Source organism: Brucella pseudogrignonensis, from assembly GCF_002252525.1.
GTDB lineage: Bacteria > Pseudomonadota > Alphaproteobacteria > Rhizobiales > Rhizobiaceae > Brucella > Brucella pseudogrignonensis.
Genome location: NZ_NNRM01000012.1, coordinates 94,121 through 207,348, shown reverse-complemented (window position 1 = coordinate 207,348; position 113,228 = coordinate 94,121). Strand labels below are relative to the sequence as shown.

The following is a 113,228-nucleotide window of genomic DNA, read 5'->3' as shown; positions in this document are numbered from 1 at the left end:
GTACGTGAGAACGCCTTGGCTGCGAGCTTTTTGCGGAAAGAAATCGGCAGCGAGCCTTCGTTCTTTTCGAGCTCGGCTACAACGTCTGCATAGTCGGCCGGATCGACAACGGTTGCGACATAGGCATGGTTCTTTGCCGAGGCGCGGATCATGGCTGGGCCACCAATGTCGATATTTTCAACAGTGGTGTCGTAGTCGCCGCCCTTGAAGCGGACTTCTTCAAATGGGTAGAGATTGATGACGGCCAGATCGATGCCGCCAATGCCGTGGGCTTCCATTGCAGCAACGTGTTCAGGGTCGTTGCGCACTGCAAGCAGGCCGCCGTGAACCGATGGGTGCAGCGTCTTTACGCGTCCGTCCATGATTTCCGGGAAGCCGGTGACTTCCGAAACGTCCTTTACAGGAATGCCTTCTGCGGCAATCGACTTGGCGGTACCGCCGGTCGAGAGGATTTCAACGCCATGGGCATGAAGTGCCTTGGCGAAATCGATGAGGCCGGTCTTGTCGGACACGGAAAGGAGGGCGCGGCGCACCCGATGAAGATCGGGAGCGGGAATATGCTTGGAGCTGACAGCCATAGGAAACGGTCTCTTCGTTGCTGAAGCGTTTTGCGTTCAGGAAGGGTGGGACGATGGCGAGTTAGCACAGCTGAGACACGAATCATACCCTAAAAGCCAGCAATCGGGGCTTTGTTGATTAGGCGTAACTTCCAATCGCAACGCGGCTGAATTGCCAGTTCACTTCCGGCAGTTCAGAAGCCGGGAAGGACAGGACGATTTGCTTTGATGTCACAGGTCCGCGGAAGCCTGCAAAGAAGATGCTGTCTTCCAATTGCGGAGCAACTTCGAAACAGGAAAAGGCCCATGTGTCGTCATGTGGGGCACTGAGGATAATCAGGCCGTTTTCATCAAACGAGATATCCACCGATGGGTGGATATGAAAGCGCACCGCGACATTGTCGCGACCATTGGCTTTCAAAGCCTTGGCATCGCCACGATAGAAACGGTCGGCACCCTGAATGACGCTGCCATTATGCGAGAGCACAACGCGCCGCTCATGGTAAATACCGAAAAGGCGGGCATAGCCATCATGGCTTGCGACAAAGCCTTGACGTCCAAGGTCTTCCACGCGGTCGCGCTGAACTTTCGTCGGGCCTGCAATAATCGGCGTGCCGATCATGTTGGAGAGGCCTGCATTCAGGCTGAAACGGCAGGATGAAGTGTCATTGATGGTGGCAGTCGAGTGCGCAGCCGTCGAGCGCCCCAACGGGCGAAATTCCGGTGGGCCGTAACGGTCGACACCGGAATTGACGATATAGCGCTGACGGCCCGAAGACATTTCAAAGGCGAGACAGCCCGCATGGGCATCACGCGATGCCGTTACAGGCGGCGGAAGGCCGGTATCGGCGATAATGGTCGTCGCACCCATCGACAGGCGTTCATAGCCCGAATAAGGCGCGTGGGTCAGCGGTGAACCTGCGGTTTCATCGTGACGCAAAACAGAAATGATGCGCTCGGACAGCGTTGGTCCAACACCATTGAAAAGCGCTAGGCTGCCATCCTGATGCCGGAAGAAACGCAGTGCCGGCAACATGCGCTCGACAGCTTCGATCAATGCCTTTGGCGGGGATTCCGTGCCATTGGCATAGGTCTGACGCAGCGGCAGAAGATCGGCCAGCAGTTCAAGGATCGTAACCGGGTTGCGCGAGATATGCCCGCCATCAGGCAGGATCTGGCGCTTCAGCTCATATTCGAGATTGCGACGGGCTGCGCGGGCGGTCGGTGGTGAAACCGGCAAGGCGAGTGCTGCAAAGGCAAGCGCAATGCGCGCACGCAGACGTTCTTCGCCGTCATCCATGGCGGAGGCGACCGTGCGGAGGTAACGCACCTGCATGGCAAGCGAACGCATGAATTTGCGGTAGGCAGGCAGTTCTGCGCCAGAGAGAAAGAGGTTGGAATGCTGCAGCCAGGCGATGATGCGCTGCGCCGTTACTTCCGGCGACCAGGCAAGGCCACCGATGCGTTTGCCATAAAGGCGCATCCAGTCATCAACGAGCGCACGCGCATTGGCGGTGGCAAGCTCGCTATTGGCGCTTTTCAAGTGACGCAGCCAGCCAAAGCCCTGAAGGGCTGCTTCCCATTCAGGACTTGGCGGCTCTACTGCAAAGGGCGACATGCCGCCGGTTTCGACGAGGCGACCGGCCAGTGCGAAACGGCCGTGATAGAATTCCTGCGCCAGCTGCGGGTCGGCAACGCGAAGATCAGGAGGTGCAATGAGGATGCGCTCCGGTGTGAAGCCGGTGAAACGCCAGCGAAAAAGCGGGCCCATGCGCAGGCGACGGCTAAACTTGCGCCAAGCCTGTGCAACAGCCAGTCCCCAAAGATGCGGGGTTTCGCTCAACGCGACTGCCACCCTCTCATTCTCCGTATTCAAATTCATTCGCAATGGACCCGATAAGGCAGGTCCGTCCTTTCATGGCATGATGTATCGAAATGCTGGTTTCCAGATTTCGGAATCATGCATTCTTAGAATCGTCGATAATGGTGAATCGAGTGTTAACCATAATGGGCGCAGGGCACCCATTATGCCAAATTCATCGATTTTAATCAGCAGTTGCTAACTGATTAAAGCGCGTCGCAATTTTTCGTATTCAAGAGATGCGCTTTAAGTCATTGTTTGTACGCATGTCGTTATCGGATCGAAGCGGGATCAGAAATTAGTCCAGTGGACTAATTTCCCCGCGAAGGCGGTTCCCACTTTTCCGCGACATGCTTTAGGCCTTGCGTCTGAAACGAGCGGCGAAAAAGCCGTCCATGCCTGCCATATTCGGATTGCCATCAAAATTTTCAGCGGGCAGATCGGCAGGGGTCGACCGCAGGAAGCCTTCTTTGGTGATCAAACCTTCAAGACCGGGGCATTCTTCAAGCGTAATCGGATAGGCTTCAATGGCCGGATTTTTGAGCGCATTACGGGCCATGTCCTCGCCCTCCTGCGGATGCAGCGAGCAATTAGAGAACAATACTGTGCCGCCGGGTTTCACAAGCGTGATGGCCTTATCAAGCATTTTGGCCTGAAGGGTCGCAAGCTTCTTAATATCCTGTGGTGTCTTGGTCCATGGCACATCCGGGTGACGGCGCACGGTGCCGGTGGATGAGCAGGGCGCATCCAGCAGTACGGCATCAAACAACGTATCCGGCTTAAAATCCATCATATTGCTAGCAACCGTGCGGGCTTTTAGGCCCAAACGTTCCAGGTTGCCGTCAAGGCGCTTGAGGCGGTTTTCAGACATATCAAGGGCTGTCACATCGGCACCTTGAAGCACAAGCTGTGCTGTCTTGCCACCCGGTGCTGCACAAAGATCGGCTACGCGCTTGCCCTTGATGTCGCCCATCAGGCGCGCTGGCAGGCTTGCGGCGGCATCCTGTACCCACCAATCGCCCTCGGCAAAACCGGGCAGGTCGGTGAGGTTGCCCGCAACCGTCTCAAGACGGACAGAACCGTTAGGCAAGGCTACACCGCCGAGTTTCTCTGCCCATTCCTTCGGATCACTCTTAACGGTGAAATCGATTGGTGGCTCGTAACCATGCATGGTCAAAATAGCTTCGGTTTTTTTCGGGCCATAGGAATCGGTAAGGCTTCTTGAAAACCATTCCGGCACATTTTTTTCAGGCTGCAATGTGTGCTCGAGTGCACGCTCTTTGTTGCGCGACAGACGGCGCAGAAGAGCGTTCACCAGACCTGCATATTTACGATTACGCGGGTCATAATTCGCCGCTTCAACGGCCAGGTCAACGGCAGAGTGATCGGGCAGGTTGAGATAGAAAATCTGCGCGACGGCTACATGCAACAGGTGTTTGAGCGCATGCGCGTTTTCTGGCAATGGGCGGTCGAGACGCTTGTTGATTGCTCGATCAATGCTACCGCGATTGCGTAGCGCCGAGCCCAAAATAGCGCGAACGAGCGAACGGTCGCGTGGCTCAAGTGCCAGATACTGGGGATGGCCATGGCTGTTATCGGTCAGACCGTCGAGCGATGTGTTCTTTTCAATCACTGCACCAAGCAGGCGGGCCGCAGTGAGACGTGCGGCAAGACCGGGCCGTTGTTGTTCGGCACGGTCTGCGACGTAGTCATGTGTCTGCTGCTTGTTATTTCCACGCTTTGGCGCAGGTTTCTTATCGTTCACGCTGTTCTACTTTATCTAACGCTTGGGATGCGTTTCTACGACCACGGGCCTCGGTAGCCAGAATTGGAACCGGAACCACCACTGTTATTTTTGTCTGCATTACCACTAGTTTGTCCCCAAGGACCACTGTTTTGTGCAGGGGCTGTGTTGCGCTGCGTCATTCCAGCCGAGCGAATACCCATTTCTGCAGCCATCTGCTCCAGCGCCTGAATACGATTATCCGTGTCCGGATGTGTCGAAAACAGGTTGTCTGCACCACGTCCGCTCAGCGGGTTGATGATAAACATATGGGCAGTTGCCGGGTTGTGCTCGGCTTCCTCATTGACAACAGACTTAGCGCCACGGGCGATCTTGCCAAGGGCGGATGAGAGCCAGAGCGGGTTGCCGCAGATTTCAGCACCGCGACGGTCGGCGGCATATTCGCGGGTACGGCTTACCGCCATCTGCACGATCATCGCCGCAAAAGGAGCCACGATCATTGCAAGAATTGTACCGATGACGCCGATAATCCCATTGCCGTTTTCGCGGTTTCCGCCGAGGAAAAATGCAAAATTGCCGAGCATGGAAATGGCACCGGCAAGTGTGGCCACGATTGTCATGGTCAGCGTATCGCGGTTCTGAACATGCGCCAGCTCATGTGCCATCACGCCCGCAACTTCTTCCGGTGTCAGTCGATTGAGAAGGCCGGTTGTGGCTGCGACGGCCGCATTTTCCGGGTTTCGGCCCGTTGCAAAGGCATTGGGCTGGTCTTCGTGGATAATATAGACCTTTGGCATCGGCAGGCCCGCATTGGCAGCAAGCCCCCTGACCATACGATAATAATCGGAGCCGGAACGCTCATCGACTTCCTGCGCATTGTACATGCGCAGCACCATCTTGTCGGAATTCCAGTAGCCAAACAGGTTCATCGCAACAGCGACCACCAGTGCGATCATCATGCCGCCGCCGCCGCCCAGCAAATAGCCGATGCTCATGAACATGACTGTCATGAGAGCAATCAGCATGGCAGTTTTCGTCATATTCATGCGTATAGGTCTCCGGTTCAGCAACAGTTTACTTAATCGGGGTTTTGCTTCCCCGTCAGGTTTAACTATATGATGGGTATGAAATGCCTGATCTTCAATAATGGGCTCTAATAACGGATCGCAAACAGATGACCGATAAGTTCAACGAACCCGCCAACGACGATAATGCCGAACCACGCAAGTTTGAAGATTTGCCACCGGCAGCCCAGCGCGCGCTGAAAGAAGCGGAAGAGCGCCGCGCGAGTGAGAATGCCGAAAAGCTACCGCGTGAAATTGGCGGTCGCGGCGGCAAAGATCCAGCGCGCTTTGGCGACTGGGAGATTAAAGGGCGGACCATCGACTTCTAAGTTTGGGATATTTCCGTTTCTGCGGCCTGCAAATCGCGTTCTTTTGCGCTTCCGGTGCTCATGTACCCAAAAGTACACTCCGCTCCGGTTCTCGAAGATCACGATTTTCGGCATGCAGGAACGAAAATCTCATCAAACTAGGGCGCATTTACAGGCTCCGTTAATAAAGAAAAAGCCCCGGTTTCCCGGGGCTTTTTATTATTTCTTGTTCTGGCGGTTTTCGATCAGATCGTCCACGACGCCCGGATCGGCGAGTGTCGACGTATCGCCCAGTGAGCCGAACTCGTCTTCAGCGATCTTGCGCAGAATACGGCGCATGATCTTGCCCGAGCGGGTCTTTGGCAGGCCCGGCGAGAACTGGATCTTGTCCGGCGTTGCAATCGGGCCGATTTCCTTACGTACATGGCTTACCAGCTCTTTGCGCAGAGCGTCTTCGTCCTGCACGGCTTCGCCGGTCATCAGTGTGACATAGCAATAGATGCCCTGGCCCTTGATCGGGTGCGGGTAGCCGACAACAGCGGCTTCCGAAACCGAGTGATGCGAGACGAGTGCCGACTCGATTTCCGCTGTGCCAAGACGATGGCCGGAAATATTGAGCACGTCATCGACGCGGCCTGTGATCCAGTAGTAACCGTCTTCATCACGGCGGCAGCCGTCGCCGGTGAAATACTTGCCCTTATAGGTCGAGAAGTAGGCTTCGATGAAGCGCTTGTGATCGCCGTAAAGGGTACGCATCTGGCCCGGCCAGCTATCGATGATGCAGAGATTGCCGTCGGTCGCACCTTCGACAATCGCGCCTTCATTGTCCACCAGCTGCGGCTTTACGCCAAAGAAAGGACGCGTCGCAGAACCCGGCTTGAGGTCCGTTGCGCCCGGTAATGGCGTGATCAGTATACCGCCGGTTTCCGTCTGCCACCATGTATCAACGATTGGCGAATGCTGATCGCCGACCACGTTGTAATACCATTCCCAAGCTTCCGGGTTGATCGGTTCGCCGACCGAGCCGAGAAGGCGCAGCGTTGAACGCGATGAGCGGGTGACGAATTCGTCGCCAGCGCCCATCAGTGCGCGGATCGCCGTTGGTGCGGTGTAGAAGATGTTGACGTGGTGCTTGTCCACCACTTCCCAGAAACGACCCTGATCAGGGAAGTTTGGCACACCTTCAAACATCAGTGTGGTGGCGCCGTTAGCCAGCGGTCCGTAGACGATATAGGAATGGCCTGTGACCCAGCCCACATCCGCGGTACACCAGTAGATGTCGCCATCATGATAGTCGAAGACATATTGATGGGTCATCGAAGCGTAGACAAGATAGCCGCCGGTGGTGTGCAGCACACCCTTTGGCTTGCCGGTGGAGCCGGAAGTGTAGAGGATGAACAGCGGATCTTCCGCGTTCATTGGTTCCGGTTCGCAGGTCGGTTCGACGCTTGCGACTTCCTGATGATACCAGAGATCGCGGCCCGGTCCCCAGCTGACCTTGCCGCCGGTACGGCGCACAGTCAGGACCTTGTTGACCATCACATATTGCTTGGCAGCGATGTCGATAGCGGTATCGGTGTTTTCTTTCAGTGGAACCGGCCTGCCGCCGCGCACGCCTTCATCCGCCGTGATGACGAAAGTGGATTCACAGTCAACGATACGACCGGCCAGTGCTTCCGGCGAAAAGCCAGCAAAGACGACGGAATGCACCGCACCAATACGGGCGCAGGCGAGCATTGCGTAAGCTGCTTCCGGGATCATCGGCAGATAGATGGTGACGCGATCACCCTTCTTGACGCCATGCTTCTTCAGCACATTGGCAAGGCGGCAGACATTTTCATGCAGCTCGCGATAGGTGATCTTCTTGTCGATATAAGGATTGTCACCTTCCCAGATGATCGCAACCTTATCGCCACGGCTTTTCAGATGACGGTCGATACAGTTGTAGGAGACGTTAGTTACGCCATCCTCATACCACTTGATCGAAACATCGCCATTGAAATCGGTGTTCTTGACTTTGGTGAAGGGTTTGAACCAATCAATCCGTCGGCCGTGCTTGGCCCAGAATCCATCCGGGTCGGTCACGCTCTCATTGTACCATTCGAGATACTTCTCGTTATCTATGAGCGTGTTCTTCTTTGCCCCCGGCAGAACAGGGTAAAGCTTTTCCGACATGTCATCCTCCTTGCTGTACGGCGATCCTCCCGCCGTAATCGATAGCTCGCATCGGGGCGAAGCTATCGCCAGACTCATCTACATTCCGTCTGGCTAAACGTAAATTAGACATTGGGATCGACTATGGTCCAGAGTGACGCAGCACAAAAATATGATCAACGTGGCAGCACTCATCTTGATATGGTGCTAACATATTGTTTTTACTATTTAAAAACTATTTTTGACGAGTATAATTATTGTCGGAGCCTCTCAATGTTCACAATAGGCCCCTATAAAAAGGGGAAATCGCTATGACGACATCCGCTTTTAATTCAAAGCCCGCCCTCGGTGCGAAGTCGGCTTTTGAGCTCCAGCTTGCCGGTTACGGTCTGACAACGGCAAAGCTTTTCTACCACATGCCTGATCATCCGCATCTGCTGCAGCTCTTTGTCTGGCAGGATTATGATATCGCGCCAGATTTCCCCGTGCTGCACCACTTCATAGAGTTCTGGAAGGAGAAGATCGACGGTCCGCTGCATTCAGTGGTCTATGTTCACTGCAAGCTGCTTGGTCCGTCTGACTGGAAACATTTGCAGGGAGAGATGCTTTTGCATTGACCGAAGCTCCTCTATGATTGGCATCATGGTCTGATTTCAGCGAGGATTAAGGCTCATCAAATGGCGTTTGTGCATCTTTCTCACCCGGAAAAAGCGCTGCTCTACGCCTCCAAGACATTGCTTGGCTGTCTGATCTGCTGGTTTGGATTGCAATGGGCGGGGATTGAGCATCCGATATGGGCGGTGATTACCGTTCTCATCATTTCCGATCCCGATGTCCGCACCACGCTTGCGCTTTCGCAAGCACGCGCCATCAATACGGCAGTGGGATGCATGATCGGTATGATCACGATCTGGCTCGTGGGATATTCGCCGATTGCCAGTCTGTTTGGAGCAGCATTAACCGTCTTCGTGATCCTGATGATCGACCGTTATCCGGTCAATTGGCGTCTGGCGCCCGCAACCGTGGTAATTGTGATGGATGCGGGACGCTTTGCTCAAACGCGCAATGAAGAGCTTCTGCTCGCACTATCGCGGCTCATCGAGATAGCGCTCGGGTGCGTGGTCGCAATCATTCTGGCCTGGATTTACACCAAACTTATTGAGAAGGTGCGTGCGCACCGGCAGCCTCCACGGCCTCAAGCAGAAGGCGAATAGCTTCTGCTGCCGAAAATCGCCGACCCCACGCGCACTGAAGTTGCGCCGAAACCGATAGCGGTTTCATAATCACCCGACATGCCCATGGAGAGCTTTTCAACGCCTGCGGCGCGGGCAAGCTTTTCAAGCAGTGCAAAATGCGGCCCCGGATTTTCATCTGCAGGCGGGATGCACATCAGGCCTTCGATGGATAGGCCATGTTCGGTGCGGCAGCGTTCGACAAAGCTGACTGCTTCTTTTGGCGGGATGCCAGCCTTTTGTTCTTCAAGGCCGGTATTGACCTGTACATAGAGCTTCGGGCTTTTGCCCTGCTTTTTGATCTCGACGGCTAAGGCGGCGGCGATCTTTTCGCGGTCGACGGTTTCGATCACGTCGAAGAGGGCCACGGCGTCTGCTGCCTTGTTGGATTGCAGCGGTCCGATCAGATGCAGCTCGATGCCCGAATAGGCTTCACGTAAGCCGGGCCACTTGGCTAGAGCTTCCTGAACGCGGTTTTCACCAAAGATCCGTTGGCCGAGATCAAGTGCCGGGCGAATTTCATCGGCTTCGAAGGTTTTTGAAACCGCCACCAGTGTTACGGAGCCCTTTTTGCGCAGCGCTTCTTTTTCTGCATTGGCAATCGCGGTCTTGACCGTGTTCAGGTTCGCACCAATATCTGACCCAATATCTGACATGGAATTCTCGCTTTCAGGCTTTTAAGTCCGCAAAAGGTTGACGCTCTCGCCAATACGTGGTGAAGGTCGCCATTAAATATCGACTCTCCTTATTGCATCACCTTCGTACGAGTAAATACGCTCATGGCATCCGAACGTTATAATCCGCGTGTGGCGGAAGCTCATTGGCAGAAAATCTGGGAAGAAAACCAGACTTTCGAAACCGACAACAGCGATCCCCGCGAGAAGTACTACGTCCTAGAAATGTTCCCTTATCCATCAGGGCGCATTCACATGGGCCATGTGCGCAACTATGCGATGGGTGACGTTGTTGCCCGCTACAAGCGCGCCAAGGGTTTCAACGTGCTTCATCCGATGGGCTGGGATGCGTTCGGTATGCCTGCGGAAAACGCGGCGATGCAGAACAAGGTGCATCCGAAGGAATGGACCTACCAGAACATCGACACGATGAAGCGTCAGCTGAAATCCATGGGCCTGTCACTCGACTGGTCGCGTGAATTTGCGACCTGCGATGTCGAGTATTACCATCGTCAGCAGATGCTGTTCATCGATCTGTTTGAAAAAGGTCTGGTGACGCGTAAGACGTCCAAGGTCAACTGGGACCCGGTCGACAACACGGTGCTTGCCAATGAGCAGGTGGTGGATGGTCGCGGCTGGCGCTCTGGTGCGCTGGTCGAACAGCGCGAGCTGACACAGTGGTTCTTCAAAATCACCGATTTCAGCGAAGATCTGCTGGCGGGTCTCGACACGCTTGACCAGTGGCCGGAAAAAGTCCGCGTCATGCAGAAGAACTGGATTGGCAAGTCGGAAGGCCTGCAGGTTCGTTTTGCGCTGAATGCGTCGACCGCACCTGCTGGCTTCTCAGAAGTTGAAGTTTACACGACCCGTCCGGACACACTGTTCGGTGCGGCTTTCGTGGCGATCTCTGCCGATCACCCACTGGCGAAGAAGCTTGCAGAAAACAATGCCTCGCTCACCGGTTTCATTGATGAGTGCCATCAGCATGGCACGTCGCTCGCAGCGCTTGAAACCGCTGAAAAGAAGGGCTTCGATACCGGCATCAAGGTCAAGCACCCGTTCGATGAGAATTGGGAACTGCCGCTCTATGTCGCCAATTTCGTGTTGATGGAATATGGCACTGGCGCTGTCTTCGGCTGTCCTGCACATGATCAGCGCGATCTGGATTTTGCCAATAAATATTCGCTGAAAGTGACGCCGGTTGTCCTGCCGAAGGGCGAGGACGCTGCAAGCTTCAGTGTGGGCGAAACGGCCTATACCGACGATGGCGTGATGATCAATTCGCGCTTCCTCGATGGCATGACGCCTGAAGCAGCTTTTGCCGAAGTGGCGGAGCGTCTGGAAAAGACCGAGCTCGATGGCCGCCCGCAGGCTGAACGCAAAGTTCAGTTCCGTCTCCGTGACTGGGGTATTTCGCGTCAGCGTTACTGGGGCTGCCCGATCCCGATGATCCATTGCGAAAGCTGTGGCGTCAATCCGGTGCCGCGTGCCGATCTTCCAGTCAAGCTGCCGGATGATGTCGAGTTTGACCGCCCGGGCAATCCGCTCGACCGTCATGCGACTTGGCGTCATGTGAAGTGCCCGAAATGCGGTGGCGAAGCTCGTCGCGAAACGGACACGATGGATACGTTCGTCGATTCGTCCTGGTATTACACGCGCTTCACCGCGCCGTGGGAAAACGAGCCGACAGATCGTGCGATTGCCGATCGCTGGTTGCCTGTCGATCAGTATATCGGTGGTGTTGAGCACGCGATCCTGCATCTGCTCTATTCGCGCTTCTTTACCCGCGCCATGAAAGTGGCAGGCCATGTCGGTATCGATGAGCCATTCAAGGGCCTGTTTACGCAGGGCATGGTGGTGCATGAAACCTATAAGGCCGATGGTCAGTGGGTTGCGCCTGCCGATATCCGCATCGAAGACGTTGACGGCAAGCGCGTCGCAACGCTCATCGAAGGTGGAGCGCCGGTCGAAATCGGTTCGATTGAAAAAATGTCGAAGTCGAAGAAGAATGTGGTCGATCCTGACGACATTATTTCGTCTTACGGCGCCGATACTGCGCGCTGGTTCATGCTGTCAGACAGCCCGCCGGAACGCGACGTCATCTGGACGGAAGCCGGTGCCGAAGGCGCGCATCGTTTCGTACAGCGCGTCTGGCGTCTGGTTTCGGAAGCCGCTGCTGGCTTGAAGGATATAGCGCCAAAGGCTGGCACGCAGGGCGATGCGCTCACCGTATCAAAGGCTGCGCATAAGACTGTTCAGGCTGTTGGTGACGACATCGAAAAGCTCGCCTTCAACCGAGCTGTTGCCCGCCTTTACGAGCTGGTCAACACGCTTGCAGCGCCACTGCAGCAGGTTGCAGCCGATAAGGCTGACGACGAGCTGAAAGCTGCATTGCGTGAAGCGACCGAAATGCTGGTTATGATGCTTGCACCAATGATGCCCCATCTGGCTGAACAATGTGCAATTGAACTGGGTGGCAAGATTGCCGGTCAGGAAACACTGGTCGCCCGCGCAGCATGGCCGAAGTTCGATGCGGCTCTGATCGTGGAAAACGAGATCGTTCTGCCGGTTCAGATCAACGGTAAGAAGCGTGGGGATTTGACAATCGCGCGCGACGCTGATCAAGCTACAATCCAGCAGGCGGTGCTCGAACTTGACTTCGTCAAGGCCGCGCTCGAAGGGGGCTCGCCGAAGAAGATCATCGTGGTTCCGCAAAGGATCGTCAATGTCGTTGCCTGATCGCTTTATTTCAGCATTTAAGGCCTTTCGTGTCGCAATCGCTGCTCTTGGAGCAGCGGTTCTGATTGCAGGCTGTACAGTGCATCCGCTTTATTCGTCAGGTGGTGCCGGTGGCACGATCGGTGGCAGTGTTGCACCCGATATGCGCAGCAAGCTCGCGTCGATTGCCATCGACCCGGCAGGCAATGTGTTCCAGCAACAGGTTCGTAATCGCCTGATCTTCCTTTTGGGAGGTGGTGCTGGCGAACCTGCGACTCCGAGCTATCGTCTCAGCCTTGGCCTCAGCGCAAATACGCTGAATGCCGTGAGTGTCGATATCGGCGATCAGACCGACCGTACCGGCCGTCCATCCGCTGGTATCGTGAAGGCTACGTCGAGCTACGTATTGCGTGACAAGGATGGCAAGCCTCTTGTCTCCGGCACACGTACCGCTGGTGCATCTTTCGACCGTCCGCGTCAGGAATTCGCCAACCTGCGTGCGCAGCGTGATGCGACCAAGCGTGCAGCCGAAGAACTGGCCGAGCAGATCTATCTCGCACTTGCAATGCAGATGTCGAAGCTCTGAGCGCGTCAGCTTGTTTGAGTTTGAAAAGGCGGCGCACGGCTCGCTTCATTTTCGGCAAAAGGCTATCGCTCGCTTCGGTCTGTCCGGTTTGATCTGGGGCAGGTCACGGTCTTTGTCGGTGAAAACGGCGCTGGAAAATCCAATCTCTATCGCGCCCTGCAGCTCGTGAAAGCTGCTGCAGAAGGCACATTCTCAACCGAGATCGTGCGCGAAGGCGGTATGCAATCTGCCATGTGGAGCGGCACCCGACGCAAACACGAACCAGCGCGAATCATCCTTGAGGCTGAATTTGAAGATGAACGCCTCGCTTCGCGCCTGTCTTACCGTGTCGAAGCAGGACTCCCGCCGCCGGTATCGGGCGCTTTTCCGTTTGAGCCGCAGATCAAGGAAGAGCAGCTCAATCTTGACACCGGGCGACGTCCGGTTGATCTGATGGACCGCAAAGGGCCAGCAGTTTTTGCGCGTGACGGCGAGGGGCGGCGGACCGAGCACCCGAGCCGCCTTTTAACATCGGAGAGCGGTCTCTCCGTCTTGGGACAGTCAGGGCATTATCCGGAGATCGGTGATCTCGCAGCGCAAATGCGCGGCTGGCGCTTCTATCATGGCTTCAGAAGCGACCGCGATGCACCGGTGCGTCAGCCATCAATTGCCGCAACCGCTGCGATGCTCGATGAAGACGGCAGCAATCTGGCTTCGGTCTTTGCGACGCTTGCCCATATCCGTCAGGATACGGTCGATCTTGATCATCTGATTGCCGGTGCGCTGGAAGGTGCAAAGCTGGTCATTCCGTATCCGGAAGAAACTGCAACATTTGGCCTTAATTTTCCGGCCTTTCCGCCACGCGTATTTCGGCCGGGCGAGCTATCTGACGGGCAGATACGTCTGCTCGCGCTTGCAGGCGCACTTCTGTCCTATCGGCTGCCGCCTTTGATTGCTCTGAACGAGCCGGAGGCCAGCCTGCATCCTGACATGATTCCATCGCTTGCGAAGATGATCGCGCGCGCTTCCGAGCGCAGTCAGATATGGGTGGTCACGCATTCGGCCCGGCTCGCGGAAGCCATTACGGAATATTGCGGCAGCAGGCCGATCCATGTTGCCAAGCATGACGGCGAAACTGAACTTGGATAAACAAAAACGGCGGATCAATGATCCGCCGTTTTACATTCTAATCAGTAGACTGATTAAGCAATTTTCTGACCGGTCTTCGCCCAGTCGGCGAGGAAGGTTTCGAGGCCCTTGTCGGTCAGCGGATGCTTGACGAGTGCCTTGAGTGTTGCCGGAGGCGCGGTAACGACGTCGGCGCCGATGAGAGCTGCTTCCTTGACGTGGTTTACGGTACGAACCGAAGCGGCGAGGATTTCAGTGCGGAAATCGTAGTTGTCGAAAATGGTACGGATTTCAGCAATCAGTTCCATGCCGTTGACGCCCATGTCATCAATGCGGCCGATGAATGGCGATACGAAGGTCGCGCCTGCTTTTGCTGCGAGCAGAGCCTGATTGGCCGAGAAGCAGAGCGTCACGTTGGTCTTGTGACCATCGGAGGTCAGTGCCTTACAAGCCTTGAGGCCATCGAGCGTCAGTGGCAGCTTGATGCAGATATTATCTGCGATCTTGGCAATGACGGCAGCTTCCTTCATGATCTGCTCGTATTCTGTTCCAGCAACTTCAGCCGAAACCGGGCCCTTGACGAAGGAGCAGATTTCTTTTGTTACTTCGAGAATATCGCGGCCAGACTTGAGGATCAGCGACGGGTTGGTGGTCACGCCATCGACCAGTCCGAGGTCGTTGAGTTCGCGGATTTCCTTGACGTCCGCAGTGTCGACGAAAAACTTCATAACAGCGTTCCTCCATAATGAGCGCGGGGTGTTGTGGGAAACTAAATCCATTTAATTCCCGGAAGGTGGCTTTTCTTTAGCGCAAAGCCACGCCAAGGTCACGCAATCATGTCGAAAGATTCGCACGATATTTTGAGCCTTTTCGCGGAACCCACTCCGAGTGTGGTGCCGGTGCTTGTACCCATGCCCGCGGAGCGGCCTTATTCTTATATGGTGCCGGAGGGAATGCATGTCCAGCCCGGTTCAATCGTGCGCGTGCCGTTGGGGCCGCGCAAGGTTGCGGGAATCGTTTGTGATGGCGCGACCGATGCTGTTGACGCCAAGAAGTTGCGTGCAATTTCTGAAGTTTTCGATTGCCCGCCTGTGGATGCTCAGATGCTGCGTTTCATGCGCTGGGCCGCCGATTATACGCTTTCGCCGCCCGGAATGGTGGCGCGCATGGTGCTTCGCGCGCCCGCAGCCTTTGATCCTGAGCCGAAAGTACCGGGGCTTCGTTACAATGGTCACGAGCCGGAGCGCATGACGGATGCCCGCGCCCGGGTGATGGAACTGGCACGCGACGGTTTGGCGTGGACCCGCTCTGGGTTGGCCCATGCCGCTGGTGTCTCGCTGACCGTTGTGGATGGTCTGAAAACGCAGGGCGTGTTTGAGGAAGTGATGCTTCCGCCGCCTGCTGTCGTTGCCGCGCCGGATACGGATTATTCGCGGGCCACACTGTCGGAGGATCAGCAGGCTGCTGCCGAAATGTTGGCCGAATCGGTTGAGGAAGACTCTTTCTCAGTTTCACTGCTTGATGGTGTGACCGGCTCCGGCAAAACCGAAGTCTATTTTGAGGCCGTCGCCAAGGCGCTCGAGATGGGCAAGCAGGTGCTGATTCTTTTGCCGGAAATTGCGCTGACACAACAGTTTCTCGACCGCTTTCATGATCGCTTCGGGGCAAAGCCTGCCGAGTGGCACTCCGATCTTGCGCCGCGCACACGCGAGCGCGTCTGGCGGCAGATTGCGGAGGGAACCGTGCGTGTGGTCGCCGGTGCTCGTTCGGCATTGTTTTTGCCGTTCAAGGAGCTTGGCCTGATTGTGGTCGATGAAGAACATGATCCGGCTTACAAACAGGAAGATCGCGTCTTCTATAATGCGCGCGATATGGCGGTCGTGCGTGGCCATATTGGCGGTTTTCCAGTGATATTGGCATCGGCAACGCCTTCTATCGAAAGTCAGGTGAATGCCGATCAGGGGCGCTACAAGCGAATCAAGCTCTATGGTCGCTACGCGGAAGCGGCACTTCCGACACTGAAGACTATTGATATGCGGCGCTCTCCGCCTCCGCCGGGACGGTTTTTGTCGCCAGCCTTGACCGAGGCTGTGGGTAAGACTGTTGAGCGCGGCGAACAGGCGCTGCTGTTTCTCAACAGGCGGGGCTACGCGCCGCTCACGCTTTGCCGTGTTTGCGGTCACCGTTTCCAGTGCCCGCAATGTTCAAGCTGGCTGGTTGAGCACCGTTTTCGTGGGCAGTTGATGTGCCATCAGTGCGGCTATCATGAGCCAGTGCCGGAAGCTTGCCCGGAATGCGGTACGCTTGACCATCTGGTTGCCTGTGGACCGGGTGTTGAACGCATTGCCGAGGAAGTGGCTGCAACTTTCCCGGATGCGCGAATCATTGTTCTTTCGTCGGATATGGCGGGCGGCGTTAAGCGCCTTCGGCTTGAACTGGATGCCATTGCCAAGGGCGAGGCGGATATTGTCATCGGCACGCAGCTCGTGGCCAAGGGGCATAACTTCCCAAACATGACGCTTGTGGGCGTTGTGGATGCCGATCTCGGGCTTGCCAATGGCGATCCGCGTGCAGCCGAACGCACTTTCCAGCTGCTCAATCAGGTGACAGGCCGCGCAGGCCGAACAGGCCGCAAGAGCCTTGGTCTGCTTCAGACCTATCAGCCTGACCATCCGGTGATGCGAGCTATCGTCAGCGGTGATTCGGAAGCGTTTTATGCGCGGGAAATCGAAGAGCGCGAACGAAGTGCCCTGCCACCATTCGGACGACTTGCCGCGCTGATTATATCCGCTGACAACCGGCCTGATGCTGAAAATCATGCGCGCGCGTTAAGGCGTGCAGCACCTCATTCTTCTGAGGTTTCGGTGCTTGGTCCAGCTGAAGCGCCGCTTGCACTGGTGCGTGGCAGGCATCGGTTCCGCATCCTCGTTCACGGAACGAAAAGGGCGGATATTCAAGGGTTTATCCGTGCGCTTCTTGCAGCTGCACCCAAAGAGCGTGGCTCTATCCGGGTGCAGGTGGATATTGATCCGCAGAGCTTCCTGTAGCGTCCAAAGCTATGGAAACGCGTCGGGTTTTTCGCTATAGCGCTTGAAACCAAGAGGTGAAACGCAATGGAATTTTATCTCCCCATGACCACCGGCGAGTGGCTTGCCTGGAGTGCTGCGGTCGTAACGGCGCTAGCGGGACTGATCATGCTTTTTGCGCCGGGCATCACCATGAAGCTGCTGCGTCTTCAGCCAATCAACGCGCGTCCGGAAGCTTATAGCTCCATCCGCGCTGTTCTGGCCGGTCCTTATCTTGGCGTCGGGCTCGGTTGTCTCATCTTCGCACAACCTTTTCTCTGGGTTGTGCTGGGTGCCGTATGGGGATTTGCGCTCTTCGGCCGCTTCATTTCAATGATGTCGGATAAAAGCGCAACTTTTTACAACATTGTTGCTGCCGTCATCGAATTTTTGCTTGCCGCCGGACCTTTGCTTTACGCTTTTGGTTTCGTCAGCTGAGAAGCCAGGTAAGGGCAGGGCGGAGGCGAGAGTCGAGGCCAAGTTGCCGTGCTAAAAAGCATCCTGCTTCATTAGTGGGCTTGGTTAGTAGTTTTCTAACCTAAAATTGCGGCAAAACTTACACAAAAGTGCGGGATTCGCGTGTTGCGAGTCCGGTTCGTCTATGCTAGACGGCAATCACATTTCGGTGTTGTCGCGCTCGCGCGTCAGGGGTTCCCCGGAAACATTCAATAAAATCATCTGCTTGGGCCTTTTGGTCCTGCTGAACTCCCAAAAAGATGGTTTCAACGTAGAGAGCAGGTTGTTCGTGGCAGAAACGTCTTCGCTCATTTCAGGTGTCGCACAGCGTTACGCCGGATCGTTGTTTGAGCTCGCGCTCGATGCAAAATCCGTTGCTGCTGTGGAAAAAGATCTTGGCCGTTTCGAGGCGCTTCTGAGCGGAAGCGAAGACCTGAAGCGTCTGATTTCCAGCCCGGTCTTCAATGCTGAAGACCAGCTTCACGCCATTGGCGCGATTGCTGACAAGGCTGGCATCAAAGGTCTGGTCGGCAATTTCCTGCGCGTCGTGGCGTCTAATCGTCGCCTGTTTGCGCTGCCGGGCATCATCGCCGCTTTCCGTGAGATTGCAGCTGAACATCGCGGCGAAGTTTCCGCAGATGTTATTTCTGCGCATGAGCTGACGAGCGCTCAGCAGAACGAATTGAAGGCAACGCTGAAGAGCGTGGCCGGCAAGGACGTGACGATCAATGTCACCGTAGATCCTTCGATCCTCGGCGGGCTTGTCGTCAAAATGGGTTCGCGTCAGATCGACACGTCCCTTCGCACTAAACTTTCTTCTCTCAAGCTTGCACTGAAAGAGGTCGGCTGATGGACATCCGCGCCGCGGAAATTTCCGCTATCCTGAAAGAGCAAATCAAGAACTTCGGCAAGGAGGCTGAGGTCTCCGAAGTCGGTCAGGTTCTGTCCGTCGGCGACGGTATCGCCCGCGTTTACGGTCTGGACAATGTTCAGGCTGGCGAAATGGTCGAATTCCCTGGTGGTATTCGCGGCATGGCGCTTAACCTTGAAACCGACAATGTCGGTGTGGTTATTTTCGGTGCCGACCGTGACATCAAGGAAGGCGACGTCGTCAAGCGTACCGGAGCGATCGTTGACGTTCCAGTCGGTCCAGGCCTGCTCGGCCGCGTTGTCGATGCTCTCGGCAATCCAATCGACGGCAAGGGCCCAATCGTTGCTACTGAGCGTCGCCGCGTCGACGTCAAGGCACCAGGCATCATTCCGCGTAAGTCGGTTCATGAGCCAATGTCGACCGGCCTCAAGGCTGTTGACGCTCTGATCCCTGTTGGTCGTGGTCAGCGCGAGCTGGTCATCGGTGACCGTCAGACCGGCAAGACCGCTATCATTCTCGATACCTTCCTTAACCAGAAGCCAATCCACGACAACGGCCCAGATAGCGAAAAGCTTTATTGCGTTTACGTTGCTATCGGCCAGAAGCGTTCGACTGTTGCTCAGTTCGTTAAGGTTCTCGAAGAACGCGGCGCTCTCGAATATTCCGTCGTGATCGCGGCTACCGCTTCCGATCCGGCTCCGATGCAGTATCTTGCACCATTCGCAGGCTGCGCCATCGGCGAATATTTCCGTGACAATGGCCAGCACGCTCTGATCGGCTATGACGATCTTTCCAAGCAGGCTGTTGCTTATCGTCAGATGTCGCTTCTGCTTCGTCGTCCTCCGGGCCGTGAAGCTTACCCAGGCGACGTTTTCTATCTGCACTCGCGTCTTCTCGAGCGCGCTGCAAAGCTCAACGACGAAAACGGCGCTGGTTCGCTGACGGCTCTGCCAGTCATCGAAACGCAGGGCAACGACGTTTCCGCGTTCATTCCGACCAACGTGATCTCGATCACCGACGGCCAGATCTTCCTCGAAACCAACCTGTTCTATCAGGGTATCCGTCCGGCTGTTAACGTCGGTCTGTCGGTTTCCCGCGTTGGTTCGTCCGCTCAGATCAAGGCCATGAAGCAGGTTGCCGGTTCGATTAAGGGTGAACTTGCCCAGTATCGTGAAATGGCAGCATTTGCTCAGTTCGGTTCGGATCTTGATGCTTCGACTCAGCGTCTGCTTAACCGCGGTGCACGCCTGACCGAACTTCTCAAGCAGCCACAGTTCTCGCCGCTCAAGACGGAAGAACAGGTTGCCGTGATTTACGCTGGCGTGAATGGCTATCTCGATAAGATCGCCGTCAACCAGGTTGGCAAGTTCGAAGCAGGTCTTCTTTCTTCGCTGCGCACCGAGCACAAGGATGTTCTCGACGCGATCCGCGACGAAAAGGCACTCACCGACAACATCAAAGCAAAGCTCAAGGCAGCGGTCGACGCGTTCGCCAAGTCTTTTGCTTGAACTTTGTGACGGGATGAACGGATGCCTTCACTAAAGGATCTGAGAAACCGTATCGCCTCGGTCAAGGCGACGCAGAAAATCACCAAGGCGATGCAGATGGTCGCCGCGGCGAAGCTGCGCCGTGCCCAGGAAGCTGCGGAGGCTGCACGGCCTTATTCGCAGCGCATGGGCGCCGTTCTCGCTAACATCGCGCAGAACGTGAGCGGTGAAGATGCACCGGCTTTGATGGCTGGTACAGGTAAGGACGACGTGCATCTGCTCGTCGTCGCTACTGCAGAACGTGGCCTTTGCGGCGGTTTCAACTCGCAGATTGCGCGTTATGCGCGTGATCATGCCCGCAAGCTCCTCGCTGAAGGCAAGACAGTCAAGATTCTGACGATCGGTAAAAAAGGTGCAGACATTCTGCGTCGTGAATTTGCTTCGTTGATCATTGACCATGTCAATCTGCGTGAAGTCAAACAGCTTGCTTTTGTGCATGCCGACCAGATCGGCCACAAGATCATTGAACTGTTTGAACAGGGCGCTTTTGATGTCTGCACGCTGTTCTATTCCGAGTTCAAGTCGGTGATCGCACAGATTCCGACCGCGCAGCAGATCATTCCGGCTTCGGCTGGAAATGCTGAGCAGGCGGATACTGCAGGCGATGCGATTTATGAGTACGAACCTGATCCTGCGGCGATCCTGAGCACGCTGATCCCGCGCAATATTTCGGTCCAGATTTTCCGCGCTCTGCTGGAAAATGTGGCGGGCGAAATGGGCGCGAAGATGAGCGCAATGGACAATGCGACGCGTAACGCCGGTGACATGATCAACAAGTTGTCGATCACGTATAACCGTCAGCGTCAGGCTCAGATCACCAAGGAACTGATCGAAATCATTTCGGGCGCGGAAGCGCTCTAATCGGAAGGTAAAAGGATCGATGGCAAAAGCAGCGACCCCGAAAACTACCGCCGCGGCCGAAGCGAAGCCAGCTGCGGCCAAGGCTCCAGCCAAGAAGGCTCCAGCCAAGACTGCTCCAGCTAAGGCGGCCGCCGCTAAGGCTGACGCAGCTCCTAAGGCAGCAACGACCGGTGCAGTAGGCAAGATCACTCAGGTCATCGGCGCTGTTGTCGACGTACAGTTCGAAGACGGTCAGCTCCCGCTGATCCTCAACGCTCTGGAAACCGACAACCTCGGCAACCGTCTGGTTCTTGAAGTTGCACAGCACCTGGGCGAAAACACCGTTCGCACGATTGCTATGGACTCGACCGAAGGTCTCGTCCGTGGTCACGAAGTACGCGACACGGGCAACCCGATCATGGTTCCGGTTGGCGAAGAAACGCTTGGCCGTATCATGAACGTTATTGGTGAGCCAGTTGACGAAGCAGGTCCGATCAAGACCACTGCACGTCGCGCGATTCACCAGGAAGCTCCTGAGTACATCGAACAGTCGACCGAAGCTGAAATCCTCGTAACGGGCATCAAGGTTGTTGACCTTCTCGCTCCTTACGCAAAGGGTGGTAAGATTGGTCTGTTCGGCGGTGCAGGCGTTGGCAAGACCGTTCTCATCATGGAACTGATCAACAACGTTGCTAAGGCGCACGGTGGTTACTCCGTATTCGCAGGCGTTGGTGAACGTACCCGTGAAGGTAACGACCTTTACCACGAAATGATCGAATCGGGCGTTAACAAGCTCGGTGGCGGTGAAGGCTCGAAGGCCGCACTTGTTTACGGTCAGATGAACGAGCCTCCGGGTGCGCGCGCTCGCGTTGCTCTGTCGGGTCTGACGGTTGCTGAAAACTTCCGTGACAAGGGCCAGGACGTTCTGTTCTTCGTGGACAACATCTTCCGCTTCACGCAGGCTGGTTCGGAACTTTCGGCACTTCTGGGCCGTATTCCTTCCGCTGTGGGTTATCAGCCAACGCTGGCAACCGACATGGGCGCGATGCAGGAACGCATCACCACGACGACCAAGGGTTCGATTACTTCGGTTCAGGCAATTTACGTTCCTGCCGACGATTTGACCGACCCTGCACCGGCAACGTCGTTCGCTCACTTGGATGCGACCACCACGCTGAACCGTTCGATCGCTGAAAAGGGTATTTACCCTGCTGTGGATCCTCTGGAATCCACTTCGCGTATGCTCGATCCAATGATCGTCGGTGAAGAACACTACAATGTTGCCCGTCAGGTTCAGTCGATCCTGCAGCGCTACAAGTCGCTTCAGGACATCATCGCCATCCTCGGTATGGACGAACTGTCGGAAGAAGATAAGCTGACCGTTGCGCGCGCTCGTAAGATCGAACGCTTCCTGTCGCAGCCGTTCTTCGTTGCTGAAGTGTTCACCGGTTCGCCAGGCAAGCTGGTTGACCTCGCCGACACCATCAAGGGCTTCAAGGGTCTTTGCGCAGGTGAGTACGATCATCTTCCAGAACCAGCCTTCTACATGGTTGGCTCGATTGAAGAAGCGATCGAAAAGGCGAAGAAGCTGGCTGCTGAAGCCGCTTAATGAATTGAGTTTTCGGCGGGCTCTCAAGCCCGCCGAAAATGCCTGTTCATTTGTTTGAGTATGATCTTTTCCGGAAGCCGGTTTGCATTCGGGATCAAGCTCTAGAAATTTAAGTGAGAACCATGGCTCAAGCTTTCCAATTCGAACTCGTGTCGCCAGAACGCCTCCTGCTTTCCGCACAGGTGACGGAAGTCGTCATTCCGGGCAGTGAAGGCTACCTGACGGCTCTCGCAGGTCATTCGCCGCTGATGACGACGATCATGCCGGGTGTCGTTTCGGTGAAGCTGGGCGACGGCAAGTCTGACGCCTATGTGGTTTTTGGCGGCTTTGCCGACATTACCCCGCAGGGCTGCACCATTCTCGCGGAATCCGCCACGCATGTTGATGACGTCGATCCTGCTGATATTCAGAAGCGCATCGAAATAGCTCGCAAGCATCTCGAAGATGCTTCGACGAACGAACATCGCACGAAGGCAGAGATTTTCCTGCACCAGCTGATGACGCTGCAGGGTACGGTCCTTCCGGCCTGAAAAGGTTAGGCTTCGGCTACCCTAAGCGAATGTATAAGAAAGCGGGCTTCGGCCCGCTTTTCTTTTTTGAAATCTACTGTAAGCGGGAAATTATCGGTCAACTGGGCGACTGACCGTGCTTATACCATCACGCTTGCGTGAGTTTGGTATGATCGCTTGAAAACCGTGTGCTGGCCATTTATCTCATTAGTTAATTGTTAGGTCACTAATATAAGGCTTTCATTATGAGCAGAGCAGATCTCAGCGCGGAAATGATCGATGCCATGGCGAAGGTCAATCGTAGACTGCGGACACTATTTGATGCTCGGGTTAAAGAACGCGGCCTGACGCTGGCGCGTGCGCGCACCCTTCTCACATTGATTGAGCAGGAAGGCCTTTATCAGAAAGAACTAGCGGAAGTGCTCGAGATCGAGAACGCGACCATGGTTCGCCTGATCGACGGTCTGGAACGTCAGTCTTTTGTCGAACGTCAGGCGGTCGAAGGCGATCGTCGTGCCAAGCGTATTGTGATGACAGAAGAAGGCAAGTCTCTGGCAGAGCAGGTGGTGAAGCTTGCTGGCGATGTGCGTGCTGATCTGCTTGAAGGTGTTAGCGACGAAGAGCTAACTGTGGCTCTAAAAGTTATGCGCAAAATGTCCGACTCGATGAACAAAGCGCATTAACGCAGTTGTCGCTCTCAGTTTTGTGAATTACTGCCACCTCTACAGCTGAACTTTGCCATCTTTCGAACATCAGCTAGCGCTTAATTTCATCCGTCAAATTTCATGGCGGAGCGTTGGAGATGCGTTATTCGTCGCAGGCAGTTTTGGGCCTTTTGGCCATTCTTTCTATCGCTTCAGTTCAGACACTCGATATGAGTCACGGCTCCCGGCATTTTTATGCGAGAGCCGTAAATGATATCGGTACGGATGATGGTCTTATTTTCGATACAAGATCAACCACAACAGTGGACATGGACGCAGTGGCCCATGCGCGAAACGCCTTGGGCGCTGCCTGAGAACTATAGGCTTATGGTGCCAGCGTTCGCAGATAGGACATCAGCTCGCTAGCCGTGTCGCTCGCCCGGTCTGGTTCGCGGGAAATGATTGCTTCGATCAGCGTAGCATGGGCATTGGCAGAACCGGTGATGCCGGTTGATGGGCGTAGTCTGAACCAGAATCGACGGCTGTGGGTTTGCAGCGGTGCCGCAAGACGTGTGGCATAGGGATTACTGGCAGCTGAGCCGAGCACGATGTCGAAGGCCTTATCCGCATCTAAAAACAGCGAAACATCTTCTGACGGAATAGCCTCGCGCATTGCGTCGGCTGCCGCTTGTAAGCGTTCGTAGTCGCGCGGAGTGCCAAAGCGTGCGGCATCACGCGCCAAAACACGCTCGACACCTTCCCGGGCATCGAGCACTTTTGAGAAATCCTTGGGATCGATCTGCGTGATGGCGATGCCGGAACGCGGGCGGACTTCGACAAGCCCTTCCCAGGCGAGCCGTTGTATGGCTTCGCGGATCGGCGTGCGGCCCATTCCTGTCAGTTCAATCAATGTGCGCTCATTGACGACTGAGCCAGGTTCCAGTTCAAGCGTTACGATCGAGCGCTCCAGCAAACGATAAGCTTGCTCGGCAAGGCTTTCACTGCCCCAGCTATCTGTCAGCGCTGCGCTGCCTTTTGCAACTTTCTCGTGGACCCTTGCATGTTCCATGCAGATTGAAGCCTCATACTATGCGATTGACATCTTTTGACCCTACAGATATATCTCTGATATATCAATGATGGGCGGTGCGCCGTTAAAAAATAATAACAATGCAGGCGTTGTGCGAATATCATCGATAACGGGCTTTTTGCATGGTGTCATTCCAAAAAATGGATGGACAAAACCAGTGCAGCTGGCGTGAACTTACGTCAGCCTTATAAGCTAAGGCGAATATACAAGACCGGTCGGGAGCCGCGCATAAATGAAATTTGATCCCAGTAGGCAGCGCGACATCGTCATTATTGGTGGCGGCATTGTCGGCGTGGCTACGGCAGCACTTCTTGCCGAATCAGGGCGCGAAGTTCTTGTGATTGATCGAAGCGGGATTTGCGAGGAAACGAGTTCAGGGAATGCGGCGGCACTCGCCTTCTCCGACATACTACCGATGGCCTCCAAAGGTGTTATGGGTAAGGTTCCGGGCTGGCTTATGGACCCGCTCGGACCTTTCACGATCCGCCCCTCTTACTTTCCAAAGATGATCCCCTGGCTTTATCGCTTCTGGCGTGCAAGCAGCGCGGAAGCTCTTGAGAAGACCACGGTTGCCCAGGGCAATATGATGCAGCTTGCGCAACGCGAGATGCTGGGGCTGATCGATAGAGCGGGCTTACGCGACCGTTTGCAGGAAGATGGCAATCTGGAACTTTATGAAAGTGAAGCCGAACTTGCTGCGTCGCAACCCGGCTGGGATGCAAAGGCAAAGGCCGGTATCGCTTATGAGCATGTGCGTGGAACCCGCTTGAAGGAGCTGCAGCCGGGGCTTGATCCTCGTTTTGTGGCCGGCACGTTTGTTCCGGGCTGGAAGAATGTCAGTGATCCGAAGCTCTTCGGTCAGGCTATCTGGGCATATGCTGAAAGCAAAGGTGCGCGTTTCCTTCATGCGAAAGTGAAACATGCCGCCAGCCAACATGGCGGTGCGACGGTTCATCTGGAGGACGGCACCGAGATAAGGGCTGCGCATCTGGTGCTGATGGCTGGAGCCTGGTCAAAGAATCTTGCGCAAGGATTTGGCGATGCAGTGCCGCTCGATACGGAGCGTGGCTATAACACGACGCTTCCGGTTGGCAGTTTTGATGTTAAGCGCCAGCTGACTTTCCCAGGCCATGGTTTTGTAATCACGCCGATGGCGACTGGCTTGCGTGTAGGTGGTGCGGTGGAGTTTGGTGGCCTTCAGTTGCCGCCCAATTATGCCCGTTCAGCTGCAATGCTGAAAAAGGCCTCCATGTTCCTGCCGGGATTGAAGATTGAGGGTGGGCGGCAATGGATGGGGTATCGACCGTCTATGCCAGACTCTATGCCCGTTATCGGTCGTGCCTCTGCAGGCGGAAATATCTATTACGGCTTCGGCCATGGCCATCTTGGCCTCACACAATCAGCGGCGACAGGCAGGATTATCTGTGACCTGATCATGGGTTCTGCGCCAGCTGTCGATATCGAACCTTTCAAGCCACAACGTTTTCGGAACTGACCATCATGGCAAGACATTCATTTTTCTGCGTCGACGGACATACCTGCGGCAATCCAGTGCGTCTGGTTGCTGGCGGTGGCCCGAACCTTGAAGGTTCGAACATGATGGAAAAGCGCGCACATTTCTTGCGCGAGTATGACTGGATCCGGACGGGTCTGATGTTCGAACCGCGTGGTCATGACATGATGTCCGGCTCCATTCTTTATCCACCGACACGTCCGGATTGCGATGTAGCTGTGTTGTTTATTGAGACATCCGGCTGTCTGCCAATGTGTGGTCATGGCACAATCGGCACTGTGACAATGGCTATCGAGCAAGGGCTTGTAACGCCAAAGACACCCGGAAAGCTCAACCTCGATACGCCTGCCGGTCTGGTGGCAATCGAATATGAGCAGAATGGTCAATATGTCGACCGCGTGCGACTGACCAACGTTCCAGCCTTCCTTTATGCCGAAGGATTGGAAGTGGAATGCCCTGATCTCGGACCAATTAAAGTCGATGTTGCATATGGCGGAAATTTCTACGCAATCGTAGAGCCGCAAGAAAATTACAGCGACATGAAAGATTATTCCGCGCTGCAGCTAATTGGCTGGAGTCCGGTGCTTCGTCAGCGCCTGAATGAGAAATATAAATTCCAGCATCCAGACCTTCCAGACATTAATCGTCTGACGCATATTCTCTGGACCGGCGAGCCGACACATCCTGAAGCTCATGCGCGCAATGCCGTTTTCTATGGCGACAAGGCAATCGACCGTTCGCCTTGTGGAACCGGCACTTCTGCCCGTATGGCGCAGCTTGCGGCCAAAGGAAAGCTGAAACCGGGTGATGATTTCGTGCATGAATCCATCATTGGTTCGCTGTTTCATGGCCGTGTTGAACGCGCCGTGGAGGTCTCTGGCGGCACCGGAATTATCCCTTCAATTGCCGGTTGGGCACGTATGACGGGCTACAATACGATCTTCATTGATGACCGTGATCCGTTTGCACACGGATTCACTGTTGCGTAAAACGGGTACGGTAGGCAAAAATAGGGAGACGCTCCCTATTTTTTGTCTGTGACGCGTTGGGGAAATTATGGAATAACGGGCCCGAATTAGGAGAAAAGTATATATACAGGGCCCTTTTTAGGGGACATAACTAGTTTGTGGAGGAATGAAGTCATTAGTCTTTTGTCTGAGACAAAAGGGGCTTGCATTCCTTTATACAGCCGTTAGGTGTAATTATCCGGGAATAAACAGAAGTCGCACGAAATAATGATGCGGCAATAATACCGGGTAGAGTTAAATGGGTGGCTTCTCGATGGAATATTTCTTCCAGCAGGTGATCAACGGGCTCGCGCTCGGATCGATCTATGGCCTGATCGCCATCGGCTATACGATGGTCTACGGCATTATCGGCATGATCAACTTTGCACATGGCGATGTCTTTATGCTCGGCGCCTTTATGGCGCTGATTGTTTTTCTAATCATCACAACATTCATCGGAGCGCTGCCAATTGCGCTCATGCTTCTGCTGATGATGGTTGTTGCAATGCTTCTGACGGGGCTTTGGAGCTGGACGATTGAGCGGGCTGCTTATCGGCCGCTGCGTGGATCGTTCCGTCTCGCGCCGCTGATCACAGCGATCGGTATGTCGATTGCATTGTCGAACTTCGTTCAGGTTACGCAGGGTCCGCGCAACAAGCCGGTGCCTCAGCTCCTGACTGGCTCCTACAATATCTTCGGAACCAACGTGACGATCTCGCTCAAGCAGATCGTGGTCATCGTGGTGACGGCGGTGCTGCTGACGATATTCTGGTATATCGTCAATCGAACATCGCTTGGTCGTGCGCAGCGTGCCTGCGAGCAGGACCGCAAGATGGCCGCGCTTCTTGGCATCAATGTCGACCGCGTTATTTCGCTGACCTTCGTGATGGGTGCCATGTTGGCGGCCGTTGCCGGTACGCTTTACCTCTCCTTCTACGGCGTTATTTCCTTTGCTGACGGGTTCATCCCTGGCGTCAAGGCGTTTACGGCGGCCGTTCTGGGTGGGATTGGCTCGCTGCCGGGTGCAGTGGTTGGTGGCTTGCTCATCGGTCTCATTGAAGCATTGTGGTCGGCTTATTTCTCGATCGATTACAAGGATGTTGCCGCGTTCTCGATCCTTGCCATAGTGCTCATCTTCATGCCGTCCGGCATTCTTGGCCGTCCTGAAGTCGAAAAGGTGTAATCATGGCCGTACAAACAGGTTCACGCCCGGATTCCCTTTTTGCCCGGGCTATTCGTGAAGGGTTCATTGCCGGTCTTCTGGCTTTGGGACTTTTCATTCTGATCGTCGGTTTCAAGACCGATCAGAACATCAATAACGAGCTGGTGTTGCAGCAGCGCTGGGGGGCGCTGGCAATCCTGGTGGCTTTGGCGGCTTTTGGTCGCTTTGCCTTTATCGCGTTCCTGCAGCCCACGCTTGAGGCCCGCAAATTCGCAAAAGCAAGCCGCCCTGTGGTGGCTGCTGAAGCGCCGTCTTTCTTCCGTGCTCATTTCTCAAAAATTGGTGTGGTGTTTCTTTTCGTCTACCCGGTTCTGATCGTTACCATGCTTGGTTGGCAGGGATCGTTGAAGTGGGTCGACAATTTCGGCGTCCAGATCCTCATCTATGTGATGCTGGCCTGGGGCCTTAATATCGTGGTTGGCCTCGCTGGCCTTCTCGATCTCGGCTATGTCGCTTTCTACGCTGTGGGTGCATATTCCTACGCGCTTCTTTCGGCATATTTCGGTCTGTCCTTCTGGATGCTGCTGCCGATTGCAGGCATTCTGGCTGCGACCTGGGGTGTTATTCTCGGCTTCCCGGTCTTGCGTCTGCGCGGTGACTATCTCGCCATCGTGACGCTGGCTTTTGGTGAAATTATCCGACTTGTCCTTATCAACTGGACGGATCTCACTAAGGGTACGTTCGGTATTTCCGGTATCGCCAAGGCAACCTTCTTCGGTCTGCCTTTCAATGCCAGCAAAGACGGCTTTGCCGCCTATTTCGGCCTGACATTCTCGGCTGCTCACTACAAGTTCTTCCTCTATTATGTGATCCTCATACTCGCGCTGATTACGGCTCTCGTTACGATCCGTTTGCGCCGTATGCCTGTGGGTCGCGCATGGGAAGCGCTGCGCGAAGATGAAATCGCCTGCCGTTCACTCGGCATCAATACCACCACAACCAAGCTCACCGCCTTTGCGACGGGTGCGATGTTCGGTGGTTTTGCGGGTTCCTTCTTCGCTGCCCGTCAAGGTTTCGTCAGCCCGGAATCCTTCGTGTTCCTTGAATCCGCAGTCATTCTCGCCATCGTCGTTCTTGGCGGTATGGGATCGCTCGTCGGTATTGCGATTGCTGCAATCGTTATGATCGGCGGCACGGAAATCCTGCGTGAAATGGGCTTCCTGAAAGCTATTTTTGGAGCCAACTTCACCCCTGAACTCTACCGTATGCTGATCTTCGGTCTTGCCATGGTGGTCGTCATGGTCTGGAAACCGCGCGGATTTGTCGGAAGCCGAGAACCGAGCGCATTCCTCAATCAGAAGAAGTTGGTGTCGGGTGCCTTTACCAAGGAAGGGCACGGCTGATGGCGGAGACAAAAATTATGGCTGGCAATGGTTCGAAAGATACCATTCTTACAGTTGAGCATCTGTCGATGCGCTTTGGTGGTCTCGTTGCGATCAATGATCTGAGCTTCGATGTGAAGCGCGGCGACATCACAGCCATCATCGGTCCTAACGGTGCGGGCAAGACGACGGTCTTCAACTGCATCACCGGCTTCTACAAGCCAACCGGCGGTATGCTGACGATGAACCGGAATACGGGCGAAAAGTTCCTTTTGGAACGCCTGCCCGATTTCAAGATTACGCAGGATGCCCGCGTTGCACGTACGTTCCAGAACATTCGTCTGTTCTCGGGGCTGACCGTGCTGGAAAACCTGCTTGTCGCACAGCACAACGTGCTGATGCGTTCGTCAGGTTACACGATCCTCGGTCTTCTGGGTCTGCCGGGCTATAAGAAAGCCGCCAAGGCAGCGGTCGAAAAAGCGCGCTACTGGCTTGAGAAGATCAATCTCATTGATCGTGCGGACGACCCGGCTGGCGATCTGCCTTATGGCGATCAACGCCGTCTGGAAATTGCGCGCGCCATGTGCACTGAGCCAGAAATTCTCTGCCTCGATGAGCCGGCCGCGGGTCTTAATCCTCGTGAATCGGCAGAGCTCAACAAGCTGCTGCTCGATATTCGCAAGGAAACCGGCACGTCGATCCTGTTGATCGAACACGATATGTCAGTGGTTATGGAAATTTCCGACCATGTGATCGTGCTTGAATATGGCACAAAGATCTCTGACGGCTCACCGGAAGCAGTGCGCAACGATCCGCGCGTTATCGCCGCCTATCTCGGCGTTGATGACGATGAGATCGCAGAATTGATCGAAGAAGCGGACAAGCCGGGCACTGGTGATCCTGCAGACTTTATCGCAACTCAGCTTGCTGTAGAGGCAATCGAGGAAGAAAAGGCTGAAGAGGCCGTTCGTTTTGCAGGCGGATTGGCTGCAGCGCGTGATGGCAAGCCTGATAATCTGACGCTCATCAAGGGCATCGGTGAAGTCAACGAGAAGAAGCTCAACGAGCACGGCATCTATCATTTTGATCAGATTGCCGCCTGGACTGAAGCTGACATCGTTCAGGCTGAAACCTATCTGGAATTCGACGGTCGCATTGCCCGCGAAGACTGGGTGGGGCAGGCAGCACAACTTGCTTCGGGTCAGGCCACCGAGTTTTCAACCCGTGTTGAAGCCGGAGATGTCCCTACGAGCCATAAGACTGCTCCCGCAAAGGCAGCCAGAGCCCCTAAAGGCACGAAAAGCGCCAAAGCTCCGGCAAAGCCCAAGAAGGGAGCTGAATAATGACGGCTGACACTATGCAAACAAAGCAACCGCTTCTGGCCGTCGAAAAGGTCGAGACCTATTACGGCAACATCCGCGCACTCAAGGGCATCGACCTGACAGTCAACGAGGGTGAAATCGTAGCGCTGATTGGCGCCAACGGTGCTGGCAAGTCCACACTCATGATGACCATCTTCGGTTCGCCGCGCGCTCGTACTGGCCGCATTCTTTTCGGCGGCAAGGACATTACGTCAATGCCGCCGCATGAGATTGCGAAGCTACGAATTGCACAATCGCCGGAAGGTCGCCGCATTTTCCCGCGCATGACAGTGCTCGAAAACCTGCAGATGGGTGCGAGCCTCGATCATCAGCAATATTTCGAGGAAGATGTTGCGCTGATGTTCGAACTTTTCCCGCGTCTGAAAGAGCGTATCAATCAGCGTGGCGGCACACTTTCGGGTGGTGAACAGCAGATGCTGGCGATTGCGCGCGCGCTGATGGCGCGTCCGAAGCTTCTGCTTCTTGACGAGCCGTCACTGGGTCTTGCTCCTCTGATCGTCAAGCAGATCTTCGAAGCGATCAAGGAACTCAACCGCACGCAGGGTCTCACAGTGTTTCTCGTCGAGCAGAATGCTTTCGGTGCGCTGAAGCTTGCTGATCGCGGCTATGTTATGGTCAATGGATCAATCACAATGAGCGGCGCTGGCCGCGAACTGCTGGCTGACCCGGAAGTGCGTGCCGCCTATCTCGAAGGCGGAAGGCATTAAGGAGAAAAATCATGCAGGGAATTCTCTATGAAGAACCGTCATTCTGGCTGTTTTTTCTCATCACCTGCCTTCTGGGTGGCTGGGCTGCCTGGATGACAGGCCGTGCCTGCGCACAGACATGGCGGACCTATCCGCAGCTTTTGCTCTATCTGATCCCTTTGGGCGCAGCCGTGCGGTTTATCCACTATGCGCTGTTTGAGGGCACGCTGCTTTCGCTGCACTACTATCTGGTTGATGTGATCGTGCTGATGGTCATCGGTACGATCGGCTATCGCTATACGCGCACCAAACAAATGGTGCGCCAGTATAACTGGCTCTATGAAAAAGCTTCACCACTTAGCTGGAAGGCAAAATAATTCGAAGCTTCGCCGTGAGAGCATGTCCCCCAGAAGTGGGAACCGGTTTTGGGGGACTGCTTAAAAACAATAATTCAGAGCATTTCCTCTGATAAAATAGAAAACTCAAAATGCTCTGGCGGCGGAGCTTCTTTAAAAAGATCACGCTGAAAAACAGGTTCAGCGTAGATATTGCTGGCAAATCAGCAAGATAATAAAGCGATGCAAAAACATCGTTCGGGGTAACTATAATCGGGAGTTCAAGTAATGAAGAAATCGCTTTTCTCAGGCGTTGCTCTTGCAGCGGTGATGGCTTTCAGTGGCTCGGCTTGGGCAGATGTACTTTTGGGCATCGGCGCACCGCTGACTGGTCCAAACGCTGTGTATGGCGCGCAGATCCAGAAGGGTGCGGAAGCAGCCATCAAGGAAATCAATGATGCTGGTGGCATCAACGGCGAAAAGATCTCGATTACGCTCGGTGACGACGTGTCGGATCCAAAGCAGGGTATTTCGGTTGCAAACAAGTTTGCCGCTGATGGCGTGAAATACGTGATCGGCCACTTCAACTCCGGTGTTTCGATCCCGGCGTCTGAAGTCTATGCCGAAAACGGTATTCTCGAAATTTCGCCAGCAGCGACCAACCCGGTCTATACCGAGCGCGACCTGTGGAACACGTTCCGTACCTGCGGCCGTGACGATCAGCAGGGCATCGTTGCCGGTCAGTATATCTTCGACAACTTCAAGGACGCGAAGATTGCTGTGATCCACGATAAGACCCCTTATGGTCAGGGTCTTGCCGATGAAACCAAGAAGAAGCTCAACGAGCTCGGCGCCAAGGAAGCCCTTTATGAAGGCGTGAACGTCGGTGAGAAGGACTTCTCTGCACTCATCGCCAAGATGAAGCAGGCAGGCGTCACCGTCGTTTATTGGGGTGGTCTGCATCCGGAAGCCGGTCTCATCATCCGTCAGATGGCTGATCAGGGTCTGAAAGCTCAGTTCATTTCGGGTGACGGTATCGTTTCCAACGAGCTGGCTTCGATTGCAGGTCCAGCTGTTGAAGGCACGTTGAACACATTTGGCCCAGATCCACGCAACAACCCAGCCAATGCTGATCTCGTCAAGAAGTTCCGCGACGCAGGCTTTGAACCAGAAGCCTACACGCTCTACTCCTATGCGGCTGTTCAGTCTCTGGCAGGTGCTGCAAAGGCAGCTGGCAGCAACGACCCACAGGAAATTGCTAAGGCGTTGAAGGAAAAAGGTCCGTTCCCAACTGTGCTTGGTGATCTTTCCTATGATGCCAAGGGCGACCCGAAACTCCCAGGTTACGTAATGTATAAGTGGGAAAAGGGTGCAGACGGGAAATATAATTACATTCAGCAGTAAGTCTCTGTCTGTATTATTACGTCTCTAAGAAAAGTGCCCGGCTATATGCCGGGCATTTTTATTTTACGAAAACTTTAAATTCATGACATCATGCGGAAAAAGCATCAAATTTAGATATTAATGAGGATGGACAATACTGATTAAAGCCATTTTACCTAATGCAACGACATTGTTTGGCGTAAAGCACGGTTGGCAATTCGTTCCCTGGAGGAGGGGCGAGGGTGTCGGGAAGCGTTGGGTGCGTGGATTGTCAATTCATAGCATCAGGCCTGTCTCTCGCACGGGGTAAGAAAAACTCTCTTCCAGTGGAATTGGCGGCTCCGGAATTCAGTCCGGAGATCGTGGTTCAATGGGAGTAATTGAAATGAAAAAATCCTTATTCTGTGGTGTGTGCCTTTCCGCTTTGGTTGCGATGGGCGGAGCGTCGTTTGCTGATGTGCTGCTGGGCGTTGGCGCACCATTGACCGGTGGTCAGGCGGCTTATGGCGACCAGATCAAGCGCGGCGTTGAAGCGGCTGTGGCAGAAGCCAATGCCAAGGGCGGCATGAACGGCGAGCAGATCACGATCGTTTATGGCGATGATGCTGCCGATCCACGTCAGGGGATTTCGGTTGCCAATAAGTTCGTCGGTGACGGCGTGCAATTCGTGATCGGCCATTTCAATTCGGGCGTCAGCATTCCAACCTCCGATATTTACGCTGAAAACGGCGTGCTGATGATTGCGCCGGGCACGACCAACCCAACCTTCACTGAACGCGAATTGTGGAACACCTTCCGTACCTGCCGTCGTGACGATCAGCAGGGCATCGTTGCGGGCAAATACATTGCCGATACCTACAAGGACGGCAAAGTCGCGATCCTGCACGACAAGACCCCTTACGGTCAGGGTCTTGCAGATGAAACCAAGAAGTCGCTCAATGCCAATGGCAAGGAAGAGACGCTGTATGAAGGCGTTAATCAGGGCGATAAGGATTTCTCAGCACTGATTTCCAAGATGAAAGCTGCAGGCATTACTGCCGTCTATTGGGGCGGGATGCATCCGGAAGCCGGCCTTATCATTCGTCAGATGGCCGATCAGGGTCTGAAGGCACAGTTCATCTCCGGTGACGGTATTGTTTCCAACGAGTTGGCTTCGATTGCTGGCGATGCGGTTGCGGGTGTTCTGAATACGTTCGGCCCGGACCCGCGCGATGATGCAGCCAATGCTGATCTGATCAAGGCGTTCCGCGACAAGGGTTTTGAGCCGGAAGCCTATACCTTCTACGCTTATGCAGGTGTGCAGTCGCTGGTTGATGCAGCCAATGCTGCCGGAAACAACGATCCGCAGTCGGTTGCTGAAGCCATGAAGGCCAAGGGTCCGTTCAAGACGGTGCTCGGTGACGTCTCTTATGATGCAAAGGGTGATCCAAGCCTTTCACCTTATGTCATGTTCGAATGGCGCAAGGGCGACGATGGAAAATATAACTACTTCCAGAAGAAATAAGACTGAAAGAGGCAGACTCACTTATCAAAGTGAGTTCTGAACAATGTTCAATTGGCTGAATGTACTATTTAGCCAGTAATACTGTGCAGAATGCCTCATATATTAGCAAAATTTGCTTCAAATTTTGGCAGAATGCCCGACTTTTGGTCGGGCATTTTGTTTTTGTATCGCAGTTGCACAGTTTGTTTGCGCTTGCTTAGATTGCAGGCTAATCAAAGCCATACCGATCATTGCAGTGTGGGAGTTCTGCCTTGTCCATCCGTAAAATTCTGGTTGCCAACCGTTCCGAAATCGCTATCCGCGTGTTCCGTGCAGCCAATGAGCTTGGCATAAAAACGGTGGCCATATGGGCAGAGGAAGATAAACTCTCACTGCATCGCTTTAAAGCAGACGAAAGCTATCAGGTCGGTCGTGGACCGCATCTCGCGCGTGATCTCGGACCGATTGAAAGCTATCTTTCGATTGATGAAGTCATTCGCGTGGCCAAGCTTTCGGGTGCTGATGCTATTCATCCGGGCTATGGCCTTTTGTCGGAAAGCCCTGAATTTGCCGATGCTTGTGCTGAAAACGGCATCATTTTCATCGGCCCTAAGCCAGAAACCATGCGCCGTCTCGGTAACAAGGTTGCCGCGCGTAATCTCGCAATTGAGATTGGCGTTCCGGTTGTGCCTGCAACCGATCCGCTGCCGGACGATATCGCCGAAGTAAAGAAGCTCGCAGCCAAGATCGGCTATCCGTTGATGCTGAAAGCCTCATGGGGCGGCGGCGGTCGCGGTATGCGTGCCATTCGCGCTGAGGAAGACCTTGACCGAGAAGTGACGGAAGCCAAGCGCGAAGCTAAAGCTGCGTTCGGCAAGGATGAAGTCTATCTCGAAAAGCTTGTCGAGCGTGCGCGTCACGTTGAAGTGCAGATTTTGGGTGATACGCATGGCAACGCGGTTCATCTTTATGAGCGCGATTGCTCGATCCAGCGCCGTAACCAGAAAGTGGTTGAACGTGCGCCAGCGCCTTATCTCAATGATGCACAGCGTCAGGAACTGGCAGGCTACGGCCTGAAGATCGCTCATGCCACCGATTATATCGGTGCAGGTACGGTCGAATTCCTGATGGATGCTGATACCGGCGCGTTTTACTTCATCGAAGTTAATCCGCGTATTCAGGTGGAGCACACCGTCACGGAAGAAGTGACGGGCATCGATATCGTCAAGGCGCAGATTCATATTCTGGAAGGCTATGCCATTGGTACGCCTGAATCCGGTGTTCCGGAACAAAAAGATATTCGCCTGAACGGTCATGCGCTGCAGTGCCGTATCACCACCGAAGACCCTGAGCAGAATTTCGTTCCGGATTATGGACGCATTCAGGCCTATCGCTCAGCATCGGGCTTTGGCATTCGTCTTGATGGCGGCACGGCCTATTCGGGCGCGGTCATCACGCGCTATTATGATCCACTGTTGGTGAAGGTTACGGCGTCGGGTTCGACGCCGATTGAAGCCATCCGTCGTATGGACCGCGCTTTGCGCGAATTCCGTATTCGCGGTGTCGCGACAAACCTGACCTTCGTTGAAGCGATCATCAATCATCCGCGTTTTCAGTCGAATGACTATACGACGCGCTTCATTGATACGACGCCTGAGCTTTTCACGCATATGAAGCGTCAGGACCGCGCGACCAAGCTTCTGACCTATGTGGCTGATGTTACCGTCAATGGTCATCCAGAAACCAAGGGCCGTGCTGAGCCATCGCAGGATGCGGCCAAGCCGATTGTGCCGTGGTTTGGTGATCGTCCGGTGGTGGACGGCACCAAGCAGTTGCTCGACAAGCTTGGACCGCAGAAGTTTGCCGAATGGATGCGCAATGAAAAGCGCGTTCTGTTGACCGATACGACCATGCGTGACGGTCATCAGTCATTGCTGGCAACCCGTGTGCGTACCTATGATATTGCGCGCGTGGCCAATGCCTATGCGCAGGCACTGCCGAACCTGTTTTCGCTTGAGTGCTGGGGCGGTGCGACCTTTGACGTATCGATGCGCTTCTTGACGGAAGACCCATGGGAACGTCTGGCAATGGTGCGCGAAGGCGCCCCGAACATTCTGCTCCAAATGCTGCTGCGTGGCGCGAATGGCGTTGGCTACAAGTCCTACCCGGACAATGTGGTGAAGTATTTCGTGCGTGAAGCAGCGCGCGGCGGCATGGACCTGTTCCGCGTGTTCGACAGCCTCAACTGGGTTGAGAACATGCGCGTGTCGATGGATGCCGTGCTGGAAGAGAACAAGCTTTGTGAAGCGGCCATTTGCTATACGGGTGATATTCTCAATCCGGATCGCGCCAAATACGATCTTAAATATTATGTCGATCTGGCCAAGCAGGTTGAAAAAGCTGGCGCGCATATCATCGCGTTGAAGGATATGGCGGGTCTGTTGAAGCCTGCGGCAGCGCGCGTACTGTTTAAAGCACTGCGTGAGGAAACCGATCTGCCGATCCACTTCCACACCCATGATACGTCGGGCATTTCGGCGGCGACTGTGCTTGCTGCGGTCGATGCTGGTGTCGATGCGGTTGATGCGGCAATGGATGCCTTCTCAGGCAATACATCGCAGCCATGCCTTGGTTCTATTGTTGAGGCGCTGCATGGTTCGGAACGCGATCCAGGTCTTGATACGGAAACGATCCGCCGCATTTCCTTCTATTGGGAGGCGGTGCGCAATCAGTATGCGGCCTTTGAAAGCGACCTCAAGGGACCGGCTTCGGAAGTGTACTTGCATGAAATGCCGGGCGGTCAGTTTACGAACCTCAAAGAACAGGCGCGTTCGCTGGGTCTTGAAACCCGCTGGCATGAAGTGGCGCAGGCCTATGCCGATGTAAACCGCATGTTTGGCGATATCGTCAAGGTTACGCCGTCCTCCAAGGTGGTGGGCGATATGGCGCTGATGATGGTCTCTCAGGACCTGACCGTTGCCGATGTCGAAAACCCGGATAAGGACATTGCCTTCCCGGATTCAGTTGTGTCGATGATGCGCGGCGATCTCGGTCAACCGCCATCGGGCTGGCCTGCATCGTTGCAGAAGAAGATATTGAAAGACGAAAAGCCTTTCACGGTTCGTCCGGGTTCGCTGCTTCCGGCAGCTGATCTTGATGCCGAACGCAAGTCGATTGAGGAAACACTTGGTCGCGAGATCACCGATCAGGAATTTGCTTCTTACCTGATGTATCCAAAGGTCTTCACCGATTATGCGGCGGCACAGGAAAACTATGGTCCGACCAGTGTCCTGCCAACGCCGGTTTATTTCTATGGCTTGAAGCCGGAAGAAGAAGTCTTCGTCGATCTCGAACGCGGCAAGACGCTTGTGATCGTCAATCAGGCAATGTCTGAGACCGATGAGAAGGGCATGGTCACTGTGTTCTTCGAACTCAATGGTCAGCCGCGCCGCGTGAAGGTGCCAAACCGTGCCAAGGGTGCATCGGGCGGTGTGAAGCGCAAGGCGGAACTCGGCAATGATCGCCACGTTGGCGCGCCAATGCCGGGTGTTGTGTCCACGGTTGCTGTCGCACAAGGCCAGAACGTGAAGGCAGGTGATGTGCTGCTTTCCATTGAAGCCATGAAAATGGAAACGGCTCTGCGTGCAGAACGCGATGGCTCGATTGCCGAAGTGCTTGTGCGCCCCGGCGAACAGATCGACGCAAAGGATTTGCTTGTCGTTTACGCCGACTGATCCAGCTTTCACATCATAGAATGATTGACGCCGTCCCCTGTAAAGGGTGCGGCGTTTTCTTTTGCTTGCATGGTTATAAAAATCTGCTATGCACGTTTTTACCGATTCATGCATGTTTGTGCATGTTAGCAGGAACGAGCGATGACAGAGCTATTACTGGACGAAAGACAGGCGCGCATTCAGCAACTGCTTGAGCAGTCCGGGCGCGTATTGGCGAGCGAGCTTGCGGAGTCATTCGGGGTTTCGGAAGACACGATCCGCCGTGACCTCCGCGAGATGGCGGCGGCGGGGCTTTGCAAGCGCGTCTATGGCGGTGCTTTGAAGGCCGCGCCCTCTTACGCGCCGCTCGCAGAGCGCGATACGGAAAGACCGGAAGCCAAGACGACCCTTGCCGCCGCGCTGGCTGCTCTGATTGAACCGAACATGACGGTGTTTCTGGATTCATCCTCAACTAATCTGGCGCTTGCGCGTCTTTTGGCTGATCGGGGTGATGTGATCACCGTTGTCACCAACACGCCCTCCATTGCTGCTATTGTTCTGCAGTCAGACAAGATCGACGTCGTGATGATCGGCGGCCCTATTGATCGTCGCGTGAGTGCGGCGGTTGGTGCGCGCGCTTTGCGCGATGCGGAACTGGTGCGGCCTGATCTTTGTATGCTCGGTGTCTGCGGCTTTTCAGCAGAAACGGGCATCACAGCGCTTCATCTGGAAGATGCGGAATTCAAGCGGGTTATTGCCGGGCGCAGCCGCAAGGTGGTTCTGGCAATCACCAGTGACAAGCTCGGCACAGTTGCTGCGCACGATGTCATACCCATTGAGGCGGTCAATGTTATGGCTGTCGAACAGGATGCGAATGAAGATGTGCTTGCGCCCTATCGGGCATCGGGCATGACGATTATACACGCCGTAGAAGGGCGTGACTGAGGACATGATGGAACAGACGGCCGGACGAAACGATGCGCTGAATGACCGTGCGCCAATTGTAACCAGAGAGCGTATCGCTGTGGCGCTGCTCTTTCTGATGAATGGTTATATCTTTGGCGGCTGGGCGCCGAAAATTCCCGAATTTGCAGGGCGTCTCGGGCTTGATACCAGTGGCATGGGATTAATGATCCTCGTCTTCGGTGTCGGCTCTCTGTCGATGATGCCGGTGGCTGGTGCATTGTCCGCACATCGCGGTTCGGGCGCCGTCGTCAAGCTGTTTGCAATCGGACTTATCCCCGCTTTGCTGATTATTGCGCTTGTGCCGAATATCGTCACAGCTGTGATTGTCATGTTCTATTTTGGCGGCATGATCGGTGCGATGGATGTCGCAATGAACGCCAATGCGGTCGCTGTTGAGAAGAACATGCGCCGGGCCATAATGTCGTCCTGTCATGCCTTCTGGAGCCTTGGCGGACTGATTGGGGCAGCAACTGGTGGCTTTCTCATCGCGCATGTCGGCTCGACTATTCATGCACTGATTGCGACCGTTGTGGCAGCAGGATTGCTGATTTTTGCATGGCCTTCGATTGTCGCGGACAGGTTTCACCATCCAAGCGGCGAGAAGCAGAAGCTGGTGCTGCCGCGCAATGCGCTGCCATGGCTGGTCGGCATTATCGCATTGTTCTCGATGATCCCGGAGGGTGCGATACTTGATTGGGGTGCATATTATCTGCGCGATGAAATGGGTGCGTCAGTTACGGTCGCTGGTTTTGGCTTCGCAGCTTTCTCCATGACCATGGCGATCATGCGCTTTGCAGGCGATATTGTCCGCGACCGTTTCGGCGCGATCAACACGCTACGCTTCTGCACATCGATTGCCATTATCGGCATGGTGATTGTCGGCCTGTCGAGCCACCCTTACGCGGTGATCTTTGGCTTTGCCATTTGCGGTATCGGCATTTCCAACATGGTGCCGATAGCCTTCTCGATTGGCGGCAATCTGCCGGGCATCAATCCAAGTGTTGGCCTGTCGATTGCCACCACCATGGGCTATTCCGGTATGCTGGTTGCGCCTTCGCTTATCGGCTTTGTCGCCAAGCATAGCGGTTTCAGCGTCGTATTCCTGTCATTGCCTGTGCTGTTGCTTGTGGTGCTCGCTTTCTCAGGACTGGCAAAATATGCGGACAGTTCGCATTAAAGCATTTGAGCCAAAAGTGCGTAGCGGTTTTGCGTAGGATAATGCGTGGAAAAAATACATCGAGCGATTATCGCTCGATGTTTACTCAGCGGTCCAGCCGCCCTCGACCGGCAGGGCGGCACCGTTGATCTGCGCTGCGGCATCTGTTGCAAGAAAGGCCGCAAGCGCACCGATCTGAGCAGTGGTCACGAATTCCTTCGTCGGCTGTTTATCGAGCATGACTTCGCGGATTACTGTTTCGCGATCCATGTTATGAGCTTTCATCTGATCCGGTATCTGCGCTTCGACAAGCGGGGTCAGCACATAGCCGGGGCAGATGGAATTGGCCGTGATCCTGGCAAGGGCAAGTTCAAGTGCCAGCGTTTTTGTGAAGCCGACAATGCCATGCTTTGCTGCCACATAGGCCGACTTGAATGGCGAGGCGACAAGTCCATGCGCTGATGCGATGTTGATGATCCGGCCCCACCCGGCTTTCTTCATATGTGGTATTGCAGCCGCTGACGTGTGGAATGCTGAGGTCAGGTTGATCGCGATGATCCGGTCCCATTGCTCGGACGGAAACTCTTCGACCGGTGCCACATGCTGGATACCGGCATTGTTGACGAGGATATCGGCACTGCCAAAGGCTTCCACGCTCTTTTCAATCAGCGCGCGGCAGTCATCAGCTTTGGACATATCGGCGCTGACATAGATCACGCTTACGCCATGTTCTGCGGCGATTGTTTTTGCCAAATCGTGGTCTTCGCTACGGTCCGTGAAGGAGTTGATCACAACATTGTGCCCAGAACCCGCAAGCGCGTGGGCAATGCCAAGTCCGATGCCTGAATTGGAACCGGTGATAATTGCGGTTTTGCGGGCATTCGCATTTGGCATTTTTTATCTCCTCCTCTGGAATCATCCCATAATGAGGAGGCGACAAGGCGTCGGCAAGTGATTATATAACAACAAAGCGAGGCGGTCAGGCGTTGACAATTGCGCCTTGCTACGCCACCTGAAAGCAGGCCCGTACCAAGAGCAGTTCCCGATGCGTGAAATATGGTTTCCATCGGCAATTGCGGCAGGACAAAAGAACAGAGCACAATGTCTTCCGAGACCGTCAGCTATTTTTCGCATCCATTTCCCCGTCGCCAATCCGTTGGCGTGAGCGTTGGCGGAGTTATCGTTGGCGGCAGCGAACCTGTTGTTGTCCAGTCGATGACCAATACCGATACGGCTGATATCGATGGCACTGTAGTGCAGGTTGCAGCTTTGCATCGCGCGGGTTCCGAGATTGTGCGCATCACGGTGGATCGTGATGAATCCGCTGCTGCCGTTCCAAAAATTCGTGAGCGTCTTGAACGCCTGGGCATGAATGTGCCGCTGGTCGGAGACTTCCATTATATCGGCCACAAGCTGCTCGCCGATCATCCGGCCTGTGCGGAAGCGCTCGCAAAATATCGCATCAATCCGGGCAATGTCGGCTTCAAGGACAAGAAAGACAAGCAGTTCGCCGATATCGTTGAAATGGCGATCCGTTATGACAAGCCTGTCCGTATCGGCGTTAACTGGGGATCGCTCGATCAGGAGTTGCTGACCACGCTTATGGATCGCAATCAGGCTGAGGGTGCGCCTTTGAGCGCGCAGGAAGTTATGCGTGAAGCCATTGTTCAGTCGGCGCTGATTTCGGCAAATCTTGCAGAAGAAATCGGCCTTAGCCGCGACAAGATCATCCTGTCGGCCAAGGTCAGTCAGGTGCAGGATCTGATTGCCGTTTACACAATGCTTGCACAGCGCTCCGATCACGCGCTGCATCTGGGCCTCACCGAAGCCGGCATGGGCACCAAGGGTGTTGTCGCTTCGTCGGCTGCCATGGGTATTCTGCTTCAGCAGGGCATTGGGGATACGATCCGTATCTCGCTGACGCCAGAGCCGGGCGGCGACCGCACGCGTGAAGTGCAGGTGGCACAGGAACTGCTGCAGACCATGGGTTTCCGTCAGTTCATTCCGATTGTTGCCGCGTGTCCGGGTTGCGGACGCACGACCTCAACCGTGTTTCAGGAACTGGCGCAGAATATTCAGGACGATATTCGTCGCAGTATGCCTGTCTGGCGCGAGAAATATCCGGGTGTGGAATCGCTTTCGGTCGCAGTCATGGGCTGCATCGTCAACGGTCCGGGCGAATCGAAACATGCTGATATTGGCATCTCGCTTCCCGGCACGGGCGAAACGCCGTCCGCACCGGTCTTTGTCGATGGCAAGAAGGTTACGACGCTGCGCGGACCTGAGATTGCCGCCGATTTCCAGAAGATGGTTGCCGAATATATCGAAAACCGTTTCGGGCTTGATCGAAAGATCGCTGCTGGCCAGAACTGATTTCAGTTTGATACTGGGCGCGTAGCGACCTCCGGCATTGATTTGCGGGTCGCAGCCCAGAATATGAGTGTGAAGAGGCTGATGCCACCACCCAGCAGGCAGACACCGTTCCAGCCCGCATAAGCATAGATCCATGTTGAAAGAGCCGAGCCGCTTGCGCTGCCGATGGAATAGAAAACCATATAGGCAGCGGTGAGTCTGTTCTGTGCGTCGGGTCGCACGCGATAGATCATTGCCTGATTGGTGACGTGCACAGCCTGAAGTCCGAAATCGATGACCAGCACACCTGCAATCAGCCAGAGCAGTGAATAATCGAGCAGGGCAATTGGTATCCACGATAACAGCATCAGCGTGAGCGCGATGCCGGTCATGCGCTGAGCCTGCCCCCGGTCCGCAGCCACGCCCGCACGAGAAGCGGCAAGCGCACCTGCGGCTCCGGCCAGGCCGAACAGTCCGATTTGCGCATGGCTCAATTCAAAAGGCGGTGCGCTGAGGGGCATGACGAGCGGCGCAAGCAGCGTGGTGATATCAGCAAAGATCAGCATGGCAATGATTGCGCGGATACGGAGCACGGGTTCGGAGCGGAACAGCGTTACAAGTGACAGAATAAGCGCGGGGTAGGAGACGCTGGTCGTCTGACGATTCTGTCGTGGCAGGCTGCGCCATAGAAGAAGCGAAATCAACAATGTGAGTGCTGCGGAACTGAAGTAAACGCTGCGCCATCCGCCAATATCGGTGAGCGCGCCAGCTATGGCGCGTGCCAGCAATATTCCAAGTACGATGCCACTTGTGACAATCCCAACCACATGACCGCGCCGCATCGGATCGGCAAGACTTGCCGCATAGGCAACAAGTGCTTGTGTGACGACTGCCAGAAGACCCATCACAGCCATTGCCAGCAACAACATGGTAGCACTTCCTGCAAAACCAATGGTTAGAAGCGATAAGACCGACAGCAGGAAATGCGCGAGAATCAGTTTTCGCCGGTCGAAAAGATCTCCAAGGGGCACCAGAAAAATGAGGCCGATTGCATAGCCGACCTGGCTTGACGCAATGATAAGGCCAGCTCTTGAACGTTTAAGCCCCATATCATCTGACATCACATCAAGAAGCGGATGCGCGAAATAGACATTGGCCACAGCGAGGCCGCTGGCAATGGCAAACAGCAGCAGTGTCGCTCGGGAAAGCGAAGGGCGCACAAGGTCGTTCGCGGCAGACGGTGCTGCCGCGCTGAGATAGGACTGCATGATTGGCTCCTGCAAAATGGTTTTAAAATGAAACCATTTTGCTTTTAGCGTGATTGGTTTTATATTGCAACCAAGTTGAAATGTATGGAGTAAACATGGTTCGCAAGAAGAGCCTGAAAGGTGACTATTGCCCAAGCGCGCGTGCGCTGGATGTGATCGGCGACTGGTGGTCGCTATTGATCGTGCGTGAAGCTTTTGATGGGGTAACGCGGTTCAGCGCCTTCCAGAAGAATCTGGGCATCGCGCGTAACATTCTGGCTGAACGGCTGCGCAAGCTGACGGGCGAGGGCATTATGGAGATGGTGTCCGATCCCAAAGGCGGCGCACATCAGGAGTATCGACTGACCGCCAAGGGTCGTGATCTGTTGCCGGTTGTCGTTGCCCTGCGACAATGGGGCGAGAACTATCTGTTTGCACCTGATGAGCCGCATTCAAAACTGGTTGATACCATCAATGGTGAAGGCGTGGCGAAGCTTGAGGTGCGCGCACTTGATGGCCGTCAGCTCTCGGTCGATGACGTTGCCATCATCAAAGTGCGTGAAGACGATCTCTAAGAGTTGGTTTTGACGTGCATCTGGTCCGAAAACCGTTTCACATTTTTCGGGATGCGCTTTAGCTCTGTCGCTCTGCAATGAAGCGAGCGGCCTGTTTGAGAATCACTGCATCGTCGCCAAATGGTTCCAGCAGGCTTTCCGCCTGAGCCACAAGACCGGAGAGCTGCTTGCGCGTCCAGTCGATGCCATGCAACGCAACGAGCGTGGCCTTGCCTGCCGCCGCATCCTTGCCTGTTGCCTTGCCCATGATCGCCGCATCGGCAGTTACATCAAGAAGATCGTCGGCAAGTTGGAAGGCGAGACCGATGGCCGAACCGAATTCCGCCATGCGTTCGCGGTCTTCGCGCGATGCGCCTGCAATGATCGCACCGGCTTCACAGGCAAAACGAATCAGCGCACCAGTTTTCATGGCTTGCAGCGTGATAATGCCTGCTTCATCGGGTTTGTTATCTTCCGCCATCAGATCAAGCGCCTGACCACCGGCCATGCCGCCAATGCCGGAAGCCCGCGCCAAAGCCGAGACCAGCTCGATGCGAATGCTGGCAGGAAGATCGGTTTCGTCTGAGGCCACGATGTCAAAAGCATAGGTCAACAGGCTGTCGCCCGCGAGAATCGCTGCGGCCTCATCAAAAGCCTTGTGTACGGTCGGTTGACCACGCCGCATATCATCATTGTCCATCGCTGGCAGATCGTCATGGACGAGCGAATAACAATGGATGCACTCAAGCGCGGATGCCACGCGCAGAACCGCATCGCCATGCTGGCCAAAAAGGGCTGCACTTTCTATGACCAGGAAGGGACGCAGTCTTTTGCCGCCATTCAGCACGCCATGACGCATGGCAGCGAGCAGTCGCTCGGGGCGAGCCACTTCGCCGGTGCGCAAACGAAGATCCAGAAGCCCAACCAGCATTGTCTCGACTTCGAGCGCGCGTAGGTTCAGGGATTGAGCAAAATCGACAGACACGTTTTCCATGTCTAAAGGGGATGGACGAAAGCGCTGATTTGGTCAACTGGCCACATCGATCAGCACAGGCTTTTTCATCAAGCGGTCATCAAACAGCGGATTTTGAGCCATAAAGCGCTCAATTTGGTCGCTGAATTCCTGCGGCTGATTATGGAATCAGGTTCATTATTGTTAAGGAATAGTTTATGTCGCTTGAATGGGGCTAAAGCAGTTCAAGCTAACACTCGAGCTGCTTTATCTATTTGTCTTACGCATTTTCGAACGCAAAATCGATTCTCATTTTTGCTGGAAATGCTCTAACAGGCGGTGGACGTGGCAAAAATCATTCTCAAGAGCAAAGATGGTCGCGGTTACTTGGCTGATCCCGTTTGGGGTGGCAGAATTGCCCTCATGCTCAAGATTTTGGTGGTGCTTGCGGTTCTGCCGCTTTTTCTGATCCTGGTCTATTCGGTTCCCTTTGTTCGCCCGATTTCGACATTGATGGTGAAGGACTATGTTCTTCTGCGCGATGTAGATCGGCAGTGGGTCAGCATTGAGGATGTTGCACCTGTTCTTGTGAATTCGGTGATGATGGCTGAGGATGGACAGTTCTGCAGCCATGGCGGCGTGGACTGGCACCAGCTCAGCCTCGTGCTTGATGATGCGGGTGAGGGCGGTCCAAGCCGCGGCGCATCGACCATCACCATGCAGACTGTGAAGAACCTGTTCCTGTGGAACGGCCGGTCTTATGTCCGCAAGGGGCTTGAATTTCCTTTGGCGCTGGTCGCCGATGCCGTGCTGTCAAAACAGCGGATTATGGAGATCTATCTCAATATTGCTGAATGGGGACCGGGCATCTATGGAATCGAGGCGGCCGCCCAACATTACTTCAATCGGCCTGCATCACGTCTGACTGCCCAGCAAGCTGCTTTGCTTGCCGTAACGCTTCCCAATCCCGCTTTGCGCAATCCGGCAAAGCCAACGCGCAACATGCAGCGTATCTCGCGCATCGTTGCCGGGCGCGCTTCCAGGGCCGGGCCCTATGTGACATGCGTTCGATAAACGGCTGGACAGGAAAAAAGATAAGACTCTGACTGGTCAAATGCAGTGAGAGCGTGTATAGGCACGTGACTTTCCGGAATTATGTCCGATGTGACAGGCTCCTCGGGGCCGTGCCGGACGTTTGTTTATCGATCAGTGGAGCTGGATCCATGGCAGTACCAAAACGCAAAACGTCTCCGTCGAAGCGCGGCATGCGCCGTTCGGCAGACGCTCTCAAGGCCCCGACTTACGTCGAGGACAAGAACTCGGGCGAACTTCGTCGTCCGCATCATATCGATCTTAAGAGCGGTATGTATCGCGGCCGTCAGGTCCTCGAAGCTAAGGAATAGTCTTAGGCTGCATCGCAGCTGAAAGATGAATTTCAAAAACGCCGTTTCCGGTCTCCGGAAGCGGCGTTTTCTTTGTTCTAATGCAATAGCAACTATGCATTCTATGTTTATTCAAGTTTTTATCAAAAGGTAAAAAATCACAATTTTGCCTTATAAATTAAGAACCATCACCCTTGTTAGTTATTCAACTTTCTATGGGTTATAAAAATGGATGATGTTATCAAAATTATTATCGGTAACGGCGGTTTATCTGTAAATTCCGGTGTTTCATTTTTTAATGTTGTAAATTGTACATTATATAATGAAGGGTATATTCAAGTTATATCGGATACACCTTCTTTTGTTGGCAGCGTGGAACATGCCTTGCCGGGTGCAATAGCGCATTTTGCGAATAAAAATCTGAAATGATAATTCGGGTATCTTCAATACAATTCTATGAAACGCCGCGTATATTGATGGCATACGCGGCGTTTTGATCTTATCCGATGTCGGCTGTAAAGCCCGTGCCTTCGATGCCGGCTACGGCTGCTGCTTCATCATTGTCAGATGTATCACCGGAGATGCCGACAGCGCCGATAATTTCGTTTGTGCTGTCTTTAATCAGCACGCCGCCGGACACGGGCACGATTCTCCCGCCTGAGACGCCTGACAGCCCCTCAAGAAAATGCGGACGGTCTTTGGCCTGATTGTGGAGCCAGCGTGAGCCAGTGCCGACGGCCAGTGCGCCGAAAGCTTTTCCGGATGCGATTTCAAAGCGGAGAATCGAAGTTCCGTCCTGTCGCTGAAAGGCTTTCAGATGGCCGCCTGCGTCGAAAACAGAAACGACGATCGGCTTCAACTGCAACTCGGCTGCCTTGGCAAAGGCGCCGGTAATGATCGCATTGGCATTATCTAATGTCAGGCTTGGCATAGAAATCTCCTTTGATTGCATGAAGCTAATCTAACGACTGTTGAAGGACACGTATGGTGAAAACTATATGTGTGGAGAAGAAACTGATTATCGTTTTGAGCGAAGGTGCCGAACGCGCGGACACGCCAGAGCTTGCCAAGGTGTCTGTTTTGGTCTTTCTCTGTCGGTGCTTTTTCAAGGAGGAAAGAATGACTGCATCGCAAAGCCAGAAAGCCATCATTATTGCCAGCGCGGCCCGTACAGCTGTGGGCGCTTTCAATGGCGCTTTCGCAAATGTGGCTGCGCATGAACTGGGCGCTACTGCAATCAAGGCAGCTCTTGAGCGCGCAGGCGTGGATGCTACTGATGTGGATGAAGTCATTCTCGGTCAGGTGCTGACGGCAGGCGAGGGGCAGAACCCGGCACGGCAGGCTGCGATGGCCGCAGGATGCCCCAAGGAAACGACTGCATTCTCGATCAACCAGCTTTGTGGGTCAGGTCTGCGTGCTGTCGCACTCGGTATGCAGCAGATTCTATCGGGCGATGCGAAGATCATTGTGGCAGGCGGTCAGGAATCGATGTCCATGGCTCCCCATTGCGCGCATTTGCGTTCCGGCGTGAAGATGGGCGACTTCAAGATGATCGATACGATGATCAAGGATGGCCTGACGGATGCCTTCAATGGCTACCATATGGGGATCACCGCAGAAAACATCGCCAAGCAGTGGCAGCTCAGCCGCGATGATCAGGATCAATTCGCATTGGCATCGCAAAACAAGGCCGAAGCTGCACAGACCGCAGGTCGTTTCGAGGATGAGATTGTTCCGTTTGCTGTAAAGAGCCGCAAAGGCGAGACGATTGTATCTGCTGATGAATATATCCGCGTTGGTGCAACAATCGAGGCGCTGACAAAGCTCAAACCTGCCTTTGACAAGGAAGGCACGGTTACGGCTGGCAATGCATCCGGCATTAATGACGGTGCGGCGGCTGTTGTCCTGATGGATGCGGATGAAGCCGCAAAACGCGGTGTCGAGCCGCTCGCGCGCATTGTTTCGTGGGCAACGGCGGGTGTCGATCCATCGATCATGGGGACTGGACCAATTCCTGCTACCCGCAAAGCGCTTGAAAAAGCTGGGTGGACGGTTGCTGATCTGGAACTGGTTGAAGCGAATGAAGCCTTTGCAGCTCAATCCTGTGCTGTCGTTCGCGATCTTGGTATTAATCCAGAGATCGTGAACGTCAATGGTGGTGCAATTGCGATTGGCCATCCGATCGGTGCGTCCGGTGCGCGTGTGCTGACCACCCTGCTATATGAAATGAAGCGTCGTGGCGCAAAACGCGGACTTGCAACGCTTTGCATCGGTGGCGGCATGGGTGTCGCTATGTGCGTTGAGCGGTCGTAATACCAAAACGCCATGAGACCAGAACGCCATGGGTATGGCTCATGGCGTTCTGGTTAAGCCCACGTGACGATTGAACTTTTTCAAGGCGTGACGCGTCAGCATCTTGAGCTGCCTTGGTATAAGAGGTTTAAAAGTTAACAGCGAGCGTCAGCATCACTGTCACGGAGCGGCGAATTCTTGCCGCTCTAGGGTATTTGGATAGGATCAGCCACTATATCTGGTGAGAACAAAGCCGGAAAATATGCGGATCAGCGATTCGTCGCCGATTCGTTCCGGCTTTGGCCTGAAGGTTAATAAAAATCGGTTCTCATGTGATGAAAGCTTTAACTAACTGTCAGGAAATATTGATATTTTATAAATAGACCATCTGTTGCCTCAGCTCGCAGAATGGCTTCCGAGATAAAAGTTAACGCGGCCACACGTTTGTTCTGGTTTCGGGCTGAATATTAACTGAGGTGATTCATTATATGGTGGGAATTGGGCATTCAGCCACTATATGTTGCCGTGAACAAAAGGCGAAGGAAGTTCTGTGAGCGATTCGTCGCCGATTCGTTCCAGAGTCGTTCTATTTATTAAAAGGCACGTTTGTTAAGATGCTGGCTGATGGAAGACCAACCTTCAATCCTGTGTTTTAAAACGGATGGTCATTTGAAAGCCGTTTTGTTCTTTTCAGGGTGCACGCGAGATAAGTTCCGGATAGAACAGTAAAGACTGGATCGTGCCGGAAACGTCCCGAAACATGGATTGAAACTTAACAGGAGCGCTTTCGGCTCAAGTCATATAGTGCTAACGCATGGCTTTACGTATGGCATTTGTTCCGGGAATTCTATTATTGGCATGAACCAACTCCCTGCCCATGATCTGCCGCTGACCTTGAGCGGCCGCGGTGTTACTGCGGTTCTGGGGCCAACCAATACCGGCAAGACGCATCTCGCTATCGAGCGGATGCTGTCGCACGGCAGTGGCATGATAGGTCTTCCGCTGCGCCTTTTGGCGCGCGAGGTCTATAATCGTGTGGTTGAGCGGGTAGGGGCTGCCAATGTTTCGCTGATTACTGGCGAAGAAAAGATCACGCCGCCGACCTCGCGTTATTCCGTCTGCACAGTCGAGGCCATGCCACGCCGCACGGATATGCCTTTCGTGGCTATCGACGAAGTGCAGCTGGCAGGCGATCTTGAACGCGGCCATATTTTCACCGATCGCATTCTGCATCTGCGCGGCCGTCAGGAAACGCTGCTTTTGGGTGCAGGCACCATGCGCGGCATTCTTGAAAAGCTGTTGCGCGGGATTACGGTGGTGACGCGTCCTCGCCTGTCGCATCTCACTTATGCGGGTTCAAAGAAGATCATCCGCCTGCCAAATCGCTCGGCGATTGTGGCCTTCTCTGCGGAAGAAGTTTACGCCATTGCCGAGCTGATCCGTCGTCAACGCGGCGGTGCAGCGGTGGTTATGGGTGCTCTTAGCCCACGCACGCGCAATGCACAGGTTGAGCTTTACCAGTCTGGCGATGTCGATTTTCTGGTTGCGACCGACGCGATTGGCATGGGGCTCAATCTCGATGTTGATCACGTCGCCTTTGCACAGAATCGCAAATTTGATGGCTATCAGTATCGTGACCTCACACCGGCTGAGCTTGGACAGATTGCGGGCCGTGCCGGGCGTCATCTGCGCGATGGTACATTTGGTGTGACTGGACAGGTGCGCCCGCTGGACGATGAAATGGTCGAGCGAGTCGAAGCCCATGACTTTGACCCTGTGAAAGTTATGCAATGGCGTACAGGGCGGTTCGATTTTTCATCGTTGAGTGCGTTGCGTTATTCTCTTGAAACGCCGACGCCGATCGAAGGACTGACCAAGGCGCTGCCTGCTGTTGATCAACAGGCGCTTGAAAATTTGTCAAAAGACGAAGACATTGTGCGGCTTGCAAATTCGCCTGCGCGGATCGAACTTTTGTGGGATACCTGTGCGCTCCCCGACTATCGTAAGATTGCGCCGGCACAACATGCCGATATCATAGCAACCATCTATCAGGATCTGGTCCGCCGAGGGAGCGTTGATGAAGATTATATGAGCGAACAGGTGCGCCGCGCCGACAGTACAGAGGGGGAAATCGACACTCTGTCTCACCGCGTGGCGCAAATCCGTACCTGGACTTTTGTGTCGCACAGGCCGGGATGGCTTGCCGATCCGACACACTGGCAGGAAAAGACGCGCGAAATTGAGGACAGATTGTCCGATGCGCTGCATGAAAGGTTGACGAAACGCTTTGTAGACCGCAGGACAAGCGTGCTTATGAGGCGCCTGAGAGAGAATGCCATGCTAGAAGCAGATATCAGCTCGACCGGAGACGTAATTGTCGAAGGCCATAATGTCGGGCAACTGGAAGGATTCCGTTTTACAGCCGACGTTCAGTCCGATGGACCGGATGCGAAGGCAGTAAAGACGGCTGCACAAAAGGCGCTGGCCGCCGAGTTTGATCGTCGTGCGGAGCGTTTCGCTGCTGCTCCAAACGGCGACTTCGCACTCGGTTCGGATGGCGTTCTGCGCTGGGTTGGGGCAACTGTCGCAACGCTGGTTGCAGGCGACGATGTTCTGAAGCCACGCGCGGTCATTTTAGCTGATGAGCAGCTGACCGGTCCGGCACGCGACAAGGTTGCAGCCCGCATCGAACGTTTTGTGGCGCATCATATCGAAACCATTTTGAAGCCTCTGACCGATCTCAGCGCCGCCGATGCGCTGACCGGCATGACGCGCGGTCTGGCTTTCCAGATCGTCGAGAGCCTTGGCATTCTTCAGCGTCGCGATGTGACCGAAGAAGTCCGTGGCCTTGATCAGGATTCCCGTGCCGCTCTTCGCCGTCTTGGCGTGCGCTTCGGTGCCTATCATGTTTTCATGCCAATGCTGCTGAAGCCTGCACCTGCTGGTCTCATCACGCTGCTCTGGGCATTGAAGAACGATGGTCGCGAACGTGCCGGTTATGGTGACGTGGTCAATGTTCTGGCCGCTGGCCGTACATCGGTTGTCGTCGATCCGGCTTTCGATCACCAGTTCTACCGCCTTGCAGGCTATCGCGTGCTGGGTCGTCGTGCTGTTCGTATCGATATTCTGGAACGTCTTGCTGATCTGATCCGTCCGGCTCTTGCCTGGCGTCCGGGTTCGGGCACTCGTCCGGAAGGCGCTTATGATGGTGGGCGCTTCATCGTCACGCCGGCGATGATGTCCATTCTCGGTGCAACCACCGAAGATATGGAAGAAATCCTGAAGAGCCTTGGCTATCGCCATGAAGCTGCAGAAGCCGCCGCTGTCACAGCAAAGCTCGCTGAACTCGATGCATTTGCGGCTGCCGCCGCGCAAGCGGAGGCTGTTGTTGAAGATACCGTCTTCAAACCAGCTGTTCCTGCTGCCGCACCTGCGAGCGAAGCAAAGCCTGCTGTTCCTGCGGCTGAACCTGTACCTGCACCGGTTGAAGCTGCTGCTGCAGCGGAAGTGTCGGGTGAAGAAAAGCCTGCCGTTCAGCTTACTGAAGCGCCTGTTGAAGAACCAAAGCCTGTTCTTCTGTGGCGTCAGGGCCGTTTTGAAGGCCGTAATAACCGTAATCAGGACCAGAACCGTCAGCGCCATAACCGCCCACAGGGTGGCCAGGGCAATGAGGCTCGCAAGTCTGAAGGCGGTTCGGAAGGCGGCGAAGGCCAGAACGCGCGTGACAATCGTGGTGGCAAGCGTTTCGACAAGAATCGCCGCAACCATGATGGCGAAGGCCAGAACAAGCGCGAAGGCTTCAAAGGCAAGCCACGCGATGGTAATCGCGATCGTCAGCCTAAGCGTGACCATGGCAATAATCATCAGGGCAACAAGCGCGTCGAGCAGGAACGTCCGGTACGGATTGATCCCGATTCGCCTTTTGCCAAGCTTCTGGCGCTCAAGGAGCAGTTGAAGAAGTAAGATGACCGGCGAACACGGCGCAAGACAGCGGATCGACAAGTGGCTGTTCTTTGCGCGCGTGGTCAAATCAAGATCGCTGGCGGCGAAACTCGCCGTCGGCGGCAAAGTCCGCGTCAATCGCGATAAGATTGAGCAGGCAGCCTATCAGGTTAAAGTCGGCGATGTTCTGACGATCACGCTTGATCGGCGCATTCTGGTTTACAAGATACTTGCCCCTGGCGAGCGACGCGGTCCAGCGCCCGAAGCGCAGCTTCTTTATGAAGATATGACGCCCAAACCTGTACCGGGAGATCAGGTCGCTGAGCCAATACAGCCACGACGCGAAAGCGGTGCAGGCCGTCCAACCAAGAAAGAACGTCGCGAAACTGATCGTTTGCGCGGCAATTAGAGTGAATCCCAATAAGTGGGCATCGGTTTTCGGGCGTAGATGCGCGTAAAATTGGCCGGATAGAGCATTTCAATTGAAGCAGGAAACGCTCTATGGCGGACGCGATGACGCAGGATAGCGCCTCTGTGCGATAGAAATTGCGTATCAAAGCCTTACAATAAAAGTCTTTTCCGCGTTTAGGTTCATAAACGAAATGTCGTTTCAGATGTTCGTGACATAGTGATATTGCGGCGATTGGGCTCTTGTCATGGGCAGATAAAGTCGTTACCTCACCGTTGGCGATTGCAAGGGCATGAGCTGGCAAGCAAGCCACACGCCGTAGCCACCATATGCGTGACACATATGTCGTGACCGGAGCGAAATCATTCAGATGTCCGATCTGAGTGTTCGAACAGCCAGTTCAGGATAGATAAGCCGTTCCTTCAAATAGAAGGTTGGCAACAGGAGTTGGACAATGACTTATGTCGTGACCGATAATTGCATTCGTTGCAAATATACGGACTGCGTCGAGGTTTGTCCTGTCGACTGTTTCTATGAAGGCGAGAACATGCTCGTCATCAATCCCGATGAATGCATCGACTGCGGCGTTTGTGAACCGGAATGCCCAGCGGAAGCCATCAGCCCGGATACCGAGCCGGGTCTCGACAAGTGGCTTGAGCTGAATGCTGAATATGCTGCCAAGTGGCCTAATCTGACGGCTAAGAAGGATGAACTTCCTGAAGCCAAGGAAATGGACGGCGTAACTGGCAAGCTTGAGCAGTTCTTCTCGGCAGAACCGGGTTCGGGCGACTAAAAATCGCATTGCGGGCGCGTTTTGTCTGCACGAATGCGCGAATACAGCCTATTTTAAGGGCGTCTAAAGTTGCCGAAAGTAAGATATTTGGCAATTTGTTGATTCTTGCGCAAAATTGTGTTAAGTTGCACAGATAATTTCGGTGACTGGACGTCAACTCGTGGCGCAAACGCATTAATCTCTGAAAGGGCTAGCTTTTTTTACTGGGCTGTATGGCACCGGAACGGATTTTTGCGATTTCGCGTCCGTCCCTAACCAACCTTCCCGGTAGATAAATCTGTGTCCGAGACGCGCTTCCAGTTCAAACCGCAACGACTTCCGTGCCTCTCCCAAGTGGCGCGGTCGATATCATGTGTAAACCGGCGAGTTGCGCCGGGCACAACAGGGAGTATTAGAGCGTATGACATCCCAGCAGAAGAAGACACCGGCTCGTCAGGGTTTCAAGACCGGTGAGTCCATTGTGTATCCAGCTCACGGCGTTGGCCAGATCGTAGCCATCGAAGAGCAGGAAGTAGCCGGCCATAAGCTTGAGCTTTTTGTTATCGACTTTGAAAAAGACAAGATGCGCCTCAAGGTGCCAGTCGCCAAGGCTGTCAGCATCGGTATGCGCAAGCTGTCGGAAACCGACTATGTTGAGCGTGCTCTCAAGGTCGTTCAGGGCCGTGCACGCGTGAAGCGCACCATGTGGTCGCGCCGCGCTCAGGAATATGATGCAAAGATCAATTCCGGCGATCTGATTATGATTTCTGAAGTTGTCCGCGATCTGCATCGTGCTGAAAATCAGCCAGAGCAGTCCTACTCGGAACGCCAGCTGTATGAAGCAGCGCTGGATCGCATGGCGCGCGAAATCGCAGCTGTGAACAAGCTTTCAGATACTGAAGCTGTCCGTCTTATCGAGACCAATCTCGCCAAGAGCCCTAAGCGTACCAAGGCTGATGCCGACGCTGAAGGCGATGTCGACGGTGATGAAGTCGAAGCAGCGTAATCAATTACGCCCGCATTTCTTTAAAAAAGCCCGCCATTGGCGGGCTTTTTATTTATGGGGCGAAGAGTAGCCGCTCTTGCCCAACGGGCTAGGTGTCCTATTTTCTTGGTATCTCAAAGATTTATCGCACTCCGGATGGAACCGGAGGGTACTTTCTGCGTTCTTCTCAAACCAGTTCGTAGCGGGTTTGTTTTGCGGCGTACCAGTCTGGCCTCAGGACAGGTCTGTGAAAGGCAGTTTGAACGAATACAAGATGTTCATTCAATTGTTCTTTGCAGAGCTGGAATAGTTTCAGTTTCGGGCCTCAGATTTCCCTGAGAGCACCGCAGCCAGAACAGGAGAGCCAGATGAAGCAGTCATCAATGAGCAGTTCCTCCACCGTTCCGCCGACACGCTTGCCGATATCTGCGCGCAGCATTCAAGCGCCAGCTGCATCCTCCCAATCGATGATCCGCAATGCGATGTCTGCGCCCTACCTTGAACGCGAAGAAGAACGCGACCTCGCCATTCGCTGGAAAGAAAACAAGGATCAGGATGCGTTGCATCGGATTACCGCCTCGCACATGCGACTGGTAATTTCGATGGCCGGTCGTTTCAGAAAATTCAAGCTTCCGATGAGCGATCTCGTTCAGGAAGGCTATGTTGGTCTTCTGGAAGCAGCTGCCCGTTTCGATCCTGATCGCGAAGTGCGGTTTTCCACCTATGCATCCTGGTGGATCCGCGCATCGATGCAGGACTATATCCTGCGCAACTGGTCGATTGTGCGGGGTGGTACCAGCTCGGCGCAAAAGTCTCTTTTCTTCAATCTTCGTCGTCTGCGCTCCAAGCTTGCGCAGGAAGACGAGACGATGAGCAAAGCCGATATCTATCGCGAAATTTCGACCCAGCTCGGGGTTTCGGCAACAGATGTCGAGTTCATGGATAGCAGGCTGTCTGGTTCCGATAGTTCATTGTCGGCATCAATGAATAATGATGAATCAGGCACTTCCACACGGATGGATTTTCTCGTCGATGATCATCCTTTGCAGGACGAAGTCGTGGAAAGCACGATCGATATGGAGCGTCGCGTCAGCTGGCTTCATACGGCGCTTCATGCGCTGAACGAACGTGAGCTGCACATCATTCGCGAGCGTCGGCTCGACGATGATGGCGTGACACTGGAAGCGCTGGGCGAAAAGCTCGGTATTTCCAAGGAACGTGTTCGCCAGATTGAAAGCCGGGCAATGGAAAAGCTTAAACTGGCCCTGCTCGACCAGCATGAGATGGCGGCTTATCAGGCCTGATTTCCCTGAAGTCGGGCTGACCAGTCTTCGACTTTGCGATTTTCAAGACGGCGGACAGCATAGCGCTTCCAGCCGTCCGCAAGGTGTGGAATCTGGGCCATCAGCGCCAGCTCCTCATAATTGAGCATGTCCACATAGAGCAGATGCCATACGCGATGCAGCGTCCATTCCGGTGACAGGCGCTCGACGAGGCGCATCGTGTCGCCTTCGCTGACTATACCCTCTTCAACAACCCGGTAGTACCAGCCACTGCGGCCGCTCTTCTGTACGCGGATTGCCATATCCGTAATGTCGAAGCGGGCATTGAGCTTCCAGCAAGGCTGGCGGCCCTGCGAGACTTCAACGAGCGCACTGCCAAGGCGGAAACGATCGCCAACCGCCACATTATGCTCGGTCAGTCCGGTGGTGGAAATGTTTTCGCCAAAGGCACCGGGCATTTCGAGACGCGGATTTTTACCAACATCGTCAACCCAGGTTGCATAATGATCGTGCGGGTAATGATGGACGGCCTTTTCGGGGCCGCCATGCACTTTCCTGTCGCCCTGTGCGTCGCATTCGAGCCCCTCACGCAGCAAACGAACGGGGCCAGATACCGGCTTCTTATCGATGCCGCTCGGTGCGCCACGCGGTCCCAGTGGAGCGATCTGGCCTGCAAGCAATGACTCGACGATGACTTCCATGGGCTTAAAACGTCTCGTGATTTAAACTATTCATGCGACATGCGTTATTCACTGATGATCTTGACGCGATCACCTACGGAAACTGTCGCGCCCGCCGACATGGCATTGAGCAGGCGGAAGAGTTCAAGTTTACGCGTTGTGCCCTGCATACGTGCGGACAGGCTGCCCATTGTATCGCCGGGCTTCACTGTCACGACACGGATACGCAATGGCTTGAGCGCTTCCTGTTCGGTCGGCGTCAGCAGACGGAAGGACTGTGTTACAGTCTGCGATGCAGGCTGCAGAGCAGTGCTGCCTTTCGGTGCAGCCGTCAGGAAGCGATAGACCTTATTGTTGGTGCCGATCACCACAATGTCGAACTGCCAGCGATCAGCGCTTGCGCTCGCAGTTGCGGCAGGCATGCCGTTGATCGTGATCGGACGGATCGAGCTTTCATCAAGCCCTGTCACCCAGCCCGACTTGATATAATCGGTGAGGTTTGAGCCGGAAGGCAGCGATGCACCGTCAAAGCGGATTGCCACTTCGCCCGGACCGCTCGCCATGACGGCATTGGCAGAATTGTCGATGGTGAAGCCTGCAGGAGCCGTAAAGGTTACGCCGAGCTTTGGATGGATGAAGGTCTGCTCACGCACATAACCTTCATTTGGCGAGTCGCCGTAAAGCAGCCCGTCGATACCATTGAGGAAGGAATCGCGATCCGTGGTGCCGACTCCCGGCGCACCGATGCGGCGCGCGTGGCCGAGCGCAAGCTGAATGCGTTGTGGCGTTGCCGGGTGGCTTGCAAGGAAGTCGAGGCTTGCATCGGTTGCACCCGATACGGAGCGGAAATCGGTATAGGCTTCCATCGACTGCAGGAAGCGGGCGGAGGCAAAAGGATCGTAGCCTGCTTCGCCAATCATCTTGATGCCGATAGCATCGGCCTGCAGTTCCTGATTGCGCGAGAACTGTGCAAGACGAAGCTTGCCGCGGATGGTTGCTTCGCGGCTTGCGCTCTCATTATGCAGCACTTCGGTTGCGACACGACCCGCAATAGCCGTTTCGGCTTCCTTCTCCTGACGAAGAATGCCGTGATTGGCAACGACGTGACCCATTTCATGCGCGATGACGGCTGCGACTTCGGACGAGTCGTTAGCCAGCGCCAGCAGGCCGCGCGTTACGTAGAGAAAACCGCCCGGCAAAGCGAAGGCATTGATGTTGGGGCTGTCGAGGATTGTGATGCGATAGGTCTGATCCGGCTTGTCGGAAACCGTTGTTAGGTTGCCGACGATCTTGGCGACCATGCGCTCAAGCTTCGGATCTTTATATTCGCCGCCATAGGTGGCGAGGATGCGCGGATGCTGTTGCGCGCCGATCTGTGCCAGCCGGTCGTTACGAGTGACGTTTTCAACGGTGACAGGATTTGAAGAAGGCTGCAGCCCAAGATCTTTGCTTGAATTGATCGACTGACAGCCTGAAATCAGGCTGACAGCAAGCAAGCCAAAACCAATGGCTGGTTTCCGCCAATTGCGCTGTGCCCGTTCTGGCAGAGAAAGGGGGAGACACAGGGAGGCCCGGAGACGGGTCGTGTGACGGAACAGTATTTTACCCTCGCAATTGAATCAGCACCGATAGCATTGGCGCAAATCTAGCCATAGACTGAAGTACCTACAAGAAGTAGATCAGTCCTCAAAGCCGTTCTTCAAGGCGAATGCGAACAAAATATGTCCACAGCGTTAACTCTATTTGAGCTTTGAGGTTTCACCACCGATATAGTGTTTCAAAGCTTCCGGTCCAGATGGCGACAGCAACTCATGGGCAGGGCCTTGTGCGGAAATTCGGCCATTGTCGAGAAATAGCAACAGTGCGTCGAGATAGAGCGCGTCTTCCGGCGTATGCGTGACCATCAGAACGGTCATGCCGTTTTCCTTGTGCAGCTCCCTCACAAGATCGAGCATCTGGTGCCGCAGAGCAGGGCCAAGCGATGCGAAGGCTTCGTCCAGCAATAAAACGGGTCTTGCCCGTACCAGCGCGCGTGCAATTGCGACGCGCTGGCGTTCGCCGCCCGAAAGCGCTTCGGGTTTGCGGTTCTCTTTGCCTTTCAGCCCCACACGCTCCAGCGCTGTCGCGATCGAGGCGCGGTCCTGCTGGTTGAGCTTCAGGTTCGGAGAGCGGCCAAGCCCGACATTCTGTTCAACGCTCAGATGAGCAAACAGATTGTTTTCCTGAAACACCATCGATACGGGCCGAGATGCTGGCGGCAGGCTTGTTACATCTTCATTGCCGATTTTGATTTGCCCTGACTGCGGGGTTTCAAAACCGGCGATCAGGTTCAGCAGAGTGGATTTGCCAGAGCCGCTTGGTCCGACAATGGCTGCAATCGCACCGCCCGGAATGGTCGCTCTGAATTCCATCACTGTTTCGCCATAGCTGAAACGCACATCATGGAGCTTGATTTCGCTGAGGCTACTCTTGCTGAGCGCATTCATGGGAGCGGTATTTCCTTTCGGGACGCGGCTGCGCGGTCGGCAATCATCATCAGACAAAGACATAAGATTCCGAGGATCAGGGCAAGGCCCGCTGCATCGAATGTGCGATAGCTGCCCATACGCTGCAACAGCAGATAGGGTAGGGTTTGCAGCGCGTCGCTGCCAAAAAGCGCAATGGTTCCGAGATCACCAAGCGAAAGCGCCATCGCAAATGCGAATGCCATGCCAAAAGGCCTGCGAATGGCTGGCCAGTCGATAAGCCGCAACCGGTTGAAGCCGGATATGCCGAGCTGCGAGCAAAGTCGATTATGACGAACAGCTGATGTATCCCATGCCGGACGCAGCAGGCGCACGGCAAAAGGCATTGCCATTGCCGCATTGACTGTCACGACCATGAAAGGGGCCATCGTGAATGGGTCGGTGAAGTGACGCAGCAAAATAAACCAGCCGGCACCAATGACGATAGGCGGCATCACAAGGATGAGGCTTGCACCCGTATCGAAGAAATTAGCCAAGCGCCTGCTTTTGGTTGCTTCGCGCGCTATCACAAGGGAAAGCGATAGGATGACGGCAAGAAGCGCTGCGCCAAATCCCAGAACAACGCTGGTGCCAATAGCAGTTAATACGGCTCTTTCGCTCATCAGGCGCATGAGATCAGCAGCAAGACCTGACACCACAATGCCCGCAACGGGCAAGGCCACATAGAGAAAGCCGATGCCAATCGCCACAATGTTGAAGAGGCGTTCAAGGCCGTCTGGCCTGCCATAGCGGCGTGGGGCAGTGGTGAGAGTGAAACCCTCCTCCGAAGGTCGACCCGTAAGGCGTAAGGCTGCGAGAATCAGCACGGTGAGTGTCAGCTGCGCCAGCGTGATTGCCACGGCGCGTGCTGGATCAAAGTCGAAGTGCAGGCTTTGATAGATTGCAACTTCCAGTGTCGTGGCGCGTGGTCCGCCGCCGAGTGTGAGAACCGTTGTGAAGCTCGTTACACAGAGCATGAAGATAAGGCCGATCATGCCGGGCAGATTGCGCCTTATGGTCGGCCATTCAATCAGGCGAAAGCGAGCTGTGCCCTTCATGCCGAGTTGTGCTGCGAGTTTCCAGTAGTCAGCGGGAATCGATTCATAGGCTGCCAGAATGAGCCGCACCGCCAATGGCATATTGAAAAACACATGCGCGATCAGAATGCCGGTCAAGCCGTAAATATCGGGTTGCACTGGATATCCCAGCGTCTGCGATAGCTGCGCGACAAAGCCGTTGCGCCCGTAAATGCTGGTAATGCCGAGCACAGTGACAAGGGCGGGCAGGGCGAGCGGCAGCGCGAAAAGGCGCAGGATCAATCCGCGCCCCGGAAAGCGGGCTTCCGAATAAAGAGCGCGCGCGACAGGAATGGCAAACAGCACCGAAAGCAGGCTCGACAGAACCGCCTGCCAAATCGTGAAACGTGCAATACGCTGAAGATAGGGATCAAGAAATATGCTGAAGCTGAAGCCGCTGGCCTCAAGCCCCAGGGCAATAAGCGAGCCGCCGACCAGACTTGCCAGAAAGCCAAGCGCCAGTACGCCCGCAAGTGATTTGATTGCGGGCGTTGTCTGGACTGGCCGGGTTCTGGTCAGCGTTTCACTCATTTGCTGGAAGCTGCCAGCCATTCATCGACCCAGGACTTGCGGTTCTTTGCAACCTCGTCTGCCGGGATCAGAAGTGTCTTTTCCGGCTTCGGCAGTTTGTCGAAGGCGGCAGCAAGTGGTGCGGATGTTTTGCCTGCCGGGAACATCCAGTTGGTTTCAGGGATTACATCCTGAAAGCCTGGGCCGGTCATGAAAGCGAGGAACTTCTGCGCCAGAGGGTTCTTGGCACCCGTTGTCGTCTGGGCGGCAAGCTCGATCTGAAGGTAATTGCCTTCAGGATAAGCCAGCGCCTTATAGCGTTCCGTATTCTCGGCAATCATATGATAGGCAGGGGAGGTGGTGTAGGACAGCACCATTGGCGCTTCACCCTTGGTGAACAGGCCATAGGCTTCCGACCAGCCCGGAGTAACCGTGAGAATGCGCTTCTGCAACTTTTCCCATGCTTCACCTGCCTGATCGCCATAGACCGATTTGATCCAGAGCAAAATGCCGAGGCCCGGTGTCGATGTACGCGGATCCTGAATGACTATCTTTTGCGAAGGATCGCCTTCGACCAGCTCTTTCAGGCTTTTGGGCGGATTTGGCAGCTTCTCGGAATCATAGACGATGGCGAAATAGCCGTAATCATAAGGTACGAAAATATCGTCCTTGAAGTCGCCCGGCACTTTGACATTGGAAAGATCAATGCCGCTTGGCGCAAAGTAGCCCGTGGCGCGTGCTTCCGTGGTCAGGTTCGTGTCGAGGCCAAGGACGATGTCCGCTTTGGTATTGCCGCCTTCAAGCTTCAGGCGATTGAGCAGTGCTACGCCATCAGCCGATGCAACCCATTCCAGCTCGCAATCGCATTCTTTCTCGAAGTTTTCCTTGACCTTTGGACCTGGGCCCCACTCGGAAACGAAGCTGTCATAGGTGTAGATGGTCAGCTTGTCTTTGGCCTGTGCAACAGGCGCAAAGGCAAAAGCTGCGGTCAGCGACAGGGTAAGCAGAGATAAAAGCCGCATAACGGCATTCCTTTCTTTTATTCGAAAAGATTGAGCGCCGCTTAGGAAATCGGTCAGCATCTAATCCCTCCGCCGGTACAAACCGGATCAGGTTCAGCGGGTTAGCCGGAGTGCGGCTTCTCAGCCATTCAGAGATTGAATGGCACCCCGTTAGAGCAGGGCTGACAATAGATGTTTGCATCAGGAAGGGCAAGGGATCGCAATGCGGGCTTTCAGCTATAATTTCTGCATGTTATGAGCGGTTTATGAGCACATTTGTCATTCTACTCGGCGGCGATCTCGTCGTCACGGATCGCCTGAAAAGCCAGATTGCAGGAGCGCGTGTTCTTGCGGCAGACAGTGGCATACGTCATGCGGCCGCGCTGGACGTGGAGCCGGAACTGTGGCTGGGGGATTTCGATTCCGCTTCCGATGCTTTGCAAAAGCAGTATGCCCATGTGCCGCAGAAGAGTTTTCCGCGCGCCAAAGACATGACCGATGGTGAGCTTGCGCTGTCGGAAGCCTATGAGCGTGGCGCCGAAAAGGTCATTTTGTGCGGTGCTTTTGGCGGCGCCCGCACCGATCATACGCTGTTGCACCTCACCATGGCGACAGCTCAGGCAGCGGACGGTCGCAACATTCTTCTCTCAAGTGGAGAGGAAGAAGCATGGCCGCTGGTGCCGGGTGATTATCTCTATGATTTTGCAGATGGCACATCGTTCAGCGTCATAAATTTCTGCACAGTTGAAGGTTTGTCGATCAAAAATGCCGAGTGGCCGTTAGATAATGTGACACTGCCTTTCGGCTCTTCCTGGACCGTATCCAACATTGTGCGTGGAACTCTTTGTGTTTCCGTGCGTTCTGGTCTTGCGATACTCGTAGCTAACTTTGGTGAAGAGACCCCGCTTTAGGATGGCTGCTAACCTTATCAATTGAAACTGCTTGACGCTGACGGTCGAAACGTATTGTAAATGTTCCCAAGCGGGTAAGATCTGCTTTACGCCGAAATTGGGGACGCAAAGTCGGTGTTGGTGTAACTTTAAGTAGGAGATTGTTTCATGAAATCACGTCTTTCCATGATTGCAATCGTCGGCGCGCTTGCGTTCTCAACAGCAGCATGCACGACGGCTGAACAGCGTACTGCCGGCTATGGCGTTGGTGGTGCAGCTCTTGGTGCGCTCGCTGGCGGTGCAATTGGCGGCAGCGGTCGCGGTGCTCTGGCTGGTGCAGCTATCGGTGGCGTCGCTGGTACGCTTCTCGGTGCAGCACAGACCCGTAATGGCGTTCAGTACTGCCGTTACCGCGACAATTACGGTCGCACATACGAAGCACCTTGTAACTAAGGTGCCCAAGCCGCTGAGCTGTTTTGAATTCAACAAACAGGCCGGGGAAACCCGGCCTGTTTCTTTTTTGGCCATACCCATTTGACAGAATGCGTTTTGTCCTCGACAAGCAGGGCAGAAATTTCAACGGCATTTTTCAAAGAGAACCATGGCACCTCCGCTTCTTCGCCTCGATCAGATCACGCTAACCTTTGGCGGCACGCCGCTGCTTGAGGACGCAGCCCTCTCGGTTAGCGAGGGCGACCGCATCGCGCTGGTCGGACGCAATGGTTCCGGCAAATCCACTCTGCTTAAAATTGCCGCCGGTATGGTCGAAGCGACCTCTGGCGAAATCTACAAGCATCCGGGTGCCACTATCCGTTATCTGCCGCAGGTGCCTGATCTTGATGGCTTTGCCAATGTCCGCGCTTATGTGGAAGCCGGTCTTGGACCAACAGACGATCCGCATCGCGTGACCTATCTGCTGGAACATCTGGGGCTTACCGGCGAGGAAAAGCCCGATCATCTGTCAGGCGGTGAAGCACGTCGTGCAGCGCTTGCCCGCGTGATTGCTCCACAGCCTGATGTATTGTTGCTCGATGAGCCGACCAACCATCTCGATCTGACAACGATTGAATGGCTTGAAGGTGAGCTGCGACAGATCCGTTCAGCCATCGTTCTAATCTCGCACGACCGCCGCTTTCTGGAGAATGTCAGCCGTTCGACAGTCTGGCTTGATCGCGGCCTTACCCGCCGCATCGATCAGGGCTTTGGTCATTTCGAGGAATGGCGTGACAAGGTTCTCGAAGAAGAAGAACGCGACCATCACAAGCTTGGGCGTCAGATTGCGCGCGAGGAACATTGGTTGCGCTATGGCGTAACCGCTCGCCGCAAGCGCAATATGCGCCGTCTCGGTGAGTTGCATTCCATGCGCGCTGATTTCCGCAATCACCGCAAGGCACAGGGTACAGCTGTTCTGGCGGCCAGTGATTCCAAGGAATCCGGCAAGCTGGTGATTGAAGCGAAGAAGCTGAACAAGGCTTATGGCGAGCGCGTTCTCGTTCAGGATTTTTCGACGCGTGTTCAACGTGGCGACCGTATCGGTCTTGTTGGTCCAAACGGCGCAGGCAAGACGACGCTTTTGTCGATGCTGACCGGCAAGCTTGAGCCTGATTCCGGTACATTGCGTCTTGGCGTCAATCTGGAAATGGCCGAGCTCGATCAGAAGCGTGAAAGCCTGAACCTTGATGACACGCTCGCGCATTATCTCACAGACGGGCGTGGCGAAAGCCTCGTGGTCAATGGCGAGCAGCGCCATGTTGTTTCCTACATGAAAGACTTCCTGTTCCAGCCGGAACAAGCGCGGACACCAATCCGCGAACTTTCCGGTGGTGAGCGGGCACGTCTGATGTTGGCGCGTGTTCTGGCGCGGCCTGCCAATCTGCTGATCCTTGACGAGCCGACCAACGATCTCGACATGGAAACGCTCGATCTGTTGCAGGAACTGGTTTCCGGCTTTCCGGGAACGGTCATTCTTGTAAGCCACGACCGCGATTTCCTTGATCGTACGGTAACGTCTGTAATCGCGCCGGAAGGTGATGGTAACTGGCTCGAATATGCCGGTGGCTATGCCGATATGATGGCACAGCGTAAAGAGCAGGCGTTGGCAAAACGCAACGTCAAGACGACGACAGCTCGCACTGACGAAAAGGGTGGGGATGCACCGCAGCCCAAACGCGATGAAAAGCGCAAGCTTTCCTATAAGCAGAAATTCGCGCTCGAAACCTTACCCGGCAAAATGGATGCTTTGGCAAAGGAAATGACTGTGCTGGAAGGCAAGCTCGCCGACCCGCAGCTTTATGCTAAAGACCCGACGCTTTTTGCAAAGACTGCCGATCTTCTTGAAAAGAAGCGCTCTGAACACTCTGCCATGGAAGAAGAATGGCTGGAGCTGGAGATGTTGCGCGAAGAACTGGAAGGGTAGTTTACCCTTCCGTTTCGTTTCTGGTTAAGCGCTTGCCTTGTCGAGCAGGGCAATCGCTTCAGCATCCAGCTTGATCTGTGCGGCATCGAGCAGCTCATTGAGCTGGGTGAGACGCGTGGCGCTGGCGATTGGTGCCGTAATGGATGGTCTCGCAATTAGCCAGGCAATTGCGATTTGCGCTGGTTTAGCGTCATTGGCACGAGCAACCTGATCAAGTGCCGCAATAATCCGCGACCCGCGATCTGTCAGGTATTTCTCTACCGTTTGACCGCGCGCACTCTGGCCGAGATCGTCTTTTGAGCGGTATTTTCCCGTCAGGAAGCCGGAAGCCAGCGAATAATAATTTATAACGCCCAACTCATTGTTGCGGCAGATCGCTTCAAGTCCATCCTCAAAAGCCGATCTGTCATAGAGATTGTAAAGCGGCTGCAAGCTCTCGTAGCGCGGCAGGTCATGCTTCTTCGCAACATCAAGCGATTCTGTCAGACGTTCCGGTGTCAGATTGGATGCGCCGATTGCACGGACTTTACCGGCCTTGATCAGCTCCTGATAGGTGCCGAGAACATCTTCAAACGGCGTTTCGGGATCATCCCAGTGCGACTGGTAAAGATCGATATAGTCGGTTTGCAGCCGTTTGAGGGAGGCATCGACGGCTTTGCGGATATAGCTTGGTGAAAGGCCTTTTTCGTCGGGGCCCATTTCAGAACCGACCTTGGTGGCAATCACAACTTTGTGGCGCAGGCCGCGGGATTTCAGCCAGTTGCCAATAATAGTTTCGGATTCACCGCCGATATTGCCTGGTGCCCATGCGGAATACACGTCCGCGGTATCGATGAAATTGAGACCGGCATCGACAAAACGGTCGAGAAGCGAAAATGATGTTGCTTCATCGACCGTCCAGCCAAACACATTGCCGCCAAAACAAAGCGGCGAAACCTCGAGTTCAGTACGTCCGAGTTTTCTAAACTCCATGGACCCTATCCCCTTCCTGTGTGTACGAATTCCGGCGAATTCGCAGGGCTTCGATTTCAGGAAGAAGCAACAGGCCGGACGCACCGCGCCCTAAATGTCAGCCCATACCAAGTGCATCCATATAAAGCTGGAGCATGGCTTCTTCTTCCTGACGTTCATGGTCTTCTTTTTTACGCAGACGAATAATGGTCCTTACGACCTTGCTGTCAAACCCCGAACCCTTCAATTCCGCGTAAACTTCCTTGATATCGTCGCCGATGGTCTTTTTTTCTTCTTCAAGACGCTCGATGCGCTCGATGAAAGCACGCAACTGGCCTACGGCGATGGTCTGGGCTTCGCTGGTAATGTCGTCGCTCACGGGTTTCTCCAATTCAGCTCGATTATCAATAAAGGTCAAAGGTCACTCGTTACAGGAACAGGACCGTTGCCGAAAGTCGGACATGGTTTTCCTGCGAGTCGCAGGCAAAATTAAGAGCCGCTGGGGTACGAAAAACGCGTTTTATCGCGTTATGGCTGTGGATAGCGGGCAAAGCGTCAGTCTGTCAGATGTGGAACCGGGCCTGAACGCGAACCATAATGGCGGATTTCGTGGATTTCCGGCATGGCGTTGATGGCATTAAGCATGGGGGCAAGCCGATCAGCCCATTCACGCGCACCCGCCTTGTCAGCAATCAGATCCTGACGCACCTCAATCAGAACATGCGCATAACCACGCGCCGTTGCATGACGATACATGGCATCGTTTTTAAGTGCGCCATCATAAGGCTCATTATCACCGACAATGAGGCCCGGCTCTTCGCGTAGCATGGAAAGCAGTGGTGTAACGGCGCGCGGATCAGAATCCCAAAGCAATCCGATTTGCCACGGACGATCCTTGCCGCGCCAGTTTGGCGTGAACGAATGGATCGAGACGATGAATGGGGCTTTCCCGCTTTCGGCTGCAACCCGCGTGCTCAAGGATGCAACTGCATCATGATAGGGACGATAGAAGTGGTCGAGGCGGATTTCGCGCTGTTCGGGCGACATTGGATAGTTGCCGGAGATCACCGCACCATCAGACAATTGCATGATAAGCGTCGGATCGTCTTCGCCGCGATTGGGATCGATCAGCAGGCGTGAAAAGCCACCCATGACGGCTGGTGCATCAAGCTTCGCAGCCAGTTGGCGTGTCAGTTCCTCAACGCCGATATCATAGGCGATATGCCGCTCGAACTCGCTTTGCGCCAGGCCAAGGCTGCCATATTCAGCCGGCAAATCACGGCGGGCATGGTCGGCGGTCAACAGCAGGCCGAGGCTGAGATTGCCGTCGACCTGATAGACGGGGGAAAAGGACGGATCACATGACATGAGAGCTGCTTCTTAGGTAGGATTTCTGTCATAAATCACAAGTAGTTTCAGCTCTGTCATGAGAAAGCCGGGATTGCAACGATCATTCTCAAAAGAATGGGGAAGGAGTTTCCGGAATGCGGCAAAGGAACGAATCTAATCGTTTAAATCGCGCTGAAATCGCTATGCAGTTCGAATGGAAATGCTGTAACTGATTTGTTCTCTCCGGGATTGCGTTGACATCAAAGGCGAAACTGCCGAAAAGAGAGCGACCGAAAGAGGATTTCCTTGCGTGAGACAAAAGCGATTGCGGGCTGAAGGAGTTCGGCGAATGCGACTTCCAGTGTTTTTGGGTTTGTTTTCCAGTGTGCTGATTGGTGCTCTGGGGATGACATCCATGGAAGCGCGGGCCGATTTTCGAGTATGCAACTCAACCCAGAATCTCGTTGGCGTTGCCATTGGCTACAGAGCCAAAGCTGGTTGGGTGACGGAGGGCTGGTGGCACATTGATGGTTCCACCTGCAAAACCCTGATCGAAGGGCCTCTGACCTCGCGCTATTATTATCTTTACGCTGAGGATTCTCAGAGTGGTGGTCGCTGGGAAGGCAAAGTGAACATGTGTGTGGCGGAAAAGGAATTCCGCATCACTGGTGTTCAGGACTGTTTTGCACGCGGGTTTCAACGCAATGGCTTCCAGGAATACGATACCGGGGAACAATCGAGCTGGATGGTACAGCTCACCGATGAAACGCCGTTAGAAAACTCCACAGTTACAGGAACGAATAACCAATGAAACGCAACCGCAAGGTCAAGATTCTCGCCACACTCGGCCCGGCGTCAGGCGAGGAGTCCGTTATCCGCAAGCTTTTTGAAGCTGGCGCAGACGTCTTCCGTATCAATATGAGCCACGCGGATCATGATCTGATGCGCACGCTCGTCAAGCGTATCCGTAATGTGGAAAAGGAACTGGGTCGCCCGATCGGTATTCTGGCCGACCTTCAGGGTCCAAAGCTGCGCGTTGGCAAGTTCAAGAATACAAAGGTCACACTCGTTGCAGGCCAGACCTTCACGCTCGACAACAATGAAGAGCTTGGCGACGAAACCCGCGTCTATCTTCCGCATCCGGAAATTCTGGAAGCTGTTGAGCCGGGCCACCGTCTTCTCATCGACGATGGCAAGCTGGAACTGATTGCCGAAGCAAGCGATGGCAAGTCGATCCGCTGCAAGGTTGTTGCAGGCACCAGCATTTCGGATCGTAAGGGCGTCAGCCTGCCGGATACTACGCTGGGTGTCGGCGCACTGACAGAAAAAGACTTCAAAGATTTTCATGCTGTTTTGCAGGAAGAAATTGACTGGGTTGCCCTGTCGTTCATTCAGCGCCCTGAAGATCTGATCGAAGCACGCAAGATTTCGGGCGGCAAGGTCGGCCTGATGTCGAAGATCGAAAAGCCGCAGGCTGTGACCCGTCTTGATGAGATCATTGAGCTCTCTGACGCGATCATGGTTGCGCGTGGCGATCTCGGCGTTGAAATGCCGCTGGAAAGCGTTCCCGGCATTCAGAAGCAGATGATCCGCAAGGCACGCCGCGCTGGTAAGCCAGTTGTGGTTGCCACGCAGATGCTTGAATCGATGATCACCGCACCGGTTCCGACCCGCGCTGAAGTATCGGACGTTGCGACCGCAGTGTTTGAAGGTGCTGACGCTGTCATGCTTTCGGCAGAATCTGCTTCCGGTCAGTATCCGGTTGAAGCTGTCGCAACCATGAACCGCATCGCGGAAAAGGTCGAACGTGAGCCGACTTATCCGGGCATTCTCGATGCACAGCGCGCAATCCCAGAACCAACCGGTTCTGACGCGATTGCCCTTGCTGCTCGTCAGATCGCTGAAACGCTTAACCTGTCGGCTATCGTCACCTATACGGCTTCGGGTGCAACGGGTCTGCGCGCTGCGCGTGAACGCCCACGCACGTCAATCATCGCACTGTCGCCGATTGTTGAAACCGCACGCCGTCTTTCGGTTGTCTGGGGTCTGCATTGTGTTGTGACTGAAGATGCACACGATCTGGAAGACATGGTCGACCATGCTTGTCAGGTCGCCTTCAAGGAAGAGTTCGGCAAGGCTGGTGATCGTCTGATCGTCACCGCAGGCGTACCATTCGGAACGCCAGGTGCCACCAACCTCCTACGCATCGCCTATATCGGCGCCGACGGTCAGTCTTCCACTGACTAAACTGTCGGTATTCGGTTTTTAGAGCGCCGTGCGTCCTATTGGACGCACAAAGGACGCTCTAAATTATTCAAACAACGCATCGTGCTTTCCAAAAATCATTTCCGATTTTTGGGCCGATGCTGGAGCGGCCTGCAAATGGCGTGATTTTTCGCTTCCGGTGCGCACGTACGTTAAGTACGCTGCGCGCCGGTTCTCAAATCCCACCATTTTCGGCTCACCATAATTCCGAATTCCATCCAGTTTTGTGTGGGCTTCGTATAAAAGAAAAAACGCGCTCCTTTCGGGGCGCGTTTTTGTTTGTATCTCTGTGAGAGAATCAGGTGCGGGTGTCGCTCAGCTCTTCCGTGAGATCGAGCAAGCTCTTCTGAGCATCTCGCATCATCGGATTGATCTGCAGCGCCTGCTCATAGGCTTTCAAAGCCTGTTCCTTCAGCCCACGCGCGCGCAGGATCTCCGCCATGCCTGTCAGGGCACCGTAGTGGCGTGGCTCAAGCTCCAGCGTACGATTGATGTCGTACATGGCGTGCGCATAGTCGTTACGCAGGAAATAGACGGTGGCGCGACGGTTCCATGCTTCTGCATAGTCCGGATTGAGCGCAATGGCTTCATTCAGGAAATCGAGCGCCGATGTGTAACGCTTTTCCAGCATGGCAGCACTTGCCCACTGAATGAGAAGATCAATTGTCGCGCTGCCCGACTGCGACCAGATCTGATTAATCTGGACAGTGAGTCGACGTGCCTTGGTTTCGTCAGAGGTGCGCTTGAGATCGGCAAAAAGCTTGTCGAGGCGCTCTTCCGGTGTTTGTTCGGCTTGATTTTGTTCTTTGGGAGCGGGCTTCTGGTCGCTGTCAGTGCCAACCTGCACCGGCGTAATCGGTGCTGTCAGGGAAGGCTTTGTTTCGGCATAGGCCGAAGACGCACTGATCAGGGCCGAAAGGCCAAGCGTAATCAGAAGCGAAGAATTGTTCAGATAAGCAAAAACGTTCCGCATGCGCATAATTTTCATTATACGCAGCGGAACGTCAAATGCAAAATCAGAAATAAGATTAGCCCTGACGTGCCTTGAAGCGCGGAGCAGTCTTATTGATGATGTAAACGCGGCCCTTGCGGCGAACGAGCTGGCAGTCACGATGACGGGCCTTGAGCGCCTTGAGCGAATTCTTGATCTTCATGTCAATCACCGGTCTTGGTTGGCCCATCGACATGACATGTCTCGGGGCTTCATAAAAACAGGCGCCCAAGGCGCCAATTGGTTACAGGCAGTATTCCTGCCCGAAGGGTTGGCCGAAATACACAATATTCCAGCCAAATGTCAACTCCTGCGCCGCAGATTCACGAAGTCAGGTTCGGAAAATCTTGGCCTCAGGGGCTGTTCACGGAAGAATCTGACAGATTCCTCCGTGAAGTTTAGTTTGCACGGGGCTTTATACGGGTTACGTGACCCATCTTGCGGCCTGGGCGCGCTTCTTTCTTACCGTAGAGATGCAGCACAGCATTCGATTCTGCGAGAATCGCTGGCACCTTTTCGACGTCATCGCCGATCAGATTCTCCATCACACAATCCGAATGGCGCACGGTGTCGCCCAGCGGGAGGCTTGCAACGGCGCGAATGTGCTGCTCGAACTGCGAGATCGCGCAAGCGGCTTCCGTCCAGTGGCCGGAATTGTGAACGCGTGGTGCAAATTCATTGGCAAGCAGTGTGCCATCTGCGAGGACGAAGAATTCGAGACCAAGCACACCGACATAATCAAGCGCATGCAGGAGCTTCTCAGCGGCCTTGCTCGCAGCTTCTGCTGTCTGAGCCGAGATGGCGGCTGGAACCGTTGAGGTTGCGAGAATGCCGTCCTTATGAACGTTTTCCGCAATATCGAAGATTGCTACATTGCCGTCGCGATCACGGGCTGCAATGACCGAGACTTCGCGCTCGAATGCGACAAAGCCTTCGAGAATTGCCGGTGCGTGCTTGATTGTCTCAAGTGCTGCATGCGCTTCATTCTCATCAAGCGACGTCAGGCGAACCTGCCCTTTGCCATCATAGCCGAGACGGCGGGTTTTCAGAATGCCGCGTTCTCCCAAAGCACCGAGCGCTGCAATGAGCGTTTCCTCATCATCGACAAGGCGCCAGGGCGCAGTCTCAATACCGCTTTCATTGAGGAACTGCTTCTCGGTGAAGCGATCCTGCGAGATTTCAAGCGCTGCCGGTGGTGGGAAAACGAGCGCCGATTCTGCAAGCTTGTCTGCTGCCGATACCGGCACGTTCTCGAATTCATAGGTGATAACGTCGGAGGCCGCCGCAAGCTCAGCAAGAGCAGTGGGATCATCATAGGCTGCGATGATCTGGCGATTTGACACCTGAGCCGCCGGGCAATCTGCCTGTGGCTCCAGAATGATCGTCTCATAGCCAAGGCGTGCGGCTGCCATGGCCAGCATACGACCCAACTGGCCGCCGCCGATAATGCCGATCGTTGATCCAGCCTTCAGTGCGGAATTTGCCATATCAGACCTCGTCGGATGGGCGTTCAGCGACGCTTTCGGTTTGCGCTGTGCGCCATTCGTCAAGACGGGCAGCAAGTGCATCGTCGTAAAGTGCGAGAACGGCTGCTGCGAGCAGAGCAGCATTGACGGCCCCGGCGCGGCCGATAGCGAGTGTGCCGACCGGAATGCCTGCTGGCATCTGCACAATCGAAAGGAGCGAGTCCTGTCCAGAAAGTGCTTTTGACTGCACGGGCACACCAAAGACTGGAAGAGGGGTCATGGCTGCTGCCATGCCGGGAAGGTGAGCTGCGCCACCGGCGCCGGCGATCACGACCTTGAAACCCTCAGCCTTTGCACCTTTGGCGAAAGCGACGAGGCGGTCTGGCGTGCGATGCGCAGAGACGATGCGGGCGTCAAAGGAAATGCCGAGAGCCTCCAGTGTGTCTGCTGCATGACGCATGGTTTCCCAATCGGACTGGCTGCCCATGATGATGGCGACGTCTGCACTCACGCTCATTGATCCTTCCTGCTCCGCTTCAATCGTTCGGTGGTTGGTATATTGAAAAACAAAGCCGGGCGAACCCCGGCTGTAAAACGTCTTTTGTCAGATGCTCAGGCGATAATGTCAGGGATGACCTGATCTTCCATTTCCTGCAGCTTATCCTTGATGGCGAGTTTTTTCTTTTTCATGCGCTGAATGCGCAGCTGATCGCAGCCCACCTGCATCATGGCATTTATGGCTGCATCGAAATCCGCGTGTTCCTGTTTCAGACGTGCTACGGCCAATCTGATTTCGGCCTGTTCCTGATCGGACATGCGGTTTGCCCCGTATTGTTCCAGAATGATATTACGGGCCGCACCAGATTGGGGCAGACCCGTTTCGAGCGAAGCCTTTATCACATTTTTCGTGATTGGAAAATGCTACCAAAACAAATTCGACTTTCCACCAAACTCATGCCACAGTGTCATTGTTCTGTCATGAACAACGGTTGCCGGAAGTTTCGACTGACAAACTGTTGAATGGCAGCCGGGACTGCGTAATTGGCCCGGATAACAGGAGGTGTACCGGGCGTTTGCGCAGGTGAGAGCGGATGGAGCCATTCTGTTGGCAAAACTGCTACATGGCTCTGTCCTTTGGGTAATCATTCAAAGGAGAATTGATGATGGCTATCGAGTCCCATCTTGCCACGCTTGAACAGAAGCACGGCGCTTTGGAAGAGGAAATCTCCGAGGCTTTAGCGTCACCGGCAATTGATGACCTGCATGTTACTTCTCTCAAGCGCAAGAAACTCGTTCTCAAGGAGCAGATCGAGAAACTTAAAACTCAGGTGACACGACATTAAACACAGGAGTTTTAAACGGTATTTCAATCGCCGTTGGTGATGATCAACAGGATGGTACTGTTACTGATATTGGCGGCTGTGCAACAGCCGCCGCACATCAGCTTTTAAAATCAAATGATTTTGCAAAGGTGCTCACCATAGAGCATTTCCTGTTTTTATCGCATTATCCCACACAAAACCGCTTCGCAATTTTGCCGAAAATGCTTTAAAAGACACCGAAGAAAGCAGCGAATATTCGCTGCTTTTTTGTTGTCTGTCTGAAGGTTGTACTCAGCCTTCCGCTTCAGCCCTTGGATCAAGGTTCATGGCTTCAGGTGTTGCACTTTTCACAGACGGCATACTCTTGAACTGTTCCTTTTCAGCCTTTGGCACGGATGCCCGCTTGCGTGAGCGGAACAGCGCATAGGCTGTGATGGAAATATGCGAGAGCGCTGTGATGGCAAACAGCCCAGATGGCCAGAAGATATCCATGGCAGCGGCTGCAAGCAGTGGCCCCAGCATCGTTCCGAAGCCATAAAGCAACAGCAATCCGCTCGATACTTTCACAAAGCTTTCCGCCGAGGCATGGTCGTTTGCGTGGGCGACGGCAACCGGGTAAAGCGCATAGGCCAGCGCGCCATAGCAGCCGGTCATAATGATGATGACCTTGCCATTGGACGGGCCGATGATGAAGGCCATAAGACCGACAAAGGCTGCGAGAGAAGCTACACCGGCCAGAACATAACGCCGGTCTATCAGGTCGGAAATTCGCCCGACCGGGATTTGCATCAAGGCACCAGCTGCGATGGTTACGCTGACCATAAGCGCGATTTCGGTGGTTGAAATGCCCGATTTTGCGCCGAAAACAGCGCCAAGTGTACCCCAGGCACCATTCGCTATGCCAATCAGGATGCAGCCGACGAAGGCGGCAGGTGAATTGCGGTAAAGCGCCTTGAGATCAAGCTGTACTTCGGTCAGCGGTTTTGGGCTTACCGCTGTCGACATGGCGGTGGGTATCAGTGCCAGGCAGAAAAGAATGCCGGTGATCATGAACAGATGATCGCTCCTGATATCGCCATTTGCCACCATCATCTGACCGCTCATGGTGGCACCATAGTTGACCATCATATAGAGGCCGAAAATCTTGCCACGGGACTCATTGGTGGCGCGCTCGTTCAGCCAGCTTTCGATCACCATGAAAGCGCCTGCCATCGAGAAGCCGGTGAAGGTTCGCAGAATGATCCATGAGATTGCATCGATATAGATGCCTGACAAAAGAGCGATGATGGCGGCGGAAGCTGCAAAACAGCCAAAAGCGCGGACATGGCCGACACGTCGCACCAGGCGCGGGGCGAAAATGCAGCCAGCGACAAAACCGCCCGCCCATGTCGTGCCCAGCATACCAAGTGAAGCAACGGAGAAGCCTTCAAGTCCGCCGCGCAGGGGCAGCAGCAGGCCATGCAGGCCAGAGGCCATCAAGAGAAAGGCTGTGCCGCAAAGCAGCGCCAGAACCTGAATGTAAATACGCAATATTACGTTCCCGGAATTTCATGAAGCCGTATTGAAGTGGCTTTGATTTATCGCTGATACTGAGGCGAAAACGTGCCGCCTCAGCGGAAAAGAGCTTCTGCAGCCGCGCGGCTGTCGCCCTTTCGGAGCCTTTCTGCTTTCAGACGTTCGATTTCGGATTGTAGCAAAGCGATACGCTGGTCGATTTCGATCACCGACAGCAGAGACAGCTCATCCTCGCTGAGAACGACGCTTTCGCGTGGCTTTTTGACCTCTTCATCAAAACCGCTCATGGCCTTCCTCCGGAGTCTATGGCGTGCTTATAAAGACAGAAAAGATTTACAGCGGTTTCAGTTAAGAAAGAATCGTTGGAACCGCTGTAACTGTTTGTTTTTACGCATTATCCGACGCAAAACCGCTTCGCACTTTTGCGGGAAATGCTATAACACCTTGAATCTTCGCATATATATTTCCAGAAATCGATGATGAATTCTCTGAAAATGAGCAGGATGTATTTGTGCAGTTGTGTGTGCGGTATTTCTGCGACGAGAGATTTTAACAGGAGCTTTGATCATGATGGCTGAATTGCCTTCCCAGATGACCGCAATCGAAATTTCCGAGCCGGGCGACGCCAATGTATTGCGCTCCGTACAGCGCTCGGTGCCCGAGCCGAAGGCAGGCGAGGTGCTGGTGCGGGTTCGGGCGGCAGGTGTGAACCGGCCAGATGTGTTGCAGCGTCAGGGCAGTTATGCGCCGCCACCCGGCGCGTCGGACATACCAGGGCTTGAAATTGCCGGTGACATCGTTGCGATCGGCGAGGGTGTGAAACGCTATCACATCGGCGATCAGGTCGTGGCGCTGCTTGCCGGTGGCGGCTATGCAGAATATGCCACTGTGCACGAAACTACTGCTCTGCCTCTGCCGTCGGGCTATGGATATATCGAGGCCGCAGCCATCCCTGAGACCTTCTTCACGGTCTGGCATAATGTATTTGAACGCGGTGGCCTTAAAGAAGGTGAAACCCTGCTGATCCATGGCGGCTCGTCAGGGATTGGCACGACGGCTATTCAGCTTGGCAAAGCCTTTGGAGCAAGCGTTATTGTAACGGCTGGCTCCCAAGCAAAGTGCGATGCCTGTTTAAAGCTTGGCGCTGATCGCGCCATTAATTATAGCGACGAAGATTTTGTCGCAGTCGTCAAAGAGATGACCGGCGGCAAGGGAGCCGATGTGATCCTCGATATGGTTGGTGGCGATTACGTTGACCGTAATTACAAGGCGGCAGCCGAAGATGGTCGCATCGTGCAGATCGCCTTCCTGAACGGGGCAAAGGCAACGGCTAATTTCGCAATCCTGATGACCAAGCGCCTGACCCATACCGGCTCGACATTGCGATCACGTTCGGTTGAGTTCAAGGCAGGCATCGCGCGCGAATTGGAAGCGAAAGTCTGGCCGCTTCTGGCACAGCGTCAGGTTGCCCCTGTGATGGATATGATCTTCCCGCTTAAAGATGCTTGGCGGGCGCATGATCGTATGGAAGGCAGCCAGCACATTGGCAAAATCGTGCTTGATGTCGCCTGACCTAAGAGATTTGCGAGAGAACCTGGGATGTCATGGCAGCAGTTTCTTGCTCTGCGCACAAAAAAAATATATATAGACCGTGATTTCCCGGAATTTGTGGTTTTTCCCACGGCCCGCCCTACCGGAGCGGACGAACAAGAGGATTATATCTAATGGCCACCCAGCTTCTTATGCCGAAGGCAACGGCAGTCTGGCTCGTTGATAATACGGCGCTGTCCTTTGACCAGATCGCGGCTCTCTGCAAGCTGCATCCGCTCGAAGTAAAGGCTATTGCGGACGGTGAGGCCTCGCAGGGTATCAAGGGACTTGACCCGGTTATCACCGGCCAGCTTTCGCGCGAAGAAATCGCGAAGGGCGAAAAGGACCAGTATCATCGCCTGAAGCTTTCCGAGCCAAAGGTTCGCGTTCCAGAAGCCAAGCGCAAGGGCCCGCGTTATACGCCGCTGTCCAAGCGTCAGGATCGCCCGAATGCGATTCTCTGGCTGGTTCGCAATCATCCTGAACTCAAGGATGCGCAGGTTTCGCGTCTGATCGGTACGACCAAGTCGACCATTGAGCAGATTCGCAATCGCACTCACTGGAACTCGGCAAGCCTGACTGCAATGGACCCTGTCACGCTCGGCCTTTGCTCGCAGATCGATCTCGACCTTGAAGTCGAGCGCGCAGCGCGCAACCGTCCAGTTGTTGAATCTGACAGCACATTGCTGCCAGCATCGGCGACTGAAAACTTCGATTACCGTGATGAGAAGCCTGAAGAAGAAGAGCTGGATGCGGACAAGGTTTTCGCAAAGCTCTCCTCGCTGAAGGGCTCGAACACCGACGAAGACGAAGAATAAGATTTCTTCGACTGAACAAAAAACCCGCCGTTCTGGCGGGTTTTTTTATGTTGCTTGGGAAGGTAAGAGCGACCTTTCAGCGTCTGGCACGACGCCTGGCGCTCTACAGCATAATTCCTTAAACTTGAATCAGTTTAAGGTAAAATTATGCTGTAAACATAAAGTGTTAGAGCGACCTTTGTGCGCCCAAAAGGGCGCACGGCGCTCTAGTCCTTGAATGCGTTGTACTCACTCATTTCCATCAGTCGGTAAAAGTCCGCCAGTGTTTTGCCGCGCTCGGAGCGGAACGTGCGGCCCGATTTGTCAGCAGCGATGATGCGGTCGGTTCGAAACGTGCGGAAAGCATTACGCAATTCGCACCAGCCAATCACAGTCCAGACCTTGCCCCAGAACCACAGACCAAGCGGACGGATATCCCGCTCGCTCTCACGGGCTTCCAGATCGCGATACCGGATGTTGAGAACCGTGCCTTCATCAACTGCGCGCTCGACAGCATCGATGATACGGCGTTCGCTTACGCTGATTGATGCAGACGGTGCATGGATTTGCGTGCCGGTGATGCGCGCGCGCTCTTCTTTGGGCAGAACGGCTTCGATCTTGACCAGGGCTTCTTCTGCACCGCGCGCCATTGAAACGCCGCCCCATGCACGGATGAGGCGGGCGCCCGCAACAAGTGCCACGATTTCATCACGCGTAAACATCAGTGGCGGTAGTTCAAACCCCTGCCGCAGAATATAGCCGACGCCGGCTTCACCATCGATAGGAACGCCTGTCGATTGCAGATCTGCAATGTCGCGATAGATCGTGCGTTCTGAAACTTCCAGCCGCTCGGCAAGCTGCCGTGCGGTGACAAGCCTGCCGCCGCGAAGATGCTGAACGATTTGAAAAAGGCGGTCTGCTCGACGCATGGTGATCTCAAGTATATTCGCGTGCGAAAAGCGCACGCATTTCGCCAATACGCTCCCGCTCGGTTGGAAACAGTGTTTCCAGAAAAGCGGCAGCGAAGGTGCCGGGCGCTGTGCCCGGTGCCGAAACGATGCGCTTATCCGCAACAGCATCGGGCACGTCCTGATAGCGGCTGGCACCCGCATATTGCGGTGCGCGTTCTGCGATCCATTCTCGGCCATTGCTGGTGTGATTGACCCCATTGAAGAGGCCTGCGCGAGCCAGTGCAAGTGTTGCGCCGCAAATGCCACCAACCACACCGCATCTTTGTGCGATAGCGCGCAAGAGCGCAGTCAGATCGGGAGCCTGCGGCGTCGCCCAGAGATCGGAGCCGATGACGGCAATAGCATCGAGATCAGTGTTTTCTTCCGGTGCCGTGCTGCGATCCGGTGTCAGCCGAAAGCCGCTGAGCGAACGGACTTCCGCACCTGCAGGAGCAAGTGAGACGGTGTTTACGCCGAACCATTCGCGTGCCGATGCCGATAAAAACCCATATTCCCAATCAGCAAAGCCCTCAACGAAGACGAAGCCGACCATTTTGGTTTCCGCCATGGTGTTATTTCCTCTCATCGGCAGCGTTACGGCGCTGTTCGAGATAACGGTCCGGCCAGCCCATATCCTTGCGCAGGTCGCTTGGGAGGTTGTCGAATGCGCGCTGCGTGCGCACGAAGCGCCGACGTTCGTCCTGTCTGCGCTTATATTCTTTCAGAATTGCGAGCAGTGGTGCGATTGCGAGTGCCATGGTGAATCCCTCATCTGTAAGAATGCACTATGACACAGGCCTCCTGACAGCTGTCTGTCAGGAGCAATGTTAATTATTATCTTCCTGATATACCCAAACGGCAACTATTTCATCAGGCCTTGAAAGGCGGTTCTGCGGTATAGCTCAGCGGTAAGCGTCCACCATCGGCATAGATCGTCTGGCCTGTCACATAGCTTGAATCACGCGATGCGAGAAATGAGGCTATTGCTGCAATTTCAGATGCTTGTCCGATTCTACCCAATGGCGTGCGCGCGAGTATCTTTTTGCGTGCCTCGGCATCGTTGTTCACGGCAGACAGCATGTCAGTGTCGATTGAGCCAGGGCCGATTGCATTGACGCGAATGCCCCATTTGGCGAGTGCTACCGCCATCGTGCGTGTCAGTTGGTTCATGCCGCCCTTTGACACGGAATAGGCAAGCTGATTGGGCAGACCGAATATCGCGTTGATCGACGAAATATTGATGATGCTGCCAGCCTCGCCACCCGCTTCCACGCGCGCAACCATGCGTTTTGCGACGGCTTGACCGCAAAGAAAAGCGCCCTTGAGGTTGACGCGCATCACGCGGTCGAAGTCATCTTCTTTCAGGTCGAGAAACTCTGCCTGATGCACGATGCCTGCATTGTTGACGAGGATGTCAATCTCACCAAGATTGGTCGTGGCATAGGTCAGCAGATTATGAATATCGAGTTTGTCGCCTACATCGCAGGCAATGGCGAGAACCCGGCCATATTGCTCCAGATCCCTGACTGCTTTTGTGGCGCCTGCGCCATCGACATCCGACAAAACGACACTTGCGCCATCCATCAGGAAGCGCTTGGCAATGGCATAGCCAATACCGCGGGCAGCCCCCGTGACGATTGCCACCTTGCCTTCTAACTGCATCGATCATTCTCCGATTTTTGCCGGAGAGTGGACCGGCGGCTTGCGCCGGTCAAGCGTTCTAGATGTGCGATAATAAAAGGTCAGGCAAAGGCCAGGCCGATATGACGCTCGCGCAGAACTGTGCTGATTTCATCGAGAATCACCGGATCATCGATGGTGGCGGGCATTTTCCAGTCCTCACCATCAGCGATTTTCTGGATTGTTGAGCGCAGTATCTTTCCGGAACGGGTTTTTGGCAGACGTTTGACGGTCAGGGCGAGCCGGAAAGCCGCGACCGGTCCGATGGCATCGCGAATCATGCTCACGCATTCCTTTTCGACCTCGTACGCATCACGGTCGATGTTGGACTTCAGCACAAGAAAGCCGCAAGGCACCTGTCCCTTGACGGAATCGGAAATGCCAAGCACCGCACATTCTGCAACGTCCGGATGGCTGGAAAGGACCTCTTCCATGGCACCCGTCGACAAACGATGTCCTGCGACATTGATGATGTCGTCGGTGCGGCTCATGATGTAGAGATAGCCATCTTCATCCATGTAGCCCGCATCGGCGGTTTTATAATAGCCGGGAAATTCGTTGAGATAGGCTTTGCGAAATCGCTCATCGGCGTTCCACAGGGTCGGCAGACAACCGGGCGGCAATGGCAGCTTGATGAGGATATTTCCAAGTTGGCCACGTTCGACTTCATGGCCCGCATCGTCGAGCACGCGGATGTCATAGCCGGGCAGACAGACGGCAGGCGAGCCGTATTTGGTTTCAAGCAGTCCAAGGCCAAGCGGATTGGCGACCATCGGCCAGCCGCTTTCGGTTTGCCACCAATGATCGATCACAGGACAACCGAGCAGATTTTCCGCCCAGTGGATCGTGTCGGGATCGGCACGTTCGCCCGCCAGATAAAGCGCGCGGAATTTTGAAAGATCGTATCGGCGCACGAAATTGCCGTCGGCATCTTCTTTCTTGATCGCACGCAGGGCAGTGGGGGCTGTGAACATCACTTCCACACCGTGCTCGGCGATGATGCGCCAATAGCTGCCTGCATCGGGCGTACCGACGGGTTTGCCCTCAAAGAGGATGCTGGTGGCACCGGCAATGAGCGGAGCATAGACAATATAGGAATGGCCGACCACCCAGCCGACATCGGATGCCGCCCAAAACACCTGTCCCGGCTCGATGCCGAACACATGCTTCAGCGACCATGCAAGAGCCACCATATGCCCGCCATTGTCGCGCACGACACCTTTGGGTTCACCGGTAGTACCCGATGTGTAAAGCACATAAAGCGGATCGGTGGCAGCAACGGGCGTGCAAGGGACATGACGGCCGCGCGCCGCATCCACAGCGGTACGATAGTCGATATCGCGGCCTTCAACCGGCTTATGCGGATGCTGCTCGCGTTGCAGGATAATGCAGTGCCTGACCGTGTGGCGGGCAGTGGCAATCGCCTTGTCGAGCATTGCCTGATAGGGCACAACGCGGGTTGGTTCGATGCCGCATGAACCGGCAATAATCATCACGGGTTTTGCATCATCTATACGCGTTGCAAGTTCATTGGCGGCAAAACCGCCAAACACCACCGAATGCACCGCGCCAATGCGCGCTGCGGCAAGCATGGCGACAGCAGCTTCCGGCACCATGGGCATATAGATAAGAACGCGGTCGCCTTTGCTTACACCATTGTCGAGCATGACTGCCGAGAGGGCTTCCACCTCTTCAAGCAATTCACGATAGGTGAATTTGCGTACAGAGCCTGTTACAGGGCTTTCGTAAATGAGCGCAACCTGATCGCCGCGCCCATTGGCAACATGGCGGTCGAGTGCATTGTAACAGGTGTTGCATTCAGCACCTTTAAACCAGCGACCATAAACCCCTTCATCGCTCGCAAAAACCTGATCCCATGGCTTGAACCAGTCTATGGCCCCGGCTGCTTCGGCCCAGAAGCCTTCAGGGTCTTGCTGCCATGCGGCATAGGTTTCGGCATATTTTGATGTCATGCTGTTCCTCCCAGAAGCACGCGCTTAATCGGATCAGATGATCCGATTAAGCATCGTGATAGAGTGGTTTTAGCTAATGCTGAGTCACTGAAACCGCTCTATCTATTTGTTTTTAAGCATTTCCAGACGCAAAACCGGTTCCCACTTTTGCTGGAAATGCTCGAACACGCTGGATGAAAGCGCAAGACAGGGCTGATTAGCCTGGTCTCCTCCACGCGCTTTTCATCTCCTCCGGGGGTAAGTCTACGCCCAAGATCAAAGCTTCGTCCATGAAACTTAAGATGAATAAGTGTATCACAACCACAGCATAAATTGATGAGGCTTGCAGGATGCTGATTGCTGGGCCAAAAGGGTGCGTGAGAGGTGTTTTGTGTTCAAAGTCCTGCCTGTGCTGCTTATGGCCCTGATGGGCTTGCACATCATCAAGCCACTTGGCTGGCCGGGTTTGAAGAAGCGTGGCGATTTTTGGAAGATCGCGGCGTTTGCGATCTTTGCCATGGCGATGGCGGTCGGTTTTCATTTCACTGAGAACTAAAAAGCCCGGTCGGATCATGCGCTAAACCGGGCCTTTTATCATGCGGCATCGTTCAGGCTGCTTGTTCGAGGTCTTTCTTCCAGCCGCCAGTTGCAGCAAGGCCGTTCATCTTGGCGCGATGCGCAAAGGCACGCTGGCCAGCGGCAACATTCTCATCCTTACCGCCCCAGGCTTCCAGAGAGGCTGCCTGCAGCGCGCGGCCATAGGAGAAGGTCATCTTCCACGGCATATCGAAGCTGGCATTCATTGCCGACAAATGCGCGGTTGCTTCTTCGCCGGTCTGACCTCCGGAAAGGAAGGCAATGCCCGGCACCGCGGCAGGGACAGTGTTGCGGAAGCAGCGAACAGTCTTTTCGGCCACTTCTTCGACAGAGGCTTTGCGCGCCTTCTTGCCGTCGATAACCATGTTCGGCTTCAGGATCATGCCTTCAAGCCTGACGCGCGCGTCGTAAAGCTCGGTGAAGACGGTCTTGAGCACCCATTCGGTGACTTCGTAGCAACGGTCGATGGAATGATCGCCCGGCTTGCCATCCATCAGCACTTCCGGCTCAACGATCGGCACAATGCCTGCTTCCTGGCAGAGTGCTGCGTAACGGGCGAGGGCCTGCGCGTTTTGCTTGACCGCTCCCCATGTTGGAAGCCCATCAGAAATCGAGATTACGGCACGCCATTTCGCAAAGCGGGCACCGAAACCATAATACTCGTTGAGGCGATCACGCAGACCGTCGAGACCTTCGGTGATTGTTTCACCCTCAAAACCTGCAAGTGGCTTGGCACCGGCATCTACCTTGATGCCCGGCACCGCACCTGACTTGCGAATGAGATCGACAAGCGGCGTGCCGTCCTTGGCTTTCTGGCGGATGGTTTCATCGTAAAGAATGACGCCGGAAATGTAGTTCTTCATCGCTTCGTCAGAGCGGAACAGCATTTCGCGATAATCGCGGCGTGAATCCTCGGTCGAGGCGAGGCCGATGCTTTCAAAACGCTTTGCAATGGTGCCGGAGCTTTCGTCCGCAGCCAGAATTCCTTTGCCGCTTGCGACGAGTGCAATTGCAATATCTTCAAGACGTTCGGTCATGTGTTAGCTCCTAAAGGCCCCGCGAGGGTGCAATATTGGGAAGCTGGGCAAAGAGCCTCAGCCGCTCTCAAGACACATATTCATTTTCGATAGCAGAAGAGTTAGGCCAACAAAATGGCAGCACAAGTGGTTGAAACGATTGAAATTTTTTCAAACGATTTAGCCGGGACAAGTTTTCTTACCGGCTGTCAGAACTCTGCTCTAATTGGCGTGCAGAATGAATATTCCAGATTCGACAGACGAATATGCGATTTCAACCCCATTTGGTTTTGACATGACGCCTGAGAATCCCATCTAAAGGATATCAATTATAAGGAGGAGAGATGCGAAGTGCCCTACTAAGCCTGCCGTTCATTCTGGCTGCATCGATGATCGCCCTTCCGGCTCAGACCGCCTTTGCGGAGAGCATCAATGCAGGAAGCAGGGAAGCCACCACTGAATTGCCTTTCAATGTGGCAGCGGTGGCGGAATTTGACACACCATGGGCGATTGCATTTCTGCCGGGCGGCAAACTGATCCTCACCGAGAAGGGCGGCAAGATTTTCGTCGTAACCGAAAAGGGTGAGAAGACGGAAGTTGCAGGCGTGCCGGAGGTTTTGTTCAGCGGCCAGAACGGTCTGCTGGATGTTGTTCCTGCGCCTGATTTTACCAAGAGCAAGGCGATCTATTTCACCTATGTCATGCCGGAAAATGGTGGCGGCGCGCTCATATTGGCGCGTGCAACGCTGTCTGAAAGCAAGGGCAAGGCTGAGCTTAAGAATCTCAAGGCAATCTGGCAGCAGGCGACACCTGCCAAGGGCGGGCAACCCGGTGGCAAGATCGCGTTTGCGCCTGATAAGAAGCATTTGTTCCTGTCGGTTGGCGATCGCATGTCGCCCGCAACCGCACAGGATGACAATGCGCCGATGGGCAAGATCCTGCGTATGAACCTCGATGGTTCGACCCCAAAGGACAATCCCAAGGCTGAGGAAGGTGGCATCAAAGCGCTGACCTGGACGACGGGGCATCGCAATCCCTATGGTCTGGCATTCGCGCAGGACGGCAAGCTGTGGGAGCATGAAATGGGACCGCGCGGCGGTGATGAGTTCAATCTCATCAAGCCGGGTCTCAATTACGGCTGGCCGGTTGTTTCCAATGGCGACAATTATAGTGGCCGTCCGATCCCGCGCCACAGCACACGCCCTGAGTTTGAAGCGCCTATGCTGTTCTGGACGCCGGTGATCTCGCCGGGCGGCCTGGCATTCTACAAGGGCAAGATGTTTGCCGACTGGAATGGTTCTGCGCTGATCGCCGGCCTTTCGTCGATGGCGCTGATCCGTGTGACGATCAACAGCGATGGTCAGCCGAATGAAGCCGAACGTTTTGCGATGGAAAATCGTATCCGTGACGTAGCAGTCGGGCCAGATGGTGCAATCTGGGTGATCGAGGATGACAATCCCGGGCGTCTTCTGAAGCTGACACCGAAATCATAAAGCAAAAGCCCGGAGGAAACCCCCGGGCTTTTTTGTTTTCTTACTTCTTCAGCACGTCAACGCCGGGAAGTGGTTTGCCTTCCATCCATTCAAGGAAAGCGCCGCCAGCGGTCGAGATATAGGTGAAGTCGTCTGCAACACCTGCATGGTTAAGCGCTGCAACGGTGTCGCCGCCGCCGCCGACCGATACCAACTTGCCAGCCTTGGTGCGGGCGGCAACATGCTTGGCGGTCTTGACGGTTGCTGTATCGAACGGACGCAGCTCAAATGCGCCGAGCGGGCCGTTCCAGACGAGTGTTGCGGCATCATCGATGGCCGATGCAATCAGGTCAGTCGAAAGCGCGCCTGCGTCGAGAATCATGCCGTCGCTTGGCACCGATTCCACGCCATAGGTCTGGTTTGGTGTATCGGCAGCAAAGTGCCAGCCCACGACCGCATCAACCGGCAGGATGATGGCGCATTTGGTCTTTTCAGCCTTGGCCATTATTTCGCGTGCGGTATGGGCAAGATCATGCTCGCAAAGCGACTTGCCGACATCGTGGCCCTGGGCTGCGAGGAAAGTGTTGGCCATGCCGCCGCCGATCACCAGTGCATCGACCTTTTCGATCAGGTTCGACAGGAGGTCGAGCTTGGTCGAAACCTTGGCGCCGCCAACGATTGCCACAACGGGACGGGCTGGCTGTCCGAGGCCCTTTTCAAGCGCTTCAAGTTCTGCCTGCATGGCGCGGCCTGCATAGGCTGGCAGCACATGCGCCAGACCTTCAGTCGAAGCGTGCGCGCGGTGTGCCGCCGAGAAGGCGTCATTGACATAGATGTCGCCATTGGCTGCGAGTGCTGCCACGAATTCCGGATCGTTCTTTTCTTCGCCCTTGTGGAAGCGCGTGTTTTCGAGAAGCAGAACGTCGCCGTCTTTCAGCGCATCAACTGCCGCCTTCGCCTTGTCGCCAATGCTGTCTTCAGCGAAATGTACGCCATGGCCGAGCACTTTCGAAAGCGGCTTTACGACATGCTTCAACGAGTTTTCATCGGACGCAACGCCTTTTGGACGACCGAAATGAGCGAGCAGGATGACCTTGGCACCCTTTTTCGACAGTTCCGCAATGGTTGGAACAATACGTTCGATACGGGTGAGGTCGGTTACTTCGCCGTTTGCCATCGGCACGTTGAGATCAACACGAACCAGAACGCGCTTGGATTTGACGTCGGCATCATCGAGGGTACGGAAACTCATGATATTTCTCCCGGGGCTTTTTCCGGCGGCCTGCAGGTTTTCGTCTTTCAGACAGGCAGGCGCTGGAACAGGGTTGGGTAATCAGTGACAAGCCCGTCTTCATCGACAGGCAATTCAGCGGTGAACGTGCGATCAGCGGCAGTGTAACGGTAAAGCTTGCCTTCCTTAAGACAAGTATATCGTTGGCTGTCTCGCAGCGGGCGGAAACTATTGAACGGTACATAAAGCATGTCGAGCTGTACCGTGCCGCTTTCGGGCGTCAGACCCAGACGGCGGATCGGCAGGCTATTGGTGAAGGGTGTCCCTGCCAGATCAATGTCCATGCAACCATCAAACTCAGGTAATGCGTCTCCGGCCATGGTCGTCCAGTGCCCATTTCCATCGGATTTGAGTTCGAGCATTAAGCCGGATGTCGTTTCGATGAGGAAATGGAATACGCGCCAGTCGCTCGCGCAATCGATGCTATAACGTACACCGTAGGGAACATCGCCACGCTCGCCGATGATAACGCCAGTGGCGTTGAAAGTGTTACCGGCGGGCGTGATATTGAGATGTTCGAGCCCTTCTCCTTCCAGCGAACGCCAGCGCGCAACGGTGGGGAGAAGGGAGCGAAACATTGAAGCTGCTTAGATCAGCTTGCCGAAAGCGACTGCAGTGTCGCTCATGCGGCTCGAGAAGCCCCATTCATTGTCGTACCACGACAGGATGCGCACCATGGTGCCGTCCATGACCTTGGTCTGGTCGGTGTGGAAGATCGACGAATGCGAATCGTGGTTGAAGTCGTGCGAAACGAGCGGCTCATCGGTGTAGCCGAGGATGCCCTTGAGGCGGCCATTGGCAGCTTCGCGGATCGCATTGTTGATTTCTTCAACAGTGGTCGAGCGCTTGGCAACGAAGGTCAGGTCAACAACCGATACGTTCGGGGTTGGAACGCGGATTGCGACGCCGTCGAGCTTGCCCTTGAGTTCTGGCAGAACCAGACCAACAGCCTTTGCAGCACCCGTCGAAGTCGGGATCATGGAAAGAGCTGCTGCGCGTGCGCGGTAGAGATCCTTGTGCATGGTGTCCAGCGTCGGCTGGTCGCCCGTGTAGGAGTGGATCGTGGTCATGAAGCCCTTTTCGATGCCGATTGCATCGTTGAGAACCTGAGCCACTGGCGCAAGGCAGTTGGTGGTGCAAGAAGCGTTGGAAATGACCTGATGGTCCTTCGTCAGCTTGTCGTGGTTGACGCCATAGACAACGGTAAGGTCAGCGCCATCGGCAGGGGCCGAAACGATAACGCGCTTTGCGCCAGCTTCAAGATGAAGAGCTGCCTTGTCGCGTGCGGTGAAGATGCCGGTGCATTCCAGAGCGATATCGACGCCTTCTTCCTTCCACGGCAGTTCAGCCGGGTTGCGAACAGCGTGAACCTTGATCGGTCCGTAGCCGACGTCGATGGTGTCGCCAGCGACTTTCACTTCCTTTGGAAAACGACCATGAACGCTGTCATAGCGCAGAAGATGCGCGTTTGTTTCCACTGGGCCGAGATCATTGATCGCAACGACCTGAATGTCGGTGCGGCCCGACTCGACGATAGCGCGGAGGACATTACGGCCGATGCGGCCAAAACCGTTAATTGCGACGCGAACTGCCATTTTCTCTAAATCTCCCGAAAGGGTTCTGCATATGCAGTGGCTTGATAAAACAGTTGAACGCGTTTGGGAACGCCCACAACTGGAAAGGTAAACGCCGGCGTGTTTAACGCCGGCGTTTGATTATTATGCGGCGGCGTTGAGTTTCTTTTCCGCAGCTTCAGCAGCATGTTCAGCAGTGATGCCGAAATGCTTGTAGAGATCGTTGATCTCGCCCGAAGCGCCGAAGCCCTTCATGCCGATAAACACGCCGTTTTCGCCGATGAAGCGTTCCCAGCCCATCGAAAGACCAGCTTCGATTGCGACCTTAACGGAAGCATCGCCGAGCGTTGCCTGCTTGTAAGCATCGCTCTGCTCTTCGAAGAGTTCAAAGCATGGAACCGAAACAACGCGGGTTGCAATGCCCTTGGCTTCGAGAAGGTCGCGAGCCTTGAGCGCGATTTCAACTTCCGAACCAGTTGCGAAGATCGAAACCTTTGCATCGCCATTTGCTGCGGCCAGTTCGTATGCGCCGAATGCGGAGAGGTTTTCTTCGCGATGTTCGGTACGCACAACTGGCAGGTTCTGACGGGTCAGAGCGAGCGTCGAAGGAGTGCCCTTCGAATGCAGTGCAATCTGCCAGCATTCTGCAACTTCCACAGCGTCTGCCGGACGGAAGACATTGTGGTTTGGAATGGCGCGCAGAGCTGCAAGATGCTCAACCGGCTGGTGGGTTGGGCCGTCTTCGCCAAGGCCAATCGAATCATGGGTCATGACGTAAACAACGCGGATGCCCATCAGCGACGACAGACGCATGGCCGGACGGCAATAATCCGAGAAGCACATGAAAGTGCCCGAGTAAGGGATCAGACCGCCATGCAGCGTGATGCCGTTCATGGCAGCAGCCATGCCGTGTTCGCGGATACCGTAGTGGATGTAACGACCACCGTAGTTTTCCGGCGTAACAGCCTTGGTCTGGCTGGTCTTGGTGTTGTTGGAACCGGTGAGGTCGGCGGAGCCGCCCAGGGTTTCAGGCACAACGCCGTTGATCACTTCCAGAGCCATTTCGGACGACTTACGGGTCGCAACCTTTGGCTTTTCTGCGGAAAGCTTCTTCTTGTATTCGTTGATCGCGTCATCGAAGTTTGCAGGCAGGTCGCCACGCATACGACGTTCGAATTCAGCGCGGGTTTCTGCGTTAGCCGCAGCAAGACGCTTTTCCCATTCCAGACGCTTCTTCGCAGCATTGAGGCCAGCAACGCGCCATGCGTCGAGAACTTCAGCAGGAACGACGAAAGGTTCAGAAGTCCAGCCGAGTGCCTTGCGCGTTGCAGCGATTTCTTCTGCACCCAGTGGCGAGCCGTGGACTTTGTTGGTGCCAGCGCGGTTTGGCGAACCAAAACCAATGGTGGTCTTGCAGGCGATGAAGGTTGGCTTGTCCGAAACCTTGGCAAGTTCAATTGCCTTGGCAATCGCGTCCTGATCATGACCGTCAACAGCAAGCGTGTTCCAGCCGGAAGCGGCGAAACGTGCAGGCTGATCGGTGTTGTCGGACAGCGAGATCGGGCCGTCGATCGAGATGTTGTTGTCATCCCAAAGAACGATCAGCTTATTGAGCTTCAGGTGACCTGCCAGCGACAGGGCTTCCTGGCTGATGCCTTCCATGAGGCAGCCGTCACCAACGATCGCATAGGTGTAGTGGTCAACGAGACTGTCGCCGAACTGTGCATTCAGAACGCGTTCGGAAAGCGCCATGCCAACAGCATTGGCAATGCCCTGTCCAAGCGGACCAGTTGTGGTTTCGATGCCAGCGGCATGACCGTATTCAGGATGACCTGCGGTGCGTGCGCCGAGCTGGCGGAAATTCTTGATTTCATCAAGGGTGATGTCTTCGTAGCCCGAGAGGAAGAGCAGCGAATAAAGAAGCATCGAGCCGTGACCTGCAGAAAGCACGAAACGGTCGCGATCCGGCCAATGCGGATTCTGCGGGTCGTGCGACAGGAAACGGGTGTAAAGAGTCGTTGCTATGTCGGCTGCGCCCATAGGCAGGCCTGGGTGGCCTGAATTAGCCTTCTCGACCGCATCGATCGAGAGAAAGCGGATGGCGTTGGCCAGCTGGTTTTGCTTGTCGGAATTCGTCATTGTCTCAGCCGTCTTTCCAGAGTGGTTTTAACGGGGTTGCGGCGATGCCTCGGGACTGAAGCACGAGCTCCTTATACTAAACGATTTAATCAATTTAAACCGATTAAATTCTGTAGATGCTCGCGCGACAGAAGGCTTTGGGACACATAGCACCTGCTACCGAGGAGTCAACAAAACGATGGCTTATCGGCAATAAACAGTCTGCGATTGATTGGGTAATGCGGGCAATTTGTGGGCTGACAATCACTGAAAAGCCTTTTTTGCGCTGATAACGGTGCATGAACGGCCAGTCTGGCTCGTCATTTGTTGCTTATCGGGCGGTCGATTATTACAGTCTTTTCAAAGATGCCCGTCCGGCAGGCGCGATTCGATGTCTGTGATCTGGCATTGGAAAGGATATGGATGGCACCCGAAACGACCCTCAGGCAGGTCCTCGAACGGCTGGAAAAGGCACTCAGTACGCTTGAACAAGCGGTGGACCTGCGGCTGGACAAGGAAGGCGATTTCGCCGAAGCCGAGGAAGAGGTACAGCGCATGAATGCTGACCGCAGCCGTCTAGCCCAGGAACTCGACCAGTCAGAAGCCCGTGCCGAGCGGCTTGAAGCCGCAAACCGCGAAGTTTCGCGACGTCTGGTGACGGCGATGGAAACCATTCGCGCCGTGCTGGATCGATAGGAGAAGGGATCTATGGCGACTGTAACCGTTACCATTGATGGCAAAGCATATCGCATGGCTTGCGACGAAGGGCAGGAAGAACATCTTTCCGGGCTTGCCGATCGCTTTGACCAATATGTCACCCATCTCAAATCATCTTTCGGCGAAATAGGCGATCTGCGCCTCACAGTGATGGCCGGTATCATGGTGATGGATGAGCTTGCGGAAACGCAAAAGCGCATCAAGGGCCATGAAAACGAGATCGAGACCCTGCGCCGCTCTCGCGACGAAGCGCTGACCAGTGCCGATCAGAATGACGCTGCCCTTACTGGTGTGCTTTCTGATTTGGCCGAACGCATTGAGCAGATTGCAAAGCGTATTGCTCCCCGTCCGGGCGCTGTCTGATCTACGAAAAGATTTCTGTATCTCGGGCTGACGCCTCTGGCGCTAAGGTCTGACTGCGCCTATATAGGTTCTCGGCGTACTGCGCTTCCCGACAGGTGTAACAGCATCCCCGGGGCCTTATTGATCTCTAAGGGAGCTGTCCCTGTGAAGGCCTGTGGGCTTTCGCATATGGCGCCCACCTACGTTGTAGGTTCCCGGGATCAAACACTACCATCGGTCGTCGTGGTCGCCACTTTTCAAGCTCTTGCTATAAACTAAGCAAAGCTATTTGTTATTTAAGACAAAAATGTTCTAAAACGCCTTATCCTTCAAAGATATGTGCGTTTTAAATGACATCCTCTCCCCCGAATTCTCCTGGCTTTTCCGAACGTTTACGTGTCGCAGTTCCAGTGGCTGTGGCTTACGGGCTTACGCTCTATGTCCTTATCTGGGTGAACTCGGCACGGGAATGGATGCCGTTTATCGCGGGGCTTATGCTTTTGCCTATGGCGATATCGAGCCTTGCTTCGAGCCTAAGCGACCCGCGCGCCGAAAAGGGTCTCTGGCGCCATGTGAGAATGAGCTGGATGATTATCGGCGGTCTCATTGTTGTGAGCATGGCTTTGTTCCGGGAGGGCGGCATCTGCGTGATCATGGCTGCGCCGTTTTTCGGCGTTTTCTCCGCAGTGGGCTCCTGGCTGACGCTTTCGCTGATCCGCCGTTTCCGCACGCCACGCTCCACAATGCTGGTGATCGCACTGCCATTGATGTTCTATCCGTTTGAACCGCTGCTGCAATATGAGCCGCATGAAGGAGCGGTTACGACCGTTATTGATATTGCAGCCTCGCCTGAAGTCGTCTGGCAGCAGACCGCAGAAATCCGCCATGTTCGTCCGGATGAACTGTCATGGACATTCAGTCACGGGATTGTCGGTGTGCCACAGCCCGTCGATGCACGCCTTGAGGGCGAGGGTGTCGGCGCTGTACGCCAGCTTGAATGGACACGCGGCGTCAAATTTCAGGAGATTGTGACACGCTGGGAAGAAAACCGGCTGCTGGCCTGGGATTTTCGGTTTGGCACCGATTCCATCCCCGCGGCCGTCGAAGCCCATATCAATGTGGATAGCTCTTACCTGAAGCTCACGAATGGTGATTATCACCTCGAAGCGCTGCCAAATGGTCATACACGTCTCACGCTCACCACACGCTACCGGATTGCAACGCCGATCAATTTCTACTGCGATCTGTGGGGCAAGGTTTTCCTGAATGATTTCCATGGCGTTGTGCTGAAAGTCATTCGTGATCGTTCGCAACGGATTGCAGCTGCTTCTTGACGGATGCCGCCATTCCGGGTCCACTAGCAGCAATTGGTGGAGGCGTTTGATGAATGACAAAGGACAGCCGCGAGGCGACGACAAGCAGGCATTGAGGCGAGAGGTGCTTTCGCGGCGCGATGCACTTGATCCGCGCTTTCGGTTCGAGGCGTCACTGGCTGCAGCAAAAAAGGCTGAAACCGCGATATTGATTCCCAAGGAAACGATGGTCGCAGGCTATTGGCCGATCCGCTCGGAGATTGATCCACGTCCGCTTCTGTCAGCCATGCGCGACAAGGGTGCGCGTCTGTGTCTGCCGGTGGTTCTCGATAAGGAAACAATCGCATTTCGTGAATTTCTACCGGATGCGGAGCTGGTTCAGACGGGGTTCGGCACGATGGGGCCGGACAAGACCGCACCGCTGGTTGATCCTGCCATCCTGTTTATGCCGCTTGCCGGTTTCGACAAGCGCGGTCATCGTCTGGGTTATGGTGCTGGTCATTATGATCGGGCGCTGGCACGCTTTGCCGGGCGCGGTCTGGAGCCGCTGTTGATCGGCATGGCATTTGATTGTCAGGAAGTGCCACATGTGCCCAATGAGCCGCACGACATTGCTCTTCACCAGATACTGACCGAGACCGGCTTGCACTTATTCGATCAGGGCTGATAAAGACGCATTTATGAGATTACTTTTTCTTGGTGACATGGTGGGCCGGTCGGGGCGCACGGCGGTTTATGAAAAGCTGCCGGGGCTGATTTCCGATCTCAAGCTGGATTTCGTGATCGTCAACGGCGAGAACGCCGCTGGCGGCTTTGGTATTACCGAAGAGATTTTTCACGACACAATCCGCGCGGGCGCGGATGTGGTGACAACCGGCAATCACGTATGGGATCAACGCGAGGCGCTGGATTTCTCCAAGCGCGAAGACCGTTTCCTGCGTCCTGCAAATTTTCCGAAAGGCACGGCGGGCAAGGGCGAGGGGCTTTACATCGCCAAGAATGGTGCCCGCGTGCTGGTATCCAATGTGATGGGACGCGTGTTCATGCATCCGGATCTGGATGACCCGTTCATTGCGGCCGAGAAAATTCTCGAAGCTTGCCCGCTTGGCGAGCAGGCAGATGCCGTGTTCTTCGATTTCCATGCGGAAGCTACCAGCGAAAAGCAGTGCTTTGGCCATTTTGTCGATGGTCGCGCCAGTGCTGTCGTGGGAACGCATACGCATGTGCCGACCGCCGATTGCCAGATTTTGCGCAATGGCACAGCCTATATGTCGGATGCCGGCATGTGCGGTGACTATGATTCTTCGCTTGGAATGGACAAGGAAGAGCCTTTGAACCGCTTCCTGTCGAAAGTGCCAAAGGGTCGCTTTGAGGCTGCCAGCGGTCCGGCAACCATTTGTGGCGTGGGGATCGAGATTTCTGATCGTACCGGCCTTGCTGAAAAGGCTGCGCCTTTGCGAATTGGCGCACGACTGGAAGAAACTATCCCTGCATTCTGGCGATAGGCCTTTATAAATTTATCTGAACGCCCGCATAATCGTCTTTGACGGCGATGCGGGTACAAAGCTCTGACCATTCGCAAGATTTGCACGCTTTGCGGATGCTGCCATCGGCAAAAGCGGCCCGCATCCGGCCAAGCTGCATGGCATCGAGCGACAATCGTGATCCAGCCGAGATCACCAGGTCAAACAGCCTCGATATGGCTTCCATAGCCAATCTGTCCCGAACAGCTACGCTTGCATTAAAACAGTGGCAATCACTTTCACAGAGCAGCGGCTGGCAGATGTCGTCTGGACCATCGACGATCTCGATGTCTTCTCCATTCGACAAATTCCCGGCAATCGCGTCGTAATTTTCCACGAAAGCCGGGCTGTAGCCCTTGCCGATATAGGTCAGCATACAAAGAAGATGATGACCGCGCAGGCGAACTGTCATCAATCGTTTATCGCGCTGCTGCTTTGAGAATTGCAGCGCCGAGTGCTGACTTGATCAGAGCGCCGATGAGGAATGGCGTCACACCGAAGGTTACTGCTTTTTCAACGCCGATCAGCGCTGAAAGCCAAATTGCACCAAGGGCGAGGCAAAGCAGGTTGGCTACGCCGAACGATACAAAAGCAAGCACCAGGTTTTTGCCGTTCCAGCCGCGTTCCGCGAGATAGCCGGTGAGTGCTGCGATAATTGGAAACGAGACGAGATATCCAGCGGTTGGACCGGCAAAATGCTGGATACCACCAGCGCCGCCAGCGAGAACCGGCAGGCCAATCATGGCTTCGCCCAACCAGGCAAGCACGGTGATGAAGCCAAGTCGCCAGCCATAGAGTGCGCCGATCAGCGGCACAACGAGTGTCTGAAGTGTAATCGGAACTGGTATCATAGGGACTGCAATCTGCGATGAGATTGCCAATACCAGTGTACCGAAGGCTACCGCAACAATGCGTAGGGCTGGTGAGCGGGATTCGAGATCAAGTGGGCTGAAAGATACACGCTTCTGGGTGATGTAAGCCATGGCTTCCTCAAATTATAGATAAAATTACGATTCGATCTATTTAAAATCATCGGATTGATGGTGTTTGGCAAGTGAGAAATAGATAAAATATATAAAAATTGGGAGAGGCTTACAGCGGTTCCAGTTAAGGCTGAATCGTTGGAACCGCTGTAACTATTTGTTTGTACGCATTATCCGACGCATCGCAGCAGGAAAAGAAATCAGTCCGGCGAACTGATTTCCCTGCGGAGGCGGTTCCCACTTTTGCTGGAAATGCTTTAAAATCAAAGCAGCCGCAAGCGCGTGAGCTGCATGTGCGGCAGCTCGCATGGTCATCTTAAGCGCTGGAAGGTCTGGGTGGCTGCTTAGCCGACGATGGCGAAAGAATCGCGGGTCTTGCCTGATGCGGTTTTGACGGGGCGATGGCCGATCCACTGCACATGGCGCGCAAGGATGGTGGTCGCCGTCTCAATGTCGTCCTGACGGAGTGCGGTCAGAATCGCGCGGTGATCGTGATCAGTGCGGGTTTCCCATTCCGAACGCCAGGTGGCAAACAGAAAGCGCGCGCTTGCTGCATGAAGATCATCAATGGCCGCCAGCAGGCGCGGCATGTTGCATGGCTCCAGAATCAATCGATGAAAGCGACGATTGGCGTCTTCCCAGCTTCGCACATCGCGTGACTTGTCGCCTTCGAGGGTTGCCTGTTCGGCAGCGTCCAGCGTGGCGCGGCTGATATGGGGCGCTGCATGACGCAGGGCCAGCACTTCAAGTGCTGCGCGCATTTCCGCCACTTCGCGGATTTCGCTGATATCGAAGGACGCAACGCGCACACCGCGACGGGGTTCGGAAACCACAAGCCCTTGCGCTTCCAAGCGGCGAAAGGCTTCGCGCACGGGCACATGGCTTGTTTCGAACTCTTCGGCGATATGATCCTGACGGAGTTTGATGCCCGGCTCGATCTCGCCCGCAATAATACGGTCGGCGAGAATTCGGCTGATGCGGGCGGCAATGGTTTCGCCGGGAGTGTCATTTGAGCGCTGATTCATGGTTTTATAGATAATATTGTTTGGTGGTCCGCGTCGAGGCCTGTCAACTTTATCGACAAGTGATTGCGTGATCGCGCTTTTGCTGGACGAATGCGGCTCAATTCCTTATAACGCGGCCATTCAGCACGGAAAGCGCGGTGGCCGACCTGTCTGCGGCCAGACCCATTCTTATGTGACGCTTTCTCCGTGCGCATCATATGAACAGAACAGGGGTGCCATGGCTGGCCATTCACAGTTTAAGAATATCATGCACCGCAAAGGCCGTCAGGATGCCGTGCGGTCGAAAATGTTTTCCAAGCTTGGTCGAGAAATCACCGTGGCTGCAAAGCAGGGTCTGCCTGACCCGTTGATGAACCCGCGCCTGCGTCTGGCCATCCAGAACGCCAAGGCGCAGTCGATGCCGAAAGATAACATCGAGCGCGCCATCAAGAAGGCGGCAGGCAACGACGGTGAAAACTATGATGAAGTGCGCTACGAGGGCCGCGGCCCGGGCGGCGTGATGGTCATCGTTGAAGCGCTGACCGACAACCGTAACCGTACCGCATCCAATGTGCGTGCAGCTTTCACCAAGTCGGGTGGCGCTCTGGGTGAAACCGGTTCTGCAGCCTTCATGTTCGATCGCGTTGGCGAAATCGTTTACAAGATTTCTGTTGGCGATGCCGACAAGGTCATGGAAGCGGCTATTGAAGCCGGTGCCGATGACGTTCAGTCGGGCGAAGAAGAGCATGTGATCCTCTGCGCCTTTGAAGACATTGGTGAAGTATCGAAGGCGTTGGAAACGGCGCTCGGTGAAGCCGAATCGATCAAGACGATCTGGAAGCCACAGACCAACACGGAACTCGATGAAGAAAAGGCACGCTCCGTGCTCAAGCTTCTCAATGTTCTTGAAGACGATGATGACGTTCAGAACGTCTATTCGAACTTCGAAGTCAGCGACGAAGTGATGGAAAAGCTGAGCGCCTAAGTTTAGGCTTCAGTTCCGAATACGAAAACTCCCGGCTTGTCCGGGAGTTTTTTATTTCTCGGAGTTATTGGATGCCTGTTGCAATAACTGCTCGTAGGACTGGTTCACTTCAACCATATCTGCCGCATTCACCAGCCTTATGTGATTGCTTAGCGCAGATGCCTTCAGTTCTGAATTGTCCCGGAGAGAGCGCTCGATAAACTTATCGATGATGTACCGAAGGCTGCTATCAACGTGATCGTAACCTGCCTCGTTGCGCATTCTGCTGAGCAAAAAATCATCGTCGGCATAAAGGCAGACGCATTCGGTTGAAGCGGTGTTCAATGTCGTCAGATATTCTGGACGCAAGGCTGATCCTTCGCAGATGAATTGTCGCCCATCATGGATGTGCCCCTCGATTTTCTCTCGAATGAGAGGCCATATGTTTTCATGATGCACCTTTAGAAACCAATGAATGGTTTCAGGTGAAAGGCTTGAATAAAACTCGGCGACGGCGGGGCGGACGGTAGGCCAGGGGCGCCCGGGGTGCCGGGCAAGACTATCCGTTGAAATCAGGCTCCACCCGAGGGCTTTTGTCAGTCGCGCGGCGAATGTGGATTTCCCGACATGCGAACTCCCGGCGATCAATATGCCAGACATTGCTCGCTCCATTGTGCCGACCTCCAGCCGTTATACCAAGGCGTGAAGATGCTGACGCATCACGCCTTGAAAAAGTTCAATCGCCACTCGGGCTTAACCAAAACTCCATGAGTCATACTCATGGAGTTTTGGTATTAGAGCATTTCGCATTTAGAGCGGTTCCAGTTAAGACCGAATCGTTGGAGCCGCTCTATCTGTTTTTTACGCATGTCGTTGCCCAAAATTGGTTTCCATTTTTGGGAAGCAGGCTGCAGAGCGCGATTATAGCGCCCTTTTGCGCAGAGAGGCAGGCAACAAAAAACCCCGCCGAAGCGAGGTTTTTCGTAAGTTCATCAATGTCAGTATTAGATACCGAGATTGCCGAAACGGTTCTTGAACTTCGTTACGCGACCGCCGCGATCGAGCAGGGTCTGCGAACCACCGGTCCAAGCTGGGTGCGTGGTAGGATCGATATCGAGGTTCATCGTATCGCCTTCCTTGCCCCAGGTCGAGCGGGTCATGTATTCAGTGCCATCGGTCATCACGACCTTGATGGTGTGGTAGTCGGGATGGATGCTGGCTTTCATCTTCTCAATCCTGAAAGTCTGGGGTGAAAATCCCAGTTTCTTGTTTAAAACTGCGGCACTTTCGCCCAATGGCAGATATGAAGACCCGTTACCGACGGCAACGGCTTCCAAAAGGGTTGGCGAGCCTATACATCAGGCGCACGCTAATAACAAGGGCGCAATCTCAAGAATGGCCAGCAGAGACAGTCAAATTCGCATGAATCCAGAATTGAATGCCCAAGAGGGGGCTGGGGAGGGTGCTAAGGAAGGGCGTAAGCGCCGTTCATTGAAGCCACTGAGGCGGATGCTTCCTTTCCTCTCGCGCTACAAGCCTCTGGTTATTGGAGCGCTGTTCTCGCTGGTTCTTGCTGCTGTGACGACTCTTGCTGTCCCGGTTGCCGTACGCCGTATGATCGATCATGGCTTCACCGGCGCCAATGCGGTCTTCGTCAATAACTATTTCGGTATGCTGGTGGCGCTGGCGCTGGTTCTGGCGCTCGCATCGGGACTGCGCTATTTCTTCGTCATATCGCTGGGCGAGCGCGTGGTGGCAGATCTGCGCAATGCTGTCTTTTCCCATGTGACCAGCCTGTCGCCGGAATTCTTTGATCGGTCGCAGTCGGGCGAGATCGTCTCGCGTCTTTCGGTCGATACCACGCAGATCAAGTCGGTTGTAGGGGCTACGGCCTCTGTAGCGCTGCGCAATGTGATTCTGGGTATCGGCGCGCTCATCATGATGGTTGTCACTAGCCCCAAGCTTTCCGCACTTGTGATTGCGGCTATTCCGCTGATCGTGATTCCGTTGATCGCTTTTGGTCGTTCTGTGCGTCGTCGCTCACGCATGACGCAGGATATGCTGGCACATGCCAATGCCTATGCCAGTGAGCAGATCGGGGCGATGCGCACGCTGCAGGCCTTCACCAACGAAAATATGGTGGTGGGGCGTTTTGCCAATGCCGTCGAGAAGGCCTATCAGGCGGCACGTTCCTCCATCAAAGCACGCGCCATTCTGACAGGCTTTGCGATTTTCCTGATCTTCTCCAGCGTGGTTGCCGTGCTCTGGTTCGGCTCTCGTGATGTGCTTTCCGGCACAATGACAGCAGGAACGCTGGGCCAGTTCGTTCTTTATGCAGTCTTTGCAGCCAGCGCTTTTGGCGCGCTTTCGGAAGTGGGCGGTGAACTTGCGCAGGCCGCGGGTGCCACCGAACGGCTTGCAGAAATTCTCGATGAAAATCCTGGCATTTCCGCCCCTGCAAACCCTGTTGCTTTGCCACAACCGCCGCGTGGCGAGATCAGCTTCGATGGGGTGCATTTCTCTTATCCAACGCGTCCGGACGCGCCGTCGCTGAATGGTGTCAGCTTCACTGTAAAGCCCGGTGAGACGGTTGCGATTGTCGGCCCGTCCGGTGCCGGCAAAACCACGATTTTCTCGCTGGTGATGCGCTATTACGATCCGCAATCCGGTCGTGTGCTGATGGATGGTGTGGCCTTGCCTGAAGCCGACCCTGCCAAGGTGCGTGAACGCATTGCCGTAGTGCCGCAGGATGTTGCGATCTTTGCCACCAGCATTCGCGAGAATATCGGCTTCGGTAAACCCGGTGCAAGCGATGCTGAAATAGAGGCCGCAGCAAGGGCAGCCCTCGCACATGACTTCATTATGGCGCTGGACAAGGGCTATAACACGGAAGTCGGCGAACGCGGCGTTACGCTTTCAGGCGGTCAGCGCCAGCGCATTGCCATTGCGCGTGCGATCCTGCGTGCGGCACCCGTTCTGCTGCTGGATGAAGCCACCTCGGCGCTTGATGCAGAAAGTGAAATGCTGGTGCAGAAAGCGCTTGATAGCCTCATGGATAATCGCACAACGCTCGTTGTGGCGCATCGCTTGGCAACGGTTCTGAAAGCCGACCGCATTCTGGTTCTGGACAAAGGCCAGATTGTTGAAGAGGGTACGCATCAGACGCTGGTTGAGAAGGGCGGCATTTATGCCCGCCTCGCCAAGCTGCAATTTGAAGCAGGCGCAGGCGTTTTCGGTAAATAAAAATGGGGGCTCATGGGCCCCTTACAGCGGTTCCAGTTAAGAAAGAATCGTTGGAACCGCTGTAACTGCTTGTTTTTACGCATTATCTGACGCAAAATCGCTTCGCACTTTTGGCTCGGAAATGCTATAATTTTAGTTTATCTCTCTGTCAGCTTCAGCTCGATGCGGCGATTTCTTGCGCGGGCATCGGGTGCATCGGAACTATCGAGCGGCTGATACTCGCCAAAACCTGCTGCAACCAAACGGTTGGCTGGTACGCCATTGGCGATTAGATATTTGACCACTGCCGTTGCGCGTGCTGACGAAAGCTCCCAGTTGTCGCGGAAGCGACCCGTGCCTGCCAGCGGCACATTGTCGGTATGTCCATCCACCCGCAGAACCCAGTTGATGTCATCCGGAATTTCCTGGTTGAGCGTGATGACCGCATCAGCGAGCTTCTTCATCTCTTCCTGACCGGCAGGATTGAGATCGGAAGAGCCCGTTGGGAAAAGCACTTCCGACTGGAACACGAAACGGTCGCCGACAATGCGGATATTTTCCTTGTCGGACAGGATTGCACGCAGGCGGCCAAAGAAGTCGGAACGGTAGCGGTTGAGTTCCTGCACCCGCTGTGCGAGCGCCACATTAAGACGACGACCGAGGTCAGCGATCTTGGCATTCGATTCGCGATCACGCGATTCGGAGGCATTGAGCGCATCTTCAAGGGCTGCAATCTGGCGGCGCAGCGCTGAAATCTGCTGGTTCAGCAATTCGACCTGCGAGAGCGCCTGCGCACTGACCTGCTTTTCGGCATCAAGGCTCTGGCTCAGTTCACCTGCGCGTTTTTCGGCGGCAGCACCCGCGCCGCTGCCTTCATTGAGAAGGGCTTGCAAGCGCGAGCGTTCGCTCTCCGCTCCTGACAACGAGGCTTGCAGATTGGCAATCGTGTCCTGCATGTCCTGCGAATTGCTTTTCTCAAGCGATAGAAGCTGTGTGAGTTCCTGTATCTGGCTGTTGAGACGTGCCAGAGCGCTGTCTTTGGTGTCGACATCGCGGCTCAGCAGAAACTGCCCCAGCACGAAGACTGTGAGCAGAAACATGATGGCGAGCAGCAGTGTCGTCAGTGCATCGACGAAGCCGGGCCAGTAATCGACATGACGCTGCGGGCGGCGGTTGCGGGCTAGAACCATTGTGCTTACTCCGACCGTGTGCGGTCGTTCGGACGTTCGCCAGAGGATTTTGCGCCAATCGCCTTGTTCAGACGGTCGAGCGTTTCGCGGATGGCTTTTTGCTCATCTGCCTGTTTCTCGACCCAGTCGCGCATCATCTGCTGTTCGCTGCGCATACTCTTAACCAGCCCCTGAATGCCTTCGGCGAGGTTGGCGAGAGCAGCTGATGTGCGCTGGCTCGATGCGTCACCGCCTTGCAGGTTCTGTACGCGCTCAGCGAGGTTGCGAACGCCATTGAGACTTTCGTCGGTGCTAAGATCGGAGCCGAGGTCTGTGACCGAGGAAAGCCAGTTTTCAAGCTCGGTATAGAAGCGGTTTTGCGCGCGGCCAGCCTGAAGATCGAGGAAGCCGAGAATCAGCGATCCCGAAAGACCAAACAGCGAGGAGGAGAAGGCCGTGCCCATGCCCGAAAGCGGTGCCTGAAGCCCTGCTTTGAGCGAATCGAGCACATCTGTTGTGCTGCCCGAGCTTGGATCGAGCGACTGGATGGTCTGTCCGATGGAGCCAACCGTTTCAAGCAAGCCCCAGAAGGTGCCAAGCAGGCCGAGAAAGACCAGAAGGCCGATGAGATAGCGCGAAATATCGCGGCTTTCATCAAGGCGCGTGGCAATCGAATCGAGAATGGATCGGGTCGATGTGGTTGTTAGTGCCATCGACTGTCTGCGACCGATCAAGGCTCGCATGGGTGCAAGGAGCACGGGCGGGCGGGTGGTACCGTCGCGTTCGCCATCGCGGAACGAATTGACCCAGCGGATTTCCGGGAGCAGCCGCAGCACCTGCCCGAAGGCAAGCAGGATGCCGACGAGCAGCACACCGAAGATCAGGCCGTTAAGACCCGGATTGGTGACGAAGAATGTATGGATCTGCCGCATCAGGACTGCCGCTAGGAATGCGACGATGATGAGAAAGATTACCATGGAGAGAATGACAATTCTCGGGCTGCTCAGGCGGTAAGGATCATAGTCCCGTGCATCGTCAAGGCGTTCCCGTGAAAGTCTCAAATCGCTCATGCGTCCTGCTCCATGGTCGGGTGTTCGGACAGAATCCTACTTCATTCGTTAGCGAAGCGGAATCACCTGAAACGAGAAAATTGCACAGCTTTATGAAGATTATTGCCTGAACTGCGACAGAGCATAAACTCGTAAATGAGCGGTATTATTTGTTCGCGCTGCCATATCCTATTTTAGGATCGGCTGATTTTATTGTTTATAATTGTTAATATGAATTATTTTAAATATTGTTATTTTTATATTTCAGAAATTTGATAATTTTAAATTGTAAATTCAACTTTATTTGAGGGGACTGCCATGCATTGGTGGAATATTCTTGGAAATATACTTGAGGCTGTCGGTAAATTTCTCGGTCAATGGTAATCGCTTTATTGATACTAAAGCTTTAAATTAAATAGAGAAGGCCGGTCCATCATTGGATCGGCCTTCTCGTCGATTCTTCAAAAGTTGACCCAGATGCAAATAAAACCGGATCAACAGCGTTACGAAGCTTCTTAAATCGGCTTGTTGACCGTCTTGAGCAATGCCTTCTGAATGATTTCATTGCCAGCAACGATGGTCTTGGTGCCGAAAATGTCCTGGCCGCCCTTTTTGTCGGATACAAAGCCACCGGCTTCGCGGATCATCAACATGCCTGCGCCGAGATCCCAAGGGTGCATACCGTCTTCCCAGAAGCCGTCGAGACGACCAGCAGCAACATACGCGAGATCGAGAGCAACCGCACCCATACGGCGAATACCAGCGGTTTCACCCATGACGTTGCGCAGTTCGACGAGGTAATGGCCGTGGCCGGGGCGACCCAGATGCGGGATGCCGGTGCCGATAACGCAATCGACGAGTTTGTTACGGGCTGCGACGCGCAGACGGCGATCGTTGAGGAATGCGCCACCGCCACGTTCAGCGGTATAAAGTTCGTCCATTGCCGGATTGTAGATAACGCCAGCAACGATCTGCCCCTGACGCTCAAGAGCGATGGAGACTGCAAAAATTGGAATACCGTGGAGGAAGTTGGTGGTGCCATCCAGTGGATCGACCAGCCAGCGATGCTGTCCATCCTTGGATTCAACCTCACCCGATTCTTCCATCAGGAAGCCAAAATCCGGGCGGGCGCGGCTCAGTTCGGTGTAGATGACTTTTTCCGCTTTGCGGTCGGCCTGGCTGACGTAATCGCCTGGACCTTTGAGAGAGACCTGAAGGTTCTGCACTTCGCCGAAATCGCGCGCAAGGCCACGTCCGGCCTTCATAGCAGCCTGAACCATTACATTGAGAAGGGCTGAACGCGCCATCTGATCATCCTTTTTAGAAGCGCATCCCGAAACCTGTGAGCCGGTTTTCGAAAAAAGATGCGCGTTTATAAACCTGAGAGCGCCGATCTGATCGGATCAGATCGAATGGCACTCAAAACTGAGCAATCTGAGAAAGAACTGTCACGGTCTCATGGAGAGGCCGGACTGCGGCGCCAGACAAGCAGGCGCCGCTGAATTTTGGATAAGTGGATTATGCGCGGCTGATGTAAGTCAGTTCGCTGGTGTCAACGATCACGCGTTCACCCGATTCAATGAATGGTGGAACGAGGATGCGGATGCCGTTTTCGAGGATCGCTGGCTTGTAGGAAGAAGCAGCGGTCTGGCCCTTGACGACCGGGTCAGCTTCAACGATTGCAAGCGTAACCTGTTCTGGAAGACGGATGCCGATTGGCTTTTCTTCGTAAAGTTCGACCGTTACCATCATGCCATCCTGAAGGAAGGCTGCGCGGTCGCCAACGAAATCCTTGAGCAGTTCGAGCTGTTCGTAGGATTCTGTATCCATGAATACCAGAGCTTCACCCTGTTCGTAGAGGAACGAGAAGTCCTTCTGCTCCAGACGAACGCGTTCAACGGTTTCTGCAGCGCGGAAACGTTCGTTGAGCTTGGTGCCGGTGATGAGGTTCTTCAGTTCGACCTGATTGTAGGCGCCGCCTTTACCTGGCTTGACCGCATTGGTCTTAACCGCAGCCCACAGACCGCCATCATGCTCGATGACATTGCCTGGGCGGATTTCGTTACCATTGATCTTCATGAGCTTAATCCGGGAATAAAAAGTGAAAACTGTTGCGGCCCGGCGCATCACGACAGAAAGGCAATCGCCCACGTTAAATTGGGGGATTGCGTCCATCTTTTAACTCGAACCACGATAATCGGGTTTCCAAGACCATAAAATGGCGCTTTGTGCAAGCCTGAGAGCTCATTCTCGGTATCATTGAATGCGAAATTTGGCGTGTAAGGCATCATCTCAGGCATAAATTTTTCTGTCTGAAGATGCGGAACATCGGAAACAGCTTTGCAGAGCCAGCTCAGCTTAATCGCAATTTCTTGTGGTCTGACACAAAAATCTGCCCTATGTCCGACTACAGCACAATTCCTCAAGCTTGAATTCGTTTAAGGTAGAATTATGCTGAACGTATAGAGTGTTAGAGCGATCTTTGTGCGCCGAAAAGGGCGCAGGACGCTCTAGGATTTTCTGTGTGAGACCTCTCATTCGAGTATGTTCACCACTTTATACCCGAGGCGCAATCTTATCGCTCCGTGTTTTCTTCCGGTTCGATAATGCTCAAGAATTTCTGGAGAGAGTTATGAAAACCGCAGCGAAGGCAATCCCCGGCATCCGTCAAAAGTTTTTCCACTCAGCCGCAGCAGGCCTGCTGCTCTCGACTATCGCAGCTGTTTGTGTTCCAACCATCGCTTCAGCCGCATCTCCAGCTGTTAATGCTCACCAGCATGATGCCGCCGCCGCCGCACCTGATGCGGGGGCAGTTCTGCAAGCAATCTACAAGGTAGATGGTAACGGCTCTGATTCCTACGATGTTGGAAAAGGAGTAACGGCGACCTATTGGCTGGGTCATCAGTTTGAGCTGGAAGGAAAGCAATATTTCACCGGCTTTGCATGGGAAACGCCCGTGCAAAAAGAGGGGGCTGAGGGCGGAGAGGCCGGCCCGGAGGCTCAGGTCAGTCTCTCGGAAGCAACCTTTGTGCTGGTGGATGGATCATGGACGCTTGCCCATGCTGCGCGTGATATCGGTTCGATGGGCTCTTACGAGAAACCCGACGAAGTCGATACGAACCGCAAGGTTGCAGAATATCGCACGCCGTCAGGGAAAATTGTGTTGGCCGTTCCTATTGCCGGTCTCGATAACGGTTCGTCCTACAGTGGCTTTGACATATTCGCCTTCAACAAATCATGGACCCATGTCGGCTATCTGTTGGCGGGTGAAGATAATGGCGCTGCCTGCTCTGACGGCGAAGTGATGCCCTGTGTGTCGAGCCAGGGCGAGGTGGCTTTTGCTCCGGATGAAAAGTCGGATATGCCCAAGCTGGTGGTAAATTTTACGGGTACGACGATCTCTGCTCCGGGCGAGACGCGTGAGCTCGGCGCTGATGATGTGACGACCTATGTTTATGATGCGAGCAAAAAGGCTTACGAAAGCCAGTAATACCAAGGCGGCTCAAGATACTAACGCATCACGCCTTGAAAAAAGTTCAATCGCCACTCGGGCTTAACCAAAACTCCATGAATCATACTCAAGGAGTTTTGGTATAAGGCACCAGCCAAAGCCGCAAATAAACAGCAGCACATTTAGAGCGCTGTGCGTCCAAGAAGGCGCACAAAGGCCGCTCTAACACTTTATGCTATAGGTGCGTGCTCTTGCATTAATAGGCTTTGATGAAGGCTATTATTATCGAACCCGCAGGTCGTTTGCTGTCTGGATTGCTTGTTTGAGCTGGTCGTCTGCAAGACCATCCATCATGTCATTCAAGTCCGGCGAGCGGAAACCGGCTCTCTGGGCAATGATGTACCAGGCCGCTGACTTAACAAGATCGCCATCCGTGCCAATGCCATCGCGATAAAGGCGGGCAAGCCATGCCTGCGCCATCACCATTCCGCGTTGCGCAGCAATCTGCATCCAGCCAAAGCCCTGCTCGTAATTGCGGTCGCCACCACGCCCTTCGATCAGCCAGCGGCCAAGATCGAATTGCGCTGTATCATAGCCTTTGCGCGCGGCGCGCAGCAGATATTCACGCGCTTTTGGTTCGTCGCGTGCAATCTTGTCGGTGCCGTTGGCGTAAATCTGGCTGATCGCATATTCGCCATCGGCAAGCTTGGCATCAGCCGCTTTTTCAAACCACGGGAATGCCTGATCAAGACCAGCTTTACCCGGTGTTTTCATGAGCAGCATTTGCCCATAATTGAACTGCGCCATGGCATTGCCGCCTTCGGCAGCCTTCTGCATCAGCTCTGTGGCCTTGGCTGTATTCTTCGCAATGTATTTGCCCTGAAGAAGCAAGGCCGCATAACGGAACTGCGCTTCATTAACGCCTTGCGCAGCTGCTTTCGCATACCATTCAGCGGCTTGCTTCTGATCGGCAGGTACACCGAGACCACGCGCATAAATCTCTGCGATCAGCGTTTGTGATGCCGGGTCGCCTTTTTCAGCCTGCGGTTTTGCGAGGTTGAATGCAGTCAGGTAAAGCCCACGCTGATACGCACCGAAAGCCTCATCCGCAGGCTTGTCGCCAAACCGGCTTGGATCGATCGCCGGAAGCGTTCTGGTTGATGCCGGTTGCGGCAGCATTTTGGGCTTTTCCGCAGGCTTGTCGCCCTTGCTGTCATGGTTTGTTTGTGCGCCTGTCGGTTCACCCGCAGCCATTGCAGCGGGGGCAGATGCAACAAAGATCAAAGCCGTAGCGAGAAGAATTCTGCTCTTCATGGGGGCGTACAAAACCTTGGCGGATTTAATTTTCAAAGCGGGGTGCATTTTCATCGAGAAGCCTGTTGGCTTCAGCGACAGCCTTTGCAGGATCTTCGGCCTCGAAGACTGCACGGCCGAGGGCCACGAAATCAGCGCCTGTTTGTGCTGCTTCAACGACACTTTCAATCGTATTGCCAGCCTGTGCAATACTTGGAATTTCGACCATTTCAGCCCACCATTCAGCCAGCGCAAGATTGCGAGGATGAGCATCGGGCTTATTGTCTGCGCCAATTTTGCCAAAGAAAACATAATCGGGCTGCAGTTCGCCGATCTCCATCGCGCCGTGACGATCACGAAGATTGCCCGTGCCAACGATAAATTTTGGCGTGTGCTTTTCGATGGCTTCAGCAAGTTCACTGGCTTTGCCTTCGATATGTATGCCGTCGGCACCGACGCGACCTGCAATGCGGGTATCATTGAGAATGATAGCTGCCGCACCATTTTTCTGAATGACGGAAACGGCTTTCTGGGCTGATGCCTGAAAAGCGGCTTCATCCAGATCGCCACCGTCGAGAATCACGCTCGCAACATCGCCACCTGAGAGCGCTGCAGACAAAAGCTTTGCCAGCGCATCACCATCGGCAAGCGGTGGTGCGACCAGCAAGAGGCGGCAGCGTTCATTTTCCTGTGAAGTATTGGGCGTGTTCATAAACCAAACCTAGCGAAAGATGTTGATGGAATTCGGGCATAAAGTAAGAGGACTTCGTTGAACAGTCCTTTTGCATTAGCACGCCTTCGTTGAAGGGCCGGAAGGTCGTGTTCTGGCATTATGTTATCCACTGGAACGAAAGTTGATTGGAACCAACCGGGTTCCGCCCGAATTACCAGCTATATAGGCGGCAATGAGTGCTGCGCTATTGCAGACGGAAAAACAAACGGCAGGCAGGCGAAATGACGAGTGAAACGGCGAAAATAGTGCCAAAGGTTCGCGATACACGTATCGACGTGTTCCGCGCGCTGGCACTGCTTACGATTTTCATCAATCATGTACCCGGAACGATTTTCGAGCACTTCACGCACAAGAATCTCGGCTTCTCTGATTCCGCTGAAGCTTTTGTTCTGATTTCAGGCATGGCGGTGGCTTTGGCCTATGGCGGCAAGTTTGCGCCGGGTAATCGTCTCGTGCCGACCTTGAAAATGTGGCGTCGCGCCTGTGTGCTTTATACTGCGCACATCATGACGACGCTTGCGACGATCGGTATTTTTGCTGCCGCCGCCATTTTCCTCAAGCATCGTGAGCTGCTCACGCAGATCAATATCGGCCCGCTGGTCAAGCAGCCGGTTGAAGCTCTGCTTGGTCTGGTCACGCTTGGACATCAGCTCGGCTACAACAATATTCTGTCGATGTATGCCGTCATGCTTCTGATGACGCCACTGCTGCTGCTCCTTGCACGCATCAGCCTTTCTCTGATGGTTGCCGTGTCGGGTACAGTCTGGCTTCTGTCGGGTCTTTATGGCGTTGCACCGATCAACTACCCGACTGGCGGCGTCTGGTTCCTAAACCCACTGTCCTGGCAGTTCCTGTTTGCGATCGGTATTGCCGGTGTCATGTATGTGCGTCGCGGTGATAAAATCCCGGCACATCCTGCGCTGATTGCAGTTGCTGTCGGTTATCTGGTTCTGTCGCTGGCCTGGGTTCGTATTCCGCTCTGGGGCATTGATGCCTCGATGGGAATGCCTGCGGTCCTGACGGGCTTTGACAAGACCTTCCTTTCGGCTCCGCGTCTACTGCATGTGCTGGCGATGGCTTATCTGATCGCGGTCGTGCCGACGTTGAACAGTATTGCGCGCACGTCTTCTGATAATCCGCTTGCCATTCTGGGTAAGCATTCGCTGCCTGTGTTTATTGCTGGTACGCTGCTGGCAATGGTTGCGCAGGTGATGAAGCTCGTTAATCCGGGTGGTCTGCCATATGATGCGCTGTTGATTGCAACGGGTGTGGTGATGCAATTCGCACTGGCTTATTATCTTGAGTGGCTGCCAACGATCGGTTGGGGCAAGAAGCCAGCGGCAAAGCCTGCAACCGCCGAAGGCACCAAGGTTCCGGCCGCATCAAACCCGAAACCTGCTTTGCAACGGGTATGATCGAGTAATTTTTAAAAGCCGCCTTCGGGCGGCTTTTTTATTTGGGCTTGCTGACAGGGCGCGGAAACTTCCACAGCTTGAGCCCAAAATTAACGCTTCATTAATCTTAACGGCGTTAAATGGTTTACATCCAGTTCGGCTGGATTCTTACCGAGTGGTTTAGCCACTCTGTTTGACGCCTCCCTGTTAAACTCCTGAGAGCCGCCTTTGCGGCTCTTTTTTTATGCTCTTCTTGCGGGCAGAGTTTTCAGAGCGTCATGCGTTTGATTGCGCCCGCTGCACGCTTATCTCTTTGTTTTCGCGCATATCGTTATCGGAAAGCCAGCTCCGGTCTTTCCGCGACTGGCTTTAGTCGTTTACCATCATTGAAAATCCTCCCAAAAATATTAACTCTTCATTAAACATATTCTTGCGCGACAGTGCATGAAGGTGCAGTTTGTCGTGGACTCATTAAAAGCGGCTGTTCCGTCTTCGCTCTCCCCATGATCGAACAGCGGTTCAAGAAATTCATTCGCATGCATTTGAGGTATGCGAGCAACAAAATGGACGCTGATGCGTTCATGTAAGGTGGCAGAGCAGTGATTAGCGAACAGGGACAGATGCCGGGCAATATGATCAGCCTCGCTGAGCGCATGGTTTTCTCGGATTCCTTTAAGCCGATTTACAGTGAAGGCATGGATATGGTTGAGGAAGCGGCCAGCTACCTCGATGGAGAAGGCCGTGAAGAAGCGCGCACTCTCTCGCGAGTTGCCGCAACGCTTTACGCTGCCGAATCGATGCGCCTGACCACCCGCCTGATGCAGGTTGCTTCATGGCTTCTGCTGCAGCGCGCTGCCCGCAATGGCGAAATGTCCCGCCAGCAGGTTGAATCCGAAAAGGCCAAGGTTCGTCTTGATACGCCATCGGCAGGCGATGTAGCGGCAGGCTGGAATGAACTTCCTTTCGCCTTCGTTGAACTTATCGAGCGTTCGATCCGACTTCAGGCACGCGTGCGCCGCATGGATCGCAATGTCTATGGCGAAGTCGTTTCGCTGCAGACCACACCGCGCGGCAATCCGGTGTCGGATCAGATTGTGCTGCTCAAAACCGCTTTCGGCGCTTCCTGATATTTATTTGATGTGCGCTTCCCGGCGCGCATGTTTCTCTTTTGTTCACATTTATGCTGTCAAGTGAACCTGTCTGAGGATAGGGTTCACTTATGAAAGAAACGATTCGCATCATTGGTATTGATCCGGGGCTCCGCCGTACCGGCTGGGGCATCGTCGAATCGCTTGGAAATTCCCTGCATTTTATCGGCTCCGGCACTGTGACGTCGAATGCCGAGATGGATCTCGCTTCACGGCTTTGCCAGCTGCATGAGGGGCTCGCAAAGGTCCTGCATGAATTCATGCCGCATGAAGCCGCCGTCGAACATACATTCGTCAACAAGGATGCAACTGCTACGCTCAAGCTCGGTCAGGCGCGCGGTATTGCACTTCTGGCGCCTGCTCAGGCCGGGCTTCCTGTTGCGGAATATGCGCCCAACGCCGTCAAGAAGGCGGTGATTGGCGTGGGCCATGGTGAAAAGCAGCAAATTCATATGATGGTGAAGGTTCTGATGCCGCGCGCAACGTTCGATACGAGCGATGCTGCCGATGCGCTCGCCATTGCCATTTGCCATGCACATCACCGTCAGAGCATTGTCAGCGCACGCAGATTGCAGGCGCTTCTAAGTTAACGCGCATCTTGTTCCGAAAACCGTTACACATTTTTCGGGATGCGCTTTTAGCAGGATAGGTATCAAATGATCGGCAAGCTCAAGGGCGTGATCGATGAAATCGCTGAGGATCATGCCGTCATCGACGTGCATGGCGTTGGCTATGTTGCTTTTTGTTCGGCCCGTACGCTTGGTAATCTTGGCGGGGCAGGGGAAGCGGCTGTTCTGTTTATCGAGACCTATGTGCGCGAGGACATGATCCGCCTTTATGGTTTCGCATCGCAGCTTGAGCGCGAATGGTTCCGCCTGTTGCAGAATGTCCAGGGCGTTGGTGCCAAGGTCGCGCTTGCCGTTCTGGGTACATTGACGGTGCCGGAACTCGCCAATGCGATTGCTTTGCGCGATATCAATATGGTTTCGCGTGCGCCGGGCGTTGGCAAGAAGGTGGCCGAACGCATCGTTACCGAGTTGAAGAACAAGGCACCGGCCTTTGCGGGGGAAGCCAGCGGCACGATCGGGCTTAAGCAGGAAATCGGCGCGGGTGTGGCTTCTGCACCAGTGAGCGATGCCGTTTCAGCGCTATCCAATCTGGGCTATTCGCGCGATCAGGCGGCCAATGCGGTGGCCGCAGCACTTAGAGAAGCCGGAGAAGATGCAGATTCGGCCAAGCTCATTCGCCTTGGTTTGAAGGAGCTGTCGCGGTGAGATACTTGTCTCAGATTAATGTTCATGCGAGAGGACTGGCATGAGCGACCGCAACCCTCTTATTGATGCTGATATCAGCGCTGAAGATGCCGATAGCACCCTACGCCCGCAAACGCTTAATGATTTTGTGGGGCAGGCGGCTGCGCGCGCTAATCTAAAAGTCTTTATTGAAGCTGCAAAAGTGCGCGGCGAAGCACTGGACCATGTGCTGTTTGTCGGGCCTCCGGGACTGGGAAAGACCACGCTTGCGCAGATCATGGCCAAAGAACTTGGCGTTAATTTCCGCTCGACCTCTGGTCCGGTGATCGCCAAGGCCGGTGATCTCGCAGCACTTCTGACCAATCTCGAAGATCGCGATGTTCTGTTCATCGATGAAATTCATCGTTTGAGTCCGGCTGTTGAAGAAATTCTCTATCCGGCGATGGAAGATTTTCAGCTCGATCTCATCATTGGTGAAGGTCCGGCAGCGCGTTCGGTGAAGATTGATCTTGCGAAATTTACGCTGGTTGCAGCGACCACCCGTCTTGGGCTGCTGACCACGCCCTTGCGGGATCGCTTCGGTATTCCGGTCAGGCTCAATTTCTATACGGTCGAAGAGCTTGAATATATCGTACGCCGTGGCGCGCGCATCATGCAGATGGGCATTTCGCCAGATGGTGCGCTGGAAGTCGCGCGTCGTTCTCGCGGCACACCACGTATTGCAGGCCGTTTGTTGCGCCGGG

Annotated in this window: 109 protein-coding genes, 1 other RNA gene and 1 riboswitch (2 of these 111 running past the window's edge); of the genes, 62 read left to right on the top strand and 48 right to left on the bottom strand. The window is 54.6% G+C overall.

The window, feature by feature from the left end; translation table 11 throughout:
• The 4 genes from purH to htpX all read right to left on the bottom strand — a co-directional run.
• Positions 1–578, bottom strand: partial view of a bifunctional phosphoribosylaminoimidazolecarboxamide formyltransferase/IMP cyclohydrolase gene (gene purH, locus CEV34_RS04950; protein WP_007876857.1) — the start only. The gene continues 1,039 nt to the left of window position 1, outside the view; the window shows 578 of its 1,617 coding nt (coding positions 1–578); the start codon lies at positions 576–578; its stop codon lies off the left edge, out of view.
• A gap of 118 nt (positions 579–696) precedes the next feature.
• Positions 697–2,412, bottom strand: a complete 1,716-nt coding sequence (locus CEV34_RS04945) for a heparinase II/III family protein (protein ID WP_374891553.1) — start codon at positions 2,410–2,412, stop codon at positions 697–699.
• Between the two features lie 361 nt (positions 2,413–2,773).
• Positions 2,774–4,183, bottom strand: coding sequence for an RsmB/NOP family class I SAM-dependent RNA methyltransferase (locus CEV34_RS04940; RefSeq protein ID WP_007876848.1), 1,410 nt, complete (start codon positions 4,181–4,183; stop codon positions 2,774–2,776).
• A 35-nt stretch (positions 4,184–4,218) separates the two neighbouring features.
• The gene (gene htpX / locus CEV34_RS04935; RefSeq protein ID WP_007876847.1) at positions 4,219–5,208 is read right to left on the bottom strand and encodes a zinc metalloprotease HtpX; all 990 of its coding nucleotides are present in this window, start codon (positions 5,206–5,208) and stop codon (positions 4,219–4,221) included.
• Positions 5,209–5,336: 128 nt separating this feature from the next.
• On the opposite strand from htpX, the gene CEV34_RS04930 reads away from it, so the two are divergent.
• The gene (locus CEV34_RS04930) at positions 5,337–5,555 is read left to right on the top strand and encodes a DUF1674 domain-containing protein (RefSeq protein WP_007876846.1); all 219 of its coding nucleotides are present in this window, start codon (positions 5,337–5,339) and stop codon (positions 5,553–5,555) included.
• Positions 5,556–5,753: 198 nt separating this feature from the next.
• Here CEV34_RS04930 and acs read toward each other — a convergent pair whose 3' ends face one another.
• A complete protein-coding gene (gene acs / locus CEV34_RS04925) occupies positions 5,754–7,709 on the bottom strand; it encodes an acetate--CoA ligase (protein WP_007876845.1) in 1,956 nt (651 codons plus the stop codon).
• Between the two features lie 290 nt (positions 7,710–7,999).
• On the opposite strand from acs, the gene CEV34_RS04920 reads away from it, so the two are divergent.
• Together CEV34_RS04920 and CEV34_RS04915 are read left to right on the top strand one after the other, a co-directional pair.
• Positions 8,000–8,305 carry an usg protein gene (locus tag CEV34_RS04920; protein ID WP_007876843.1) on the top strand — a complete coding sequence of 102 codons (306 nt, stop codon included), beginning with the start codon at positions 8,000–8,002 and terminating at the stop codon, positions 8,303–8,305.
• Between the two features lie 60 nt (positions 8,306–8,365).
• Positions 8,366–8,902: an FUSC family protein gene (locus CEV34_RS04915; protein ID WP_007876841.1), complete on the top strand. Its 537-nt coding sequence runs from the start codon at positions 8,366–8,368 to the stop codon at positions 8,900–8,902.
• Here the strand turns inward: CEV34_RS04915 and CEV34_RS04910 are convergent.
• Positions 8,884–9,576: a YggS family pyridoxal phosphate-dependent enzyme gene (locus CEV34_RS04910; RefSeq protein ID WP_007876840.1), complete on the bottom strand. Its 693-nt coding sequence runs from the start codon at positions 9,574–9,576 to the stop codon at positions 8,884–8,886. The genes CEV34_RS04915 and CEV34_RS04910 overlap by 19 nt on opposite strands.
• Positions 9,577–9,699: 123 nt before the next feature.
• Here CEV34_RS04910 and leuS point away from each other — a divergent pair, with 123 nt between their 5' ends.
• From leuS to CEV34_RS04895, 3 genes are all read left to right on the top strand, one after another.
• A complete protein-coding gene (gene leuS, locus CEV34_RS04905) occupies positions 9,700–12,333 on the top strand; it encodes a leucine--tRNA ligase (RefSeq protein ID WP_007876838.1) in 2,634 nt (877 codons plus the stop codon).
• Positions 12,320–12,898: an LPS assembly lipoprotein LptE gene (gene lptE / locus CEV34_RS04900; protein WP_007876836.1), complete on the top strand. Its 579-nt coding sequence runs from the start codon at positions 12,320–12,322 to the stop codon at positions 12,896–12,898. The genes leuS and lptE overlap by 14 nt, the downstream gene beginning before the upstream one ends.
• Positions 12,899–12,991: 93 nt before the next feature.
• Positions 12,992–14,026, top strand: a complete 1,035-nt coding sequence (locus CEV34_RS04895) for an AAA family ATPase (RefSeq protein WP_051063938.1) — start codon at positions 12,992–12,994, stop codon at positions 14,024–14,026.
• Positions 14,027–14,079: 53 nt separating this feature from the next.
• On the opposite strand, the gene fsa is transcribed toward CEV34_RS04895, so the two are convergent.
• The gene (gene fsa, locus CEV34_RS04890) at positions 14,080–14,733 is read right to left on the bottom strand and encodes a fructose-6-phosphate aldolase (protein WP_007876832.1); all 654 of its coding nucleotides are present in this window, start codon (positions 14,731–14,733) and stop codon (positions 14,080–14,082) included.
• 108 nt (positions 14,734–14,841) lie between these two features.
• Between fsa and CEV34_RS04885 the strand changes: the two genes are divergently transcribed.
• The 9 genes from CEV34_RS04885 (at position 14,842) to CEV34_RS04845 (ending at position 23,920) form a co-directional block, all read left to right on the top strand.
• Complete coding sequence (locus tag CEV34_RS04885; RefSeq protein ID WP_039860193.1) at positions 14,842–17,052, top strand: primosomal protein N'; 2,211 nt, start codon at positions 14,842–14,844, stop codon at positions 17,050–17,052.
• Positions 17,053–17,118: 66 nt separating this feature from the next.
• Positions 17,119–17,508: an AGROH133_08824 family phage infection protein gene (locus CEV34_RS04880; RefSeq protein WP_007876827.1), complete on the top strand. Its 390-nt coding sequence runs from the start codon at positions 17,119–17,121 to the stop codon at positions 17,506–17,508.
• Between the two features lie 307 nt (positions 17,509–17,815).
• Complete coding sequence (locus tag CEV34_RS04875) at positions 17,816–18,376, top strand: F0F1 ATP synthase subunit delta (protein ID WP_007876824.1); 561 nt, start codon at positions 17,816–17,818, stop codon at positions 18,374–18,376.
• Entirely contained in the window at positions 18,376–19,905 is a 1,530-nt protein-coding gene (atpA, locus tag CEV34_RS04870; protein ID WP_007876822.1) for a F0F1 ATP synthase subunit alpha, read from the top strand. Before CEV34_RS04875 ends, atpA begins: the two co-directional genes overlap by 1 nt.
• A 21-nt stretch (positions 19,906–19,926) precedes the next feature.
• Entirely contained in the window at positions 19,927–20,805 is an 879-nt protein-coding gene (locus CEV34_RS04865) for a F0F1 ATP synthase subunit gamma (RefSeq protein ID WP_007876818.1), read from the top strand.
• A 19-nt stretch (positions 20,806–20,824) separates the two neighbouring features.
• Complete coding sequence (gene atpD, locus CEV34_RS04860) at positions 20,825–22,393, top strand: F0F1 ATP synthase subunit beta (RefSeq protein WP_007876816.1); 1,569 nt, start codon at positions 20,825–20,827, stop codon at positions 22,391–22,393.
• 122 nt (positions 22,394–22,515) lie between these two features.
• Positions 22,516–22,923 (top strand): F0F1 ATP synthase subunit epsilon, encoded by a 408-nt coding sequence (locus CEV34_RS04855; protein WP_007876815.1) that lies wholly within the window; start codon positions 22,516–22,518, stop codon positions 22,921–22,923.
• Positions 22,924–23,147: 224 nt separating this feature from the next.
• Positions 23,148–23,585: a MarR family winged helix-turn-helix transcriptional regulator gene (locus tag CEV34_RS04850; RefSeq protein WP_007876813.1), complete on the top strand. Its 438-nt coding sequence runs from the start codon at positions 23,148–23,150 to the stop codon at positions 23,583–23,585.
• Between the two features lie 119 nt (positions 23,586–23,704).
• Positions 23,705–23,920, top strand: coding sequence for a hypothetical protein (locus CEV34_RS04845; RefSeq protein WP_007876811.1), 216 nt, complete (start codon positions 23,705–23,707; stop codon positions 23,918–23,920).
• An 11-nt stretch (positions 23,921–23,931) separates the two neighbouring features.
• Here CEV34_RS04845 and CEV34_RS04840 read toward each other — a convergent pair whose 3' ends face one another.
• The gene (locus tag CEV34_RS04840) at positions 23,932–24,615 is read right to left on the bottom strand and encodes a GntR family transcriptional regulator (RefSeq protein ID WP_007876810.1); all 684 of its coding nucleotides are present in this window, start codon (positions 24,613–24,615) and stop codon (positions 23,932–23,934) included.
• A 253-nt stretch (positions 24,616–24,868) separates the two neighbouring features.
• Here CEV34_RS04840 and CEV34_RS04835 point away from each other — a divergent pair, with 253 nt between their 5' ends.
• The 12 genes from CEV34_RS04835 (at position 24,869) to CEV34_RS04780 (ending at position 40,825) form a co-directional block, all read left to right on the top strand.
• The gene (locus CEV34_RS04835; RefSeq protein ID WP_007876808.1) at positions 24,869–26,131 is read left to right on the top strand and encodes an NAD(P)/FAD-dependent oxidoreductase; all 1,263 of its coding nucleotides are present in this window, start codon (positions 24,869–24,871) and stop codon (positions 26,129–26,131) included.
• A 5-nt stretch (positions 26,132–26,136) separates the two neighbouring features.
• Positions 26,137–27,138: a 4-hydroxyproline epimerase gene (locus tag CEV34_RS04830; RefSeq protein WP_007876805.1), complete on the top strand. Its 1,002-nt coding sequence runs from the start codon at positions 26,137–26,139 to the stop codon at positions 27,136–27,138.
• Between the two features lie 292 nt (positions 27,139–27,430).
• Positions 27,431–28,339, top strand: coding sequence for a branched-chain amino acid ABC transporter permease (locus tag CEV34_RS04825; RefSeq protein WP_007876804.1), 909 nt, complete (start codon positions 27,431–27,433; stop codon positions 28,337–28,339).
• Positions 28,340–28,341: 2 nt separating this feature from the next.
• On the top strand, positions 28,342–29,721 hold the full coding sequence (livM, locus tag CEV34_RS04820) for a high-affinity branched-chain amino acid ABC transporter permease LivM (RefSeq protein ID WP_007876803.1): 1,380 nt from the start codon (positions 28,342–28,344) through the stop codon (positions 29,719–29,721).
• Positions 29,722–29,738: 17 nt separating this feature from the next.
• Positions 29,739–31,043, top strand: coding sequence for an ATP-binding cassette domain-containing protein (locus CEV34_RS04815; RefSeq protein WP_039860196.1), 1,305 nt, complete (start codon positions 29,739–29,741; stop codon positions 31,041–31,043).
• Positions 31,043–31,789, top strand: a complete 747-nt coding sequence (locus CEV34_RS04810; RefSeq protein ID WP_039860190.1) for an ABC transporter ATP-binding protein — start codon at positions 31,043–31,045, stop codon at positions 31,787–31,789. The genes CEV34_RS04815 and CEV34_RS04810 overlap by 1 nt, the downstream gene beginning before the upstream one ends.
• A gap of 11 nt (positions 31,790–31,800) precedes the next feature.
• Positions 31,801–32,145, top strand: a complete 345-nt coding sequence (locus CEV34_RS04805) for a DUF6867 family protein (protein WP_007876800.1) — start codon at positions 31,801–31,803, stop codon at positions 32,143–32,145.
• Between the two features lie 246 nt (positions 32,146–32,391).
• Complete coding sequence (locus CEV34_RS04800) at positions 32,392–33,507, top strand: branched-chain amino acid ABC transporter substrate-binding protein (protein ID WP_007876799.1); 1,116 nt, start codon at positions 32,392–32,394, stop codon at positions 33,505–33,507.
• Between the two features lie 364 nt (positions 33,508–33,871).
• Positions 33,872–34,990, top strand: a complete 1,119-nt coding sequence (locus CEV34_RS04795) for a branched-chain amino acid ABC transporter substrate-binding protein (RefSeq protein ID WP_007876780.1) — start codon at positions 33,872–33,874, stop codon at positions 34,988–34,990.
• Positions 34,991–35,241: 251 nt separating this feature from the next.
• Positions 35,242–38,703: a pyruvate carboxylase gene (pyc, locus tag CEV34_RS04790; RefSeq protein ID WP_007876779.1), complete on the top strand. Its 3,462-nt coding sequence runs from the start codon at positions 35,242–35,244 to the stop codon at positions 38,701–38,703.
• 141 nt (positions 38,704–38,844) lie between these two features.
• Positions 38,845–39,627 (top strand): DeoR/GlpR family DNA-binding transcription regulator, encoded by a 783-nt coding sequence (locus CEV34_RS04785; protein WP_007876777.1) that lies wholly within the window; start codon positions 38,845–38,847, stop codon positions 39,625–39,627.
• 7 nt (positions 39,628–39,634) lie between these two features.
• Positions 39,635–40,825, top strand: a complete 1,191-nt coding sequence (locus CEV34_RS04780) for an MFS transporter (RefSeq protein ID WP_007876774.1) — start codon at positions 39,635–39,637, stop codon at positions 40,823–40,825.
• Between the two features lie 81 nt (positions 40,826–40,906).
• On the opposite strand, the gene CEV34_RS04775 is transcribed toward CEV34_RS04780, so the two are convergent.
• Positions 40,907–41,698 carry a 3-hydroxybutyrate dehydrogenase gene (locus CEV34_RS04775; protein WP_094543324.1) on the bottom strand — a complete coding sequence of 264 codons (792 nt, stop codon included), beginning with the start codon at positions 41,696–41,698 and terminating at the stop codon, positions 40,907–40,909.
• A gap of 207 nt (positions 41,699–41,905) precedes the next feature.
• Here CEV34_RS04775 and ispG point away from each other — a divergent pair, with 207 nt between their 5' ends.
• A complete protein-coding gene (gene ispG / locus CEV34_RS04770; RefSeq protein ID WP_007876769.1) occupies positions 41,906–43,177 on the top strand; it encodes a flavodoxin-dependent (E)-4-hydroxy-3-methylbut-2-enyl-diphosphate synthase in 1,272 nt (423 codons plus the stop codon).
• Between the two features lie 2 nt (positions 43,178–43,179).
• Here ispG and CEV34_RS04765 read toward each other — a convergent pair whose 3' ends face one another.
• Entirely contained in the window at positions 43,180–44,424 is a 1,245-nt protein-coding gene (locus tag CEV34_RS04765) for an MFS transporter (protein ID WP_094543322.1), read from the bottom strand.
• 95 nt (positions 44,425–44,519) lie between these two features.
• On the opposite strand from CEV34_RS04765, the gene CEV34_RS04760 reads away from it, so the two are divergent.
• A complete protein-coding gene (locus tag CEV34_RS04760; RefSeq protein ID WP_007876765.1) occupies positions 44,520–44,978 on the top strand; it encodes a winged helix-turn-helix transcriptional regulator in 459 nt (152 codons plus the stop codon).
• 58 nt (positions 44,979–45,036) lie between these two features.
• Here the strand turns inward: CEV34_RS04760 and CEV34_RS04755 are convergent, their stop codons facing one another.
• A complete protein-coding gene (locus CEV34_RS04755) occupies positions 45,037–45,951 on the bottom strand; it encodes a polyprenyl synthetase family protein (protein ID WP_007876763.1) in 915 nt (304 codons plus the stop codon).
• A 303-nt stretch (positions 45,952–46,254) separates the two neighbouring features.
• On the opposite strand from CEV34_RS04755, the gene mtgA reads away from it, so the two are divergent.
• From mtgA to CEV34_RS26675, 3 genes are all read left to right on the top strand, one after another.
• Positions 46,255–46,983, top strand: a complete 729-nt coding sequence (gene mtgA / locus CEV34_RS04750) for a monofunctional biosynthetic peptidoglycan transglycosylase (protein ID WP_171380024.1) — start codon at positions 46,255–46,257, stop codon at positions 46,981–46,983.
• Positions 46,984–47,132: 149 nt separating this feature from the next.
• Positions 47,133–47,312 carry a 50S ribosomal protein L32 gene (gene rpmF, locus CEV34_RS04745; protein ID WP_006467787.1) on the top strand — a complete coding sequence of 60 codons (180 nt, stop codon included), beginning with the start codon at positions 47,133–47,135 and terminating at the stop codon, positions 47,310–47,312.
• Between the two features lie 207 nt (positions 47,313–47,519).
• A complete protein-coding gene (locus tag CEV34_RS26675; RefSeq protein WP_007876757.1) occupies positions 47,520–47,720 on the top strand; it encodes a hypothetical protein in 201 nt (66 codons plus the stop codon).
• A gap of 70 nt (positions 47,721–47,790) precedes the next feature.
• On the opposite strand, the gene CEV34_RS04740 is transcribed toward CEV34_RS26675, so the two are convergent.
• Complete coding sequence (locus CEV34_RS04740; protein WP_007876755.1) at positions 47,791–48,222, bottom strand: GlcG/HbpS family heme-binding protein; 432 nt, start codon at positions 48,220–48,222, stop codon at positions 47,791–47,793.
• A 188-nt stretch (positions 48,223–48,410) separates the two neighbouring features.
• On the opposite strand from CEV34_RS04740, the gene CEV34_RS04735 reads away from it, so the two are divergent.
• The 6 genes from CEV34_RS04735 to CEV34_RS04710 all read left to right on the top strand — a co-directional run bounded on the left by CEV34_RS04735 (position 48,411) and on the right by CEV34_RS04710 (position 56,995).
• Entirely contained in the window at positions 48,411–49,604 is a 1,194-nt protein-coding gene (locus CEV34_RS04735; protein ID WP_007876753.1) for an acetyl-CoA C-acetyltransferase, read from the top strand.
• Positions 49,605–50,441: 837 nt separating this feature from the next.
• The gene (locus CEV34_RS04730; protein ID WP_007876751.1) at positions 50,442–53,546 is read left to right on the top strand and encodes a helicase-related protein; all 3,105 of its coding nucleotides are present in this window, start codon (positions 50,442–50,444) and stop codon (positions 53,544–53,546) included.
• A 1-nt stretch (position 53,547) separates the two neighbouring features.
• Positions 53,548–53,934, top strand: a complete 387-nt coding sequence (locus CEV34_RS04725; protein ID WP_007876749.1) for an RNA-binding S4 domain-containing protein — start codon at positions 53,548–53,550, stop codon at positions 53,932–53,934.
• A 454-nt stretch (positions 53,935–54,388) separates the two neighbouring features.
• A complete protein-coding gene (fdxA, locus tag CEV34_RS04720) occupies positions 54,389–54,727 on the top strand; it encodes a ferredoxin FdxA (RefSeq protein WP_007876747.1) in 339 nt (112 codons plus the stop codon).
• Positions 54,728–55,127: 400 nt separating this feature from the next.
• Positions 55,128–55,712 (top strand): CarD family transcriptional regulator, encoded by a 585-nt coding sequence (locus CEV34_RS04715; RefSeq protein WP_007876746.1) that lies wholly within the window; start codon positions 55,128–55,130, stop codon positions 55,710–55,712.
• 347 nt (positions 55,713–56,059) lie between these two features.
• Positions 56,060–56,995, top strand: a complete 936-nt coding sequence (locus CEV34_RS04710; RefSeq protein WP_007876745.1) for an RNA polymerase factor sigma-32 — start codon at positions 56,060–56,062, stop codon at positions 56,993–56,995.
• Here the strand turns inward: CEV34_RS04710 and CEV34_RS04705 are convergent.
• The 5 genes from CEV34_RS04705 to thiB form a co-directional block, all read right to left on the bottom strand.
• Entirely contained in the window at positions 56,986–57,675 is a 690-nt protein-coding gene (locus CEV34_RS04705) for an MOSC domain-containing protein (protein ID WP_007876744.1), read from the bottom strand. The genes CEV34_RS04710 and CEV34_RS04705 overlap by 10 nt on opposite strands.
• A gap of 44 nt (positions 57,676–57,719) precedes the next feature.
• Positions 57,720–59,201: a cell division protease CdlP gene (gene cdlP, locus CEV34_RS04700; protein WP_039860179.1), complete on the bottom strand. Its 1,482-nt coding sequence runs from the start codon at positions 59,199–59,201 to the stop codon at positions 57,720–57,722.
• Positions 59,202–59,393: 192 nt separating this feature from the next.
• Positions 59,394–60,140, bottom strand: coding sequence for a thiamine ABC transporter ATP-binding protein (gene thiQ, locus CEV34_RS04695; protein WP_007876742.1), 747 nt, complete (start codon positions 60,138–60,140; stop codon positions 59,394–59,396).
• The gene (gene thiP, locus CEV34_RS04690; protein WP_085982973.1) at positions 60,137–61,786 is read right to left on the bottom strand and encodes a thiamine/thiamine pyrophosphate ABC transporter permease ThiP; all 1,650 of its coding nucleotides are present in this window, start codon (positions 61,784–61,786) and stop codon (positions 60,137–60,139) included. The genes thiQ and thiP overlap by 4 nt, the downstream gene beginning before the upstream one ends.
• Complete coding sequence (thiB, locus tag CEV34_RS04685; protein ID WP_007876740.1) at positions 61,762–62,766, bottom strand: thiamine ABC transporter substrate binding subunit; 1,005 nt, start codon at positions 62,764–62,766, stop codon at positions 61,762–61,764. The genes thiP and thiB overlap by 25 nt, the downstream gene beginning before the upstream one ends.
• A 47-nt stretch (positions 62,767–62,813) precedes the next feature.
• Positions 62,814–62,926: riboswitch (TPP riboswitch) on the bottom strand.
• A gap of 85 nt (positions 62,927–63,011) precedes the next feature.
• Between thiB and CEV34_RS04680 the strand changes: the two genes are divergently transcribed.
• From CEV34_RS04680 to CEV34_RS04670, 3 genes are all read left to right on the top strand, one after another.
• Positions 63,012–63,656 (top strand): thiamine diphosphokinase, encoded by a 645-nt coding sequence (locus tag CEV34_RS04680; protein ID WP_007876738.1) that lies wholly within the window; start codon positions 63,012–63,014, stop codon positions 63,654–63,656.
• Positions 63,657–63,803: 147 nt separating this feature from the next.
• A complete protein-coding gene (locus CEV34_RS04675) occupies positions 63,804–64,088 on the top strand; it encodes a glycine zipper domain-containing protein (RefSeq protein ID WP_007876736.1) in 285 nt (94 codons plus the stop codon).
• 148 nt (positions 64,089–64,236) lie between these two features.
• Positions 64,237–66,051, top strand: coding sequence for an ABC-F family ATP-binding cassette domain-containing protein (locus tag CEV34_RS04670; RefSeq protein WP_094543320.1), 1,815 nt, complete (start codon positions 64,237–64,239; stop codon positions 66,049–66,051).
• Positions 66,052–66,075: 24 nt separating this feature from the next.
• Here the strand turns inward: CEV34_RS04670 and CEV34_RS04665 are convergent, their stop codons facing one another.
• The 3 genes from CEV34_RS04665 to CEV34_RS04655 form a co-directional block, all read right to left on the bottom strand.
• Positions 66,076–67,023, bottom strand: coding sequence for an aldo/keto reductase (locus CEV34_RS04665; protein ID WP_007876732.1), 948 nt, complete (start codon positions 67,021–67,023; stop codon positions 66,076–66,078).
• 97 nt (positions 67,024–67,120) lie between these two features.
• Positions 67,121–67,381 (bottom strand): DUF2312 domain-containing protein, encoded by a 261-nt coding sequence (locus tag CEV34_RS04660; protein ID WP_007876730.1) that lies wholly within the window; start codon positions 67,379–67,381, stop codon positions 67,121–67,123.
• A 176-nt stretch (positions 67,382–67,557) separates the two neighbouring features.
• Positions 67,558–68,370 (bottom strand): N-formylglutamate amidohydrolase, encoded by an 813-nt coding sequence (locus CEV34_RS04655; protein ID WP_007876726.1) that lies wholly within the window; start codon positions 68,368–68,370, stop codon positions 67,558–67,560.
• 310 nt (positions 68,371–68,680) lie between these two features.
• Between CEV34_RS04655 and CEV34_RS04650 the strand changes: the two genes are divergently transcribed.
• Together CEV34_RS04650 and pyk are read left to right on the top strand one after the other, a co-directional pair.
• Positions 68,681–69,142 carry a DUF1036 domain-containing protein gene (locus CEV34_RS04650; protein WP_007876725.1) on the top strand — a complete coding sequence of 154 codons (462 nt, stop codon included), beginning with the start codon at positions 68,681–68,683 and terminating at the stop codon, positions 69,140–69,142.
• A complete protein-coding gene (gene pyk, locus CEV34_RS04645; protein ID WP_007876724.1) occupies positions 69,139–70,578 on the top strand; it encodes a pyruvate kinase in 1,440 nt (479 codons plus the stop codon). Before CEV34_RS04650 ends, pyk begins: the two co-directional genes overlap by 4 nt.
• A gap of 316 nt (positions 70,579–70,894) precedes the next feature.
• On the opposite strand, the gene CEV34_RS04640 is transcribed toward pyk, so the two are convergent.
• The 5 genes from CEV34_RS04640 to CEV34_RS04620 all read right to left on the bottom strand — a co-directional run bounded on the left by CEV34_RS04640 (position 70,895) and on the right by CEV34_RS04620 (position 73,869).
• Positions 70,895–71,587 (bottom strand): tetratricopeptide repeat protein, encoded by a 693-nt coding sequence (locus tag CEV34_RS04640; RefSeq protein ID WP_039860185.1) that lies wholly within the window; start codon positions 71,585–71,587, stop codon positions 70,895–70,897.
• A 37-nt stretch (positions 71,588–71,624) separates the two neighbouring features.
• Positions 71,625–71,750, bottom strand: a complete 126-nt coding sequence (gene ykgO / locus CEV34_RS04635; protein WP_002967908.1) for a type B 50S ribosomal protein L36 — start codon at positions 71,748–71,750, stop codon at positions 71,625–71,627.
• A 235-nt stretch (positions 71,751–71,985) separates the two neighbouring features.
• Entirely contained in the window at positions 71,986–73,074 is a 1,089-nt protein-coding gene (locus tag CEV34_RS04630; RefSeq protein WP_007876695.1) for a 5-(carboxyamino)imidazole ribonucleotide synthase, read from the bottom strand.
• Position 73,075: 1 nt separating this feature from the next.
• Positions 73,076–73,564 carry a 5-(carboxyamino)imidazole ribonucleotide mutase gene (gene purE / locus CEV34_RS04625; RefSeq protein ID WP_007876693.1) on the bottom strand — a complete coding sequence of 163 codons (489 nt, stop codon included), beginning with the start codon at positions 73,562–73,564 and terminating at the stop codon, positions 73,076–73,078.
• A gap of 101 nt (positions 73,565–73,665) precedes the next feature.
• Positions 73,666–73,869: a YdcH family protein gene (locus CEV34_RS04620; RefSeq protein ID WP_007876691.1), complete on the bottom strand. Its 204-nt coding sequence runs from the start codon at positions 73,867–73,869 to the stop codon at positions 73,666–73,668.
• A gap of 344 nt (positions 73,870–74,213) precedes the next feature.
• On the opposite strand from CEV34_RS04620, the gene CEV34_RS04615 reads away from it, so the two are divergent.
• Positions 74,214–74,396 (top strand): YdcH family protein, encoded by a 183-nt coding sequence (locus CEV34_RS04615; protein ID WP_171380027.1) that lies wholly within the window; start codon positions 74,214–74,216, stop codon positions 74,394–74,396.
• A gap of 270 nt (positions 74,397–74,666) precedes the next feature.
• Here CEV34_RS04615 and CEV34_RS04610 read toward each other — a convergent pair whose 3' ends face one another.
• Both CEV34_RS04610 and CEV34_RS04605 read right to left on the bottom strand, forming a co-directional pair.
• Positions 74,667–75,905, bottom strand: coding sequence for an MFS transporter (locus CEV34_RS04610; RefSeq protein ID WP_007876686.1), 1,239 nt, complete (start codon positions 75,903–75,905; stop codon positions 74,667–74,669).
• 80 nt (positions 75,906–75,985) lie between these two features.
• Positions 75,986–76,177 carry a DUF1192 domain-containing protein gene (locus CEV34_RS04605; RefSeq protein ID WP_007876684.1) on the bottom strand — a complete coding sequence of 64 codons (192 nt, stop codon included), beginning with the start codon at positions 76,175–76,177 and terminating at the stop codon, positions 75,986–75,988.
• Positions 76,178–76,457: 280 nt separating this feature from the next.
• Here CEV34_RS04605 and CEV34_RS04600 point away from each other — a divergent pair, with 280 nt between their 5' ends.
• Together CEV34_RS04600 and CEV34_RS04595 are read left to right on the top strand one after the other, a co-directional pair.
• On the top strand, positions 76,458–77,462 hold the full coding sequence (locus CEV34_RS04600; RefSeq protein ID WP_039860172.1) for an NAD(P)H-quinone oxidoreductase: 1,005 nt from the start codon (positions 76,458–76,460) through the stop codon (positions 77,460–77,462).
• 152 nt (positions 77,463–77,614) lie between these two features.
• On the top strand, positions 77,615–78,298 hold the full coding sequence (locus tag CEV34_RS04595) for a DUF1013 domain-containing protein (protein WP_007876680.1): 684 nt from the start codon (positions 77,615–77,617) through the stop codon (positions 78,296–78,298).
• A gap of 206 nt (positions 78,299–78,504) precedes the next feature.
• On the opposite strand, the gene CEV34_RS04590 is transcribed toward CEV34_RS04595, so the two are convergent.
• The 5 genes from CEV34_RS04590 to CEV34_RS04570 all read right to left on the bottom strand — a co-directional run bounded on the left by CEV34_RS04590 (position 78,505) and on the right by CEV34_RS04570 (position 82,880).
• Entirely contained in the window at positions 78,505–79,206 is a 702-nt protein-coding gene (locus CEV34_RS04590) for a helix-turn-helix transcriptional regulator (RefSeq protein ID WP_007876678.1), read from the bottom strand.
• A 7-nt stretch (positions 79,207–79,213) separates the two neighbouring features.
• Complete coding sequence (locus CEV34_RS04585) at positions 79,214–79,795, bottom strand: DJ-1/PfpI family protein (RefSeq protein WP_007876677.1); 582 nt, start codon at positions 79,793–79,795, stop codon at positions 79,214–79,216.
• A gap of 4 nt (positions 79,796–79,799) precedes the next feature.
• Positions 79,800–79,985: a hypothetical protein gene (locus CEV34_RS04580; RefSeq protein ID WP_007876675.1), complete on the bottom strand. Its 186-nt coding sequence runs from the start codon at positions 79,983–79,985 to the stop codon at positions 79,800–79,802.
• A 112-nt stretch (positions 79,986–80,097) separates the two neighbouring features.
• Positions 80,098–80,889, bottom strand: a complete 792-nt coding sequence (locus CEV34_RS04575) for an SDR family NAD(P)-dependent oxidoreductase (protein ID WP_007876673.1) — start codon at positions 80,887–80,889, stop codon at positions 80,098–80,100.
• An 80-nt stretch (positions 80,890–80,969) separates the two neighbouring features.
• A complete protein-coding gene (locus CEV34_RS04570) occupies positions 80,970–82,880 on the bottom strand; it encodes a propionyl-CoA synthetase (protein WP_094543318.1) in 1,911 nt (636 codons plus the stop codon).
• A 370-nt stretch (positions 82,881–83,250) separates the two neighbouring features.
• Between CEV34_RS04570 and CEV34_RS26950 the strand changes: the two genes are divergently transcribed.
• Entirely contained in the window at positions 83,251–83,415 is a 165-nt protein-coding gene (locus CEV34_RS26950) for a hypothetical protein (protein WP_007876654.1), read from the top strand.
• 52 nt (positions 83,416–83,467) lie between these two features.
• On the opposite strand, the gene CEV34_RS04565 is transcribed toward CEV34_RS26950, so the two are convergent.
• Complete coding sequence (locus CEV34_RS04565) at positions 83,468–84,493, bottom strand: class I fructose-bisphosphate aldolase (protein WP_007876653.1); 1,026 nt, start codon at positions 84,491–84,493, stop codon at positions 83,468–83,470.
• A 323-nt stretch (positions 84,494–84,816) separates the two neighbouring features.
• Between CEV34_RS04565 and CEV34_RS04560 the strand changes: the two genes are divergently transcribed.
• Positions 84,817–85,965 (top strand): PQQ-dependent sugar dehydrogenase, encoded by a 1,149-nt coding sequence (locus CEV34_RS04560; protein WP_007876650.1) that lies wholly within the window; start codon positions 84,817–84,819, stop codon positions 85,963–85,965.
• 40 nt (positions 85,966–86,005) lie between these two features.
• Here CEV34_RS04560 and CEV34_RS04555 read toward each other — a convergent pair whose 3' ends face one another.
• From CEV34_RS04555 to tkt, 4 genes are all read right to left on the bottom strand, one after another.
• On the bottom strand, positions 86,006–87,196 hold the full coding sequence (locus CEV34_RS04555) for a phosphoglycerate kinase (RefSeq protein WP_007876648.1): 1,191 nt from the start codon (positions 87,194–87,196) through the stop codon (positions 86,006–86,008).
• 47 nt (positions 87,197–87,243) lie between these two features.
• Positions 87,244–87,813: a putative glycolipid-binding domain-containing protein gene (locus CEV34_RS04550; protein WP_007876647.1), complete on the bottom strand. Its 570-nt coding sequence runs from the start codon at positions 87,811–87,813 to the stop codon at positions 87,244–87,246.
• A 9-nt stretch (positions 87,814–87,822) separates the two neighbouring features.
• The gene (gap, locus tag CEV34_RS04545; protein ID WP_007876646.1) at positions 87,823–88,830 is read right to left on the bottom strand and encodes a type I glyceraldehyde-3-phosphate dehydrogenase; all 1,008 of its coding nucleotides are present in this window, start codon (positions 88,828–88,830) and stop codon (positions 87,823–87,825) included.
• A 123-nt stretch (positions 88,831–88,953) separates the two neighbouring features.
• Positions 88,954–90,948: a transketolase gene (gene tkt, locus CEV34_RS04540; RefSeq protein ID WP_007876645.1), complete on the bottom strand. Its 1,995-nt coding sequence runs from the start codon at positions 90,946–90,948 to the stop codon at positions 88,954–88,956.
• A gap of 402 nt (positions 90,949–91,350) precedes the next feature.
• Between tkt and CEV34_RS04535 the strand changes: the two genes are divergently transcribed.
• The 6 genes from CEV34_RS04535 to CEV34_RS04510 all read left to right on the top strand — a co-directional run bounded on the left by CEV34_RS04535 (position 91,351) and on the right by CEV34_RS04510 (position 94,804).
• Positions 91,351–91,623: a DUF4164 domain-containing protein gene (locus CEV34_RS04535; protein ID WP_007876644.1), complete on the top strand. Its 273-nt coding sequence runs from the start codon at positions 91,351–91,353 to the stop codon at positions 91,621–91,623.
• A 12-nt stretch (positions 91,624–91,635) separates the two neighbouring features.
• A complete protein-coding gene (locus CEV34_RS04530) occupies positions 91,636–92,007 on the top strand; it encodes a cell division protein ZapA (RefSeq protein WP_007876643.1) in 372 nt (123 codons plus the stop codon).
• Positions 92,008–92,080: 73 nt separating this feature from the next.
• Positions 92,081–92,239: non-coding RNA, 6S RNA (ssrS, locus tag CEV34_RS04525), on the top strand.
• Between the two features lie 97 nt (positions 92,240–92,336).
• Complete coding sequence (locus tag CEV34_RS04520) at positions 92,337–93,320, top strand: SRPBCC family protein (protein ID WP_039860165.1); 984 nt, start codon at positions 92,337–92,339, stop codon at positions 93,318–93,320.
• Between the two features lie 49 nt (positions 93,321–93,369).
• Entirely contained in the window at positions 93,370–93,966 is a 597-nt protein-coding gene (locus tag CEV34_RS04515; protein ID WP_007876640.1) for a 5-formyltetrahydrofolate cyclo-ligase, read from the top strand.
• A gap of 13 nt (positions 93,967–93,979) precedes the next feature.
• Complete coding sequence (locus CEV34_RS04510; RefSeq protein WP_007876638.1) at positions 93,980–94,804, top strand: TIGR00282 family metallophosphoesterase; 825 nt, start codon at positions 93,980–93,982, stop codon at positions 94,802–94,804.
• A gap of 4 nt (positions 94,805–94,808) precedes the next feature.
• Here the strand turns inward: CEV34_RS04510 and CEV34_RS04505 are convergent, their stop codons facing one another.
• The 3 genes from CEV34_RS04505 to CEV34_RS04495 all read right to left on the bottom strand — a co-directional run bounded on the left by CEV34_RS04505 (position 94,809) and on the right by CEV34_RS04495 (position 96,830).
• Positions 94,809–95,234: a DUF1284 domain-containing protein gene (locus CEV34_RS04505; RefSeq protein WP_007876636.1), complete on the bottom strand. Its 426-nt coding sequence runs from the start codon at positions 95,232–95,234 to the stop codon at positions 94,809–94,811.
• A gap of 7 nt (positions 95,235–95,241) precedes the next feature.
• On the bottom strand, positions 95,242–95,805 hold the full coding sequence (locus CEV34_RS04500; protein ID WP_007876634.1) for a biotin transporter BioY: 564 nt from the start codon (positions 95,803–95,805) through the stop codon (positions 95,242–95,244).
• Positions 95,806–96,149: 344 nt separating this feature from the next.
• Positions 96,150–96,830 carry a GntR family transcriptional regulator gene (locus CEV34_RS04495; protein ID WP_079212269.1) on the bottom strand — a complete coding sequence of 227 codons (681 nt, stop codon included), beginning with the start codon at positions 96,828–96,830 and terminating at the stop codon, positions 96,150–96,152.
• A 217-nt stretch (positions 96,831–97,047) separates the two neighbouring features.
• Here CEV34_RS04495 and CEV34_RS04490 point away from each other — a divergent pair, with 217 nt between their 5' ends.
• Complete coding sequence (locus CEV34_RS04490; protein WP_039860161.1) at positions 97,048–97,794, top strand: YebC/PmpR family DNA-binding transcriptional regulator; 747 nt, start codon at positions 97,048–97,050, stop codon at positions 97,792–97,794.
• Positions 97,795–97,845: 51 nt separating this feature from the next.
• Here CEV34_RS04490 and CEV34_RS04485 read toward each other — a convergent pair whose 3' ends face one another.
• Both CEV34_RS04485 and rpmE read right to left on the bottom strand, forming a co-directional pair.
• Positions 97,846–98,433 carry an ATP-binding protein gene (locus CEV34_RS04485; RefSeq protein ID WP_235819010.1) on the bottom strand — a complete coding sequence of 196 codons (588 nt, stop codon included), beginning with the start codon at positions 98,431–98,433 and terminating at the stop codon, positions 97,846–97,848.
• Positions 98,434–98,777: 344 nt separating this feature from the next.
• Entirely contained in the window at positions 98,778–98,999 is a 222-nt protein-coding gene (gene rpmE / locus CEV34_RS04480) for a 50S ribosomal protein L31 (RefSeq protein ID WP_007876617.1), read from the bottom strand.
• A gap of 196 nt (positions 99,000–99,195) precedes the next feature.
• On the opposite strand from rpmE, the gene CEV34_RS04475 reads away from it, so the two are divergent.
• Complete coding sequence (locus CEV34_RS04475) at positions 99,196–101,016, top strand: ABC transporter transmembrane domain-containing protein (RefSeq protein WP_235819009.1); 1,821 nt, start codon at positions 99,196–99,198, stop codon at positions 101,014–101,016.
• Between the two features lie 137 nt (positions 101,017–101,153).
• On the opposite strand, the gene CEV34_RS04470 is transcribed toward CEV34_RS04475, so the two are convergent.
• The 4 genes from CEV34_RS04470 to efp all read right to left on the bottom strand — a co-directional run bounded on the left by CEV34_RS04470 (position 101,154) and on the right by efp (position 105,292).
• Positions 101,154–102,185 carry a peptidoglycan -binding protein gene (locus tag CEV34_RS04470; protein ID WP_094543317.1) on the bottom strand — a complete coding sequence of 344 codons (1,032 nt, stop codon included), beginning with the start codon at positions 102,183–102,185 and terminating at the stop codon, positions 101,154–101,156.
• Positions 102,186–102,190: 5 nt separating this feature from the next.
• Positions 102,191–103,234: a MotA/TolQ/ExbB proton channel family protein gene (locus CEV34_RS04465; protein WP_007876611.1), complete on the bottom strand. Its 1,044-nt coding sequence runs from the start codon at positions 103,232–103,234 to the stop codon at positions 102,191–102,193.
• 494 nt (positions 103,235–103,728) lie between these two features.
• Positions 103,729–104,520, bottom strand: coding sequence for an inositol monophosphatase family protein (locus tag CEV34_RS04460; protein WP_007876601.1), 792 nt, complete (start codon positions 104,518–104,520; stop codon positions 103,729–103,731).
• 211 nt (positions 104,521–104,731) lie between these two features.
• Positions 104,732–105,292 (bottom strand): elongation factor P, encoded by a 561-nt coding sequence (gene efp / locus CEV34_RS04455; RefSeq protein WP_007876600.1) that lies wholly within the window; start codon positions 105,290–105,292, stop codon positions 104,732–104,734.
• Positions 105,293–105,845: 553 nt separating this feature from the next.
• Here efp and CEV34_RS04450 point away from each other — a divergent pair.
• Positions 105,846–106,703, top strand: a complete 858-nt coding sequence (locus tag CEV34_RS04450; RefSeq protein WP_007876598.1) for a hypothetical protein — start codon at positions 105,846–105,848, stop codon at positions 106,701–106,703.
• 243 nt (positions 106,704–106,946) lie between these two features.
• On the opposite strand, the gene CEV34_RS04445 is transcribed toward CEV34_RS04450, so the two are convergent.
• Positions 106,947–107,978, bottom strand: a complete 1,032-nt coding sequence (locus tag CEV34_RS04445; RefSeq protein WP_039860152.1) for a tetratricopeptide repeat protein — start codon at positions 107,976–107,978, stop codon at positions 106,947–106,949.
• 25 nt (positions 107,979–108,003) lie between these two features.
• Positions 108,004–108,669 (bottom strand): thiamine phosphate synthase, encoded by a 666-nt coding sequence (locus CEV34_RS04440; protein ID WP_007876594.1) that lies wholly within the window; start codon positions 108,667–108,669, stop codon positions 108,004–108,006.
• A gap of 242 nt (positions 108,670–108,911) precedes the next feature.
• Here CEV34_RS04440 and CEV34_RS04435 point away from each other — a divergent pair, with 242 nt between their 5' ends.
• The 5 genes from CEV34_RS04435 to ruvB form a co-directional block, all read left to right on the top strand.
• Positions 108,912–110,105: an OpgC family protein gene (locus CEV34_RS04435; RefSeq protein WP_007876592.1), complete on the top strand. Its 1,194-nt coding sequence runs from the start codon at positions 108,912–108,914 to the stop codon at positions 110,103–110,105.
• A 599-nt stretch (positions 110,106–110,704) separates the two neighbouring features.
• Positions 110,705–111,211: a protease adaptor protein RcdA gene (gene rcdA, locus CEV34_RS04430; RefSeq protein ID WP_007876590.1), complete on the top strand. Its 507-nt coding sequence runs from the start codon at positions 110,705–110,707 to the stop codon at positions 111,209–111,211.
• Between the two features lie 92 nt (positions 111,212–111,303).
• Complete coding sequence (gene ruvC, locus CEV34_RS04425; RefSeq protein WP_007876587.1) at positions 111,304–111,822, top strand: crossover junction endodeoxyribonuclease RuvC; 519 nt, start codon at positions 111,304–111,306, stop codon at positions 111,820–111,822.
• A 66-nt stretch (positions 111,823–111,888) separates the two neighbouring features.
• Positions 111,889–112,506: a Holliday junction branch migration protein RuvA gene (ruvA, locus tag CEV34_RS04420; RefSeq protein WP_007876585.1), complete on the top strand. Its 618-nt coding sequence runs from the start codon at positions 111,889–111,891 to the stop codon at positions 112,504–112,506.
• A 40-nt stretch (positions 112,507–112,546) separates the two neighbouring features.
• A protein-coding gene (gene ruvB, locus CEV34_RS04415) for a Holliday junction branch migration DNA helicase RuvB (protein WP_007876583.1) crosses the window boundary here: on the top strand, positions 112,547–113,228 show its 5' portion. Its footprint extends 362 nt past the window's final position; the window shows 682 of its 1,044 coding nt (coding positions 1–682); its start codon is at positions 112,547–112,549; its stop codon lies beyond the right edge, outside the window.

What these genes read in the sequence shown, in the direction of transcription:
- htpX (WP_007876847.1), bottom strand. Translation starts at nt 5,208, where the DNA reads ATGAATATGACGAAAACTGCCATGCTGATTGCTCTCATGACAGTCATG.
- CEV34_RS04930 (WP_007876846.1), top strand. Translation starts at nt 5,337, where the DNA reads ATGACCGATAAGTTCAACGAACCCGCCAACGACGATAATGCCGAACCA.
- acs (WP_007876845.1), bottom strand. Translation starts at nt 7,709, where the DNA reads ATGTCGGAAAAGCTTTACCCTGTTCTGCCGGGGGCAAAGAAGAACACG.
- CEV34_RS04920 (WP_007876843.1), top strand. Translation starts at nt 8,000, where the DNA reads ATGACGACATCCGCTTTTAATTCAAAGCCCGCCCTCGGTGCGAAGTCG.
- CEV34_RS04915 (WP_007876841.1), top strand. Translation starts at nt 8,366, where the DNA reads ATGGCGTTTGTGCATCTTTCTCACCCGGAAAAAGCGCTGCTCTACGCC.
- CEV34_RS04910 (WP_007876840.1), bottom strand. Translation starts at nt 9,576, where the DNA reads ATGTCAGATATTGGGTCAGATATTGGTGCGAACCTGAACACGGTCAAG.
- leuS (WP_007876838.1), top strand. Translation starts at nt 9,700, where the DNA reads ATGGCATCCGAACGTTATAATCCGCGTGTGGCGGAAGCTCATTGGCAG.
- lptE (WP_007876836.1), top strand. Translation starts at nt 12,320, where the DNA reads ATGTCGTTGCCTGATCGCTTTATTTCAGCATTTAAGGCCTTTCGTGTC.
- fsa (WP_007876832.1), bottom strand. Translation starts at nt 14,733, where the DNA reads ATGAAGTTTTTCGTCGACACTGCGGACGTCAAGGAAATCCGCGAACTC.
- CEV34_RS04885 (WP_039860193.1), top strand. Translation starts at nt 14,842, where the DNA reads ATGTCGAAAGATTCGCACGATATTTTGAGCCTTTTCGCGGAACCCACT.
- CEV34_RS04880 (WP_007876827.1), top strand. Translation starts at nt 17,119, where the DNA reads ATGGAATTTTATCTCCCCATGACCACCGGCGAGTGGCTTGCCTGGAGT.
- atpA (WP_007876822.1), top strand. Translation starts at nt 18,376, where the DNA reads ATGGACATCCGCGCCGCGGAAATTTCCGCTATCCTGAAAGAGCAAATC.
- CEV34_RS04865 (WP_007876818.1), top strand. Translation starts at nt 19,927, where the DNA reads ATGCCTTCACTAAAGGATCTGAGAAACCGTATCGCCTCGGTCAAGGCG.
- atpD (WP_007876816.1), top strand. Translation starts at nt 20,825, where the DNA reads ATGGCAAAAGCAGCGACCCCGAAAACTACCGCCGCGGCCGAAGCGAAG.
- CEV34_RS04855 (WP_007876815.1), top strand. Translation starts at nt 22,516, where the DNA reads ATGGCTCAAGCTTTCCAATTCGAACTCGTGTCGCCAGAACGCCTCCTG.
- CEV34_RS04850 (WP_007876813.1), top strand. Translation starts at nt 23,148, where the DNA reads ATGAGCAGAGCAGATCTCAGCGCGGAAATGATCGATGCCATGGCGAAG.
- CEV34_RS04845 (WP_007876811.1), top strand. Translation starts at nt 23,705, where the DNA reads ATGCGTTATTCGTCGCAGGCAGTTTTGGGCCTTTTGGCCATTCTTTCT.
- CEV34_RS04840 (WP_007876810.1), bottom strand. Translation starts at nt 24,615, where the DNA reads ATGGAACATGCAAGGGTCCACGAGAAAGTTGCAAAAGGCAGCGCAGCG.
- CEV34_RS04835 (WP_007876808.1), top strand. Translation starts at nt 24,869, where the DNA reads ATGAAATTTGATCCCAGTAGGCAGCGCGACATCGTCATTATTGGTGGC.
- CEV34_RS04830 (WP_007876805.1), top strand. Translation starts at nt 26,137, where the DNA reads ATGGCAAGACATTCATTTTTCTGCGTCGACGGACATACCTGCGGCAAT.
- CEV34_RS04825 (WP_007876804.1), top strand. Translation starts at nt 27,431, where the DNA reads ATGGAATATTTCTTCCAGCAGGTGATCAACGGGCTCGCGCTCGGATCG.
- livM (WP_007876803.1), top strand. Translation starts at nt 28,342, where the DNA reads ATGGCCGTACAAACAGGTTCACGCCCGGATTCCCTTTTTGCCCGGGCT.
- CEV34_RS04815 (WP_039860196.1), top strand. Translation starts at nt 29,739, where the DNA reads ATGGCTGGCAATGGTTCGAAAGATACCATTCTTACAGTTGAGCATCTG.
- CEV34_RS04810 (WP_039860190.1), top strand. Translation starts at nt 31,043, where the DNA reads ATGACGGCTGACACTATGCAAACAAAGCAACCGCTTCTGGCCGTCGAA.
- CEV34_RS04805 (WP_007876800.1), top strand. Translation starts at nt 31,801, where the DNA reads ATGCAGGGAATTCTCTATGAAGAACCGTCATTCTGGCTGTTTTTTCTC.
- CEV34_RS04800 (WP_007876799.1), top strand. Translation starts at nt 32,392, where the DNA reads ATGAAGAAATCGCTTTTCTCAGGCGTTGCTCTTGCAGCGGTGATGGCT.
- CEV34_RS04795 (WP_007876780.1), top strand. Translation starts at nt 33,872, where the DNA reads ATGAAAAAATCCTTATTCTGTGGTGTGTGCCTTTCCGCTTTGGTTGCG.
- CEV34_RS04785 (WP_007876777.1), top strand. Translation starts at nt 38,845, where the DNA reads ATGACAGAGCTATTACTGGACGAAAGACAGGCGCGCATTCAGCAACTG.
- CEV34_RS04780 (WP_007876774.1), top strand. Translation starts at nt 39,635, where the DNA reads ATGGAACAGACGGCCGGACGAAACGATGCGCTGAATGACCGTGCGCCA.
- CEV34_RS04775 (WP_094543324.1), bottom strand. Translation starts at nt 41,698, where the DNA reads ATGCCAAATGCGAATGCCCGCAAAACCGCAATTATCACCGGTTCCAAT.
- ispG (WP_007876769.1), top strand. Translation starts at nt 41,906, where the DNA reads ATGTCTTCCGAGACCGTCAGCTATTTTTCGCATCCATTTCCCCGTCGC.
- CEV34_RS04765 (WP_094543322.1), bottom strand. Translation starts at nt 44,424, where the DNA reads ATGCAGTCCTATCTCAGCGCGGCAGCACCGTCTGCCGCGAACGACCTT.
- CEV34_RS04760 (WP_007876765.1), top strand. Translation starts at nt 44,520, where the DNA reads ATGGTTCGCAAGAAGAGCCTGAAAGGTGACTATTGCCCAAGCGCGCGT.
- CEV34_RS04755 (WP_007876763.1), bottom strand. Translation starts at nt 45,951, where the DNA reads ATGGAAAACGTGTCTGTCGATTTTGCTCAATCCCTGAACCTACGCGCG.
- rpmF (WP_006467787.1), top strand. Translation starts at nt 47,133, where the DNA reads ATGGCAGTACCAAAACGCAAAACGTCTCCGTCGAAGCGCGGCATGCGC.
- CEV34_RS26675 (WP_007876757.1), top strand. Translation starts at nt 47,520, where the DNA reads ATGGATGATGTTATCAAAATTATTATCGGTAACGGCGGTTTATCTGTA.
- CEV34_RS04740 (WP_007876755.1), bottom strand. Translation starts at nt 48,222, where the DNA reads ATGCCAAGCCTGACATTAGATAATGCCAATGCGATCATTACCGGCGCC.
- CEV34_RS04735 (WP_007876753.1), top strand. Translation starts at nt 48,411, where the DNA reads ATGACTGCATCGCAAAGCCAGAAAGCCATCATTATTGCCAGCGCGGCC.
- CEV34_RS04730 (WP_007876751.1), top strand. Translation starts at nt 50,442, where the DNA reads ATGAACCAACTCCCTGCCCATGATCTGCCGCTGACCTTGAGCGGCCGC.
- CEV34_RS04725 (WP_007876749.1), top strand. Translation starts at nt 53,548, where the DNA reads ATGACCGGCGAACACGGCGCAAGACAGCGGATCGACAAGTGGCTGTTC.
- fdxA (WP_007876747.1), top strand. Translation starts at nt 54,389, where the DNA reads ATGACTTATGTCGTGACCGATAATTGCATTCGTTGCAAATATACGGAC.
- CEV34_RS04715 (WP_007876746.1), top strand. Translation starts at nt 55,128, where the DNA reads ATGACATCCCAGCAGAAGAAGACACCGGCTCGTCAGGGTTTCAAGACC.
- CEV34_RS04710 (WP_007876745.1), top strand. Translation starts at nt 56,060, where the DNA reads ATGAAGCAGTCATCAATGAGCAGTTCCTCCACCGTTCCGCCGACACGC.
- CEV34_RS04705 (WP_007876744.1), bottom strand. Translation starts at nt 57,675, where the DNA reads ATGGAAGTCATCGTCGAGTCATTGCTTGCAGGCCAGATCGCTCCACTG.
- thiQ (WP_007876742.1), bottom strand. Translation starts at nt 60,140, where the DNA reads ATGAATGCGCTCAGCAAGAGTAGCCTCAGCGAAATCAAGCTCCATGAT.
- thiP (WP_085982973.1), bottom strand. Translation starts at nt 61,786, where the DNA reads ATGGCTGGCAGCTTCCAGCAAATGAGTGAAACGCTGACCAGAACCCGG.
- thiB (WP_007876740.1), bottom strand. Translation starts at nt 62,766, where the DNA reads ATGCGGCTTTTATCTCTGCTTACCCTGTCGCTGACCGCAGCTTTTGCC.
- CEV34_RS04680 (WP_007876738.1), top strand. Translation starts at nt 63,012, where the DNA reads ATGAGCACATTTGTCATTCTACTCGGCGGCGATCTCGTCGTCACGGAT.
- CEV34_RS04675 (WP_007876736.1), top strand. Translation starts at nt 63,804, where the DNA reads ATGAAATCACGTCTTTCCATGATTGCAATCGTCGGCGCGCTTGCGTTC.
- CEV34_RS04670 (WP_094543320.1), top strand. Translation starts at nt 64,237, where the DNA reads ATGGCACCTCCGCTTCTTCGCCTCGATCAGATCACGCTAACCTTTGGC.
- CEV34_RS04665 (WP_007876732.1), bottom strand. Translation starts at nt 67,023, where the DNA reads ATGGAGTTTAGAAAACTCGGACGTACTGAACTCGAGGTTTCGCCGCTT.
- CEV34_RS04655 (WP_007876726.1), bottom strand. Translation starts at nt 68,370, where the DNA reads ATGTCATGTGATCCGTCCTTTTCCCCCGTCTATCAGGTCGACGGCAAT.
- CEV34_RS04650 (WP_007876725.1), top strand. Translation starts at nt 68,681, where the DNA reads ATGCGACTTCCAGTGTTTTTGGGTTTGTTTTCCAGTGTGCTGATTGGT.
- pyk (WP_007876724.1), top strand. Translation starts at nt 69,139, where the DNA reads ATGAAACGCAACCGCAAGGTCAAGATTCTCGCCACACTCGGCCCGGCG.
- ykgO (WP_002967908.1), bottom strand. Translation starts at nt 71,750, where the DNA reads ATGAAGATCAAGAATTCGCTCAAGGCGCTCAAGGCCCGTCATCGTGAC.
- CEV34_RS04630 (WP_007876695.1), bottom strand. Translation starts at nt 73,074, where the DNA reads ATGGCAAATTCCGCACTGAAGGCTGGATCAACGATCGGCATTATCGGC.
- CEV34_RS04620 (WP_007876691.1), bottom strand. Translation starts at nt 73,869, where the DNA reads ATGTCCGATCAGGAACAGGCCGAAATCAGATTGGCCGTAGCACGTCTG.
- CEV34_RS04615 (WP_171380027.1), top strand. Translation starts at nt 74,214, where the DNA reads ATGATGGCTATCGAGTCCCATCTTGCCACGCTTGAACAGAAGCACGGC.
- CEV34_RS04605 (WP_007876684.1), bottom strand. Translation starts at nt 76,177, where the DNA reads ATGAGCGGTTTTGATGAAGAGGTCAAAAAGCCACGCGAAAGCGTCGTT.
- CEV34_RS04600 (WP_039860172.1), top strand. Translation starts at nt 76,458, where the DNA reads ATGATGGCTGAATTGCCTTCCCAGATGACCGCAATCGAAATTTCCGAG.
- CEV34_RS04595 (WP_007876680.1), top strand. Translation starts at nt 77,615, where the DNA reads ATGGCCACCCAGCTTCTTATGCCGAAGGCAACGGCAGTCTGGCTCGTT.
- CEV34_RS04590 (WP_007876678.1), bottom strand. Translation starts at nt 79,206, where the DNA reads ATGCGTCGAGCAGACCGCCTTTTTCAAATCGTTCAGCATCTTCGCGGC.
- CEV34_RS04585 (WP_007876677.1), bottom strand. Translation starts at nt 79,795, where the DNA reads ATGGCGGAAACCAAAATGGTCGGCTTCGTCTTCGTTGAGGGCTTTGCT.
- CEV34_RS04580 (WP_007876675.1), bottom strand. Translation starts at nt 79,985, where the DNA reads ATGGCACTCGCAATCGCACCACTGCTCGCAATTCTGAAAGAATATAAG.
- CEV34_RS04575 (WP_007876673.1), bottom strand. Translation starts at nt 80,889, where the DNA reads ATGCAGTTAGAAGGCAAGGTGGCAATCGTCACGGGGGCTGCCCGCGGT.
- CEV34_RS04570 (WP_094543318.1), bottom strand. Translation starts at nt 82,880, where the DNA reads ATGACATCAAAATATGCCGAAACCTATGCCGCATGGCAGCAAGACCCT.
- CEV34_RS04565 (WP_007876653.1), bottom strand. Translation starts at nt 84,493, where the DNA reads ATGACCGAACGTCTTGAAGATATTGCAATTGCACTCGTCGCAAGCGGC.
- CEV34_RS04560 (WP_007876650.1), top strand. Translation starts at nt 84,817, where the DNA reads ATGCGAAGTGCCCTACTAAGCCTGCCGTTCATTCTGGCTGCATCGATG.
- CEV34_RS04555 (WP_007876648.1), bottom strand. Translation starts at nt 87,196, where the DNA reads ATGAGTTTCCGTACCCTCGATGATGCCGACGTCAAATCCAAGCGCGTT.
- CEV34_RS04550 (WP_007876647.1), bottom strand. Translation starts at nt 87,813, where the DNA reads ATGTTTCGCTCCCTTCTCCCCACCGTTGCGCGCTGGCGTTCGCTGGAA.
- gap (WP_007876646.1), bottom strand. Translation starts at nt 88,830, where the DNA reads ATGGCAGTTCGCGTCGCAATTAACGGTTTTGGCCGCATCGGCCGTAAT.
- tkt (WP_007876645.1), bottom strand. Translation starts at nt 90,948, where the DNA reads ATGACGAATTCCGACAAGCAAAACCAGCTGGCCAACGCCATCCGCTTT.
- CEV34_RS04535 (WP_007876644.1), top strand. Translation starts at nt 91,351, where the DNA reads ATGGCACCCGAAACGACCCTCAGGCAGGTCCTCGAACGGCTGGAAAAG.
- CEV34_RS04530 (WP_007876643.1), top strand. Translation starts at nt 91,636, where the DNA reads ATGGCGACTGTAACCGTTACCATTGATGGCAAAGCATATCGCATGGCT.
- CEV34_RS04520 (WP_039860165.1), top strand. Translation starts at nt 92,337, where the DNA reads ATGACATCCTCTCCCCCGAATTCTCCTGGCTTTTCCGAACGTTTACGT.
- CEV34_RS04515 (WP_007876640.1), top strand. Translation starts at nt 93,370, where the DNA reads ATGAATGACAAAGGACAGCCGCGAGGCGACGACAAGCAGGCATTGAGG.
- CEV34_RS04510 (WP_007876638.1), top strand. Translation starts at nt 93,980, where the DNA reads ATGAGATTACTTTTTCTTGGTGACATGGTGGGCCGGTCGGGGCGCACG.
- CEV34_RS04505 (WP_007876636.1), bottom strand. Translation starts at nt 95,234, where the DNA reads ATGACAGTTCGCCTGCGCGGTCATCATCTTCTTTGTATGCTGACCTAT.
- CEV34_RS04500 (WP_007876634.1), bottom strand. Translation starts at nt 95,805, where the DNA reads ATGGCTTACATCACCCAGAAGCGTGTATCTTTCAGCCCACTTGATCTC.
- CEV34_RS04495 (WP_079212269.1), bottom strand. Translation starts at nt 96,830, where the DNA reads ATGAATCAGCGCTCAAATGACACTCCCGGCGAAACCATTGCCGCCCGC.
- CEV34_RS04490 (WP_039860161.1), top strand. Translation starts at nt 97,048, where the DNA reads ATGGCTGGCCATTCACAGTTTAAGAATATCATGCACCGCAAAGGCCGT.
- CEV34_RS04485 (WP_235819010.1), bottom strand. Translation starts at nt 98,433, where the DNA reads ATGTCTGGCATATTGATCGCCGGGAGTTCGCATGTCGGGAAATCCACA.
- rpmE (WP_007876617.1), bottom strand. Translation starts at nt 98,999, where the DNA reads ATGAAAGCCAGCATCCATCCCGACTACCACACCATCAAGGTCGTGATG.
- CEV34_RS04475 (WP_235819009.1), top strand. Translation starts at nt 99,196, where the DNA reads ATGAATCCAGAATTGAATGCCCAAGAGGGGGCTGGGGAGGGTGCTAAG.
- CEV34_RS04470 (WP_094543317.1), bottom strand. Translation starts at nt 102,185, where the DNA reads ATGGTTCTAGCCCGCAACCGCCGCCCGCAGCGTCATGTCGATTACTGG.
- CEV34_RS04465 (WP_007876611.1), bottom strand. Translation starts at nt 103,234, where the DNA reads ATGAGCGATTTGAGACTTTCACGGGAACGCCTTGACGATGCACGGGAC.
- CEV34_RS04460 (WP_007876601.1), bottom strand. Translation starts at nt 104,520, where the DNA reads ATGGCGCGTTCAGCCCTTCTCAATGTAATGGTTCAGGCTGCTATGAAG.
- efp (WP_007876600.1), bottom strand. Translation starts at nt 105,292, where the DNA reads ATGAAGATCAATGGTAACGAAATCCGCCCAGGCAATGTCATCGAGCAT.
- CEV34_RS04450 (WP_007876598.1), top strand. Translation starts at nt 105,846, where the DNA reads ATGAAAACCGCAGCGAAGGCAATCCCCGGCATCCGTCAAAAGTTTTTC.
- CEV34_RS04445 (WP_039860152.1), bottom strand. Translation starts at nt 107,978, where the DNA reads ATGAAGAGCAGAATTCTTCTCGCTACGGCTTTGATCTTTGTTGCATCT.
- CEV34_RS04440 (WP_007876594.1), bottom strand. Translation starts at nt 108,669, where the DNA reads ATGAACACGCCCAATACTTCACAGGAAAATGAACGCTGCCGCCTCTTG.
- CEV34_RS04435 (WP_007876592.1), top strand. Translation starts at nt 108,912, where the DNA reads ATGACGAGTGAAACGGCGAAAATAGTGCCAAAGGTTCGCGATACACGT.
- rcdA (WP_007876590.1), top strand. Translation starts at nt 110,705, where the DNA reads ATGCCGGGCAATATGATCAGCCTCGCTGAGCGCATGGTTTTCTCGGAT.
- ruvC (WP_007876587.1), top strand. Translation starts at nt 111,304, where the DNA reads ATGAAAGAAACGATTCGCATCATTGGTATTGATCCGGGGCTCCGCCGT.
- ruvA (WP_007876585.1), top strand. Translation starts at nt 111,889, where the DNA reads ATGATCGGCAAGCTCAAGGGCGTGATCGATGAAATCGCTGAGGATCAT.